This window comes from Amycolatopsis sp. NPDC006131 (assembly GCF_040614175.1).
Classification (GTDB): domain Bacteria; phylum Actinomycetota; class Actinomycetes; order Mycobacteriales; family Pseudonocardiaceae; genus Amycolatopsis_E; species Amycolatopsis_E tucumanensis.
This window is the reverse complement of record NZ_JBEXTX010000020.1, coordinates 1-86041: the sequence shown is the minus strand read 5'-3', so window position 1 is coordinate 86041 and position 86041 is coordinate 1. Positions and strand designations below refer to the sequence as shown.

The following is an 86041-nucleotide window of genomic DNA, read 5'->3' as shown; positions in this document are numbered from 1 at the left end:
GTCCTTCCGTGCGGGCTTGGGTTGGGCGGCCTGGCCGAGGGGCCGGTCCGCCCCCCGCCGCTCGCCCTCGGCCGGTCCGTCTGCCTCCCGGCCAGCCTGTCCTCTGCCCCTCGACCACCACGTCGGTTGCCTCCGCCCGCCCCAGCCAGCCCGCCGGGCGGCCGCTGCCCAGCGCGCCCGCCCGGCGGCCGCTGACCCGGCCGGCTGCCGTGGGTCAGGCGCCGAGAGCCGGGTCCGTCCGGCTCAGCCGCCCGGTCTCCACGTGCCCGGCCAGCTGGCTGGTCAGGCCGGGGGCGCTCACGGTCACGTCGTACCACCCGTCGGTCGTCCGGACCAGGTGGGTGACCGCCGCGCCGGGGCGGAGGCGGTAATCCACCCGCCGGTGGCCGTAGCCGCTCGTCACCGTCACTCCCAGCGTCGTGCGGCCCGGGTTCGTCAGCACCAGCTGCAGGTCCCCGCCGACCGGCCGCGCGGTCACCTCGGCCCCGCTGCCGGCGAACCGCCGGTAGAAGCCGTTCGGGCCGTGCACGACGACCTCCGACGACGCCGGCCACTCGTCGCTCAGCCGCTGCCCGGCGCCGACCGTGTAGCCGCGCGGGCCCGCCGCCGACGTCACGTGGAAGTGCGCGCCCACCGGGCCGCGGCTGGCGAACGTCAGCCGCAGCACGCCGTCGCGCACCTGGCCGTCCACCGTCAGGTCGTAGGGCAGCGGCAGGGCCGGGCGCTGACCGCGTTCCTGCCGCGGCAGCGCCGGATCGGCCGGGGGAGCGGGCACGTAGTCCGGGTGCCGCTCGCGGTCGGGCGGGTAGTAGCCGTCCGTTCCGGGCAGGCCCGGCACCGCGGCGTCCGTTCGGGAGAAGTCGAACGCCGTGGTCAGGTCACCGCAGATCGCCCGGCGCCACGGCGAGATGTTCGGCTCGTGCACCCCGAACCGCCGCTCCAGGAACCGCACGATCGAGGTGTGGTCGAACACCTGCGAGCACACCCGGCCGCCCTTGCTCCACGGCGACACCACCAGCATCGGCACCCGCTGGCCCAGCCCGTACGGCTGACCGTCCAGCAGTTCGCCGGAAACGTCCACAGTGGACCGGTCCGGGTACGGCGGCACCACGTGGTCGAAGAACCCGTCGTTCTCGTCGTAGGTGATGAACAGCGCCGTCCGGCTCCACACCTCCGGGTTGGTGGTGAGCGCGTCGAGGACCCGCGCGATGTACCAGGCGCCGTAGTTCGCCGGCCAGTTCGGGTGTTCGGTGAACGCCTCCGGGGCGACGATCCAGGACACCGCGGGCAGCCGGCCCGCCTTCACGTCGGCGGTGAGGATGTCGAAGAACCCCTCGCCCTTCGCGGCGTTCGTGCCGGTGCGCGCCTTCTCGTGCAACGGGTCGCCCGGCTTGGCGTTGCGGTAGTTGTCGAAGTACAGCAACGAGTTGTCGCCGTAGTTGCCGCGGTAGGCGTCGCTGATCCAGCCCCAGCTGTGCTCGGCGTCGAGGCCGTCGCCGACGTCCTGGTAGATCTTCCACGACACGCCGGCCGCTTCGAGCCGTTCCGGGTAGGTCGTCCAGCTGTAGCCGAGTTCGTCGTTGTCGATGACCGGGCCGCCGCCGGTGCCGTCGTTGCCGGTGTAGCCGCTCCACATGTAGTACCGGTTCGGGTCGGTGGGCCCGATCAGCGAGCAGTGATAGGCGTCGCAGATCGTGAACGCGTCGGCGAGGGCGTAGTGGAACGGGATGTCCTCGCGCGTCAGGTAAGCCATCGTGGTCGCGGTCTTCGCCGGGATCCAGCGGTCGTAGCGGCCCTGGTTCCACGCGGCGTGGCCGCCTTCCCAGCTGTGGTCGAGGTCCTCCAGGAACTGCAGCCCGAGGTCGCGCGCCTCCGGCCGGAACGGGAGCACCTCGCGCGTGCCGTCGGACTGGTGCCACACGGACTTGCCGCTGGGCAGCGTCACCGGGCGTGGGTCGCCGAAGCCGCGCACCCCGCGCAGAGAGCCGAAGTAGTGGTCGAACGAACGGTTCTCCTGCATCAGGACGACGACGTGCTCGATGTCGCGCAGGGTGCCGGTGCGGTGTCCGGCCGGGATGGCGGCGGCGCGGGCGATGCTCGGGGCGAGCGCGGACAGGGCGGCGGAACCGCCCGCCAGCTGCAGGAACCCGCGACGGTTCAGGGCTGTCATGGCGGTCAGCCTGATCCCGCCGCGGGTACGGGAGGCGTCGCGGCGGCGACCGGACGGCGAACACTTGACTGCCCGAGCGTGAGAAGGTAAGCCTACCCTTACTAATGGGAGGTGGGCTTTGAGCCGGTTCGAGAAGATCGTCCTGAAAACGCTGCGGGCGCCGACGTATCCGCTCCGGGTGTGCGCGGTCGAGGACGTCGCTGACCACTACCGACGGATCCGGTTCGCGGGGCCCGAACTGCTTGCCGCGGAGGAAACGCCGCCCGCGTTCTGGATCCGGCTGTGGATCCCCGCGGACGGCGAGGAGTACCAGCGGGCGTACACGGTGACCGACGTCCGCCGCGACGACGGCACCTTCGCGTGTGAGTTCGCGCTGCACGAGGGCGAGGGAGTGGCGTCGGAATGGGCGCGGCGCGCGGAACCGGGCCAGACCCTGCGCGCCACGGTGTACGGCAGCAAGCGCTTCGCGGTGCCCGCGCCCGCCCCGGAGGGGTACCTGCTGGTGGGCGACCCGTGCTCGCTCCCGGCGATCAACGACATCCTGCGCGCGCTGCCGGAACCGGTGCCCGCGAAGGTGTTCCTGCTCGAGGACCACGACCGGCTGCCGGTGGCGGGCGGGGACGTCCGGTGGTGCGGATCGCCGGAAGAGGTGCTGGCCGCCGTGCGGGACCTCGGTCCGCTGCCGGGCTGGCACGCCTGGGTGGCGACGGAAAGCGCGTTGACGCGCCAGGTGCGCGGTCTGGCGCAGGACGCCCTCGGGGTGCGCAAGCAGGACGTCACGTCGCAGGGCTACTGGACGCGGGGCCGGGCGATGGGCCGCGCCCGGCGCTGAGCCGGCGCGCGGCGGCGACCAGTTCGCGCACCGCCGGGGCGATCTCGGTCGCGAAGAGCTGCAGCGGGCCCGGGGAGCCGGCAGGCAGCAGGAACCCGCTCACCCCGTGGGTGAGGGCCAGCTCGGCGAGCCGCTCGGGCCAGCCGCGCGGTGAGCCGAGCGCGGGCGGGGACAGGTTGTAGAGACGGCGGATCGCGGCCGGGTCGCGTCCCGCGTCCGCCGCGGCCGCGTCGACGGCGGCGTTGGCGGCGGGGAGATCGGCGGGCGGGATGCGGGTCATGCTCGGCAGCCAGCCGTCGGCGAGGGCGCCGGTCAGGCGCAGCATCCGCGGCCCGAGCGCGCCGACCCAGATCCCCGGGCGGCCCGGCGGGGGAGCGGGTTCGGCGCCGTCCAGGCCGTAGTGCTTGCCCGGCAGGTGGACCGGGCTGCCGGGTGTCCACAGTGCACGGACCACCGCGATCGCCTCGCCGAGCGCGGCGACCGCTTCCGCGGGCGCGCGCCACGGCCCGCCCTCGGCCGCGATCGCGTCCCAGTACGCCCCGGCGCCCAGCGCCAGGTCGACCCGGCCGCCGCTGAGCGCGCCCAGGCTCGCTACGGTGCGAGCCAGCATCGCGGGCGGGCGCAGCGGTAGGTTGGCGACGTTGGGGAACACGCGCACCCGCTCGGTCCGCGCGGCGATCACCGACAGCGTCGTCAACGCCTCGGTGAACTCCGGACGGTACGGGTGGTCCGGCACGCTCACCAGGTCCAGCCCCGCGCGGTCGGCGACCCGCGCGAGGTCCAGCGCCAGTTCCGGCCGCCCGGTGGCCGGGGTGAGGACCGCGCCGAAGAGCAGGTCGTGCCCGTAGTCGGTCATCGAGCCGCCACCGGGCGCGGCGCGGGCGCGGGCACGAGCCGCCCCGGGCCGGCGAGCGCGACCAGCGCCGCCACCCCCATCGCGATCGCGGACAGCGCGAACGCCGTGGTGTAGCCGGATTCCACCGGGAACCGGGTGCCCGCGACGACCTCGGCGGTGACGATGGTCGACGCGATCTGCGCGCCGAAGGTGCCGCCGATGGTCCGCATGATCGTGTTGATGCCGGTCGCCTCCCCGGTCTGCCGCGGGTCGACCGCGCCGACGACGAGGTTGGCCAGCGAGGCGAAGGCGAACCCGACGCCGATGCCGAGGATTCCGTTGCCGAGGTAGATCGGCCACGGCTCGCCGTGCGCGACGGCGAACAGCACGAACCCGGCCGCGCCGATCACGCACGCCAGCACCAGCGGGAGCTTGAAGCCGGCCTTCGCGCCGATGCGCCCGGCGAGCGGGCTGGCGAACAGCATGGTCACGGCCATCGGGATGATGAACAGCCCGGCCTCGGTGACCGACGCGCCGAAGCCGTACCCGGCCTGCGGCGGCGTCTCGACGAGCAGCGGCACCAGCGTGAACGCGCCGTACATGCCGAAGCCGATGATCAGTGCGGTGATGTTGGACGTCAGCACCGCGGGGCGGCCGAGCAGCCCGATGTCGATCAGCGGCTGGGTCAGGCGTTTTTCCACCAGCGCGAACACGACCAGCAGGACCACGGCGGCCGCGAACAGCCCGATGATCGCCGCGGAGCCCCAGCCCCACACCCGGCCCTCGCTGATCGCCAGCAGCAGCGCGACCAGTCCGCCGGTGAGCAGCAGCGCGCCCGCCCAGTCGACGCGGCCCGGCGAGCGCACCGGCGACTCGCGCACGAACGCGGCGACGGCGGCGATGCCGGCGACGATCACCGCGAACATCAGCCAGAAGATCCACTCCCAGCTCAGCGCGTCCACGATCGGGCCGGGAATCACGAGCCCGACGCCGAACCCGATGCCGAAGGTCGAGCTGATCCAGCCGATGGCGACCGGCACCCGTTCGCGGGGGAACTCGTCGCGCACGATGCCGAAGGCCAGCGGGAAGGTCGCGGCGCCGACGCCCTGGATCGCGCGGGCCGCGATCAGCACGCCGATCGACGGGGCGAGCGCGGCGAGCAGCGTGCCCACGGCGGACACCGCGAGGCAGGCGAGCAGCACGCGGCGCTTGCCGAACATGTCGCCGAGGCGGCCCAGCAGCCCGGTGGCGACCGACGCGGTGAGCAGGAAGGCGCTGAGCACCCAGGAGACGGTGGTGGTGGAGGTGCCGAACTCGGCCTGCAGCGTCGGCAGGGCGGGCACCGGCATGGTCTGCAGCAACGAGAACGACAGCACCGCGATCAGCAGCGCGGCGAAGGGTGCGGAAGTTCGTGTCATGACGTAATGATTACATGACGACATGATTACGTCCAGAAGGTAGGATCGGCGCATGGACGACCGCGAGACGCGCCCGCCGACCCTGCTCGCCCTGCCCTCGTACCTGGCGGGCCACGTCGCGCGGATCGGGCACCGCGGGCTGGTCGCGGCACTGGCCGAGCACGACCTGCGGTTGCCGCACTTCGCGGTGCTGACGGGTTTGTCGGACTTCGGGCCGCTGGCCCAGCACGAGCTCGCCGACCGGCTCGGGCTCAACCGCAGCCACCTCGTCGGGTACCTGGACCTGCTGGAACAACGCGGCTTCGTCCGCCGCGAACGCGATCCCGCCGACCGGCGCCGCCAGCGAGCCGCCCTGACCGAGCCCGGCTCGGAGCTGGTGCGCCACCTGCAGGAGGTGGCGCACCGCTCACAGGAGGAGTCGCTGGGCGTGCTGTCCACAGAGGAGCGCCGGACGCTGGTGGAGCTGATGCGACGGGTCGTCGTGGCCGACGATGCCGCGTCGAAGGAAGTGACCGCCTAGCGGCGGGACGGCCGGCCGAAGTTGTCCGCTGTGGGCTTGGGGGGTCCCTCGCGCGGACCGGCAAGGCAGTCCTCAGTGCCGGGACGACCAGTCGAAACTACTCACGTTGGACCCGGTGGCAGGTATTCCAGCTCCACCCAGCCGTCGTACCCGGTGACGGCAGGCGATCCAGTCACGCGGTCAGCCCTGGGCCGGTGGCTGCCACGCACGCCCCAGGTGGGCGGTCCTGCGGGCAGTGTTCAGCAGCGTGTTAGCCCAGCCGAAGCCGTCCACAGTGGACCCGCTCGGCACGTATCTCAGGCTCGCCCAGCCGTCGTGTCCGGTGGCGGTCCGGTGCTCCCGCCTCCCGGTCACCCCGAGCCGGCGGCCGTGCGCACCACCCTGGCCGCCCGTCCGACAGGCAGCGCTCAGTGCCGGGACAACCAGCCGAAACTGTCCACAGTAGACCCGCTCGGGACGTACTCCAACCCCACCCAGCCGTCGTACCCCGTCGCGGCCAGGCGGTCCAGCCACGCGGTCACCCCGAGCCTCCCGGTGCCCGGCTCGTGCCGTCCCGGCGCGTCGGCCACCTGCACGTGCCCGGTCCGCGCCAGCAGCGGCGGCGTGAGCAGCGCGTCCAGGTCGTCGCCGTTGTTGCCCAGGTGGTAGACGTCCGTCAGCAGCGCGATGTTGCCCGCCCCGACCTCGTCCGCGAGCGCCAGCGCGTCGGCGGCGCGCAGCAGCGGGTAGTCCGGCGCGCCGCTGAGCGGTTCCAGCAGCACCGTGCCCGGCAGCCGGTCGGCGGCGAAGGCGAGGTTGTCCAGCAGCACGTCCCGCGAAGCGCCGGTCCGGTTGCCGGGCAGCACGTTGAACCGCGAGCACCCCAGCCGCTCCGCGATGCCGGCCGCGACGTCCACCCCGTCGCGGAACTCGGCCGTCCGCGCGGCGAACCCGGCCAAACCCCGCTCGCCCGCGGCGAGGTCGCCGTGCGGCACGTTCAGCGACACCAGCTCCACCCCGGCGTCGGCGATCGACGCGACGAACCGCTCGACCTCGCTGTCCCCGGGCACGCCGTCGAACGGCCACCACGACTCCACCCCCGCGAACCCGGCCTCCGCCGCCGCGGCCGGGCGGCGCTCCGGCGCCAGCTCGGTGAACAGGATCGAGGTGTTGACGTCGTACCGCATGACGTCATCCTCGCAGACGCGCCCGCAACTCCAGCTTCGCGATCTTGCCGGTCGCGCCCTTCGGCAGCTCGTCCACGATCCGCACCCGCCGCGGGTACTTGTAGGCGGCGATGCGCTCCTTGGCCCACGCCACGATCTCGTCCGGTTCGGCGCTCGCGCCCGGCTTGAGCGAGACCACCGCGACGACCTCCTCGCCGAGCCGCTCGTCCGGCTCGCCGATCACCGCCGCCTCGCCGACCGCCGGGTGCCGGTACAGCAGCTCCTCCACCTCGCGTGGGTAGACGTTGAACCCGCCGCGGATGATCAGGTCCTTCTTGCGGTCCACGATGAACACGAACCCGTCGGAGTCGACGTAGCCGAGGTCGCCGGTGTGGAACCAGCCGCCGCGGAACGCCTCCGCGGTCTCCTGTGGCCGCTTGTAGTAGCCCTTCGTGATGTTGTGCCCGCGCAGCACGATCTCGCCCACCTGCCCGGACGGCAGCGGGTGGTCCTGGTCGTCGACGATCCGCAGTTCCACACCCCAGATCGGCTTGCCGATCGAGAGGATCTTGCGGTTGTCCGCGCCCGGGTTGACCGTCGTGGTCGACGCCGACTCGGACAGCCCGTAGCCCTCCAGCACCGGGATGCCGTACTTCTCCTCGAAGCGGCGCAGCACCTCCTCCGGGATCGCCGCCCCGCCGGAGCTGCCGATCCGCAGGCTGCTGGTGTCGTAGCCGGTGGTGTCGGCGTAGGCCAGCGCGTGGTACATCGTGGGGACCCCGGCCATGATCGTGACCCGGTCCCGCTGGATCGCCTCCAGCACCGCGGGCACTTCGAAGCGCGGCACCACCGAGATCGTGCGCCCGTGGCGGGCCGAGGCGTTGAGGATGCTCGACAGGCCGTAGACGTGGAAGAACGGCAGCACGGCCAGCGCGACGTCCTCGGGTTCCGCGCCGAAGCGCTCGCTGCCCAGCGTGCACGTCATGTAGAGCTGGAAGTGGGACAGCTCGGCGCCCTTGGGGCGGCCGGTGGTGCCGCTGGTGTAGAGCAGCACGGCCGTGTCGTCCGCCGCGCCGGGGAAGATGTCGCCGTCGTCGGCGGGCTCCAGCAGCACCCGGAAGGACAGCGTCCCCTCCGGCCAGGCGCCGGCATCGAGGTCGCCGACGACCACCGCGCGGACGTCCGGGACCTCCTTGAGCGCCGTGGTGACCTCGGGCGCGCCCGCGGCGTGGGCGATGATCATGCGCGCGTCGGAGTCGTCCAGGTGGTAGGCGATCTCGGCGGACTTGAGCAGCGGGTTCAGCGGGACCATCGTCAGGCCCGCCTTGAGGATGCCGAAGTAGGCGATCACGAACTCGGGCACGTTGGCGAGCTGCACCGCGACCTTGTCCCCGGGGCGCAGGCCCGCCTCGCGCAGGGCGACGGCGACCCGGCCGGAGCGCTCGTCGACCTCGGCGTAGGTCATCGCGCCTGACGGGAAGCGCAGGAAGTCCTTGCCCGGCGTGGCCGTCGCGGACTCCCGCAGCATGATCGCCAGGTTGAAGCTCATCGGCTGCCCACCTTCCGAACGTCGTTCTGTCCGGCGTGCCCGGATTTCCCCCAGGTGTGCCGGATGGCCTGCGGGTCGGCTGTCAGACCCGGCAGAATCCCGTTCGGTTTTGCGGCGACGTCGACCCGTCAGCCAGTGAACCGCGCGGCCGGTGCGGTGGTCAAGCCCCCGGCGCGTCGTCGAGGTCGCCGGGGCGGATGCGGTAGACCTGCAGGCGCAGGTCGTAGTACTTCGTGGTCTCGCCGACCCACTGCATGCCGAGCCGCTTGGCCGTCGCGATCGCCCGAACGTTGTTCGGTCGTGCGACGGCGAACAGCTCGTCGGTGTCCTGGGTGAAGGCCCACCGGATCAGGGCCTGGCTGCCCTCGGTGGCGTAGCCCTGCCCCCACGCGTCGGGGTGCAGCTGCCAGCTGAGTTCGAGGTCCTCCTCGTAGGGCGGCAGCAGGCGGATGGCCAGACCGCCGATGACCTGGCCGTCCTCGCGTCGTTCCATGGCCCAGCGGCCGCGCGGCGGCGGCAGGTTCGGCTGGGCCTCGTGCCAGGCGTGCAGCACCGCACGCATCGCGGCGACATCTCCGACCCGGTCCATCACCGGGGTCAGCCAGTGCGTGACCTCTTCCGAGCCGTAGATCGCGAAGGCGGCGTCGGCGTCGTCGGCCGTCCAGTCACGGATGACCAGCCGGTCGGTGATCAGGGGCGACTCCATGTGTAAACGCTACGTGAAGTGCGGCCGGTACGGCAGCCGCGAGCGGCAGATGCGCCCAGAGGGCGGTACGGTCCCCGTCGCCGCTGCGGCCCCACATGGCCGCGCAGGTGGTCAGGACATGCAGGCCGGTGCCGAAGCCGCTGTCCGCGGAGGGCAGCTCGATGCCGGGCGCGGACAGCGAGATCCGCAGCCAGCCGGACTCGGTGCCCTCGCGCACGAGCCGGATCGTGGCGGGCAGGCAGCTCTGCTCGTAGGCAGCGCTGGCCAGCGCGTCGATGACGAGCAGCGCGTCGGTGACCGTCTCCACCGTGCAGCCGTCGAGGAAGGTCGCGGCCGACTCCCGCAGGGTCCGGATGTCCGTGGGGTGGTTCAGCACCCGTTGCAGGGCGTTGTCGATCCAGAAGTCGGTCACGCGGGCTCCCTCCGCTGTCTGCTCAACGGTCGAGTGAGGCTACCCGGGCGAGCGTTGCTGAAACCGCGCATGTTGTGACCGCGGTCTCAGTTCGTCAGCCAGGTTACGCGTCCTGGGTGTGGTGGCGCAGCAGCCGGGACAGCAGGCCGGTCAGCTGCTCCCGTTCCGGGCCGCTCAGCGGGGCGAGCAGGTCGTCCTGGATGCGCGCGATCTGTTTGTCGAGGCGTTTGAGCTGCCTGCGGCCGGCCGGGGTGATCGTGATGACGTTGCGCCTGCGGTCGGCCGGGTCCGGTTCGCGGCTGACCAGGTCGCGGTCGGCCAGTTCGTTGATGGTCGCCACCAGGTCGGAAAGGTGGATCGCGCTGCGGCGGCCGAGCGTGGCCTGGCTCGACGGCCCGGACTCCTCGAGCGCGGCCAGCAGGCGGTAGTGGTAGCCGCGGGCGCCGGCCTCGGACATGCCCTCGGTGACGAGCCGGTGCGCGTGGTGCGCGGTCTGGGTGAGCAGCCAGCTGGGCAGGTTCCGCAGGCGTTCGGGGGCGGTGGTGTCCATGATCGGAGTGTAACCGAAACGTTCGCCCGGCAAATCATTTGACGAACTAACGTTTGTCGGTCTAACGTTTCCGGCATGACTGAGAAGCCCTTCCGCATCGACATCCCGCAGTCCGCTCTCGACGACCTCGCCGCCCGCCTGGAGCGCGTCCGCTGGCCCGACGAGCTGCCCGGCGCGGGCTGGGACTACGGCATCCCGCTCGCCCGTGTCCGCGAGCTGGCCGATCACTGGCGCGACGGCTACGACTGGCGCGCCCAGGAGGCCCTGTTGAATTCGTTCCCGCAGTTCACCGACGAGATCGACGGGCAGACCGTGCACTACCTGCACGTGCGGTCACCGCGGGCGGACGCTCTGCCGCTGGTCGTGACGCACGGCTGGCCCGGTTCGGTCGTCGAGTTCCTGGACGTGATCGGGCCCCTGTCGCGCGACTTCCACCTGGTGATCCCGTCGATCCCGGGTTTCGGCTTCTCCGGGCCGACGGCCGAGCGGGGCTGGGACGTGGCCCGGGTGGCGCGGGCATGGGCCGAGCTGATGCGCCGGCTGGGGTACGAGCGGTACGGCGCGCAAGGCGGCGACTTCGGCTCGGGGATCTCGCAGCAGCTCGCCGCCGTCGCGCCGGACCAGGTGGTGGGTGTGCACCTGAACTACCTGCCGACGCTGCCGCCGCCCGGTGGGATCGCCGGATTGTCCGAAGAGGATCAGCGGAGGCTCGACCACACGAAGGCGTACGCCGCGAACCGGCCCGGCTACCAGATCCTGCACATGACCACGCCGCAGACGATCGCCTACGCCCTGACCGATTCGCCGGTCGGGCAGCTGGCGTGGATAGCCGAGCGGTTCGCGAAGTGGACCGACCCGGAGTCGCGCATTCCGGACGACCGGCTGCTGACGGACGTGATGCTGTACTGGCTGACCGGGACCGCGGGATCGGCCGCGCGCCTGGCGAAGGAGAGCACGTACGCCGCACAGGCGGGCCGCCCGTGCCCGGCGCCGGTCGGGGTGGCGGTCTTCGCGCACGACATCACCCTGTCGGTGCGCGCGGTCGCCGAACAGCGCCTCGACATCCGCCACTGGAGCGAGTTCGAAAGAGGCGGCCACTTCGCGGCGATGGAGGTGCCTGATCTGTTCGTCGAGGATGTGCGCAAGTTCTTCAGCACGCTGACCTGAGGCGCGGGAGCGCCGCCACCCTGCGGCGGCGCCGCCCACCAAAACCACCGGCGCCGTCGCCGGGTCCGAGCCGCCGCGGTTGGCGAAGCCTGCGCCGCCAAGGCGACGAGGCAGACGGGTGTCGCCGGGGGAGGGTTTTTCTGGGCTTTGCCTGTCCCGGGTGCTTCTGCCATGTTGCACCCAGGAGCGGAGAGGGGGCCCGATGCCGGAAGCCGAGATCCTGTCGCCGGGGGAGTTGCGCGCACTCGGGGCGTGGATGGACCGCCAGGGGCTGCCCGGCGGGCCTGTCGAGGACCTCGCGCCGATCGCCGGTGGTACTCAGAACCTGATGGTGTCGTTCCGCCGTGGCGGCCGGGCGTATGTGTTGCGCAGCGGGCCCCGGCACCGGCGGGCGCGCAGCAATGACGTGCTGCGCCGGGAGATGCGGGTGCTCGCCGCGCTGTCGGGTACGGCGGTGCCGCACCCGGAGCTGATCGCGGCCTGCCCGGAGGAGACCGTCCTGCCTGGCGCGGTCTTCTACCTCATGGAGCCGGTGGACGGGTTCAACGCGACCGTCGAGCTGCCCGAACCACACGCCACCCGTCCCGACCTGCGGCACGAGATGGGCCTGGCGATGGCCGACGCGCTGGCGGCGCTCGGCGCGGTCGACCACGAGCGGGCCGGCCTGGCGGATTTCGGTCGCCCACACGGGTTTCTCGAACGTCAGGTGCCGCGATGGCTCGCGGAGCTCGATTCCTACGCGGGCCACGACGGTTACCCCGGGCCGGACCTGCCGGGCGTGGAGGGTGTCGCCGACTGGCTCGCGCAGCACGTGCCCCAGCGGTGGTCACCAGGCATCCTCCACGGCGACTACCACCTGGCGAACGTCCTGTTCGACCGCCGTGGCGCCACGGTCGCGGCGATCGTGGACTGGGAGATGAGCACGATCGGCGACCCGCTCCTCGACCTTGGCTGGCTGCTGGCCACGTGGCCCGGCACTCGCCCGATGCTCGGATGGACCGGCCTCGCCATGGCCGGCGACCTCGCCACCGAGGAGGAGATCGTGGCCCGCTACGCCGCTCGCTCGGGACGGGACACCTCCGGAATCGCCTGGTACGCGGTGCTGGCGTGCTTCAAGCTGGGCATCGTGCTGGAAGGCACGCACGCGCGTGCCTGCGCGGGCAAAGCGCCACGCGCCATCGGAGACCGCCTGCACGCCGCGGCGGTCGGGTTGTTCGAGCAGGCGCTGGACCGGATCGCGTGTTCGTGAATGACTGAGGTGCCCGGCGCGGCTGCGGTGGTGAGTGCAGCGCCGAGACGGCCTTCACCCGGCGGTTGCGGATCGTGGTGAGCATGCGCGCCGGGAGGGCTTGCGCGGTGGGATGTGCTTGCGGGCCGGAGATGTGCTTGCGGCCCGGCGCTGGGCTTGCGCGGCGGGTGGGCTCGCGGGGCGGGGATGGGTTCGCGCGACGGATGGGCCTGCGGGGGCGATGGGCTTGCGGGGCGGCGCTGGGCCGCCGGGGCGGGAGGGGCTCGCGCCGCCGGGATGTGTGTGCCTCCGCGGCCGACGGTCGGCTGGGCTGCGCGGTGACCGGTGGGCTGGGCTGCGCGGTGGCCGGTGGCCGGTGGCCGGTGGGCTGCGCGGTGGTCGGTGGTCGGTGGGCGGGCCGCGGTGGGCGGCTGCTCGCTCCGGAGGGCTGCTCGCGCGGGATGGCGAGGGATTCGGCGGGCGGCTCGCCGTGATCGGGTGGGGGGATTGCACGCGAGGATCTCGCACCGGGATGGCCTTGACCAGGTGCTGGTGGTGGGCGTCGCCGATTCCGGTCGGGAGGTGGTCGGTGGCGGCGCATCGGGTGTCAGGGGCGGTGGTCAGGGCACCACGGTCACCGGCCAGAGACCGGACCGCACGAGGCGGTTCGCCACCGAGCCGACGATCCGGTGGCCCCGGCTCTCCGACGCGCCCACCACGACGAGGTCGGCGTGCAGCTCCACCGCCGCGCGGCGGAGTTCCGTGAAGGCGTCGCCGCGGCGGACGATGAACGTGATGGGCAGGCCGGCTTCGTCGGCGAGGTTGCGGATCGGTCCGCGCATCTCGTCGATCGTCGCTTCGTAGGCCTGCTCCTGGGCCGCCGCGAGGTAGCCGCTCGCCATGCCAGTCCACGCCGTCGGCGCCAGCACGTACACCAGCACCAGCCGCGACCGCTGCCGTCGCGCCAGCCCGGCCGCGTAGGCGCCCGCCCGGGACGCGGTGGGAGAGCCGTCGACGCCGGCGAGGACGACGTGCGGCCCGTCGGTGCCCCGCTCGAACGGGCCCGGCGACCACGCCGGGCCGTACTCCTCCACCAGTTGTCCCCGCTCCGCACCCACGGCACGCATTATCTGGCACCGCCGCTCCGGGTGCGGGCGCCCGCCACGGCTTTGGTACGAATGACGTCTACGCCGACAGGAGGAACCAAGTCGTGGGTAACGGGCCCGACCCCGTGCGGGCGGCCGACGTGGCGATGGCGGCCGCCCGGTTCGCCGGGGTCATCCAGCCGACGCCACTGCACCGCAACGAACGGCTTTCGCTGCAGCACGGCGTGGACGTCTGGCTCAAGCGCGAGGACCTGTCCGCCGTCCGCTCCTACAAGGGCCGGGGCGCCTACAACCTGGTGAGCCAGCTCTCACCGGAGGAGCGCGCCCGCGGCGTGGTGTGCGCGAGCGCGGGCAACCACGGCCAGGGTGTGGCGTTCGCCTCAGCCGCCCTCGGTGTCCTCGCCCGCGTCTACCTGCCGCGCACCACGCCCCGCCAGAAGCGGGACCGCGTCGCCCGGCTCGGCGGCGAGCACGTCCAGATCGTGGTGCACGGCGACACCTACGACGACGCGGCCGCCGCCGCGCAGGCGTACGCGGCGAGCACGGGCACGACGATGATCCCCGCGTTCGACGACCCGCGCACGATCGCCGGGCAGGGCACCGTCGTCAAGGAGGCCATCGAGCAGCTGGGCCGCGCGCCCGACGTCGTGATCGTGCCGGTCGGTGGCGGCGGCCTGCTCGCCGGGACCCTCGCCTGGCTTCGCGAGACCCACCCCGAGGTGCGGGTGATCGGCGCTGAGCCGCAGGGCGCGGCCAGCATGGCTCTCGCGCTCGAACACGGCGCCCCCATCGCGATGGAGACCATCGACCCGTTCGTCGACGGCGCCGCTGTCCGCCTCGTCGGGCAGCACACCTACGCCCTCGCCGCCGAACGCCGGCCCGCCATGATCGCCGTGCCCGAGGGCAAGATCTGCGTCGAGATGCTCGACCTCTACCAGTCCGACGGCATCATCGCCGAGCCCGCCGGCGCGTTGTCACCGGCCGCGCTCGGGCTCGACCTCGACCTGGAACCGGGCTCGACCGTGCTGTGCATCGTGTCCGGGGGCAACAACGACGTCAGCCGGTACGCCGAGATCGTCGAGCGAGCCCTGATCTTCGAGGGGCGCAAGCACTACTTCCTCGTCGAGTTCCCACAGGAGCCCGGCGCGCTCCGCCGGTTCCTCGACGACGTGCTCGGCCCGGACGACGACATCACGCTCTTCGAGTACGTCAAGCGCAACAACCGCGAGACCGGCCCGGCTCTGGTCGGGATCGAACTGGGCTCGCCGGACAACCTCGAACCGATGATGAAGCGGATGGCGGCGGGTCCGCACCGCATCGAGCGCGTCCCGCCGGACAGCCCCCTGTTCACGTTCCTGGTGTGACAAACGTAGCCTGACCTGCGGTTTTACTCTGATTGACTCTATGATCTTCGGTGGCACTTTTTGAACTGTCTTGCCTGCTCGGCAGGCCTTTTCACGCCCCGCCTGTCGCAGTTCGTGCGGAGTCGGTTTCACCCGGCTCTGCCCCAGGTTCTGCCCCATCTGCCCCACCGACCAGCTCCAGTGTCGGCTTCTCGCCCAGCGCCGCCATCAGCTTCGCTCGGGTGGCCGTCGACTGCTGTACGTATTCCCTGGTCTGATTGATGTCGGCGTGGCCCATCAGTTCGGCGAGGGTAAAGACGTCGATGCCGCCGTCCGCTGCGCTGGTAGCGAAGCCGCGGCGTCCCGCATACAGCCCGCCTGGTGGTTCCTTGCCAGCTTGGTTGTATGCCCGCCACAGCGCCTCCTGAACGTTCATAGGAGTGGCTATGTTGCCCCGCGGCGTCAGGAACACCAGGGAACTGCGGCAGCGTGATCCGTCTGAATGGGGGATGCCGCAGCCGCCCGTCAGGTCGCGGCCGTTGAGCCTGCGGTCGAGGATCTCGAGAGCCTTCTTCGTGAGCGGCACCTTGCGAGCATCACCGTCTTTGGGATACGGCCGGATCACCTTCCGCTTCGAGACGTAGACCATGGAGACATCAACCCAGCCTCGCTTCCGATCCACATGATCAGCGTGAAGGCCGGCGATCTCCCCGGGGCGGAGGCCGGTTTGCTTGGTGAATTCGACGATGTCGGCGAACTCCTCCGACAGCTTCAGGCCATCGAAGCTTTCGTCCGTATAGAACTTTTTGTCTTTTCGCAGGACTTTCGGGAGGCTGACGCCGACGCACGGTGACGCCGTGAGCACTCCCTCCTTGACCGCAAGGTTGATCGCAACTCGGAAGATGGCGTAGATCCGGCGGGCATAGGCGGGCGACATGCCGGGACGCACCTTCAGCCCGCTGCGCGAGTCGACCCACCTCTGGATATCGCGGTTCTTGATCTGGTTGAGTGGGACGTCGCCCCACCGCGGAATGATGTGCTTTTCGGCCGCAAACCGTTCTTTCGCTGCGGTATCCGTCTCGGGATTGTCACGCTCCTCCTGCAGGCTTTCCCACCACTCACCCCATGTGACCTTCGCGTTCTCCGGAACTTCCGAGGGAGCGGCCCGTCGCCGAGCCGCCACCTCGAGTTCCTGAGCTGCCAGCTTCGCGTCCGTCTTGCGGTCGTAGTGCACGACCTTGCCGTGCAGATCCCGGACGAACTGTTTCTTCCCATCGCTGTCCCGATAGCAGCCGCGGTAGGTCTTGCCGTTGGGGAGGCGTTCACCCCATGCCATGGGGACACCTCCACGCTGGAATCAGCCCAGCAGACAGGCGGACAGCAATGGTCGCGCGTCGAGGTCGACTACGCAGGGGGCGTCGTCCTCGCGCGGCTCGTCGTCCTCGGGTGGCAGATCCGTCGACGGGGCCGGAGCTGCTGTCCCCGTGTCCGAAGGGGCGGCCGAGGGCATGTGTCCCACACGGGTCGGAGTTCCGCCGGTGCTCGCAGCTTCGGGTGTGGTCGGCTCGACCTCGACGCCCGCGGGGGCGACAGGCACGATCGGTACCGCTGCGGTCGGACCTCGGCGGGCCGGTTCGGTCGTGGACGGCGTCGTCGGGGAGGCCGGGGAGATCGCTGCTGGTGGTTGAGTGGTGGGCATGGTGAGCGGGGGGAGTCGGGGCGAGCCTTCTGGCCAGACCAGTGCGAGAAAGCCGCCGACGCCGGCGAGCGCTAGGACCGCGGCCGCTCGTGCCGGATGCTCCTTGGTGCTCCTGCGCGCGAAGCTCAGCACCGTTGCACCAGTTGCGGCGACGCCCGTCAGTCGGCGGCCGCCGCCGTTGTCGTCTGGACCCACCGGTGCGCTGGTTAGCACGTCCAGTGCTCGCATGTGGGCGAGCATCTTGCGCTCGACGCGTCGGGCTCTTCGGGTTGCTCGAATGGCCAGGAAGATCGCGACCACGTTGGTCACGCTCAGTAGGCCCCAAAAGACGTAATGCACTCGACCGAGAGTTGTAACAATGATCAACGAGGCAAAGTTCAGTTACGTCACCGTTACGCATTTTAACCCTTTCGGCGGCGCTCTGAATGCGCTGCGTGTCTCGCGCGGTGCAGCTGGATGTAGGTAAGCCTGTCCTCTTCGGACAATTCACTGATCGCCCATAGCTTCCGTTCGACCTCGTCTTGGAGGTCCGGCTCGTCCGAGGCGGCTGTCGGCGCGCTTGCTGCTCTGTTGTACTCGGGCGGTGTGCCGCCGGCGAGGATCCGGTCGATCATGCCGGGGTCCCACCCGAAGAAGGTCTCGACCTTGAGCAGTGTTGTCCGGCCGACTCTGGTGCCGTTCTCAAGGCGCGTCAGGGTGCGGTCGCTGATATCGCCGAGCCGCTCGCTGATCGCTTCCGCGAAGGCGATGGGGGTCTCGTATCCCATCTCGAAGCGCTTCCGGGCGACGAAGCTGCCCAGTCGTTTCCAGTCCTGTCCGGCCATGCGGCAACTTTGTCGTCCTGGGCCCGTACTGTCCAAGCGTGTCTGAGGCCGTGACCTGGACTTTCTGTCCATAACTGTCAGTCTCCGTCGCACTCAGTCGAACTATGTGGCCATAGCGTAGCACTCTGTCGGCTTCTGACGTGCACCGTTACCGATCTGTGTCCGGTGCTGTCTTCGGTTTGTTTGACTTCTGTCGATTCTGTCATATTCTGTCGTCATGCCCGACAACAACGGCGGCAACGCCGGGACGCACCCGACGGGCGGAGCAGGCACATCGCCGAAACGGAGCACATCCACCAATGACGACTGAGTCCCCGAAGGCGGCAGCGGCGGGCGCTGCTGTTTCTCCCTGGCTGACCGTCCAGGAAGCGGCCGAGTACGCGAGGGCGAAGCCCTCGACCGTCCGGCGAGCTTGCGTCGAGTTCCAGCGCAGCAACGGCAAGCGCGGACTCCGCAGTTACCAGCGCACCACCCGCGGCGCGCACCTCGTGCACCGCGACGACCTGGACACCTGGATCCGCGGCGAGTCGCCCGGAAAGCGGCGCCGCGTCCCCGCCGTCGCCTGACCTCGCCCCGATTTCACCGCGCATGAGAGGGCCCGCCTCCGCGCTGCTACCGCGGAAGACGGGCCGAGACCACCGGAACCCCACAGGAAGGAGCACCCGGTGACCAGCACGATCGTACCCGGCAAGCACGACCCCGACGGAGCGGCCGCTGATGGCTACGCCACCGTCCCGTTCATCGAGGTGTGGCGCAGCGTCCGCGGCGACCAGCCCGTCCAGGCCGACACCAAGCACCGCCAGCACGCGCCCGAGGAAACCACCGTCGTCGACCTGCTGCCGATTTCCGCCGCGCTGGCCAACGACCTGCCGCTGCCGGGCCCGCGGTTCGGCGCCTGGGCATGGCTCGAGCAGATCATCGAGCGCGTCCGAAGCTGGTTCACTCGCGGCGGAGACGACGAGACGCCCACGACGATCCTGGCGCCCGTCGACGACACCGCGCAGACCATGCCGCTCCCGCGGCACGGCGACATCGTCGCCCTCATCGAGGCCGCCGGTGCGCGCGGTCTGCTGTGGGAGGTCGACCCGCAGTTCGTGTGCTGGCCGTGCTCGTGGTGCGCGATGGAGGACGGCGTCGCGTGCATGCGGATCAGCGCCAAGGACCGCGACTGGGACGTCGAGGTGTGCCGCGACTGCGCGCCGCACGCCGTCCGCCGCGTCCCTGGCGACGCGGACATCCAGATCGAAGTTCCGGAGCACGCCGCACACGTCACGGAGGACGCGCGATGACCACCGTCGAAGCCACGAAGACCAGTGACGAGCTGCTCGCCGCGTTCGACCGGATCGTCGAGGAGGGCAAGCGGCTCCCGCTCGACGAGCTGAAGAAGCGCTACAAGGCGTCTGACCACTTCCAGTACCGGGATCACCTGATCTTCAAGGACGTGATCGAGCTGCCGGTCACGGTCGCGATGGTCACCGGCGAGACGTCCGGTGCGGTGAACAAGATCCTGGGCGGGCTGCGCGAGCTGTACGGCGAGGACCTGGACTACAAGTTCGAGGGCCGTCACGACGAGGTTCGGCTGACCGTCCGGCGCTGGCGCGAGGAGAAGGACCTGCGCGAGCAGTGGAAGGACTTCGCCGAGGCCGAGTACAAGACCGAGATGTACGGCGGTGAGCGATGACCCTCGTCGCTTGGCACCCGCAGAGCACGCTGTTCCGCGTCCTCGCCGACCACCTCGGCCTCTTCCCGAACCTGCCGCGGGTGATCGTCCTCCAGGGCGGCAGCCTCGGCATCGAGGCTGAGGCGGTCCTGCAGATCGGCACCTCCCGGTCCCGCGGCGAGACCAACGGTGCGCCCGCCGTGCTGATGTGGGCGAAGACGCTGGCCGAGCCGAAGGTCCATATCCGCGAGCACGCCGGGTCCGGCCGCCTCACCAACGTCTGGGTCACGGGCGGCATCGACGACCTGAGCGTCGCCGTGTGGGACGTCGACGAGGGCGAGCTGTACCGCCTCCTCGACCCCGCCCGGCGGGACACCGAGATCACTCTTGACCAGCTCGCGCAGTACGTCGCGACCGGCGTGCTGGAGGCGTTGTGAGTGCCGACATCGCGTCCTTGATGCCGCTGCCCGCGCTGGCCTTCGGCGTGCTCGTGCTCCTGGCCCTGCTGGGCGTCGTGGTGGGAGGTGGTCGGCGATGACCGCCACCCTGGAGCGTCCGCAGCTCACCGAGCCGGGCATGTATGGCGGGGTGCCCGAGGAGGTCTACCACGGGCTTCCTGGACTGTCCTCGACGGGCGTGAAGCGGATGCTGCACGCGCCCGCGGTGTACCGGTGGCATGCCGACCATCCCGCGCCGCCCGCGAAGTCGACGTTCGACCTCGGGCACGCGGTGCACGCCAAGGTGCTCGGCGTCGGCCTCGCGGTCGCGGTGATCCCCGACGAGCTGCTCGCCGCGAACGGAGCCGTGTCCACCAAGGCGGCCAAGGCCTTCGTGGCCGAAGCGCGCGCGGCCGGCAAGACCGTGCTCAAGTCGGACGAGTACGCCGAGGTCGCGGCGATGGCCGAGGCGGTGCTCGGGCACCCCGACGCCGGGCCGCTGCTGACCGGCGCTGAGCCGGAGGTGTCGATCCTGTGGGACGACCCGGCCACCGGTGTCCGTTGTCGTGGGCGCCTGGACTACTGGCACGAGCGGGCGAACGTCGTCGTCGACCTGAAGTCGGCGCGCAGTGCGGACCCGCGCCGGTTCGCTCGGCACGCCGTCGACTTCGGCTACCCCGAACAGGGCGCCCACTACCGGACCGGCACCACGATCGTCACCGGCCGCGACACGGCGCCGCGCTTCATCCACGTCCTCGTGGAAAAGGAACCGCCGCACCTGGTGTCCGTGGTCGAGCTCGAACCGGCCTTCCTGGCCGTGGCCGCCGACCGCGTCCGCTACGCGATCGACCTGTACGCCGACTGCCTGGAGACCGGCCGCTGGCCCGGCTACGGCGACGGCATCCACCCCATCCAGCCGCCGGCTTGGTACCGCGCTGACACCCTCGACGAACTGGAGTTCTGATCCCCATGACCGACCTCGCCCACTACACCGGCGGCCCGAACGTTCCGGCGCTCGACAACGATGGCAGCGCGCTCATCATGCGGACCGTCCAGCAGATGCAGGGCGCGCACCAGCTCGCGAAAGCGTTGGCGAACACCGCGTTCGTGCCGTACCAGTGGCGTGGCAAGCCCGACGACGTGGCCGCCGCGATCCTCTACGGCGCCGCGATCGGCCTCGACCCCATGAGCGCGCTGCGCGGCCTGTACGTGGTCAACGGCAACCCCGGCATGTACGCGCGGCAGATGGCGGCGCTGGTCATGTCCAAGGGACACACCCTGCGCACCGTCGAGGTCACCGACACCTCCGCCACCGTGTCCGGGCAGCGCCGCGGCTCCGACCACGTCGAGACCGTCACCTGGACCATCGAGCGCGCGAAGCAGGCCGGGTACGTCCCGACGATCGACCCGAAGACCGGCAAGTACCGCACCAACGACAAGACCGGCAAGGTCATCGGGAACGAGAAGTACCTCACCGACCCGCAGTCGATGCTCTACGCCCGCGCGCTGGGCGACGTGTGCCGCCGAATCGCCCCGGACGCCCTGGCCGGCCTGGACTACACGGTCGAGGAACTCCAGGTCATTAGCGCCGAAGCCGAGATCGTGCGCGACCGGCCCAAGCGCGAGTCGGCCGCATCACTGCTGGCAGGTTCGGCGCCAGAGGACACCACCAGCAGCAGCGAGGCTGCCAACGAGCCGGCCGCGGTTGAACCGGCGCCGGACTCCGAGTCGGCCACTGAGGGCGCGGCGCCGTCCCCGCCGATCACGCAGGCGCAGCAGAAGAAGATGGGCGCCCTGATGCGCCAGGCGGGCATCACCGAGCGGTCCGCCGCTCTGGCCTACGTCCGCGACATCATCGGCCACGCCGTCAACTCCCGCGCCGAGCTGACCAAGCAGGAGGCGGGGGCCGTGATCGACGCGCTGGAGGCCGCCGCCGGGCAGCAGGCCGGCAAGGCCGACCCGCCGGGCGTCGTCGCGGGCGAGGTCGTCGACAACGACGCCTACGAGGAATGGGCCCGCGAGCAGGAAGCCGCTGGCGACAACCAGCTGCTCCCGGACGACCCGGACCTGCAGGCGGGTGCGTGATGACCGGACCTGAGCACTACCGGGAGGCCGAAGAAGCTGTCCGTTGCGCTCAACGCGCGGGCGCTGACCGTCCCGAGGAGGAACGGATTCATCTGGCCTACGCACAGGTGCACGCCACCCTTGCGCTGGCCGCCGCAGCCGCCATGCCGTCCGTGCTCGACGAGTCCAACGAGGACATCGACGGGGTCGCGGACTGGGCGCGTGCGATCACGCCGGAAGGGCGTGAACCGTGAGTGGCGAGCTGGTCGGCCCGGTGCCGACGATCTACTTCCACGGCGGCCCCGGCGGCGCCCGGACCGTGCACCGGCAGGCCTACGAGGTCCCGCGCAACACGCTGGACCCCCGGTTCGCGGCCTGCACCGAGCACCACCCCGCGTGCGACTGCCGCGAGGCCGTGCTCGCCGAGGAACAGGGCGAGCTGCGCGCTGAACTGACGATGCTCTACCGCGCGGTCCGGACCGTGCTGGCCGGCCACCGGACGTGGGACTGGGACGACGACAGGGCGAACCGTCCCGGCCTCTGGCTGGGCGACGGGCCCAACGCCTGTCAGTGCTCCGGCTGCAAGCTCGTGCGCACCGCCCGCGTCCCGGTGTCCTCGGTGGACGGCGACTACCACACCGGCCGCATCCCCGGCGGTGCTCGGTGAAGGCGCACGTGAAGTCCACCGCGCTCGTGTCCGCGCGGGCCTGCATGTGGACCGTCATCACGCTGATCGCCGCGGTCGTGCTGATCGTCGGCGCGGGCGTCCTCGTCCTCGGTGGCATCGATGCGGCCGGGAGGTACTGACCATGCCCGACCTCAACCCCGGCCAGCGTGTCCGCATCGGCGTCACCTACGGCACCGTCATCCCGCGCCACGACACCGTGCGCGTCCGGCTCGACACCGGCCACGAGGCCGACTTCGCCACCCGCGTCGTCGTGCCCGTCGACAACCGGGAGCCCGGCAAGGAGTGGGCCGTCCAGCACCCGGACTACACCCTCGTGCCGCAGAGCGAGAACGCCGCCCGCTTCACCCAGGCCCAGATCCCGGGCTCCGTGCTCGTCCACTGGGACGGCGAGCAGTGGCAGGTGGTGACCCCGTGAACCACGCGCTCGCGACCGCGGCCTACAACACCGCCTTCGCCCTGCTCCTCCTCGACAGCCTCGTCCCCTGCCCGCCCTTGCGCCACGCCGCCGACAAGGTCGCAAACGTCGGGCACAAGCTCGCTGCCGCGCAGGCCCGGGCGGACCGAACCAGGGCGTTGCCATGACCTCGACGAAACCCGATGTGTACGCGGTGCTGAAGCGCACCGACGAGCGGATCGCCCGCCAGCGCGGCTACGACCCGCTCGGCGACGACACGATCAAGCCGTTCGCCGACGCCGTCCGGCCGCTGATCGAGACCAGCGCGCCGGCTCGGCCTGACCCGACGGCGGCCGCCGAGCTGCAGCACAAGGACGACGTGATCGCCGAGCTGCGCCGCACGGTCGACGGGCATGCCCGCTCGTGCGACCGGCTCAAGACCGACAAGCAGCGCCTGGCCGAGGAACTCGAGCAGGCGCGCGCCGAACTCGCCGCCGCCAGAGCGGAAGCGAACGAGGCGAAAGCCCAGTTCCGCGGCGCCAGCGGCGAGGTGAACCGCCTGACGAGCGAACTGCGCGCGGGCCGACAGCAGCTGGCCCGCGCCATGGCGGTCGCCGACGAGGAAGCCGCGAAGTTCAAGGCGCGCATCGCGGAGCTGGAACAGGCCGTCGACCGGCCATCCGCGGAGGGCGCAGGCCATCGGCACCTCTACCTGGCGGCGGAGCCGGGCCAGCCCATCGGGCCGTGCACGGATCCGGCGTGCGGCAAGCCGTACCCGCGCAACCAGATCGCCGACCTGTCTGGCGAGGTCGCACCGACACCGCCGGAGCCGTGGGCACCGCTGTTCCAGCGGATCCGCGGCGAGCTGGCCGACTGGGGGAGAGGGCGCTGATGAACGAGACCCAGCAGCACGCGCTGCCCCTGTGGTCCGGCGGCGAAGTCAGCGCCTACCGGCCGATGTTCGCCGTCGACGAGCGCGTCGGGTACCGCGGTGACGCGACGTGGCGGGGCCGCGTGGTGCAGGTCGCGTTCGACAAGGTCAGCAACCGCAACCACTTCTGGGTCATCTGGACCATCGGGCAGCCCGGCGGCCCGCACGTCTACACGGCCGGGTCCCTCTGCCGTGCACCCGAGATGACCGCGGCCGAGCGGCGCCGCGAGCGGCAGGGCGAGTGCCTCACCAGCGGGTTGCACCCGCTCACCGCCGCCCTGGGCTGGCCGCTGCGCCTGCACCCCGACGCCCCGCCCCCTGCGGACCGCAACGCCCCTGGCCCGCGCTGCGGCAGCTGCCTCTTCCGCGAGCTGCTCAAGCACCACGACAACACCTATGCAAAGTGCGCCGCCGGGAACGGCGCGCGCCGCACCCACGGCCCCGGCACGGACATCCGCGCCTGGTGGCCCGCGTGCATCGACCACCAGGAGTGGAACCCATGAACGATCTCGCCACACCCGCCCTGGACAAGCCGACGCTGCTGCTGTTCACCGCGTGGGCCAAGGCCAACCACATCAACCTCACACCACGGCCCGCGACCGCAACCCGCCCCAGCCAGATCACCGCCGAGCAGATCTACACCGACGAGCGCCACGTGCCCGACGGGCAGCTGCTCACGCTGCGCGAGTACCAGGTGCTCGCCGGCATGGCGCTCGGCATGACGAACGAGGAGATCGGCGCCGACCTCTACCTCTCGGTCGACACCGTGAAGACCCATGCGCGTCGCCTGTTCCGCAAGCTCGACGTGAAGAACCGCACCCAGGCCGCGATGGCGGCCCCGGCCGCGCTGCGGCACCTCGTGGGAGGTGCCGCGTGACCGCCGCCCGCCAGCTCCTCGAGCGCCGCTACGTCGAGATGGACGAGGACGTGTTCTTCACGTTCTGCGCCTGGGCTGAGCGAGCCGGGTTCCACATCGTCGAGCACCCGAAGGTCGCCGGCCAGCTGGTGGTCAAGGACCTCCCGCGCGGCCACATCGTCGCCGTGCCGCAGCTGAGCTACACCCAGTTCCAGGCGTTGTTCGCGATCGCCAAGGGCATGTCCAACCCGGACATCGCCCGCAAGCTCGGCGTGCGCCTGGAAACCGTCAGGGAGCGGATCACCGCGCTGTTCCGCAACCTCGAGGTGAACGACCGTGCCGCCGCCGTCGACACCGCCTGGCGCCTCGGGATCCTGGGGTACGAGCGGTGAAGCGCAGCGCCGCGGTGATCACCGGCGACAACGCCGAGATCTTGTGCGCCACCAGCCCGGACGCGCACCGCACGCACGAGAAGGACCGGGTGTGCGGTGGCGGCATCGACCAGCCCGCGTGGCCGGCGTGCCGCGAGCGCGGCACCTGGCTCATCCGCCGCTACCAGCACGCCTACTGCTCCGACCACGCGGCGATCCGCCTGCACACCTGGCACCTCTGGGGAGGTCTCCCGTGAACAAGCACGCCCTCGCGCGCGCCGTCCTCGACGAGTGGCGACGCGAGATCGACAGCACGCCGATCCCCGTCCTCGTCGACACCGACACCGCCGTCGCGGTCGTGCTCGAAGCGGCCGCCGCGCCGCAACGACGCTGAGCCGCTGCTCAGCACGAAAGACGTCCAGCCCCAACCATCGAAAGGAAATCCGTTGGCTGACGATTCGTCCACTCCGGACCCGAACGCGCCGGACTTCGCCGTGTTCATAACCCAGGCCGGCAAGGGCAAGACCCACCGCGAGCTCACCGCAGCGCTGCAGGAGGTCACAAAGTCCGTCCTGCAGACCCTCAAGCCCGGAAAGATCACGCTCACCCTCACCTTCAAGCCCCAGAAGGGCGTCGAGGGCGCGCTGCTCATCACGGACCAGGTCACCACGTCCATCCCCCGCTTCGACCGGCCGGCGTCGATCTTCTACGCCGACGACACCGGCGGCCTGCACCGCAACGACCCCCGCCAGCCCTCCCTTTACGACGAGGTCACCCAGGAGGCCCGCCGATGACCGAGCCACAGGAACTCGACGCCGAGGTGATCGCCGACCTCGCCCGCCGCGCCGAAACCGCGAAGACCGTCAAGGCCTACGAGATCGACGGCGACGCCGAATCCGTGGTCGTGCGGGTCGTGCGCAACGACGAGCGCGTAGAGGTGCTCGACCTCGAGCGGAAGCTCGACACGCCCCGGCGCCCCCGCGGGACCGCCAACCTGTACGACCCGGGCGACTTCGTCGCCTACGTGAAGCGCCTGCGCAGCGAGAGCACGACGGTGTGGGGCGACGAGGACAAGTCGCGCTTCACCGCGGTGTTCAACGACCATCTCGACCAGCTGGAGCCCGGGTGGCGAGACCACACCGCGGTTCTGCAACTCCAGGACGACCCGGAGTGGACGACGTGGGTCAAGGCCAGCGGCACCTGGTTCGGCCAGGGAGCATTCGCCGAGTTCCTCGAGGACCACGCCGCCGCCGTCGTGACCCCCGACGGAGCGACGATGCTGGAGATCGCCACCGAGTTCAAGGCCCACAAGAAGGCCGAATTCCAGTCGAAGGTGGACCTCACCACTAGCGACATCCAGCTCACCTACAACGAGGAGACCACCGCCAAGACGACCCGGGCCGGTCAGCTGGAGATCCCGCGCGAGTTCGTGGTGTCGCTGGCACCGTTCCTCGGCGTCACGCCGCGGAACCTCGTCGCCCGCCTGAAATGGAACGTGCAGGAGGGACAGCTCTCCATCGGCTACCGCCTGCACCGGCCGGACCTGGTCAAGCGCGACGCGTTCGCCGACATCCGCGCAGCCCTCGTCGAAGGCCTCGGATCGAGGGACGAGGGCGGCGTGCCGGTCCTCCTCGGCGCCAGCCCAGCAGCACTGAACCAGCAGTAGCACCGGTGACCGGCGTCAACGTCACTCGCCCGCGCTTGGGTGCCGCGGCGGGAATCGAAAGCGGGCTCACGACCCCCACTCCCCCCGGGGACCAGGCCGTCAAGCTGCGCCGGACCACCACCTCACGAGCCGCCGGGCCGCCCGCTGTGTCCCGATCACCGCGGGCGCCCCGGCATCCACCACACGAACGAAGGGGGCGAGCGTGGATCTCCAGCATCTCACCGCGCACCAGCCAGCCGAAGCCGTCCACGACGGCCAGAAGACCGTCATCTGCCCGACCTGCCGCACGCCGTTCCCGTGCGAGGTCAACACGAGCACGACCCGGGCGATGATCCGGCCACTGCCCGAGCTGACCCCCACCGAAAGCTCGACCCTCCACGTGCTCGCCGGCTACATCGCGGCCGCCGGCCGCCCGCCGCTGCTGCGCGAGCTGGCCGCCGCCCTGAACACGCCCCGCGGCACCGTGCGCGGCCGAATCGACCGGCTCGTCACGAAGGGCTACATCACCCGCGAGCCGCGCATCGGCCGCGGCCTGCGCATCGTGAGCGGGGTCATCTGATGGCACGCGAGCACGCGCGGGTCTTCACCCGCATCTGGTCCGATCTGGACTGGCGCAAGCTGCCGCCGCTCGAGCAGCGCCTGTACTTCCTCCTGCTGTCCCAGGGCAACGTCACGCAGGCCGGTGTGATGCCGCTGCAGGTCCGCAAGTGGGCCAAGGGATCCGATTACACCACCGAGGAAGAGATCGCGGCGACGCTCGCCTCCTTGGCCGAGCACCGATTCGTGGTGGTCGACGAGGACACCGAGGAGGTGCTGATCCGCTCGTTCATCCGCAATGACGGCGTGCTGAAGATCCCGAACGTGTTCAAGGCCGCGCTGAAAGCCGCCCTCGCCGTGGAATCGCCGAAGCTGCGGAAGGCACTCGCGGCCGAGCTCCGGCGGCTGCGTCGCAAGGACGCGAACACTGTTGCTGACGAACTGTTCCCGATTGAATCGGTAACCCCTCCCGAACCTATCCCGAACAGTTCGCGAATCAATCCCGAACCCGTAAAGGATCGCGACGAGTTCCCGGAACCCCGCGGGGAAGGGGTAGGGGTAGGGGAAGGGGAACCTCTTGCAGGTGGTTCAGTTGGGGGGTCGCGCACGCCCGCGAGCACGTACCCGCGCGAGGCGCCCCCCACCGAGCAACGCCCACCTGCCCGGTGCCGCAAGCACCTCGACCACGCCGACCCTCCGCCCTGCCGCGGCTGCGCCACCGCCCGCGAAGCCGCCGAAGCCTGGGACGCCCAGCAGCGCCACGCCCACCACGACGCCCGCTCCGCCGAAGCCCGCCAACGCGCCGCCGACCGAGCCGCAGCCATCGCCAACTGCGCCCTGTGCGACCCCGCCGGCTACATCGGCACCCAGCTCTGCGACCACGACCCCGACGCCACCGCCCGCGCCGCCCGCGGCCGCGCACTCGTCGAGGCCGAACTCGCCGCACGCCGCACCACCGCCACCCAGGAGACCACGTGACCCTCCCCGGCTACCTCGAAGCCATCTCCGCCGACTGGGAGACCTACTCGCCCATGCCCCGCACCGCCGTCGTCCGGCTCCTCGAGCTCATGTGCGAACTCGCCGGCAACCGTGCCCTCGCCACCGCCGGACCCGCCATCGTCGACGCCTGGGGCATCCAAGCCGCCATCGGCAACTGGGACACCCAGACCGCCATGCAGGCCGTCCGCGACTTCCACGCCCGCCGCCCGCGTCCGGTCTGGCCCAACGGACCCGACGCAGGCCAACCCCGTCACATCCTGCCCAGCGACATCACCGACTTCATCCAGCGCGCCCGGAAGGAGGCCTCGTGACCAACCCGGACCTGCCCTGCCCGCACGAGCGCTTCGAAGCCACCGTCGTCGTCCACCGCCTCACCGCCACCGACGGCAACCAGGTCGACGGCTTCACCACCGACATCCGCATCCACTGCGCCGACTGCTCCGAGCCCTTCCGCTGGATCGGGCCACCCGCCGGCGTCTTCCCCGACCGCCCCGGCGTCAGCGTCGACGAAACCGAACTGCGCGCACCCATCCGCCCCGCATCCTCCGACCCAGACTTCGGCCTCGGATTACCCGGATTTGCCATCCAGGCAGTTCTGCGGGAGGAGCCGTGACCGTGCACGAGCGCGACTGCGCGCCCTGCGACGCCGCCGTGAAGATCACCGACGAACTCGCCGCGCTCTGGGATCCGAACGACAACTGGACCGAACACCCCGCGATCGCGTCCCCCGGCATGAGCCTGTGGGAGGAAGTCGCGAACCTCGCCGCCGAGATCCTGCACCGCTACCCGCTCGGCGGCGCCCCGCGACGGGTTGACCCAAGACGCCTTGACCAGCGAGGCCCGGCATGACCCGCCGCAAGCCCCGAGGACGAGACGGGCGCTTCGGCCTCTTCGACAACCAGCCTGGCGCGAACGACGCCCCGGCCGAGATCCAGGACAACCCGCTCCTCAGCCCGTGCAGCCACTGCAACGCCACCGTCCGCCAGCCCTGCACCCGCCCCGGACCCCGCGGCACACGCATCCCGTTCAAGGGCTTCCACGACGCCCGCAAGCAGTCCGCGCCCGCCTGACCCATCGACCCGCCCCACCCAGGAACAACCAGACGAGGAGACGACCACCGATGCCTGAAACCGAGCGCTTCCACCTCGGACACCTGCTGTCGATCACCACCGGAGTCATGCTCAGCCCGGACGGAGTGGGCGGCATCTACCGGATCATCGACCACATCACGGGCCAGCCGCACATGACGCACCAGCTGCCGCGGGCCGCCGAGGAGATCGCGCCCTACCTCACCGAGCAGCACCCGTGGCTCGCCGACATCACGTGCGGCGGGTTCGACAGCGAGCCGGCCTACCACGCCTGGATGGATGAGCAGGTCGCCCGGTACGGCGAGTGGCACGTGGTGACGCCGATGCCGCCCGGCCAGTACATGGGCCGGGACCCGTTGGAGGAGCTCCGCGAGATGGCGCCCGGCGTGCCGATCATCGCCGTCGAGGTCCCCGAGGGGACGGGTGACGCTCGATGACCACCCACAACGACCACCGCGACCAGCTCGCTCGCGAAGGTGCGGAGATGCAGGAGGGAGTAACCCTGCTGGCCGATGCGCTCCTCGGCGAGGTCGACCTCTACCAGAACCGCGACGAGGACGACGCGCTCCACGCGGTCGGTGTGGCAAACCGGCTCTTCGCCGCGCTCGCTCGGGCGGGCTGGCGGATGCAGGGGGCCGCCGAGGGGCTCGATGCCGAGGCGCGCGCGGACGGCTCCCATGACCTCGCCCTCGAAGCCCGCCGCGAGGACGCCTGGAACGCCTACCGCGAGGCGTACCTCGAATTCCAGCGTGAGGTGCCGCAGTGGCGGGCGTTCTTCACCCTCCACCACCAGCACGCTCTGGGCGCTGCGCTCAAGGCATACGACCCGCACGAGCGGTTCGCCGACGAGACCCCGGCCAGGCAGGGGGCCGCAGACGACGACACCACCCGCCTCCGCGCCGAGGTCGAGCGGCTAAACCGGCAGATCTCGACGATCAAAGCCCACTACCAGCGTCGCTGTGACAACCTCACCCGAGCCCGCGACGAGCGCCAGGCCCGCATCGACAAGGCCGTCGAAGCGTGGCACGACGCCTCGGTGCCAATGGGTGCCCGTCTGGTGCGCATCCTCGGCGCTCTCACCCAGGTGTCCCAGCCACAGCCCACCGAGGACTCCTGCCGCGCCTACGAGGTCGACGGCGAACCGGTGCGCGTGCACGGCGGCGCGCCGATGAGCGCAGCGGGGCAGGAAGCCCTGGCCGAGGTCGTGCGCGCCGCGAAACGCCGCCTCGAAGCCGACAGCTCGAAGCCGCAACCGGGCCCGTGCGGCAGCCCCGACGCTGCGTGCGGTGCGCGCGGCGGGTCGGCGCGCTGCGGCGTCTGCACAGACCTCGACCAGGCCGAGGTGTCACAGGAAGGCCCCCAGCAGTGACCCGAGCCACCGCGCACCGCGCTCGCAAGGAACGCCGCTGCTCCGACTGTCGCCGCACCATCAAGCCCGGCGAGGTCTACGTCCGCCACGTCGCGAGCCCCAACGACCCGGATGTGGGCAACGAGGGCTGGTGGCGGCTCAGCGAGTGCGCCGACTGCGCCCGCCGCTGCGGACGCGGCGAGCTGATCGAAACGAGGGCCGCCGCATGACCGACCCAACCCCCACCCCCGCCCGCGAGTGGGCCTACCGCTACGTCGACAACCCGCCCGGCAGTTACAGCGGCCCCGTCAGCGAGCAGTTCGCCCGCAACCGCGCCGCCAACGACCTGTCCGTGATCGTCCTGTACCGCGATAGCCCGGACGGCGCCTGGATCGAAGTGGACCAGGACGCTCGGCTCCGCGCCGAGAACGAGCTGCTGCGCTGGCTCCACGCCGAAGCGTGCTGGCACCGCGAGGAGATGGCGCGCGCCACCGCGCTCCTCCTCGTCGCCCAGCGTGACGGCCTCGCCGAGGTGCTGGGCCTGTCGGCCAGGCTGCCGATGGACGCGTTGCTCCGTCAGGTGCGGATGCTGCGCAAGGCCGCCGCCGCCACCCGGCACCACCAGCAGCAGCACGCTGAAGCCGTTCGCGAGCTGGAGCGCGTTCGTGCCGACCGGGACGCTCTGCTGAACGACCGGGCGAGGATACGGGACCTGTGGGAGCACGGCCAGCTGCACGACGCCATCGCGGCGATGGGCTTCAACCCCGACGAGCTCCGTGATCCCCGGCCGGCCGGAACCGGACCGTGCCCCACCTGCCGCCGCTACCCGAACGGCACACGGTGGGAGCCACAGCCGGGCGAGCTCGTCACCGGCAACGCACGGCACCCCTACGACCCGGACCCCGTCGGCAAGTACATCGAGACCCGCGCGGGCACCGCGATCATCGACACGGTCGAGCAGCAGCGCAAGATCCACGGCTTATCCGTCCTCGGCGCCATGTCCTACGTCGACGCCCACACCCTGCGCCCCGTCGCTGAACGCGACCCCATGATGGGCGCCGAGGTGGCGCCGCACGACCCCGAGATGCACGCCACGGAGATCGGGCGCATCAACTGCGACACCTGCAACCCGCCGCTCCCGCCCGCGCAGCCCGCAGGCCAGCCGCGGTGACCGGCCGGCGTATGGGCCGCGGCCCGGCCCTGGGCTACGTCTCCGCGGTCGCCGCCCTCTTCCTCGCCGGATGCGACGGCGCCACCCCGCCCGACGCCCAGTACGGCGCCGTCTGCGTCGACCAGGCCACCGGGACCCGGCTCGACGACGACGCCTGCGGCGACTGGGACGACACCGGCAACGCCAGCACGCCGGGCATGTTCTTCCTGTGGGTGCCGATGTCCAACGGCGCCACCGTGATCCCGCCCGTCGGGTCCCGCGTCCCCGCGAACGTCGGCATCCGCAACGTGCCCTCCGGCGCGCCGGTCGCGAAGGGCATGCCGAAGACCGGGGGATCGGTCTCGTCCATCCAGCGCGGCGGGTTCGGCGTCAAGGCCGGCACCACCGGCGGCACCGGCGCGAAAGCCGGCGGGAGCGCCGGATCATGAACCCGGCATCGGCGGATCACGCGCAACCGGCCCGGATCGCGGGCCGGTTGCGCCGTGGAGCAACGCAAGAGGGGCCCGGCGACACTCCGGCCGCCAGGCCCCTCCTCGACCCCGCTCAGGCGCTCTCAGCCCTTCGCGGGCTCCGGACGCGCGGCAGCCTCCACAAGGGACCGCGGGAACGCCCACGACTTGCCGATCCGGAACGCGCCATACCGGCCCTTCTCGGCGGCCTGACGGACCGCCTGCTCGGACACCCGAAGCAACTCGGCCGCCTCTGCCACGGACGCCAGCGGCGGGATCGTTGGCTGCTCCTGCCGGTCCTGGAACTCGGCGTCCGTCATCGCCTCGACGTAGACCGGCGTGTGCCAGCCAAGGCCGGCGCGCTTGATCAAATCCGGGACGACGAGGAACGCGAGATCCGTCGCCTGCCGCAGCACCTCGGCCTGCAGCGTCAGCTGCACGCTGAGCCAGCCGGCGCTCGACGGCGACCGCGCCCAAGCGGCGTGGTAACCTGCGCCCACTTCGGTGAGCGCGTCGAGCTGCTCCTCGGTCAAAGTGTCGATCTGCAGGTCGACTGCGACGTTCACGGCGAATTCCGCCATGGCTTCTGGCTCCTTCTGTGGGCGATACTGGGGTCGGCCCCGGCCAGCCACTCTCTGGCCGGGGCCCTCACGTCACCTCGGGGGCGGCCAGATGAAGCCCGCCCGCCGCAGCGCCGCGATGAAGTTGCGGATCGCCCGCCGGTCACCCGGCGTCCCCGAGTACGTGGCGATGAACTCGCCGTCTCGGTAGACAGCTGGGTGGCCTCGCTTCGTGGTCCGAACGTCGAACCCTTGCTGCTTGGCCTCCCGGAGGACCTTCCGCGCGTCCTTGTCCATCTTCCCTCACCTCCTTTCGTTTACGCAAGAAGGATAGCACAGGAGCTTGCGGTTGCGCAAGCGGCGAGGCGCGCTGATATGTCTACTACCTGCGTATACTACATCGTACGACGAGATGATCTTGGCGAATTTAATTGCGTAAACGAAAGCAGTGGCGCTATGGTGGACACACCCCACCCACCAACCACCCAGGAGGTCCAGATGGCCACCACCACCGACCAGGCCGGCGCCCGCGTCGAGGAAGGCGACTTCGTTCGCTACCACGGCAGCAAGGCCGCCCGGTGCCCGGTGACGCTGCTCAAGGTCACCTTCGTCGGGCGTGACGGCCGCATGAACCTCGCCGACGAGGGGGCCTTCCCCGTTCGTCTCACGGGTGTCCGACCGGCGAGCGTCACCCGCGACTGCTGATCACCCGTCGCCGCCCGGCGGTCCGGGCGGCGACCCTCCAGAAAGGACACCGAAGTGACCGAACTTGCTACCGAAAATGCCGGCGAATATGCCAGCTCCCTGGCGAGCGGCCACAGCCCGGAGGACGTGGTCGCCACCGTGCTCGGCCTCGTGCACGACGCCCTCTGCCACCGCTGCGGTGACACCGGCACCGGTTTCGACATCCGCAGTGCCGACCTCGACAAGGTTCGCACCGCGCTGCGCCAGACCTACCCGCACGGCCTCGTGCCCGCCGGCCCGCGCGTGCTCCCGGCGACCCGCGAAGACCTGGCCGAGTTTTTCGGCGACATTCGTCTGCCGAACGGGGCAGGCGCGACGGGGATCTTCGTCGAGCACGCCCTCCGCGTGCACGCCGAGTATTCGCAGCGCCGGCCCGTGCTGCTCGTGATCGACGCGGACTGCCCGAACTGCGGCTGGGGCGAGCGCACTTTCGATCCCGAACGGCAGCTCTTCGGCTGCTCGAAGTGCACCTACACCTCGACGGAGCGCAACGCATGACCGCGACCGACCCGGACCGGGACCTGGAGGTCGCGCTCTACTCTGCGCGGATCGCCCGCGTCCTGCCGAACGGCGCGGCCGAGACCGCACGCGCGATCGGTTGGGAACCGCGGCGCGCCTTCGTGCAGCACCTGGTGTCCGGAGCGATCGGCGTCGTCCTCGTCCAGCACTCCGCCACCGAGTGGACCGCGGACTTCGGCGCCGGTCCCAGCCGGTGCGCCGCGCCCGACTGTGAACCCTGGGAGCCGGCCGAGGTGTCAGCGGCATGACGACGCTCCCGCACCACGAGGCAGGGGACTGGCCCGACGTCGGCAACGACGAAGTCCCGTGCTGCATGGGCTCCGCGCAGCACGGCGCCCGCGGCTGCACCTGCTGGCAGCCCGTCTACGACCTCGCCCAGATGCCGCCCCGCGCCGAGCTGGAGCCCGACACGCGGGCCAGCATGTGCGACGGCTGCGCATACCGGCCACGCTCGCCCGAGCGCACCGGCGACCCGGACGCCGCGGCCGACCTCGACGACCTGCAACGGCTCGCCGCCACTGGCCGGCCGTTCTGGTGCCACGAAGGCATGCGGCGCCCGATCGAGTGGCGGCACCCGTCCGGCGCGACCGTGCCCGGCTCGCCGCTGGACTACCAGCCTCTGTTCGTCGAGGGGGTGCCGTACCGGGCCGACGGCAGCCCGGCCGCACGGTGTGGCGGGTGGGCCGCGTTCCGGCGCAAGCACGAGCAGCGGGCGGGGGAGCGGTGACCGCGCAGCTGGTGTTCGAGGTCGACGTGCCGCTCGTCGTCCAGCCCACCCGCGCGCGGTCCCGGAAGCGGCCGGTGACGAAGCTGCCCGCCGGCAAGCCGCTCACCCTCAACCAGAACCACAACCGGTTCGCCCGCGCGAAGCTCGTCGAGCAGATCCGCGAAGGCACCGGCTGGGCCGCGCTCGCCGCGATGCGCCGCCACCGCGTCGGCCGCCAGGACCACATCACGGTGCAGCTGCACTACCGGCCCGGCGACGGACGCCGCCGCGACACCGACAACCTCATCGCCTCCCAGAAGCCGGCCGTCGACGGGCTCGTCGACGCTGGCCTCATTCCCGACGACAACCGCCGCCACCTCACGTGGTTCGAACCCGAGATCCACACCGACCGCGGTCCCCGCCGACTGTGGCTCGAAATCCGGCTCGACCAGCCCCCGGCTTGAAACACTGACCGAAGGAGGTTGACATGCCCACCAACAGCGACAACCGGTCCGCTGACGAACAGATCGCCTCGGAAGAGGTCCGCACTGCCGTCGTCGACCTCAAGCGCCAAGGCAAGACGTTCCAGCAGATCGGTGACGAACTCGGCTTCACCAAGCAGCGCGCTCACCAGCTGTACTGGGAGGCTATCCGCGAGACCAAGTTCGAGGCCGTCGCCACCTACCGGGCCGCCGAGCTGCACAAGCTCGACGCGATGGAACGCGCCGTACAGGGCGTCCTCGACCGCGAGCACGTCGTGGTGTCCCACGGCCGCGTGGTGTGGGCACAGGACCTCGTGCTCGACGAGAGCGGGCACCCGAAGCGGGACGACAAGGGCGAGCTCGTGATCCGCTACGGGGCGCCGCTGGTCGACGACGGCCCGCTCCTCGAAGCCGTCGACCGGCTCCTGAAGATCCAGGCCGCCAGGCGCGCGATCCTCGGCCTCGACACGCCCGTGAAGCAGCAGATCACGACTGACCAGACCGTGAAGTACATCGTTGAGGGCGTCGACACGGAGGCGATGAGGTGACCACGGCGGCCGCGGGTTGCCGCTCGTCGACGGGAACGACATCAGCAGCTGGGACGATGATCCCGATCAAGACCAGGGCCCACCAGGAGCGATAGTGCCGAACCTCGATGTGATCCTGACCGGCAGCTTCACCCTCGCTGCCGGCCTTGGCGGGGTCTGGCTGACCCAGCGCCACACCGCAGCCGAAGCACGCCGAACACGCGCAGAGAGCCGGCGCGCCGAGCAACGCGAGCTCATCAGCGAGGTTCTCACCGTCGGCAGGGCCAAGCTCGACGCCGCGTTGCTGCTCCTTCCCGCCATCGGGTCCTTCACAGAGAAGGACCACCGTGAGTTCATGGATACCGACAGCGGGAAGGGGATGCGCGAGGCGAACGAGCGGTTCATCCGCGCGCTCGTCACCGCGAACTTGCAGGTTGGGGACGCGGGGTTGCTGAACGCCATCGCGAAGGTCAAGGCGCTCAACGACGACTTCGCCAGCAAGGTCATGGGGCCGGCGCTGTGGAAGGACGGCCCCGGATGGCAGGAGGGCATGCCGCATGCCCTTGCGTTGGGCGCCGCGCTCGATGACCTGGAATTCGAGGCTGCCGCCCTGATGCGCGTCCCGGTGGCGCTTCCCGACCCTGCGCTGGTGCGCGCCTGGCGCTGGCTCGGGGAGCCCGGCCGGCTCGGGCGGGCAGTCAGATGGCCGGGGCACCAGCTGAACCGGCTCTACCGCTGGTGGTTCGCGATGGACCCCAGACCGAGACGATGACATCTGCTGCCGCGACCTCGATGGAAAGGCTGATGTTGGCTCATGACCGATTCGTTTGACAGTGCGACCGCGCGAGGAACCTTGCGAGTCCTCCAACTGGCGCACGACCGCTGGCAGGACGTGTGCGCGAGGCTTCATGGACTGAAGTTCGAGGACCTCGACGGACGAGAAGAGGTCGCACATGTCGTGCGTGGCCCTGCCGTTGAGACTCTGATGTGGGCTCGTGGTCTTGACGATTTCTGCCGCGGCATGCCCAAGAACGGCCGCGCGACACAGGCCGTGCTCGATGGCTACGAAGCTGGTCGCGAGCATTTGTCCGGCCTCGTCGACGGTGCTCGCTATGCGACCAACCGCTCGGTGCACCAGTTGCTCGCGCTGATGCGACCGCTCGGGGCATTCGTGCTGCCGATGAAGTTCCCCTTCGGGTTCGACCACTTCGGGGGCGTGAAATGGCTGCACGAGCAGCACTTACCTCCCGCGGACCAAGAGCAGCCCGGCCAGGGGCGGCTCCGCGTCGCCTATGTCAACCATCTGGCCAGTCGTGATGTCGGGCCGACCCTGGATGCGCTGCGCGCCTGGTTCGAGCAGCAGCTGGCGTAGGAAGGCGGTTACCGAGTGGACATCCCAGCGCTGATCGCGTTCCTCCGCGCCCGCCTTGCCGCGCTGGAAGCTCGTGCGGAGCACCTCCACGACGGGGAAGGCTGCTCAGCGCATTCCGAGTTCTCCTGGGGCTACGAGTACGACCCGCAGGACTGCGACTGCGGCGAACCCGACCGGGCACGGGCCCACGTGGAAGCGACGCGGCGGAGAATCGACTGGTGCGCCGAGGTCCTCGGTCGGCGCGACCTGTCCAATTACGGCCAGTTCGGCGCGCTCAAGGACGACCCCGACGCGCTCGCCGTCACCCTGGCGGTCGAGATCCTTCGCCTCGAAGCCCTGCCCTACGCCAGCCACTACGACTACCGCGAGGAGTGGCGCCCATGACCGACGAGTCCAAAGGCAGCGTCGTCACCGAACACGCGATCATGATGTCCGGCGGCGGGATGCACGTCCGCAACCCCGGACCTGACACCGAGCGCATCTACCCGCTCAAGACGTGGATCGAGCACCAGCAGCGCGACGGCGGCAAGGTGTACCGGCGGCGCGTGATCGTGATCGAGGACTGGACAGAGGTGTCTCATGGATGACCTGATCGCGTTCTTCCAGGCCCGGCTCGACGACGAGCAGCGACTGGCGGAAGCCGTGTCGCGCGAGACGACCGAGCCGAACTGGTCTGCGGGAGACCTCAACCTGAGCGACTACGTCACCACGGCGGAACATGGCAACCCTGTCGTGGTCGGGCCGTACAGCGGCTTCATGAGCTGGGAGATGCGCCAGTACATCGCCCTCCATGATCCGGCGCGCGCGCTGGAGGATGTGGCGGCCAAGCGGCGCGTCATCGAGGCCTACGAGAAGGTGGTCTTCGAACAGAAGGTGCGCGCCAATCACCCTGGCGAAGACCTCGCGAGCATGCAACAAGCCCTTCGGCACGCGATCAAGATCCTGGCCCTGCCGCACGCGGCGCACCCGGACTACTGCGAGGTGTGGCGGCCGTGACCGCCGAAGTGGTTGAGCTGTTCGGCGGCCCGAATGACGGCGCCGTGAGCATCGCCCCGCCCGGCGGCGACGGGCTTCCGGTGTCCGACCTCGTCGTGCCGCTCGACGGCGGCCGGCTGGAGTTCTACATCCGCACCACCCGCTCCGCCACCACCCGCCGGTGGCGCTACCAGTTCGTAGGAGCCGCATGATGACGCAGCCCGAGCCGTTCGACGAGAAGCGGTACGAAGCGCTGATGACCCAGCAGCCAATCCGCTTGGCTCCCGACGTCACGCCCCCGGCCGTCCACAAGGCCGAGGGCGCGGCCGTGCGGTGCGCGACCCGGGACGCGGTGCTCGTGGCCGACGACTGGCGCCTGGTCAACTGCGCCAACTGCCGCGCTTCGGCGCCGCCTGCGGGGAGCCGCTGATGCTCGGCCGCCTCCGTGACCAACTGCGGCAGCTCGTGCTCCGGCACACCCGCGTGTTCGTCTTCGTGCCCTTCGACGCGACGAACGAGGATTGCCGCGCGCTCCGGGCCGACTACGAGGCCAGGTTCCCTGGCGCACGCGTCCAACTGATCGATGACATTGACAGGAGGTTCCAACCGTGAAGGTGAAGCCCGGCACCGCCCGCCGCCTGGGGCTCCGACAGCCGGCGCCGCGTCCCGTCGGCGTCCTGGAGCTGCAGCACGAACTGACCCCGGCCGAGATGGCCGAGTTCGCCCGCCAGTTTGCCGACGCCATCGGGACGGGGCAGCCCCGCGTGGTGATCTTCGGATGACGCGCCTCCTGAGATGATCAGGGCCTGGGAGACGAGGGAGACCGAATGCAGCTGAGTGCCGGATGGATCCCCTGGGGCATGGACGCCGACACCTTCGGCGCCTGGGGGCAATGGGCAGGCGCGATCGCCAGCGCCGCCGCCGTCATCGTCGCGCTCGCGATCGCAATCCGCGACGCCCGTGCGCGAACGAGCGAGCGAGCCGATCGAGAGCGGGCGCAAGCGCGGACGGTTACCGTCGACGTCCGGAAGCTCAATCGGGCCGGGTCCTCTCACCCGGCACTGCCTTTTCATGTCGGGTGGACGGCGTTGATCGTCGAAAACCACGGCACCCTGCCAGTCACCGAGATCACGCTGACGCGCCTCGTCGCGACCGTGGAGGGCAAGCAGACGGAGTGGGACCTTCGCTTCGACAATGCGGGCATCTCTTCATCCGCTCTGCCGTACCGGTTGGGCAGAGTGCTTGGGCCAGGCGAGATGGGCGACTACGGATCCCTCGTTGAGCCCCTTGACGACGAGACCTCGAGAAGTGTTGATCCTGGAGAGGTCTTCGCCGAGGTGACGTTCGTCGATGCGGAGGGGTTGCGGTGGTCGCGGACCACCGAGAACCGTGAGCCGCAGAGGATCATCGAGAAGTGACCGCGGCCGCTGTCGTCGAGCACCGCTACCGGCCGCGCGGGGCGGCGAAGCGGCTCCTCGCCTGCCGCGACTCGGAGGTGCTGCTCTCGGGCCCGGCAGGCACCGGCAAGTCCCGCGCGTGCCTGGAGAAGCTGCACCTGATGTGCCTGCTCAACCCGGGCATGCGCGGTCTGATCGTCCGCAAGACCCAGGTGTCGATGACCAACACCGCCCTGGTCACCTTCCGCGAGCACGTCGCCGCCGAGTCCATTGCAGCCGGCCACGTCCGCTGGTTCGGAGGCTCCCAGCAGGAGGCCGCCTGCTACCGGTACACCAACGGCAGCGTGATCAACGTCGGCGGGATGGACAAGCCGACCAAGATCATGTCCTCGGAATACGACATCGTCTACGTCCAGGAAGCGATCGAGCTCACCGAGACCGACTGGGAAGCCATCACCACCCGCCTCCGCAACGGCAAGGTGTCCTTCCAGCAGATCATCGCCGACACCAACCCCGACACCGCCACCCACTGGCTCAAGAAGCGGTGCGACAAGGGCGTCACCACCATGATCGAGTCCCGGCACGAGGACAACCCCGTGCTGGTCCGGGAGGATGGCACCCGCACCGAGGTCGGCGAGGCCTACATCTCCAAGCTCGACGCACTTACCGGCGTCCGGCGACTCCGCCTGCGCGACGGGCTGTGGGTCGCCGCCGAGGGCCAGATCTACGAGGACTGGACCCCGGCGATCCACCACATCGATCGGTTCGACATCCCCGACGACTGGACCCGCTGGTGGAGTGTGGACTTCGGGTTTACCAACCCGTTCGTTCTGCAGTGCTGGGCCGAGGACCACGACGGCCGCCTCTACCTCTACCGGGAGATCTACCGCACCCGCCGCCTGGTCGAGGACCACGCCAAGGACATCCTGCGCATCGTCGCGCCCGAGGGGGAGTGGCGGGAGCCCCGGCCGCGCGCGGTGATCTGCGACCATGACGCCGAGGACCGCGCCACACTGGAGCGCCACCTCGGGCTCGGGACGGTGGCAGCGAAGAAGACCGTCTCGGATGGGATCCAAGCCGTGCAGGCCCGGTGGCGCCTGGCCGGCGACGGTAAGCCCCGCCTGTTCCTGCTGCGCGACTCGCTCGTCGAGCGGGACCCCGAGCTGGAGGCCGCGGCGAAGCCGCTGTCCACAGTGGATGAGGTCCCGGGGTACGTGTGGGACGTGTCCGAGGGGAAGCCGCCGAAAGAGACCCCGGTCAAGGAGAACGACCACGGCGTCGACGCGCTGCGGTACATGGTCGCCGAGCGGGACCTCGGCGGCCGGCCCCGCGTGCGGTTCCTCGGCGGGTAGCTGGGGCCTACCGCTTCGCGAGCCACCGCCTGATGGTCATTCGGTCAACGCCGGCCGTGTCTGCAAGGTCGACTTCGGACCAGCCGGCCTCGGACGCCGCAATCACTGCGGCGCGCAGCGCGTCCGTGTGCCGCTCGACGTCGCGAAGTGCCTGCCTCCGTTGTGCGCCAAGGCTCTGCACGGTGCTGCTGAAAGCCGCGTTCACGTCGACGAACGGCGCGCTCTCTCCTGCGGCTGCGGCGAGCTTCTTGAGGAGCTCATCGCTGAGCGTGTCGAAGCCTCGCACCTTGTGCGACATGCCCGCGAGGAGAGTCTGAATCGCCTTTGAAGTGGGGGAGTTCTTGGCGATGGCCTCGAGTTGAGTGGATAGGGACTGCATTGCGGGAACCTCGTGGCGAGCCGCCATGTCGCGCATGCGGGCCGCGAGTTCGGCCTGTGCCTTGGTGGGAGGCAAGCTCGGAATGTTGATCTTCGGAACGGTCTGCTCGGCGAGTTTCCTGAGGGCCTTGAGAGTGGGCTCCGAGAGCCCTTCGAAATCCGTCATGTAGATGATGCTACAGCAAATGTAGCGCGGTCTACAACGGGCCAGCCTGGACCGTCGGCAGGTCGCATGTACACCTATTCATCTGTTTAGGTGAATAGATATTCAGTTATCCTGCTGACGTGATCGCTCGGCTCATCGCCCTCCTGCAACCTCTGGTGAGCCGTGCTGCGCCCGCGGTCCTGTCGCTGGTGGCGCTGGTCTGCCTCGTGCTCGCTGCCTTCTGGCAGTTCGGCGGGCCAGCAGGTCTCGTGGCAGTTGCCGCGGCGTGTTTCCTCGCTGAGTGGCGCATGGTCGAGCCGAAGCCTGCTCGTCTGGACAGCCGCCGGTGAGGGGCTTGCTCGCGCCCCGGCCGCGTAACGACAGCCCTGTCCCGCTCGCCCCCCGCCGCGCGATGGGCTTCGGCTCGATGTTCGGGTCCCGCGCCGACGTCATCGGGCAGCTCGACACGATGGCGACCAACGGCACCGTGTTCGGCATCGTCGATCGCATCGCCCAGGCCGTCGCGGGCACGGAGTGGAAGCTCTACCGCAAGGCCGCCTCGGGCAACGAGGAAGACCGCGTCCAGGTCACCCGGCACGCCGCGCTCGACATCGTGACGAAGCCGAACCCCTTCTACTCCCGCGCCACCTTCTTCGAAGCCTCGTCGCAGCACGCCGACCTCACCGGCGAAACCTGGTGGGTCGTCGGCCGCAGCCCCCGCCTGCGCAACCTGCCCCTCGAACTGTGGCCCGTGCGCCCCGACCGCATGACCCCGGTCCCGCACCCCAGCAAGTTCCTGGCCGGGTACATCTACACCTCGCCGGACGGCGAGAAGGTGCCGCTCGAGCTGGACGAGGTGATCTTCACCCGTCGGCCGAACCCGTCCGACCCCTACCGCGGGCTCGGGCCGGTGCAGGCCATCCTCACCGACGTCCACTCCGCCCGGTATGCGGCCGAGTGGAACAAGAACTTCTTCCTGAACTCGGCCGAGCCGGGCGGGATCATCGAGGTCGAGAAGCACCTGTCGGACGCCGAGTTCGACGAGCTGACGAAGCGGTGGAACGAGCAGCACCGCGGCGTCGCCCGCGCCCACCGCGTCGCCGTGCTGGAGCAGGGCAAGTGGATCGACCGCAAGTACACCCAGCGGGACATGGAGTTCACCGCCCTGCGCGGCGTCACCCGCGACGCGCTGATGGAGGCGTTCGGGTTCCCGAAGGCCATGCTCGGCATCACCCAGGACGTCAACCGGGCCAACGCCGAAGCCGGCGAGGTGATGTTCGCCCGCTGGCTGATCAAGCCGCGGCTGGAGCGGTGGCGCGACGCGCTGAACAGCATGTTGCTGCCGCTGTTCGGCGACACCGCGCGCGACCTCGAGTTCGACTTCGACAACCCCGTGCCCGACGACGAGGCCGCCGAGAACGCGGCGATGACCGCGAAGGCCACTGCGGCGAAGACGTACATCGACGCCGGGTTCGACGGCGAGTCGGTGAAGGAGGCGCTCGAGCTGCCGGACGCGCTGGTGTGGGAGAAGCCGGAGCAGCCGGGCGAGGTCGGGCAGCCGGCCGAGCCGGTCAGCACACTGGCCCAGGACCGGCAGGATGATCTGGACTGGGGCCTGTTCGGCGGCAGCGATGACGAGCCGGAACCCGGGGATGGCGAGCCGGCGGGTGGTGTGCAGCCGTGACCACCACGCTCGCCGCCCTGCGCTCCTGGGAGGACCTCGACTGGGGGCAGCTCCTCAACTGGGACCCCGCCAAGCACCCGCGCGACCGGCGCGGCCGCTTCACCAAGTCCCGCACCCAGCCGATCACCGAAGCCGAACGCGCCCTCGTGAACAACACCCTCGCGAACTTCAAGCCGAAGAGGTTCGACTCGGACCAAGCCGCGCAGGACTACCTCAACAGCCAGCCCAAGCTGACGAAGGCGCAGGCCGACGCGGTCGACCGCTACACCGGCGACGCGTTCCTCGACATCAACCGCGCGCTGCGGTCCGGCAGCAAGGACGGCGGGGGCGAGCAGACCACCATCGACAACCTCCGGGCGGCGATGCGCCCGACCAAGGACGACCTGATCCTCACCCGCACCGTCGGCATGGAGGCCTTCGGCAGCGTGCCGCTGGAAGACCTCGTCGGGAAGAAGGTCACCGACGCCGGGTTCTCTTCGACCGCACTTGGCCTCGCCTACGGCGGCGGGCTGGGCAGCGTAACGATGAAGATCGCGGTGCCCAAGGGAACACCGGCGGTCTTCGCGGCGCCGTACTCCCGCAACCCGGCGGAGCGGGAGATCGTGCTGCCCGACGGCCTGCAGATGGTCGTCGCCCAAGTCAAGAAGAACGACAAGTTCGGCTACGACATGACCCTGGTCGTACTGCCGAAACAGTCGGAGCCCGAGCCGGAGCCCCCGGCCGCGTCCGCACGCCACAGGCACGTGATCCAGAGCCAGGACTTCCCGACTCCGCCCGAGGACTGGCCTGAGCGCGACGAGGACGCCGTCGACGCCGTCGACCTCGGCCCGGTCCAGGCCGCGTGGGAAACCGCGCTGGCCGCGCTGCTGGAGCTGTGGAGGGGCAGCGTCGTCGCCGCCTGGATCGACCAGCTCCTCGAGCAGATCCGCGCCGTGCTGCGCGGCGAGGGCGCCTTCACCAGCCTCACCGTCGAAACCGACACCGCGGCCAGCCACCTGGCCGACGCGATGCGCGAGCTCGCCGAAACCGCCGCCGGACACGCCGTCGACGAGGCCGCCGAACACGACGTCACCCTCACCGCCGCGTGGCCCACCGAGTCCGAGCTGCAGGACGCGGCCCAGACCATCGCCACCTTCGAGGGGCAGCGCTACGCCCAGTCAGCCGGCCGGGAAGCCGCCCGCATCGCCTGGCCCGACGCCGACCCCGACGAGATCACCGACCACGTCCGGGCCCACCTCGAAGGCCTCTCCGACTCGACGTCGGCGCAGGCCTTGGGCGGGGCGCTCACCCACGCCCAGAACCAGGCCCGGCAGACCACCTTCAAGTCCGGACCGGTCGGCGCGCTCTACGCCTCCGAGCAGATGGACAAGAACACCTGCGACCCGTGCCGCGAGATCCACGGCCGCTGGGTCGCCAACACCGACAACCTCGCGCCGCTGCTCAAGCTCTACCCCTTCGGCGGCTACATCGACTGCAAGGGCACCTGGCGCTGCCGCGGCACCGTCGTCGGCGTGTGGCGGCCCAAGACCACGGAAGGCGGGAGCTGATGGACATCGACCCGCGGCTGATCGGCCGCGTGCAGGACGTGATCAAGGCCCGCGAACAGCGCCGCCCTCGCAACGCCGCCGCTCAGCAGCGAGGGATCCGGCTCCTCACACCGCAGGACAGCACGCCCGAGCTGTGGATCTACGACGAGATCTCCTGGTGGGGCGTGTGCGCCGCCGACGTCGCGGCGCAGCTCAACGGACACCGCGGCGACCTGCACGTCCGGATCAACAGCCCCGGCGGCGACGTGTTCGAGGGCTTCGCGATCTACAACATGCTCGCCCAGCTCGACGGCACCGTCACCGTCACTGTCGAAGGCCTCGCCGCGTCGGCCGCCAGCTTCATCGCGATGGCCGGCGACGAGATCCGCATGTGCCTGGCGAGCCAGATGATGATCCACGACCCGTGGGGTGTGTGCGTCGGCGCCGCGGACGACATGCGCGGCATGGCCGGCGTGCTCGACTCGCTGGCCGAGACCCTTGCCGCGATCTACGCCGAGCGCGCTGGCGGGGACGTCGCCACGTGGCGCGAAACGATGCGCGGCGAGCAGTGGTACAACCCGCAGGAAGCAGTCGACGCAGGCCTCGCCGACGAGATCGTGACCCCGAAGCGCGGCGGCGACAACGAGCCCGACGAGGGCCAGCTGGCCGCGTCCCGCTGGGACCCTTCGCTGTTCCAGTTCCGCTACGCAGGCCGCCCGGAAGCGCAACAGGGCGAGGCACCGACACCCGTCGACCCTGGCGAAGCCAACCCTGCCGACCAGCCCAGCACGGCCGCGGACGCTGGCGGCGAGCCCTCCGAGGGCGCGGACCAGCCCGCCAGCACTGACCGCGAACCCGCCGCCGCCTCGGCCGCCGCCGCCTCGGCCGCCGGCGAACAGCCCGAGACCGCCCCGACGTCCGCCGTCGAGCCGGAACCAGCACCACCGAACCCGTGGGCCGACGCCGTCGCCGCCCTCCTCGAACCGGAGCCGTCCACAACGGACGAGCTGCTGATGTCCCTCCAAGAGAAAGGCCTGGCATGACGACCCAGCTCGTTCCGCCGAAGAACGTCCCGATCCCGAAGAACGCCGCCGAGCTCGCCGAAATGATCGGCGACCCCGGCAAGCTCAAGCCGATCATCGAGAACAAGGAGGCGTTCGCCGGGTTCATCCAGGCCTACGCCGACCAGCAGCAGGCCCCCGGCACCGACCTGCACGAGGCGATCAAGGCCGAGACGCAGAAGCAGCTGGCCGACTACCTCCGCGAGAAGGACCTCGACGGCGACAACGTCGAGCGGATCAACCGGCTCAACCTCGACCCGCAGGCCGCCACCCGCAACCGCAAGGGCGGCATGCTCACCTCCTACGGGCAGGGCGCCAACCACAACCCGAACGCACCGGGCGTGGTCCTGGACGACAAGTTCAACAACGCCGTCGACTACCTCGAGGCGATCTGGCACCTCAACGAGTCCCCAGAGGCGTCCGCGCGGCGCACGGAGATCCGCAACGCCGCCTCGTCGGTGTCGCCGGCGGACGGTGGCTTCTTGGTGCCGGAGACGCTGCGCAGCCAGCTGCTGCAGGTGTCGCTGGAGACCGCGACGGTGCGGCCGCGGGCAACGGTGGTGCCGATGGACTCGGCGCGGGTGCCGTTCCCCACGATCGACGTCTCCAGCAACCAGAGCAGCGTGTTCGGCGGCATGATCGCCTACTGGGGTGAGGAGTCGGCCGCGCTGGTCGACGCGAACCCGAAGTTCGGACGCGTCGTCCTGGACGCGAAGAAGCTGACCGGCCTGTCGGTGGTGCCGAACGAGCTGCTGCAGGACTCGATCATCTCGTTCTCGGCGCTGATCGAGCGGCTCTGGCCGATGACGCTGTCGTTCGAGGAGGACGCCGCCTTCTCCAAGGGCAACGGCGTCGGCCAGCCCCTGGGCTACCTCGGCAACCCCGCCACGGTCGCCGTCGGCGCCGAATCCGGGCAGGCCGCGGACACGATCGTCTACGAGAACATCGTCAAGATGTACGCCCGGATGCTGCCGTCGTCGCTGCAGCGCGCGGCGTGGGTGGTCACCCCGGACGCCCTTCCCGAGCTGCTGACGATGAGCCTGTCGGTCGGCACCGGCGGCAACTCGGTGTTCGTCGCGAACGCCGCTGGCGCCGCCCCGATGACGATCTTCGGGCGCCCGATCATCGTCACCGAGCAGGCCAGCGTGCTCGGCGACCAGGGCGACATCGCGTTCGTCGACCTCACCTACTACCTCGTCGGTGACCGGCAGACCATGACCGCCTCCTCGTCGACCGACTGGAAGTTCGGCAACGACCAGACCGCCTACCGCATCATCCAGCGCGTCGACGGCCGCCCGTGGATCCAGTCGGCCATCACCCCGAAGAACGGCGGCCCCGCGCTGTCCCCGTTCGTCGAGCTGGCCGCCCGCGCCTGATCGTTGCCGGGGCCGGGCGGCATTAACACCCCGCCCGGCCCTCGCTCCGAAGTGGCAATCAACCCCCACCAGGAAGGCACAAACCCATGGCACAGAAGGCTCTCGGCCGGCTGTTCAACACGGCACCGGCCGCCGACGGCAAGTGGATCAACCTCAAGGCAGCGGGCGGTGTGGCGTTCCTGTGCTACCTCGCCGGCGCCGTGGGCGACACCTACACGCTGCAGGAGGCAAGGGACGCGGCGGGCACCGGCGCGCAGAACCTGCCGGTGCTCACCGAGTACCACACCGCCACCGGCGACGGGTCCGACGCGTGGACGCGCCGTACACAGGCGGCGGGCGCCACCGTCGTCACCGCAGCGGCGGCGACCCAGAACGCGATGGTGTGCGAGGTCGAAGCCACGTCCCTGTCGGACGGCTACCGGTTCGTCCGGCTCAGCTCGACCGGCGCGGGCACCGTGAACGCGGTGACCCGGGACCTGGCGGCCCAGCGCACCCCGGCGAACCTGCCGGCGATGGGCGTCTGAGCGCGACGGCCGGACCAATGCTGTGGATCTGCCAGGAGTGCACCACCGCCTACGCGGTGGGCCTCCTGGCCTGCCCGCACTGCGCAAGCACCAACTACCTGGAAGAAGGCCAGGACATGCCCAAGATCACCGTCCACGGTGGAGCGTCCAACGCGAACACCGAGACCACGGTCGAAATCCACGGCGAGGTCATCGACGGGCGGCACGGCGAGCGTGAGCCGCTGCCCGAGTTCGATGCCACCACCGAGCGCGTCACCGAGCCCGTCGAGCAGGAGGCGACGGGCGACGAGGCCGCCGAGCAGGAGGCGACGGGCGACGAGGCCGCCGGGGCCGAGCCGTTCGACCCCGGCGACCACACCGTGACCGAGGTGATGGCGTACCTCGACGACGCCGACGACGTCGAGCGCGCCCGCGTCCTCGACGCGGAGAAGGCCGGCAAGAACCGCCGCGGAATCGTCGGCGAGCAGGCATGACCGAGGCAGGCGGCTGGTACGGGCTTCTCGCGATCGCGCAGGAAGCTGCGGCCGAGCGCGCGGCGGAGAAGGCCCAGCCGCCTGTCGCCTGCCCGAATGACGGTGAACCGCTCCAGACCGGGCCCGACGGCCGCCTGCACTGCCCGTTCGACGGCTGGCGGCCCAACGCCTGACCGCCGGACCGGACAACTGAATACCGACTCGAACCCAGCACTCCACGGGGTGCTCGGCCAAGAAAGCAAGGGCACAGGAACGAGGTGAGCACCAGCATGACCGAACCGTGGTACGCCACGAGGGAGGACGTGAAGTCCGCCCTGGACAGCAAGGAGACCGCGCGGAACAACGCGCAGGTCGACCGCGCCGTCGCATCGGCGTCCCGCGGCATCGATGCACTGTGCCACCGCCGGTTCTACCCCTGGACCGGCACCCGCTCGTTCCCGTGGCCCGACCCGCAGATGGGCACCGCGTACCGGCTGTGGCTCGACGACAACGACCTCATCTCCGTCACCGCGCTGCACAGCGGGGGAGCGGCGATCGGTGCGGACCAGTACTTCCTGGAGCCGGCGAACTACGGGCCCCCCTTCACCCACCTCGAGCTCGACCTCGGCGGGGCCGCGTCGTTCGGCGGGGGACCGACCGCCCAGCGGGACATCGAGATCACCGGCGTGTTCGGGTACCGGGCCGACGAGAGCCCGGCTGGGGCGCTCGCGGACGCATTGGACCCCACCGCGACCACGGTCACCATCACCGACTCGGCCGCCGTCGGTGTCGGCTCACTGCTGCGCATTGACTCCGAACGGCTGATCGTCGCCGCGAAGACCATGACCGACACCGGCCAGACCCTCCAGGCCGACGTCGACGCCCGCGCCTCGACAGCCGCAATCCCGGTCGCCAACGGCGCTGGGTTCGCCGAGGGGGAGACGGTCCTCGTCGACGCCGAGCGGATGCGGATCCTCGACGTCGCCGGTAACACGCTGATCGTGAAGCGCGCCTGGGACGGCTCGGCCCTGGCCGCGCACACCACCGACGCCGTGATCTACGCGCCGCGCACCCTGACCCTGGAGCGCGCCGCCGTGGGCACGACCGCGGCCAGCCACGCCAGCGGGGCCGCGGTGTTCCGGCACGACCCGCCCGCGCTGGTGCGGGAGCTGTGCATCGCCGAGGCGCTCGTCGCCGTGCTGCGGGAGGGCGCCGGGTACGCCACCCGCACCGGCTCCGGCGACAACGCCCGCGAGTCCTACGGCGGCGGTCTGCCGGAGCTGCGCGAGCAGGTGTACACGGCGCACGGTCGCAAGGTCCGGAAGCGGGTGATCTGACATGGCGGAGGTGCGCGTGTCAGGGCCCCTGTTCGATGGCCGCGCGGACCTGGCGGTGCGGGACTACCTCGACGCTGTCGAGGAGCGCGTCGCCGGCCAGGCGTCGGCCGAGGTGCACACCAACCTCAACGCGTCGATCCGGAACCCCACGCCGTACTACGAGACCCAGGTGCAGGTCGTGGCAGAGGGCGACGCGCACGTGGTCAACGACCGCGGCGTGATCTACGGGCCCTGGCTGGAGGGCGTCGGCTCCCGGAACAAGACCACCCGGTTCAAGGGCTACTTCTCGTTCCGCCGCGCGGCGCACGCCACCCGGCAGAAGGCGCCGCAGCTCGCCCGTGAGGTGCTCGCCCGGTTCGTGGGGAGGATGAACTGATGCCGGCGCTCGTCGAGTCGGATTTCGTCGCGCTGATCGAGGCGCTGGCAGACCATGCCTTGCGGACCGGGTGGTTCGACCGGGTCAACAAGCACGAGCCGAAGAACGCGCCTGGGCACGGGCTGACCTCGGCGATCTGGGTGGACCGGATCGAGCCCATCCGCGGCGGCTCTGGGCTCAACTCGACGTCGGCCCGGTTCGTGGTGAACGTGCGAATCTACCAGAACGCGCTGTCGGACCCGCCAGACGCGATCGACCCGCACCTGACCGCCGCGGTGAACGAGCTCATGCTCGCCTACTCCGGCGACTTCACTCTCGACGGGCTCGTGCGCGACGTGGACCTGCTCGGCGCGCATGGAATCCCGCTGTCCGCCGTGGCGGGCTACCTCACCCAGGACAAGACGATCTACCGAGTCATGACGATCACGGTCCCGCTGATCGTCAACGACGTTTGGGAGCAGAACGCATGACCGAGAACCCCTGGGCCCCCCGCCACCCGAGCGTGGCGCACTTCCAGCCCCTCTTCGACCACGGGCACCTCCCGGCTCACCTGCAGGCCATCTCCGGCCCGTGCGCACAGCTGGCCGAGACCATGCTCGCGCAGTTGCCCGACGGGCCCGAGCTGGCGGCCGGGCTCCGCAAACTGCTGGAAGCGAAGGACTGCTTCGTCCGGCAGCTCGTCATCGCTCCGAAGGAGGCGTGACGTGGGCAAGCAGTCCGGGCTGGGGGACAACCTGTACGTCTCCGGCTACGACATCTCCGGCGACGTCGGGCAGGTCGGCAACATCGCCGGCCCCCTCGCCACGCTGCCCGTGACCGGGATCGACAAGCTCGCGAACGAGCGCATCGGCGGGCTGCGCGACGGGGCGATCGAGTTCACCGCGTTCTGGAACCCGGAGCGCGCCACCGACAACCCCGGCGTCACCCGGGACCGCGCGCACGCCGTGCTCTCCACGCTGCCGACCGCGGACCGGCACGTCATGTACTGCCGCGGCACCCAGCTCGCCAGCCAAGCCGCCTGCCTGGTGTCGAAGCAGATCAACTACGACGGCAGCCGGGGCGACGACGGCTCGTTCACCCTCGCCGTCTCCGCGCAGGCCAACGGGTTCGGCCTGGAGTGGTGCACCCAGCTCACCCCCGGCAAACGCACCGACACCGCGGCCACGAACGGCCCGGCCGTCGACCTCGTCGCGCCGACCGCCTTCGGGCTGCAGGCCTACCTGCAAGTGTTCGCGTTCACCGGCACCACCGCCACGATCAAGCTGCAGGAGTCCAGCGACAACGGCGCGGCCGACGCCTGGGCCGACGTCGTGGACGGCTCCTTCGCCGCCGTCGCCGGGATCACCGAGCAGCGCATCCAGACCGCCCGCGACCAGACCGTCGAGCGGTACCTGCGGGTCGTCACCGAGGGGACCTTCACCCAGCTCGTGTTCGCCGTGGCGGTCGCGAAGAACGAAGTGGAAGTGAGCTTCTGATGATCAACCGGATCCAGCCGGTCGGCACCGTGCGGGACTACCAGACCTACGCCATCGCCTCACCCCGCGACACGCAGGTCAAGGCGGCGTGCGAGGAGGTCGGGTGCGCGAACTTTCGGCACGGCTGGCGAACCATCGTCGACGAGGCCACCGACCTCGGAAAGCGGCAGGCCGACTACATCCGCAACCAGTCGCGCCGCACGTTTCGCGAGGAGCGCAACGCCGCCGGGCTGACCGTGTTCACGTTCGAGTCCGGGCAGCGCTGTTTCGCCGACCACCGCACGCGCCCGGAGGTCTACCTCGTGCGCGACGGCGACTGGCGAGGCAACCCCACCGGCCATGTCCGGCGCCACACCCGGCCGGCCGACTGGGTCGAGGACTTCGGCGAGCACCAGCAGCGCGTCGTCGAGCTGATCAACAAGGGATAGGAGAGCCGCCATGGCGAAGGAATCGGGTCTCGGCTGGAGCACCCTCAGCGTGGACGACGCCGCCGGCACGCCGCGCGACATCCGCAACGACATCACCAACCTGGAGTTCGCGACCCCGCGCGCGACCCAGGACGTCACGGGCATCGACAAGTCCGCGAACGAGCGGCTGCTGCTGCTCGCCGACTTCTCGGCGACGCTGAACGGGGTGTTCAACGACGCCGCGAACGCCTCGCACTCGGTGTTCAAGACGATCCCGTCGACCAGCGTGCCGCGCACGATGTCCATCGGCGTGTCCGGGCAAACCCTCGTGAACGAGGTGCTGCTCACCGACTACCCGCTCACCCGCTCCGACTCCGGCGAGCTGACCTGGGCAGTGCCTGCGGCTCTGGCCGACGGCACGGTCCCGGTCTGGAGCTGACGGATGGGATTCGAACCACCGCAGACCGTCCTCGTCCTCAACTTCGACGAGGACACCGGCATGGACGGCCTCGTGGTCAAGGCCCGGTGGGGCTCGGTCGCCGAGATTCTCCACTTCGAGCACGAGTGGCCGGACATCTTCCGCGCGCTCAAGGACGGCGAGATCACCATGCTCGAAGCCGAGAAGCGCATGGCTGCGGTGTTCGACTGGTTCGTCGACCTGATCGTCGAGTGGAACATCGGCCCTGACGACGCGCCGCTCCCGATCACGCGGGAGACCATGCGGAGTTTCGAGCCGGCGTTCTGCACAAAGCTCGTCCGCGGCTGGCACTCCGGGCACTACAAGGTCGACGCCCCTTTAGCGAAGCCCTCCAGCGATGGCGATCCGTCCCTGGAGGCGTCGATTCCGATGGAGAGCCTGTCCGAAAGCCTCGCGAGCTGATCTACGCCGAGCAGGTGCTGGGGCTGTGCGAGCGGTTCAAGTGCCTGCCGCACGAGCTGCTCGCCGCCCCAGCCGACCCGCTGTGGCACCTGCTCGCCGTCGAGCGCCTGGGAATGAGGGAGGAGGTGGCCTGAGGTGGCCAACGAGGTCGAGATCCGCGTTACCGCGAAGGACGTCGGCGCGGCCAAGACCTTCGAGAAGGTCCGGCGTGACGCACGCACGGCGGGCACCCGCGCGGGCGACGAGTTCGCGGGCTCGTTCTCAGGCACCCTCGACCAGGGCACCGCGAAGGTCGGGCAGCGGCTCGGCAAGAAGATCGCCGACGACACCGCGAAGGCCGCCCGCTCGCAGAAGCCGATCGAGCTGCCGGCCACCGCGGACAACCCGATCGACGCGGCGTGGCGGGCGAAGGTCGAGGCGTCGCTCAAGGCCACGGCGAAGCAGGCGCTGGAAATCCCGGTGTCTCCCGAGAACGAGACCTTCCGGCGCGAGCTGGGCCGGCTGATGGAGCAGGCGACGCGGTCGGCGAGGGCCGAGATCCCCGTCGATGTGGCGGAGGCTGCCGAGTTCAAGCGGCAGGTCGAGGCCCTCGCCGCGATCCTCTCGGACGAGGTCACGGTCCGGGTGCCGGTCGAGGTCGACAAGCAGACGCTGACGAAGGCCGCAGCGGACGTCGAGAAGGCCACGGAGCAGGTCGCCAAACGTGCAAACGCGCAGTTCAAGGCGCTGCAGTTCGGGCTGATGTTCGCCGGCCTGCCTGTCGCCGCAGCGGGCGCGGCAGGGCTCGCGGTCGGCGCGCTGGCCGCCGTCCCGCTGGCCTTCACGCAGATTGCCATCGCCGGCCAGCAGTCCAACCGTGAGGTGACGCAGGCCTGGAGTAAGACCGGGGACCAGCTGGAGGAGCAGCTGAGGGGCTGGTCCGAGCCGTTCGCCGACGACTTCGTCAAGTCCGCGGAGATGGTGCGAGGCCGTGCCGCGCAGCTGTCCCCGCAGATCGGGCAGATCTTCGCGAACTCCGACGACTACCTCCTGCCTTTCACCAATTCCCTGCTGAACGCCACCCAGAACGCCATCCCTGGGTTCGTGGTTGCGAGCCAGCGCGCCGGTGAGCCGATGGCGGCGCTCGGCTACCTCGCGGAGCAGTCCGGTTCGGGGCTCACCGACTTCTTCGTCAACGCCTCCGAGGGCGCCGACGGGGCCGCCGCGGACCTCCGTGTGCTCGGCGACATCGGCCGCGACGCCCTCGGGTTCCTGGGCACGGTGGCTGCGAACCTCGCCGACAACGGCACCCCCGCCCTGTACCAGTTCAGCGACGCTCTCCGGCTGGCTGAGGAGATGATGGTCACCGCGACCGCGGCCGGGTCGCCGCTGTACAGCGTGACCAGCGGGTTCATCAGCGCGGTCAACGGCGGCCTGGGAATTCTCCAGGGCTTCGTCAGCCTGTTGGGCATGCTGCCCGCGCCGGTCGGCGAGGCGGCCGGACAGCTGCTCGCCGCCTCGAAGATGGCGAACCTGTTCGGCATCAACATCAAGGACGCCTGGAAGGGCGCCGAGGGCGGTGCGGGCCGGTTCCAGACCATCGCGGGCCGGACCGTGCTGGTGCTCGGGCTGATCGGCGCTGCCGCCCAGGTGATGGCGTCCAATGTGGAGCGCGGCCAGACCACCGTGGAGGGGCTGTCCGACTCCCTCGACGACTGGATCGCCAAGGGCAAGGCGTCCGGCGACCTCGCGAAGCTGTTCGGCTCGAACCTCAGAGACCTCTCCGACGCCTTCACCATCCTGAAGAACGACCAGGACGGATGGGTCGAGGGCTTCACCGACTTCACCGGCAATCTGATCGGCGTCGACTCCCGCCTCGACGACGCGAAGAACCGCGTCCAGCAGCTCGACGCCGCGCTGGCGAGCATGGTGCAGAACGGGCAGGCCGAGCAGGCAGGGGCCGCGCTGCAGGCCGCGAGCGAGCAGACCGGCCGCTCGATCGAGGAGCTGACCGGGTTCCTGCCCCAGTACAAGGCCGCCCTCGATGCGGGTGCCGCCGCCGCGACCAACGCCGGCACCGCGGCGGGCCAGCTGTCCTACTCGCAGAAGCTCGCCCGGCAGGCCACTGCGGACCTGTCCACGGCGTTCCAGGGGCTCGGTGACGCGACCGCGGACGTCACCACGAAGGGCAAGCTGCTGCAGCAGGTGCTCGACACGCTCACCGGCCGGACGCCCTCCTTCGAGGAGGCCACGCAGTCCATCAACGACTCGCTGCGCAGCCTCGGGGACAACTTCAAGACCACCGAGGACCGGGCGAACGGGTTCGGCTCGGCTCTGCTCAACGCCGACGGCACGGTCAACACCACCACCCGCAACGGCTCCGCGCTCCAGGACACCCTGGAGAGCCTGCAGACCGGGTTCGCCAACGCCAGCGTCGCCATTGATGACCTCGTCAAGGGCGGCATGAGCTACGACGCCGCGGCGAAACAGGTGAACGACACGCTCGCCGTCCAGCGGCAGCGGTTCATCGACCAGCACGCCGTCATGGGCCTCACCCGGCAGCAGGCCGAGGCGCTCGCGAACCAGTACGGCCTGTTCCCCACGAACGTCGCCACGATGTTCACCCAGCCCGGCATGCCCGGCGCCCAGCAGGCCGCCGACCTCCTGCGCGGCAAGGTGCTCGCCGTCCCGAACCAGTGGACCACCATCACCACGGCGCTCACCGCGGACGCCGTCGCCAAGCTGGAGGCGCTCGGCTTCCAGGTCCGGAACCTGCCCAACGGCGACGTCGAGGTCATCGCGCTCACCGCCTCGGCGGAGGCCAAGATCGGGCAGCTCGTCAAGACCCGCAGCATGAACATCGAGGTCAACTACGTCACCGGGTACGCCGGCACCTCGACCGGCATGAAGTACGGACCGCGGGCGGCGGGCGGGATCGACGTGCCCGGCCCAGTCGGGATGGCCGAGGGCGGCGTGGTCAAGGACATCCCGCACCTCGCGACCGTGGTGCCCCCAGACACCCCGCGCCTGATCGGCGACAACATGCGCGTCCCAGAGGCGTTCATCCCGCTCGACCCCAGCTCGCAGCGCTCCCAGTCGATCCTCGCGTACGCGAACCAGGCCATGGGCAACCCGACCGGGGATGCCCGCGGCATGGCCGACGGCGGCCTGATCGCCGCCGCGCAGGAGGTCTACAACCACTGGCGCAACGGCGGCCAGGTCTTCGAGGACTTCAGCTTCTACGGCAACAGCGCGAACGTCCGCGCCTACAACGACGAGCTGGCCGCGATGTACCACGGCGGCGACCTCGACAAGTTCTTCGCCGGCGTGATCGGCGCCGGTGCCCGCACGGGCGGCGGGGTGACCCCGGTCCGGCGGGCGTCTCCGGGGAACCGGCCCGCGCGCACCAGCTCGACCGGCCCCACGATCGTCACCTTCGACACCAGCGGCGCACCCCCGCTCATCCAGGCGCTCATCGCGGAGCTGCAGAAGTACGTCCGGGTCAACGGCGGCGACCTGCAGACCGCGATCATGGGGGCCCGCTGATGGCCGGGCTCATCGACAAGCGCGTCGAGCTGTACCTCGGCGACTGGATCGACGTCACCAGAGACGTCCGCGGGGACGCCGGGATCGAGATCGTGCGCGGCCGGCAGAACGAGACGACCAAGCAGACCACCGCGTCGCAGTGCCGGTTCCGGCTCAAGAACGGTGAGGAATGTTCGATCGGCCCGCGCGGCTACGAGCCGCGCTACGCGGCCAGCCCATACTTCGGCAAGCTCGGCCGCGCCACCCCGGTCCGGGTCGGGGTCCGCACCGCCTACGACACCTTCACCCGCGCTGTCTCCGGCGGATGGGGCACCGCGGACCGCGGCGGCGGCTGGACGTTCGGCGGGATCGGCTGGGTCGCCTCCGACTTCAGCGTCGCGTCCGGAGTCGGCCGGCACTCCGTGTCCGCCGCGACGGGCTACCGCGTCACCTACCTGACCACGTTCAAGCAGCGCGATGCGGACGTGAAGGTCAGCTTCACGATGCCCATCGGCGCGCCCACTGGCGGCGCGGTCGAGCCCGCGAACCTGGTCCTCCGGCTCGTGGACATCTCGAACTACTACACCGTCCGCGTGTCGGTCGCGCCCACCACCGGCGCCATCACCCTCGACATCTTCAAGGTCGTCGCGAACACCTACACCAGCCTCGTCGGCGCCACTCCGACAGGCCTGTTCTACGACACCGCCGGCACCACCTTCACCGTCCGGGCGATCGCCGAGGGCCAGGAGATCCGGGCCAAGATCTGGCGGGTCGGCCAGCCCGAGCCGCACGGCTGGGGCGTCCAGGTCCACGACACCACGTTCCCGGCGGCGGGAAGCGTCGGCGTCCGGTCCGGTATCGCGGCTGGCAACACCAACACGCCGCTGGTGTTCAGCTACGACAACTTCGAGGTCATGCACCCGCGGTTCGCCGGCGAGATCGCCGACATCGTCCCGAACCGCGACACCACCGGGAAAGCCCGCTGGGTGGACGTCGAGGCCGCGGGCATCCTCCGCCGCCTCCAGGCGGGCGACACGCCGCTGCAGTCCCCGCTCCGCCGCGCGTACATGACCACCACCACCAACCCGCCGGTTGCCTACTGGCCCCTGGAGGACGGGCGCAACACCGACCAGTTCGCCTCGCCCCTGCGGGGCGTCGCGCCGATGACCATCACCCAGGGCACGGTGAACGCGGCCTCCTACTCTGGGTTCGCCGGCTCGGCCGCGATCGCGCAACTCGCCGACGGCACGCTGTGGGGCCAGGTGCCCAACCACGCGGACGGCTACGGCCAGGTCCGGATGCTGATCCACCTCCCGGACAACGGGCTCACCGACCTCGAAGCGATCGCCACTGTGCACACCACCGGCAGCATCTACCGGTGGCGCATCGTCTACCGCACAGGCGGCAGCGGCGGTCTGCAGATGACCGCGTTCGACCGCACCGTGACCCTCGTCCACACCGGAGTGGCCACGGACCTGTTCCTCAACGGCAAGAACAGCTTGCTCTCGATCGAGCTGCGGCAGAACGGCCCGAACATCGACTACGGCGTCTGGGGGGTCGAGGCTGGCGCAGAGTCCGGGACCGGGGTGACGGGCACCGTCAGCGGCCAAACCCTCGGCCACGTCTCCGACGTGTTCATCGGCCCCGACAAGGACGTCAGCGGCATGGCCGTCGGCCACGTCGCCGTCCAGCCTGTCGAAGACAGCGTCTTCACCTTCGGCCCGATGATCGACGGCATGCGCGGCGAGTACGCGCCCGACCGGATCAGCCGCCTCGGCACTGAGAACGGGTTCAACGTCGCCGTCCAGCGCGGCACCGAAGCCACCGAACCGTGGACCCGGCTCGGCCCACAGCCCATCGCGAGCCTCACCGACGTCCTCGACGAGTCCGCTCGGGCGGACCTCGGGCTCCTCTTCGACAACCGCGCCACCACCGACCTCACATACCGCACCTACCCGTCGCTCCTGTCGCAAGACCCGGTGCTCGTGCTCGACGCCAGCAACGGCGAGCTGGCGCAACCACCGCAGCCCGTCGACGACGACCAGAACCTCACCAACGACGTCACCGCACAGCGGAACAACGGCGGCTTCTACCGCGCCACGGAGACCGAAGGGCGTCTCGGCAACACCCCGCCCGAGGACGGCGGCGTCGGGATCTACTCCTCGTCGAGCAGCTACAACGTCCGCTACGACAGCTACCTCCCCGACCTGGCAGGGTGGGCGCTGCACCTGGGCACGGTCGACGCCGCACGATACCCGCGGATCCCAATCGCCCTGCACAACGAGCGCGTCAACGGCAGCAAACCGGACTTGCGCCGCCAGGCGCTCGATCTGCAGATCGGCGACCTCATCGCCATCGACCACCTGGACCCCGATCGCGTGCTGCTCATGACGCTCGGCTCCACGGAGCTGATCGGGAACATGACCCACGACCTGCTCTTCACCTGCCAACCCGGCGAGCCCTGGAACGTCGGCATCGCGGACGACGCGGACAGCCGCGCCGACTCCGACGCGTCCGAGCTGGTGTCCGACCTCACCGCGACCGCGACCGCGTTCTTCGTCTCGACCGCACCCGGCAGCCCGCGGTGGATCGACTCCGCGGCCTACGGCTCCGAATTCCCGTTCGACATCCGAGTCGGCGGCGAGGTCATGCGCGTCACCGCCATCACCGGCACCAGCTCGCCCCAGACCTTCACCGTCCAGCGCTCGATCAACGGTGTCGTCAAGGCACACACCGCACTCACGCCCGTCACGCTCGCCAACCCGGTCTACGCGGCCGCCGGAACCCAAGCATAGGAGGGGGACATCGTGATTCTCGCGGGCATGAAGACGACCGCGCAGCGGCTCAACGAGGCCCTGGATATCCCGGCCTGCACCGTGGTCATGACCGGCACGCAGGCGATCACGACGAGTATCGACACGGACGTCTCCTGGTCGGGCGTGGACGGGATCAACTGGACAGACGCCAACGGCAACCCGATGTGGTCCGCGGTCAACCCGACCCGCATCACCATCCGCAAGGACGGGATCTACCGGATCGGGTTCGAGCTGCACTACGCCGTGACCGACGTCGACGGGAAGCGAGTCGCCTCGCTCACCCGGAACAACACCGGCGTGCCGACCAACACCGCGACCAAGGCGTTCGACAGTTCGCGCTTCAACACGCTGAACGACCCCTCGCCGCTGGGCAGCCACCGCGAAACACCCCTGAACGTCGGGGACATCCTGCGGCTCTCGACCTGGCAGAACTCCGGGTCCACCCAGAACGTCATCGGCAACACCATCGAGGGCATGAGCTTCATGTACGCCGTCTGGGACCGCCCCCTCATCTCCTGACACACCGAAAGGGACAGACCGTGCCAACCATCAAAATCACCGACGCGCCGCCCGTCACCGAAGTCCGGCAGTGGGCAGGCGACGTCGCCGAGATCGAGGAGTTCGTCGGCGCCCCGGTCCGGCTCAACGACGACGGCAGCATCACCGTCCGGCCCGAGCAGACCGGGTACATGACCGTCGCCGCAGGCGACTGGATCAGCCGCGACGGCTACTCGGTGTTCTCCGACACCCGCATCACCGCCGGCCGCTACCAGATCGTCGAGGGCGACGGGCCGTACACCTACGCCATCAGCAGCACGACGCCAACACCGAGCTGAGCCAGGGAAATTCGCACGTCATGTCCGGAATGGATGGAGGTGGCCTTGAGTGACTTCGCGTCGTTGCTCACCAGCATCGCGGCGGTCATCTCCGCGGTCAGCGGTCTCGTCATCGGAGTCCTCGCCCTCACGCGGGGGTCGGCCAAGGAGCGCGAGCAAGCAGCGCAGTACGCCATCGACAGGGTCCTCGGGAACGACGACGAGGACGAAGACGACGAGCGCCGCGAGGCGATCGACCAGCTCCTCGAGGAGCTGCGGAAGCGGGGTGACGAGTCGTGACACCTGACCGCGTAAAGGACACGATCGTCGTCCCGGCTGCATCTCGGGCACGGGACAGCCGGATGCACCGGTCGCTCTGGCTCGCGTTCGCGTTGCTCGCCGCGGCCGCGATCGGGATGTTCGTGCGTAGCGAGTTCCTCCGCAGCGAGGTCGACGACCTGGCGGCGCGGTCGGACCAGAACTCGGCTGTCGCGCAGCAGCTCGCCGACCAAGTCCGTGCGCTCGGCGCCGTGCCAGTGGCCCAGCCCGCCAGCGGCCCAGCAGGGGCAACCGGCGCTCGCGGTCCGGCCGGGCCTGCAGGACCCCCCGGGCAGAAGGGCGATAAGGGCGACGCGGGATCCGCAGGGGCGCAAGGGGCCGCTGGCGCGGACGGCAAGGACGGGGCCGACGGAACGGACGGCAAGGACGGGGCTGACGGCGAGGACGGCGTCGAGGGGCCTGCTGGGCCCGCCGGGCCGCAGGGACCCGCTGGCCCGCCAGGCGCACAGGGGCCGCCCGGTCCGACCTGCCCGGAGGGCTACACCGCCCAGTCGCGCGAGCAGGGCGACGAGACCTGGTGGGTGTGCGTCGCTGACGACGCCGAGCCGCCAACGGAAGAACCGTAGGGAAAGGAGCGGGCGATGCCCGAGCAGCAGGAGGAGCCCACGGCCGTGACCGCGGGCGAGGAGAACCACGAGGACCCCTGGGCCCTGGCCGGCGCCGACGCCGACGCGCCCGCCGACACCGGCCGCCCGGCCGACGAGCCCGAGGGGAGTGACGCCTGATGGTGGCCTGGCGCAACGCCTACGCCCTGGTCGACCTCCGCGACGAGGTCAACATCAAGTGGCCGAACCGGGACCGCACCAGCGACGGCACGATCGGCGACGCCGCCCACGCCAGCCGATCGTCCGACCACAACCCGTGGGTCATCGACCCCGAGGACAAGATCGGCGTCGTGCGGGCGATCGACATCGACGTCGACGGCATCGACGCCGGGTGGCTGGCCGAGTATCTGCGGCAGCGCGGCCTCACCGGCCACGACGGCCGCACCGGCGACCACCGGCTGATCGGCGGCGGCTACATCATCTACAACCGCCGCATCACGAAGCCCGACTTCTCCGGATGGAGCGTCTACACCGGGTCGAACCCACACACCTCGCACATCCACGTCAGCTTCACCCGCACCGGCGCCTACGACGACCGCGCCCCCTGGGGCATCGCGGGCGGCGGCCCGGCCGCTCCGGCGCCGCCGCCGTCGATGGGCGGGAGCTCGAGCAAGCCGACGATCCGGCGCGGCTCGACCGGTGCCGCGGTGACCCAGCTGCAGCAGACGCTCAACCGCGGCTACCCGGCCTACTCGAAGCTGACCGTCGACGGGGTGTTCGGCGCCAAGACCGAGGCGGTCGTCAAGGAGTTCCAGCGGCGATCCGGCCTGATCGTCGACGGGATCGTCGGGCCCAGGACCTGGGCCCGGCTCGGATACTGAGAGGACTTCTCATGAGCGACAAGCTCACTTCCATCGTCCGGACCATCGTGCCGGGCGCCTGGGCCACGCTGGTGGCGTGGCTGGTCGGGCTCGGGCTGCCGGACGTCGTGACGGGCTGGCTGTCCGGGCTCGGCGGGCGGGTGACCGAGCTGGTCGCCCTGGTGGTCGTGTACGTGTTCGTCCGCTGGGTCGAACCGCGGGTACCGAGCTGGCTGGCCGCGTTGCTGCTCGGCTCATCGAAGGCGCCGACGTACAACCAGCTGACCGTGAGCGCGGCCGACGTGGCGTCGGTGCTGGACACCCTCGCGGCGTACGGCAAGAGCGCCGAGCAGCAAGCTGCGCTCCTCCGCCGCGGCACCTGACGGGTCGAGTGCACGTGAGGCCCCGCGCCGCATCTGTACGGCGCGGGGCCTTCTACGTGCCTTGGTACTTCGGGCGCTTCCGGACGGGCCGGGGAAGACCGGCCGCCTGCCACATCGCGTCCTCGTCGCGGGCCACACGCCATGAGGACTGGGGCGCGCGAGCGCGGTAGCACGCCCAGCACGTGTACTCCACCATGCCGCCGTCGTCCGGGCTCCATCCCTCACGGAACGAGCCCGGCGCGCTGAGGTCGTGGTCGGCGAACGGGCAACGCTCGGGCGGCACCCGGCCGACCGACGGCCGCTTCTCGCCCGGCTCCCACCGCTCGACGCCGATGACCGGCGAGGACACGAACTCGCTCATGTGTTCGATTCTCGTTCGGGACCTGCGTCCCGACCAGACCCAAGCGGGCGATAGTCCAGCACGTATCCGTGCCACGTCATGTGTGCGGCCACGCCGGCGACGCGGTTCACGACGTGGGCCGGGATGTTCGGCACCTCCGGTCGCCACCGGAAGTCGCAGTTCCGGCACCTCGCCCGCCAGTCGTAGCGGCACCGGCCGACGAAGGTGACGTGCAGAGCCTCGACAGGGTGCTCGCACGGCACCTTCAGCGGCGGCTCCTCGGGCTCGTTCAATCGGAACTCCTAGTAGATCTTCTGGCCGCAGCCACCGCAGCAGATCACGCGGAAGATGAAGCCCTCGTGCCAGAACGGCTGGGCCTTCTTGCAGCTGCGCTCGTGCTTCGCAACGAGCCGCTCGACGGAGCCGCGGATCGTCCAGCCCTTCGAGGGGCCGGGCTGGTACCCGTGCCGACATTTCACCGGGCGCCCCTACAGCTTGATCCCGCGCCGTCGCGCGACTCGCGCGCACTTCGTGCAGTAGCCCCAGAAGAACAGCGGGGGCCGCCGCCACTGCCCGGGACGCCCCCGCGCGCCGCACAGCGCGACGACACCGCCGTCCTTCCGGTACTGATCGATCACATGCGCTGGCATCGGCCCTCAGCCCCGCTGCCCGCGGTTCTGCTCGAGCCACTCCTCGGAGCGCTCCTCCCAGCCCGCAGCCTCCATCTCGGCCGCCTCCGCATCGGTCTCCGCGACCACCACGCAATCCCCGCCGACGATCTCGTACCGCGCCATGCCTCTTCGCTCCTTTCGCTACGTTCTGTATTTGCGTTGTGGGTGGATCACCGGGTGACCGCCAGGGTGATCACGGTGAGGTGAGGTGGATCCTCACCAGCCCGATCACCTGGACTGGCCACCCAACATGAACAGCGGAAACGCGAGAATGGTGATCGAGGTGAGCCGGGTGAAAGCCCCCGTCGGGTACCTGATCACGCCGCCCGTTTCCGTCATTGCAGGTCGTCTTCCTGGCCGCGCCCGGCGATCGCCTGGCGGACACGCTCCGTGCGCACCATCGGGTAGCCGCCCTGGCTGCCGCGCTTCACGCCGAGCTGCTCGAGCTGCTCGACGAGCGCCTCCCCGGTCAGCTCCTCGTACGCCGGGTAGCCGGGCGCCAGCTCGCGCAGCCGACGCGGCACGTCCGCCGCCCGCACCGCGGACTCGGTGCCGAGCACGGCGAGCACGTCGTCGAGCAGGTCCCGCGCGGCCGGCCGAGCCGCCGCTGCCGCGCGGAAGGCCTTCGCGCGGTCGGCGATGTCGTAGGCCTGCTCGGTCGAGATGTAGTGGGTCCGGACCGTGGTGTGTGTCGCGCCGTTCGGCAGGTCCATCGACTCGCCGGGCGCGAGGACGACGGTGCCGCGGTCGAGCCCGGCGCGCAGGGCGTGCGGCGCGGCGCCGGTGTCGACGGCGGCTTCGCCGAGGGCCATCTTGGCGATGGACTCGGTGCCGACGTACAGGCTGGCGCGGATCATCGCGCCCTCGCGCACGAGGACGGGCAGGTTGCGGTTCGTCGGGTTCTGCGCGAACTCGAGGAAGTGGATGTTGACCGCGCGGGCCTGGTCGTGCAGGGCCTGCGCGGCGCGCGCGGCGCGAGACTTCTTCCCGTCGCCGCCGATCTCCCCGCCGTCGGGGTGGACGGTGGCGCAGGTGAACAGCTTCTGGATCTCGTCGACGATGATGAACAGCGGCTCGAACCCGGAGCCGGGCAGTGACGAGGCGCGGTCGATGTCGCCCTTGCGGCCCATCGCGCGCCACCGGTCGTAGCGGCGCTGCATCTCCGCGACCGCCCATTCGAGCATGTCGCAGGTCGCGATGAAGTTCTCGTCGCCCGCGCCCTCGATCAGCTCCTCGGCGAGCCCCTCGAACATCGACCAGTCGCCGAAGCCCTTGAGGTCGGCGATCCGGATCCTGGTGCTCGGGTCCAGGCCGAGCCACAGCACCAGCGCGCGGGCCGCGGCGGTCTTGCCCTGCTTCGACAGGCCGGCGAGCAGGAAGTGCTGCTGCAGCAGGTTCAGCTCGACCGGGTCGCCCTTGAGACCGACGCCCCAGGGCATGCGGTCGCGGTAGATGTCGACGGGCCCGAAGTCCGGATCGAGTAGCGGGGACGGTGGCACGTTCTGGTCGAGGGCACCGCTGTCAGCGACCCACAGCGTGAACACGCGCTCGGAGTCCGGGCTGCCCTCGATGTGGACCTCGTGCGCCTTGCGGTCCAGGTTCCCGGCCAGGGTCTCGCGCACCGCGAGGATCTTCTGGGTGGTCATCTGCGGCGGCAGGGTGATCTCGACCTGAGCGCCGGGCCCGCGCCGGTGGATCATCCCGATCATCCGAGCCCCGTGGTCGGGGTCGGCCTCGATCGCCTTCCGCAGGGGCGTGATCCCGAGGTCTCGCAGCGCGGCGGCCACGATGGTCGGGGTGATGTTGACGACCTCGCCGCGCGGCTCGGCCGGGTCCGCCCAGGCCGGCAGGTTCCAGGTCGAGTGCATCCGACCCTGGTTCCACAGGTACAGCAGGCCACCGGCGGTGACGAGGCCGGCGATGAGTCCGAAGTAGGCGACGACCAGCCAGTACGTCCACGTGATCGCGTCGACCACGCGCCCGAGCGGCGCGACGATCAGCCCGGCGTCGCCGGCGTGCACCGCGAGGACGACCCCGAGCACAAGCAGCAGCCCCGCCACGGTGCCGAACGCGATCGCGGCGGACTTCGCCAGCTCCTTCGGCGCGCCGAGGAGGTCCATGCGCCGGTCGTGGCGGCGCTGCTTCGCCTGCTCAGCCTTCGCCTCCCACAGATCAAGCCGGTCGAGGTCCCCGGCCGCCTCCAGCCGGGCGAGGATCCGCTCGTAGCGGCTGTTGCTGCGGGCCTCCCACGCGCGCTTCGCCACCACCGAGGCGCCGGCCACGACGAAGGTGCCGTGCCGGAGGAGGACGCGTCCGGCCGCTCTGGTGCGTTCGTGGGTGGCGACCGTGCGCGCGACGCGGGCCACGGTGACGACGTCCCGCCGGTAGCCGTGCAACCGCTCGACCGCCTTGGCGCGCTGGATCCTGGCGTACTCCTCCGCAGTCAGGAGTTCGCCCTCCAGCACGCTGGTGTCCGTTGGCTCCAGCTCGTCTCCAGCGCGCCGCAGCGGCAGGTGCCGGACCTCCGCGAGCGGCGCCTCGCCGGGCTCCTCGCGGTCGCGCGTCATGCCGAGCCGACCTCGCTGGAGCCAGGGCTGGACCCTGCTGGTGTGCGCCTGGTGTCGGCTGGAGCCAGCATGGCGAAGCCGCACACCACCATGAGCCCGTCGACCCCGAGCGGGCCCACGAGCGCGCCGAGGGGGGCGTAGTTCCAGGACAGCAGGACGTCGTGGATGTGGCCGTAGGAGATGACCGCGCCGACGAGGGCGACCGTCCCGACACCGCCGTATCGCGCGACCAGCCACGAGCGGCCCGCCGGCCAGCGGGTGCGGGACAGCACCTCGACCGCGATGATCAGCAGGACCGGCCACACCGCGGCGCCGAGCTGGGTGTCCAGGCGAGGGGTCCAGTCCGGGCCGGCGTCTTCGGGCGGGATCCGGGCCGCCAAGACGTTCGCGGCGATCGACACCACCGAGCCGACGATGAACCCGCACCACGCGACCGCCTTGCCACCCCGCGGCCGGGTGCTGCTGGAGTCCGGACGGGTGCTGGAGTTCGGCTGGCGCGCTGGTTCTCCGGCTGGATCCAGCTCGCCAGCGAGCTCGGCTCCCCGCTCCGAGCTGGCCTCGGCGACCGGTGCGGCAGCTGGCCGATCCGCCGTGTCTTCGTCGGCGGCCGGCCACCCTTGCGCCTCGTCCGGAGTGACTGGCGGCTCGCTGGATCCAGCCGGACTGCCGTCTCCAGCTCGCCGCGCCAGCTCCTCCAGGGCGCGCCGGACCCAGTACTCGTTCAGCCCGGTCCGTTCGATCAGCGTCGGCCGCCCGGGCGCCTTCTTGCCCTCCTTGGTGGCCTGCTGGATCTCCTCCTGGACCAGCTGGACGGCGTCCTCCAGCTCCATCACGGGGGCGCTCACCGCGCATCACCACCGGTCGGGCGCAGTTCATGCACGGCCCACAGCACGGCCGCGAGCGCGGCGGCCAAGGCGAACCACGGCGACACGAACACGGCCAGCGCCGTCGGCACGGCCACGCCGCTCAGCTCGAGCAGGTGGTAGCCGACCCACGCCACCGCCCTCGTCGTGCGGGTGGGGCCGGGCGCCGCCGCGGGGCGGGTGACGAGCTGCCCGCGTGGCTGCAGGACGGCATCGGGCGAGTTCGGGGTCGGGACGGGGTCAGGCGTAGACATTGCAGGATTCCTTGGCGGGTGCGGTCGGATCGGCGAAGAACTGGTTCACCGGCTTCACAGGCACGGTGGTGGCGAGCCGGGCGACTGAGCGGTCCACCCGCCGCGCCGCGAACTCGATGACGCGCGCGACGACCACGAACGGGAGCCGCAGCAGGTGCAGCAACAGGAACAGGTTGAGCGCCGCGACGACCTTGATCAGCGCCCAGGTGCCCTTCGTCTGGAGCACGTCGAACAGAGACATCGCGACCTCCTCGTCAGGTGCTGGCCACCGCTTCGCGCCGATCACTTCGGCCGGTACTTGTCGGATGCGGGGCAGGACGGGTTCTGGCAGCTACCGGCGGAGATCGGCTGCTTGCAGCTCACGCAGGGCATTCGTGCCTCCTGGGTTTCGGTGGGGGCGGGGCCCGGCCGGCGCGTGGGGTGGTTCCTTGGGGAGGCGCGCCGGCCGGGGGCTTGGGAGGCCCGCGCTCAACCCCAATGGGGGCGGTGGGGGAGCGCGGGCCGGTCACCGACGCGGCAACGCCGGGACCTGGTCGGTGAGGTACCCGTCGAGGACGGGTGCGTCGATCTGGTCGGCACGGGCGCGGAGGGCTGCGGCGAGCTGGTCGTTCGCGGTCGCAACGGCGCGCAGCATCTCGGGGCCGGGGACCGCTTCGAAGCTGCCGACCTGGCCGTAGACGCTGACCAGGGTGGCGAGCCTTTTCCCGAGAGCGTGCATGGCGTGCACCAGCTCCTCGTCGGTGGGTTCGTGGCTCACGAGCCCGCTCCCTTCTCCACGTAGACGACGATGCGTGCGCAGCACGGACACCACGGGCCGCTGTTGTAGGCGTTGGCGACCTGCTCGCGCAGGTGTTTCTCCGGGTTCGGCTTGTTCAGCTCGCACACCGGCGAGACGAAGGTCAGCCGCGGGTCGCCGAGCTCGCGGGCGAGGTAGCGGTGACGGTGCCCGTCGGTGTACTCGCGGGCCAGCAGCTCATTCCGGTCGTTCATCGCTCGGCTCCCTGGTGAGCGGCTTCGCAGCCCTGACAGACGCTGATCGGGGACTTGCGCCGCTCGCGGGCGACGACGTAGCTGGCGCCGCACAGCAGCTGCACGACCGTTCCCGCCCGGGGCTTGCGGTGCAGGCGGGTGCGGTGCTTGTAGCCGCCGACGACCGGCCGGTACGACGGCAGCAGGAACCACAGGCGCGCGCTCATGGCCGCTTCCGATCGAGGGCGTACTTCACGGCCATCGCCTCACGCACGTTGTCGATGTGCTCATCGGCGCTCTGCAGACCGGGGAGGAACACGCGAGCTCCGCCGCCGACCTGGAAGAACACCCGGACGTCGACGACACCAGCAACGACGCGGGTCGTTGCGCCGGCCTTGGTCCGCGCCGCGGTCGGGAACGGAAGCTCGCCGCGTGTGGTGTTCGTGCCGCGCTGGCGGCGCATGGCTTCGATCGCCGCCTCGCGCACGTTGTTGATGTGCTCGCCACCCGATTCGAGCCCGGGCAGGATCACCTCGTCGGCGCCGTCGATCTGAAACGCGAGCTGCGCGCCGCCTTGCGTGTCGATGACCCCGGCGGCGACCTGAGTGGCGTCCCCTGACTCCGTCACGGCTGCGGTGAGGAGTTTCGTGACCCATCCTTGGCCGCTCACCGGTCACCTCCAGTAGTAAAGTGCTGGCCGGAGCGGATGTTTCCAACCGTCTCCGTTGTTACCGGTTCAATGGAAACACGCGGAAACAGATCACGCAACTGCGGCCTCAGGGGTCGTGCCTTCAGCCGTTGACGTGCCATATGCTGTTCGCCGTGGCTGGAAACAAGACGGCGAAGCGGCACGCGCTCGGAACCGCGCTCACGAACCTGCGCACCGAGAACGGCCTGACGCTGCGCGCCCTCGCCGAGAAGGCCGGCTACGAACATGCCGGCACGCTCAGCCGCTGGGAGAAGGGCGAGCGGACCCCGCACGTCGACGACGTGAAGCGTCTCCTTGACGCCCTGGGCGTGCAGGGCGAGCGCCGTGAGGAGGTCATCGCTCTCGCCGACGGGACCGACGAGCCGCGATGGCTCGCGATCACGCTCCCCGAGCAGCGCGCGATGCTGTCGGCCCTGATCGACTTTCAGGACGCGGCCAAGCACATCGTCGCCGTCTCGCCCCTGCTCATCCCCGGACTCCTGCAGAGCAGCGACTACATCCGCGCGTTGATGATCGAGGGCGGCGTCCCAGCCGACGAACTCGGAACCCGAGTCGCGGTGCGCGTGGGTCGCCGCGACGTCATCACTCGCCGCAATCCCGCGAACCTGACCGCGATCATCGGCGAAGCCGCGCTGCGCCAGGTCATCGGAAGCCGCCAGATCATGGCCGGTCAGCTGCGCTACCTCAACGAGCTCGGCGCGCTGCCGAACGTCGAAATCCGCGTGCTGCCATTCGACAGCGGCTGGCACCCGGCCCTTGAAGGTCCGTTCACGCTGATCGAGGGCGAGCAGCCCGTCGTGAACCTGGAGAACCGCCGGTCGGGCCTGTTCCTGCACGAAGAGGCCGACCTTGAGCTGTACCGGGACGCCGTGCGCTTCATGCTCGGCGGCGAGAGCGAGCGCAAGCGCGGCGAGCCGGGACAGGGGAGGAAGGTGGCGATGAGCCCGGCCGCATCCGCCGAGCTCATCGCCGAAATCGCCAACGAGATGGAGACGACGGCATGAGCATAGAGCAGACCCACGACATCCCCGAGGGATTCCGAAAGTCCAGTTTCAGCACCAACAACGACAACTGCGTGTACGTGCGTGACCTGCCCGGGGGCGGCCGGGTGGTCCTGGACAGCAAGACCGGCGTGACTCAGGCCTACACCAAGGGCGAATGGGACGCGTTCATCGCGGGAGTGAAGGCCGGCGAGTTCGACTGAACCCGCGCCACGAGGAGGCCCCGGCGTCGCAGTAGGACGCCGGGGCCTTCTGTCGCTCGATGCTGGTGGCCGCGCCTAGGATCTCCGCTCGCGCAGTACGGCCTTCACGACGAGCCAAGCCACGCCGACGGCGAGACCGATCCACAGCACCGTGTTGTTGGTGTGCGTCGGGCTGTGCGGGTCGGCCTGCGTGGTCTGGATGACCACCGAGAAGACCCCAACCGCGATGAGCACGAGCGCCGCGTACCCGAGCACCCGCGTGTACCTGTTCGATATCCCCGGCTTGTTCGCCATTACCGGAACCCGTCCCTTCCTGATCAGCTCAGGTGTCGTGTGCGACGGCCCTGACGTTTCCCGCTGTCGCGTGCTGTGGTCGAACCGTTACAGCCGGGTTGAGCCGCGGGAAGAGTGACGGTGTCGCCGTCACGACGACCGCCACGGCGACGTCGAGTGCCGCGTAGACGACCGCACGAAGTCTGCACATGACTGCTCGACCGGCGGGTTCAGGCGGGGCGTCGCTCATCGCGGCTCGCATTCGACGACCGTGGTCCGCTGGTGGCCGGGGATCTCGCAGCGCGGGGCGGCCGGCTCCGGACCGAGCGCGGACAGGGCGGTGATCAGGATGACGGCGGCGATCGCGGCGGCCGCGGCGAGAGCGCGTCTCATCGGCAGTCCCCGACGCAGCGGACGATGACCGATCCGTCGTGCCCGTGGTCGCTCGGCGCGAGAGGAGCGTCGAACGCGTGGCCGCCGGACGTGACCTGGAGTGCGACGGCTGTCACGGCCGCCACGATCGGAACGAGAACCAGTAGGGCCAAGATCCGCCTGGGCGTGAACGTTGGCTGTAGGTGGTCTGCCATGTCTGCCCCATCTCTGCCCCACATTCGGGGGCAGTCGGGCAGGTCAATGGCTACTTGTCTGGGACCTTCCTGGTGTGACCGGCATCGGGATCGCCTTCTCGGCCGCGCGGCTCACCTCCTCCCAGGCAGCCCAGCCGTCCAGGCGCTGCCGCGTGAGGTCCTGCGCCAGGTCGTAGACCATGCTGCCGAGCAGCAGGCGCAGCGGCGGATCCTCGCTGTCCACGAGTTTCAGCAGCGCCTCGGCGGCCAGCGCCGGATCGCTGTCGACCGATCCCTCGGACCACTGCCGCTCCAGTTCCTGCCGCAGCGGTGCGTACTCGTCGACCGGCGACGCCATCGCGGGTGCGGTGTAGAGGTCGGTCCAGTAGCCGCCGGGCTGCACGATGCTGACCTTGACGCCGAACGTGGCCGCCTCCCGCGCCAGCGCTTCGCTCATGCCCTCCAGGGCGAACTTGCTCGCGCTGTAGAGACCGGTCATCGGGAACCCGCCCAGCGCGGCGATGCTCGAAATCTGCAGGATGCGGCCGGACTGCCGGCGCCGCATCACCGGTAGCACGGCCTGGCTCACCCAGAGCGCGCCGAAGAAGTTCGTCTCCAGTGCGGCTCTGGCCTGGTCCTCGGTGAACTCCTCGACCATGCCCATGGTCAGCGTGCCCGCGTTGTTGACCACGACATCGAGCTGGCCGAAGTGGTCGATGGCCTGCTCGACGGCCCGGAACACGTCATCGCGCCGGGTGACGTCGAGCTGGATGGGCAGCAGCCGGTCGGTCGCCTCGGCGGTGATGGTGCGGGAGGCCGCGACCACCCGGTCACCGCGATCGAGGGCGGCTTCGGTGAAGGCGCGACCGAGGCCGCGGCTCGCACCGGTGATGAACCAGACGCGGGAAGGGGAGGTGGTGGTCATCTGGGGCTCCTTTCGTTGTGAGACGAACCGTAGCGTCTCGGTTTCCGAGCTGTCAAGACGGACCGTCTCGTCTTGAGTTGTGGTAGTCTCGGAACGTGCCAGATGCGAGTCGTCGCAACGAGAGCTCGCGGCAGGCGATCCTGGCTGCCGCGTTCGAATTGGTGGGTGAAGTCGGGTACGCGAAGCTGAGCATCGAAGGGATCGCCGCGCGGGCGGGCGTCGGGAAGCAGACGATCTACCGCTGGTGGCCCTCGAAGGGGGCGGTGCTGCTGGACGCGTTCCTGATGCTGTCCGAAGGGGACGGTAGCGGGCTGCCGGACACCGGCGACCTGGAGGCGGACCTGAAGACGGTGCTGCGCGCGACGGTCCAGGAGCTGACCGACGAGCGCTTCGACCTCACGATGCGCGCGCTCAGCTCGGAGATCATGCACGATCCGGAGCTGGCGCGGATGTACTCGGAGCGGCTCGACGAGCCGGTGCGGGAGCTGAAGAAGGAACGGCTGCGCAAGGCGGTGGAAGCCGGGCAGCTGTCCGATGTGGACCTGGACGTGGCGGTGGACGTGATCTGGGGGCCGGTGACGGTGCGCTGGATGCAGCGCGGGCCGCTCACGGTGGAGTTCGCGGACCAGGTGGTGGAGACGGCGTTGTCCGGGTTGCGCCCCTGACCTGACGCGGTTGCGGGGAAGGGGTTTGCGGGGAACGCCGTGCGGTGGTGGCGGTCGCTTTGAGGGGTGCGAGGTCGTATCTGGTGGTGGAGACGGCGTTGTCTGGGTTGGCCCTGACGCGACGGGGGTGCGGGGCGGGGAACGCCTTGCGGTGGTGGTGGTCGCTTTGAGGGGTGCCAGGTCGGATTGGGTAGTGGAGATAGCGTTGTCCGGGTTGCGGCCCTGACGCGACGGGGGGTGCTGGGGAAGGGGTTGCGCGGTCGTGGTCGCTCTGAGGGGTGGGCGCGAGGAGGATCGGCGGTGGGTATCGCAGGGTGGGGGCGCGGAGGCGTGACACTGACGCGATGGGCCCTTTCGGAGGGGCTGCCGCAGCGGTGCGTCATGCCCGCCTTGCTGAAGGGTGGATTTGCGTGAGGTGTCGCAGACGCGCGAGCCGGCTGGGGGTGACGCGTCGAGGTCCGTTCGCGGGCTCCGGAGAGCCCGCGAACGGGAACGCCTCAGTTCTTCGCCGCTACGGCTTGTTCGAAGAAGTCCGCCAGTTGCCGCCCGTAGGACTCCAGGTCCAGGGCCGGGTTTTCGGTGTAGGCCTGGATCGCGCCGTCGATGCTCTGCGCGATCGTGCGGGCCGCGACCTCCGGTGAGAACTCACCGAAGGCGCCTTCCCGCTGCCCCTGGGACAGCAGCCGCTCGATGCGGCCCGTCCGGAAACCGCTCAGCAGCGGGCCCGCCACCGGCCAGCCGTCCGGGTCGTCCGCGTTCGCGGCCACCTCGCGCAGCACCCGGACGCACTCGGGGTGGTCGCGGACGAACGTGACCTCCGTTTCGATCAGCGCGCGCAGCATCGCGGCCCGGTCGGTCGTGTCGCCGGCCCGCTCCTCCAGGTACCGGTCCCGGATGCTCAGCGCCGTCGTCACCACCGCCTGCATCAGCCCCGCCTTCGTGCCGAAGTGGTAGCCGATCAACCGCGTGCTGCTCAGGCCCGCGCGCTCCTTGATGCGTGCGAACGACGTCCGGCGGTACCCCAGTTCCGAGATCGTCGCCAGGGTCGCCGCGATGATCTGCGAACGGCGCGCCTCCTCGGCCGGGCTCAGGCCCAGGTCCGGCTGCACCTCATTGATTACCTGCATGAGTAAAAAGTTACTCGCCCGAGTAACAAGGCGCAACCGGATTACTTGAGCAGCGTGTCGACCAGCTCGGTCGTCCAGCTGGGATCCGCGGGCTGACCTGCGAAGATCGCCCGGTAGTACAGCGGCCCGAGCAGGACGTCCGCGGCGTGCGCGGTCTCCGGCGCGGTCCCGCCACGGGAACGTTCGCGATCGAGGATCGCCGTGAGCTGAGCGTGCCGGTCCGCGGTGCACGCGCAGCCGCCGTCCGGGCCGGAACCGATCGCGGCCCGCATGATCGCCAGCACGTCCGGGTCGGCCAGGTCGGTCGCCACGTCGGACGCCCACCGCCGCAGGTCCTCGCGCAGCGAACCGGTGTCCGGCACGACGATGTCGCCACTGAACCGGCTGCTCGCCACGTCCGCCATCAACTCCGCGACCGACCCCCACCGCCGGTACAGGGTGGTCGGGTGAACGCCCGCGCGCGTCGCGATCAACGGCAGCGTCAGCGCCTCCGCGGGGTGCTCGGCCAGGAACTCCACGACGGCGCGGTGCACGGCGGCGCGCACCCGCGCGGACCGGCCGCCGGGACGGGTTGTGCTGGTGGTGACGGACATGGAGAAATTATCGCATCGATCGTTGCGTTTGCGCTATGGTCGTCCTAACGCATCGATCTTTGCTTTTCCGAGGAGTGCTGATGTCGAGTTCCCCCGCCGTCGCCGTCGCGGTCCGTCCGAGAGCCCGGTTGCCGCACCCGATGGCGTTCACGGCGGTCGCGGTGATCTTCGTGCTGTTCATGGCCGCCTCCAGCGTCCCGTCCCCGCTCTACGTCGTCTACCAGCAGGAATGGGGCTTCTCGTCGATGACGCTCACCGTGGTCTTCGCGGTGTACGTCCTGGGGTTGATCGCGTCGCTGCTGGTCGTCGGCGCACTGTCGGACCACGTCGGGCGGCGGCCGGTGCTGGCCGCGGCGATCGTCGGGGAAGCCGTCTCGCTCGTGTTGTTCCTGGTCGCCGGGGACGTCTCCGCGCTGTTCGCGGCGCGCGTCGTGCAGGGCGTCGCCACCGGTGCGGCCATGTCCGTGCTCGGCGCGACGCTGGTCGACCTGAACCCGCCGCACGCGCCCGGTCGCGCCGGCGTGATCAGCAGCGTCGCCCCGACGAGCGGGCTCGCCCTCGGCGCTCTGGGTTGCGGCGCGCTCGTCCAGTTCGCGCCCGCCCCGACGCACCTCGTCTACGCGCTCCTGCTCGCCGGCATGGTCGTCGCGCTGTTGCTGACCGCCGGCCTGCCCGAGACCTCCGCCCGTCGCCCCGGCGCGCTGGCCTCGCTCACCCCGCGGCTCGGTGTCCCGGCGCGGCTGCGGCCGGACCTGTTCGCGCTGGTGCCGATTCTGATCTCCAGCTGGGCGCTCGGCGGCCTGTACCTGTCGCTCGGGCCGTCGGTGGCGGCCGGGCTGTTCGGGCTGTCCAACCACCTCGTCGGCGGGCTCGTCGTGACCCTGCTGTGCGGGACGGGCGCGCTGACCTCGCTGGTGCTGCGCACGGCCCCGGTCGGCGTGGTGCTGCAGGCCGGCGCCGCGTTGCTGGCGACCGGCATGGGCATCACCCTGGCGGGTGTGCTGGCGGACTTGGTCGTGCTCGCCGTCGCCGGGACCGTCGTGTCCGGGATCGGGTTCGGGGCCTCGGCGCTGGCCAGTTTCGGCACGCTCGCGCGCCTGGCCGCGCCCGCCGAACGGGGCGAGCTGTTCGCGGTGGTCTACGTCGTGTCCTACCTCGCGTTCAGCATCCCGGCGGTGATCGCGGGCTTCGCGGCGACTTCGGCCGGGTTGCGGCCGACCGCGATCGTCTACGGGTTCGCCGTGGGCGGGCTGGCCGTGCTCGCGGTGATCGCCCAGTCGGTGCGCGCCGCGCGGAGGTGATCGCGTGGTCAGGGGTCGACCAGCTCGAACTCCAGCCTCTGCGGCGCGTTGTGTTCACGGTCTTCCCGTGCGGCGCTCTCGAAGATCTCGACGATTTTGGCGAAGTTCGCTTCGCCGAGCGCGGCGCGACTCGTGGACGCGTGTAGCCAGCGGACCCGCACGGGTCGCTCGACGTCCCGGCTGAGGCGGTCCCAGGTTCCACCCGCCCAGTGTTGCGCAATCCGGACAAGAGGGTTATGTTCACTCCGGTGATACCCCCTAGGGGTATTGAACGGAGGAAACGAGATGGACCACTCGACGCACCAGCACGCGGGGCACGCGGAACACGCCGCGCACCGGCCGCCCGCCACCTGGGCCGCCGCGGCGCAGGCCACCCTGCACTGCCTCACCGGCTGCGCCATCGGCGAGGTGCTCGGCATGGTCATCGGCACCGCGCTCGGGCTGCACGGCGTCGCCACCGTGGCCCTCGCCGTCGCGCTCGCGTTCGTCTTCGGGTACGCGCTCACCATGCGCGGGGTGCTGAAGACGGGCGTGCCCTTCCGGGCCGCGCTGAAGGTCGCGCTGGCCGCCGACACGATCTCGATCACCGTGATGGAGATCGTGGACAACCTCATCATGGTCAGCGTGCCGGGCGCGATGGACGCGGGCGCGGGCAGCTGGCTGTTCTGGGGCGCGCTGGCGTTCTCGCTGGCCGTGGCGTTCGTGCTGACCTGGCCGGTGAACAAGTGGATGATCGGGCGCGGCAAGGGGCACGCGGTCGTCCACCAGTACCACCACTGACTGCGCCGGGCGGCCCTGTCGGCCGCCCGGCCGGTCGTGTTGTCTTGATCCCGTGGGCGGGCGGAAGATCGACCGCGGCCCGGCCGGGGACGGCTGCCCGGTGCGGCGCGGCCCGGACGGGACCTGGCGGGTGACGGGCTACGAGCAGGCCCGCGCGGTGCTGCGCAGCGGCGGCACCGTGCAGGCCGGCCTCGGCATCGAGACGGTCGACAGACTGCCGGCGCGGTTCCGCCGCCCCGTGCTCTACCGCGACGGCCCGGAACACCGCGAACACCGCCGCCAAACGGCCCGCTTCTTCACGCCCCGCCGCGTCAGCGAGCACTACCGCGACCTGATGGCCCGCATCGCCGACGAGCAACTGGCGCGGCTGACCCGCACCGGGCACGCCGAACTGCCCGACCTGGCCTTCGGCCTCGCGATCGGCGTCGCGTCCGAGGTCGTCGGCCTCACCGAGAGCAGGCCGGGCATCCAGCGCCGGCTGGACCGGTTCTTCCCCGAGGAGTTCGGGCGGCCCGGCTTCACCAGCCTGACCGGGATCCGCTGGTTCTTCCGCCAGATGCGCAACTGGCTCGCCATCTACGTCGCCGACGTCCGCCCGGCCGTGCGCGCCCGGCGCCACCACCGCCGCGACGACCTCATCTCGCACCTGCTCGACGAGGGCTGCTCGGCGGGCGAAATCCTCGGCGAGTGCCTCACCTTCGCCGCCGCGGGCATGGTCACCACCCGCGAGTTCGTGTCCGTCGCGGCCTGGCACCTGTTCACCGACGACGCCCTGCGCGCCCGCTACCGCGAAGCGGACGAGGACGAGCGGATCGCCCTCCTGCACGAGATCCTGCGCACCGAACCTGTCATTGGCGGGCTCAAACGGCGCACCACCGCGCCGCTCCGGCTCGACGAGGACACGATCCCGGCCGGTGAGCTCGTCGAGGTGCGGATCGACGCGGCCAACCTCGAGCCGTGCGAGGCGCCGGGCCTGTCCTTCGGCGACGGCGCGCACAAGTGCCCCGGCGCGCACGTCGCGATCCTGGAGACCGACGTCTTCCTCAGCCGCCTGTTCGCCCTGCCCGGCCTGCGCATGGTGAGCCCGCCGCGGGTCACCATCAAAGCCGAGATCGACAGCTACGAATTGCGGAATCTGGTCGTGGCGGTCGCCACACCGGACTAGCATCCGCGCTCGTGGCGGACACCGACATCTCCTTCCGAGCCGACCGGATCGACCCGGCCGTGGTCGCGCGGCAGGCCGAGATCCTCGACCTGCAGGCCGCGACGCCGGGCGTGCGGCGGTTGCGTGCGTGGGCGCACGATGCCCTGGCCGTCCGGCCGGGCGAGCGCGCGCTGGAAATCGGCTGCGGCACCGGCTCCGAGGTGCAGGTGCTCGCGGCCGCGGCGGGGCCGGAGGGCGAGGCCGTCGGGCTCGATCCCAACGAAGCCATGCTCGCGCTCGCCAGGGAACGGGCCGCCGGATCGGCCGCGCGGTTCGTGCCCGGCGACGTCTCCGCCTTGCCCTTCGCCGACGCGACCTTCGACGCCGTGCTGTGCGAGCGCGTCTTCCAGCACCTGACCGACCCGGCCGGCGCGGTCGCCGAGATCGTGCGGGTCCTGCGTCCCGGTGGACGCGTCGCGCTGATCGACACCGACTGGGCCACCGGCATCATCCACCCCGGCGACCCGGACACCGTCCGGGCCGTGCTGGCCGGGATGCTCACGCAGACCGCCGAACCCGCCGCAGGCCGCAAGCTCGCGGGCTGGCTCAGCGCGGCCGGGCTGACGATCGCCGACCGCGGCTCACAGGCCCTGATCTCCGACCACGAATCGGTCCGCGACACGCTGCTGCCGATGATGGTCCAGCACGCCGTGGGCAACGGCGTGGTCACCCGCGAGCAGGGCGACCGGCTGCTCGCCGAGCTCGCCGACGGCGCCGCGCGCGGGGACTTCCACCTGTCCGTGACGATGTTCGGCGTGCTCGCTCAGCGTCCCTGAACCTCCCGCCAGGCGGCGAGGATCGCGGCCACGCTGCGGTCGACGTCGGCCTCCGTGGTGCGCCAGTTCGACACCGAGACGCGCATCAGCCGCCTGCCCTGCCAGACCGTGCCGCCCATCCAGCACTCGCCGGACCGCTGCACCGCCTCCAGCACCTGCGGCGTGTCGTCGCCGAAGCCGACGAGGACCTGGTTGAGGACGACGTCGTTGACCACCTCGGCCCCGCCCTCGGACAGCCGCGCGGCGAACCGGCGCGCGAGGGCGCAGGACCGCTCGACGAGTTCCGCGACGCCCGCGCGGCCCAGCTGCCGCAGCGCCGCCCACGTGGTGAAGCCGCGGGCGCGGCGTGAGGAGTCGGGCACGAAGTCGCCGGGGGAGCGCAGCGCCTCCGGCCGGTCGCCGACGAGGTAGGCGGCGGTGTAGGAGGTCGCGGCCGCGTGCGCGGCGGGGTGCGCGCAGAACGCGTAGCCGCTGTCGTAGGGCACGTTGAGCCACTTGTGGCCGTCGGTCGCCCAGGAATCGGCCTCCGCCACGCCTTCGGTGAGGTGCCGCAACCGCGGGCTCGCCGCCGCCCACAACCCGAACGCTCCGTCGACGTGCACCCACGCCCCGCGCGCGTGGGCGGCCGCGATCGCGGTGCGGAAGTCGTCGAACGCGCCGGTGTTGACCTCGCCTGCCTGCAGGCACACGATCGTCGGCGCATCCGATGTGGACAGTGCGCCGGCCAGCGCGGCGACGTCGATCGAGCCGGACGGGGCGGTCGGCACCTCGGCGAGCGCGTCGGTGCCGAAGCCGAGCAGGCGCAGGGCCCGGTCGATCGTCGCGTGCCGTCCGCTGCCCGCGACGATCCGCACCCGCGGCGCGCCGTGCAGGCCCTGCCGCTCGACGTCCCAGCCGTGGCGTTCCAGCACGGCGTGCCGCGCGGCGGCCAGGCCCACCGTGTTGCCGCCCTGCGCACCCGTCACGAACCCGAACGACGCCGTGGGCGGCAGGCCGAGCAGGTCCTTCAGCCACCCGCCCGCGACCTCCTCGACCAGCGCGGCGGCGGGTGAGGTGAGCGCGTTGAAGCCGTTCTGGTCCCACGCCGTGGTCAGCACGTCGGCCGCCGCCGCGGCCTCCAGCGAACCACCGGTGACGAAGCCGAAGTACCGCGGACCGGCGCTCGCGACCAGCGCGGGCTCGACGGCCTCACGCAGCTGGTCGAGCACGGCCGCGGGGTCGGTGGGCCCGTCCGGCAGCTCGCCGAGCGCGGCGCGGACCGCGTCCGGGTCCAGGTCGCGGGGGAACACCGGGCGCTCGTCCAGCCCGGCGCGGAAGTCCCGGCCCAGCGCCGCGGCGCGGGGGAGTAGGTCGTCGGCCACGCGACGATCGTAGTTTCACCCAGCGGCGGCGCGGTGCAGGCTGAGGACGCCGTCGCGGGGACCGGTCGCCGTCCACGCGCCCGAGTCCGCCGTCCAGGCCACGCCGTCGAACGTGACGCCGTCCAGGCCGAAGCGGGTGGCGTTGGCGACCAGCCAGGTCGCGAACGCCCAGCCCTCGGCTGCCGGGTGCGGCCCGCTCAGCACCGCGGTGCCCAGCTCGGCCCTGGCGACCGCCACGATGTCCGCTTCGGGCGCGCCCGGGGAGAGGTTCGCGCAGGTCAGCGCGCCCGGCTTGGCCCCGGTCAGCGCTCCCGCCGTCGCCGCCGCCTCGGTCTCCCACTGCGCGTAGGCCTCCGGGAACGCCGACCGCTGCACCAGCTGCGCCGCCTGCGTCACCGTCAGGTCCGCCCAGCCGGGCTGCTCCCGCAGCCGCTCGTAGAACGCCGTCGCCGCGTACACCGGGTCGGTGACCTCTTCGTAGGCGCCCCACCCCTGGCTGGGGCGCTGCTGGAACAGGCCGGCCGAATCCCGGTCGCCGCCGGGCAGGTTCCGCAGCCGCGACTCCTGGATCGCGGTGGCCAGCGCGACCGTGACCGCGTGGTCCGGCATGCCGAGGCGATCGCCGACGGCGGCGATCGTAGCCGCGTTGCGGGCCTGTTCGACCGTCAGGTCGAAGGACGAGCCGTCGGCGGCGGTCACCGTGCACCCCGGCTTGGGCGCCGGCCGCCCGGTGAGCGCGATCCACGCGACGACCCCGCCTACCACGACCACGGCGAGGACGAGGGCCAGCAGCGCCCCGCGACTGCTCCGCATGCTCCCCTCCTCCCCGGACCTCCCGCCAGTTCAGACGCACGAGGCCGCCGCTGGTTCGTCGTACCCGCTCGCGACCCCGGAAAACGGCGTCCGCGTTACCCGGAAGAGGTGCGAAATCGGGTGCGATACCGTTCGGTGCCGAACCTCCACCCGCGCACGAAGGATTTGATCATGGGAGAGAGCTCCCCGAAGGTCACGGTCGTCGTCCCGACCTACAACGAGCGGGACAACCTGCCCAAGCTCGTCGGCCAGCTGACCGGCCTCGGGCTGCCCGGCCTGCACGTGCTCGTGGTGGACGACAACTCGCCGGACGGCACCGGCGACGTGGCCGACAAGCTGGCGACCGAGCACCCGGACCACATCGGCGTGCTGCACCGGACCGAAAAGGACGGTCTCGGCCGCGCCTACGTCGCCGGCATCAGCCGGGCGCTCGACGAGGGCGCGGACATCGTGATCCAGATGGACGCCGACCTGTCCCACCCGGTCGAGGCCGTGCCGCGCATGATCGACAAGCTCGCCACCTCGGACGCCGCCGTGGTGCTCGGATCCCGTTACGTGGCAGGCGGTTCGCTCGCGGGCGAGTGGGGGTGGCACCGCAAGGCGCTGTCGGCGTGGGCGAACTTCTACGTCAACGCCATCCTGCGGCTGCACGTCAAGGACGCGACCGCCGGGTTCAAGGCGTGGCGCGCGGAGACGTTGCGGCGCATCGACATCGCCACGATCCGCAGCAACGGCTACGCGTTCCAGGTCGAGATGAACTACCGCACCGTGAAGCAGGGGATGCGGATCGCCGAGATCCCGATCCGGTTCGAGGAGCGCGCCGACGGCGTGTCGAAGATGAGCCTCGCGGTGCAGCTGGAGTCGGCGCTGATGCCGTGGAAGCTGCTGTTCGGCCGTAAGCTGAGCTAAACGAACCTTCACAATCTTTCACTTGTTCTGACGTGTCCGCGGTCGCACGCTGGTGGTGTGATCAAGACGTGGGTGCGGATGGGCGTGCTCGCCCTGCTGTGGGGGTCGGCGTTCCTGTGGATCAAGCTCGCGCTGCGCGGGTTCACGCCGATCGAGATCGCGGTGTTGCGGAGCGTGCTCGGCGCCGCCGTGCTGTTCGTCCTGGCCCGGATCGCGGGGCAGCGGATGCCGCGCGGGCGGGCGATGTGGGGGCGGCTGGTCATTGCCGCGTTCTTCTGCAACGCGGTGCCGTTCGCGTTGTTCAGCATCGGTGAGCAGACCGTCGACTCCGGCATCGCCGGGGTGCTCAACGCGACCACTCCACTGTGGTCACTGCTCATCGGGCTGGTGCTGGGCGCCGAACGCGGGATCCACCCGGCGCGGCTCGGCGGGCTGCTGCTCGGCTTCGCCGGGGTGTTGCTGATCTTCGCGCCGTGGCAGCGGGCCGGGCTGTTCGGGTGGGGAGCGCTGGCGCTGGTGGGCGCGGCGGCGAGTTACGCGATCGCGTTCGCTTACATGGCACGGAAACTGGCCGGGACGGGCGGCCCCGTCGCGATCTCGGCCGCGCAACTGGCCGTCGCGTCCGGCCTGGCCTCGCTCGCGCTGCCCCTGGAGGGCGCCCGGCCGGGGTTCGACGGCCTGGCGGTGCTCGCGGTCGTCCTGCTCGGCGTGTTCGGCACCGGGATCACCTTCTACCTCAACTACCGGCTCATCGAGGACGAGGGCCCTACCGGCGCGGCCGTCGTCGGGTACCTGCTGCCGGTCGTGTCGGTCGCGCTCGGGGCCGTCGTCCTCGGCGAGCCGGTGACGCCGCGGGTCGTGGCCGGGATGCTGGTGGTGCTGGCCGGGGTCGGCCTGACGCGCACGAAGCCGCGGCGCGTACGCGTGGCGGCGTAGGCGCAGGTCGCGCTCTGCGCCGGATGCCCCGGGACGTCCGTTTTCGCGACAGTCGAGGGCATGAGACTCAAAGCTGGAGGACGGAAGGCGTGGCTCGCGACGCACATCATCTCGGCCGGCGCGTGGATCGGGATCGACGTGGTGCTGGCGGTGCTGGTGTTCACCGCGATGCTGACGGACGATCCGGCGCTCGCCGCGGTGTGCTACCAGGCGCTGCGGCTGTTCGCGGTGTGGCCGCTGCTGGTGGCCGGACTGGTGTGCCTTGGCAGCGGCGTGATGCTGGGGCTGGGCAGCCGGTACGGGCTGGTGCGGTACTGGTGGGTGGCGATCAAGCTGGTGCTCAACCTCGCCATGGTGACGCTGGCGGTGGTGTCGCTGCGCCCGGGCGTCGGCGAAGCCGCGGCCTACGGTGAGTCGCTGCTGGCCGGCCTGCCCGGGACGGCGCCGGACCTGGTGTTCCCGCCGATCGTGTCACCGGCGTGCCTGCTGGCGGCGGTGCTGTTGTCGATCTACAAGCCAGGTGGGCGCATCCGGCGGACCGGTTCCAGGATCAGCGTGCGCGGCACGCCGTCCAACGCCGGCGCGTTCTCCCGCGACGACCAGACCTCCCGCTCCAGGAAGGCGAGGAACGCCTCCGCGTCGGGCACCGAGCCGAACTCCAGGTCGACCACCACGTAGTGGGGATCGCCGACGGGGCGGGACACGTGGTGACCGCGCACGCCGGCCCGGCTGCGCGCCTCGGCGAACCGGTCGAACGCCGCCTGCCACAGCGGGAAATCCACAATCGAGTGTTCGATGTGCAAGATGGCCATGATTCCTCCTCGCCACGCTTGCGACGGTAGGAATTCCGCGTCGTGGCGCACATCCCAGCTTCCTGGGGTCTTAGACTCGACCACGTGGACGCGAGAGCGGTGCGGCTGCGCGTGCTCGGCGAGATCCGGCGCAGGGTCGGCTTCGACGCCTACGCCTGGCCGCTGACCGACCCGGAGACCGCGGTCGGCACCGCCCCGCTCGCCGACGTCCCATGCCTGCCGGAGCTGCCCCGCCTGATCCGGCTCAAGTACCTCACCCCGGTCAACCGCTGGACGGCCCTGCGCCCCGGCGCCGTCGCGACCCTGCACACCGCGACCGGCGGCAACCCCGCCCGCAGCCTGCTCTGGCGCGAGATGCTCAACCGGCACGGCGTCGCCGACGTCGCGTCGGTGGTGTTCGCCGACCGGTTCGGAGTCTGGGCGTTCCTCGACCTGTGGCGGTCCCGGCCCTTCACCGACGCCGAGACCCGGACGCTGACCCGGATCCTCGAGCCGGTCACCGCCGAGCTGCGCCGGGCGCAGGCGGAGACCTTCGTCGCGCGCGATGGCCTCCCCGCCCGGTCCGGGCCGGTCGTGCTGCTGCTGTCGCCGGACCTCGACGTCCTCGGCCACACCCCGGACACCGCCGAGTACCTGCGCGTCCTCGTCCCGCCCGGCGACGGGCAGGCGCCGGTCCCGGCCGGCGCCTACAACGTCGCCGCCCAGCTCCTCGCGAACGAGGCCGGCGTCGACGGCCACCGCCCGGCGGCCCGGGTGCACCTCGCCGACGGGCGGTGGGTCACGCTGCGCGCCGCGCGGATCGTCCGCGACATCGCCGTCACGATCGAGGAGTCCGCGCCCGCCGAGCGGGTCGGCCTGTTCGGCCGGGCGTTCGGGCTCAGCACCCGCGAGCGGGAACTGCTCGAACACCTCGCCCACGGCAGCGACACGCGGGACCTCGCCCGCCGGATGTTCCTGTCCGAGCACACCGTCCAGGACCACCTGAAGTCGATCTTCGGCAAGACCTCGGTGCGCAACCGGCGGACCCTGCTGGCGCGGGCACTGGGCGGCTGATCGAAAAGCCGCGAAACCGTCGGTCATCGGTGGTATGAAGGCGAAGTGACCGACGATGCCTTCGCCGACCTCGACGCCTACGTCCGCCTCCCGCGGCTGTCGGGGCTGGTGCTCTCCCCGGACGGCCGCCGACTCGTCGTCGGCGTGGCGACGCCCGACCTGAAGAAGAACCGCTACACCACGGCGCTGTGGGAAGTGGACCCCGACGGCGAGCGCCCGGCGCGGCGGCTGACCCGCAGCGCCGAAGGCGAGTCCGGCGCCGCCTTCACCCCGTCCGGCGACCTGCTGTTCGTCTCGGCCCGGCCCGACTCCGAGGCCGAAGGCGAGGACGGCCCCAAGAGCGCGCTGTGGCTGCAGCCCGCGTCCGGCGGGGACGCCCGCGTGATCGCGGCGCCGGCCGGCGGTGTGCGCGGGGTCGCGGTGGCCGCGGAGGCCGGCACGGTGCTGGCCGGGGCGCCGATGATGCCCTCGGCCACGAGCGCCGACCACGACGCCGAGATCCGCAAGGCCCGCAAGGACGCCGGGGTGTCGGCGATCCTGCACGAGGAGTACCCCATCCGCTTCTGGGACCACGACCTCGGCCCCGACCGCACCCGGCTGGTCGTCGCCGACGGGGTGCCTGCGGGGGAGGAGCGGCTGGAGCTGCGTGACCTCACCGGGCACGCGGGGCGTGCGCTGACCGACGAGGCAGCGTGGGACGTCTCGCCGGACGGGCGCACCGTCGTCACCACCTGGACGGTTCCCGAAGCGGGCGGCTCGCAGCGGCCCACCGTCGTCGCCATCGACGTCGCCACCGGTGAGCGCCGCGTGCTGGCCGACGACGTGGACCACGAGTACGAATCGCCGCGGATCTCGCCGGACGGCACGCAGGTCGCGGTCGCCGTCTACCGGCGCTCGACCCCGCACGAGCCGGGCGACTACTGGCTCGCGCTCGTCCCGCTCGCCGGCGGCGAACTCCGGCCGCTGACCCAGAGCTGGGACCGCTGGCCGCACTCGCCGCGGTGGCTGCCGGACGGTTCGGCGCTCGTCGTCGGCGCCGACGACCAGGGCCGGGCGCCGCTGTGGAAGGTCGACGCCGCAACCGGCGATGTCACCCGGCTGACCGCCGATGACGGCGCCTACAGCGAGCCGCGGATCTCCCCGGACGGGCAGTGGGTGTACGCGCTGCGTTCGGCCGTCGACCACCCGCCCGCCCCGGTGCGGATCGCCCTCGACGGCGGCGCCATCGAGCCGCTGCCCGGGCCCGCCGAGGCGCTCGGCCTCGACGCCGAGATCCCCGGACGGCTCGACGAGGTCACCGCCACCGCCGAGGACGGCACGCCGCTGCGGGCGTGGCTCGCGCTCCCGCGGGACGCCGGCCCCGGCTCGCCGGCGCCGCTGCTGCTGTGGATCCACGGCGGGCCGCTCGGCTCGTGGAACGCCTGGCAGTGGCGGTGGAACCCGTGGCTCGCCGTGGCGCAGGGCTACGCCGTCCTGCTGCCCGACCCGGCGATCTCCACGGGGTACGGGTACGACTTCATCAAGCGCGGCTGGGGCGCGTGGGGCGCGGCGCCGTTCACCGACCTGATGGCGCTCACCGACGCCGCGGAGCAGCACGCGGCGGTCGACGAGACCCGCACGGCGGCGATGGGCGGGTCGTTCGGCGGCTACATGGCCAACTGGGTCGCCGGGCACACCGACCGGTTCCAGGCGATCGTCACGCACGCCTCGCTGTGGGCGCTGGACCAGTTCGGGCCGACGACCGACGCGACCTACTACTGGCAGCGCGAGCTCACCCCGGAGATGGCGGAGGCGAACTCGCCGCACCGCTTCGCCGACGAGATCACCACGCCGATGCTCGTCATCCACGGCGACAAGGACTACCGCGTCCCGATCGGCGAGGGGCTGCGGCTGTGGTGGGACCTGGTGTCCCGCTCGGCCGCCGAGGACGGCTCGACACCGCACAAGTTCCTCTACTTCCCGGACGAGAACCACTGGATCCTGACCCCGCACCACGCGAAGCTCTGGTACGGCACGGTGTTCGCGTTCCTCGCGCAGCACGTGCTGGGCAAGGACTGGGAACGGCCGGACCTGCTGGGCTGACGGTTAGACGCCGCCGGAGCGGGAAAGTCCTCCCTCGTCATCGTCACCGGCGAGGGAGGACCCGTGTTCCGACACACCAAGTTCCTGCAGTTCGAGGCGAAGCCGGAGCGTCCGGACCCGTATTTCGCGCGCAAGCTGCAGGAGCTGATCGGCGGGGCCTACGGCGAGATGACGGTGACGATGCAGTACCTGTTCCAGGGCTGGAACTGCCGCGTCGAGGGCAAGTACAAAGACCTGATCATGGACACGGCGACCGAGGAGATCGGTCACGTGGAGATGCTGGCCACGATGGTCGCCCGCCTGCTGGAGGGCGCGCCGGCGACGGCGACGGCGGAGGCGGCCAAGGACCCGGTGATGGCGGCGGTGCTGGGCGGGATGGATCCGCAGCAGGCGATTGTGTCGGGTGGCGGGGCGGTTCCCGCGGATGCGAATGGCACCCCGTGGGACGGCAAGTACATCGTGGCTTCGGGGAACCTGCTGGCGGATTTCCGGGCCAACGCGGCGGCCGAGGCTCAGGGCCGGCTGCAGACCGCCCGGTTGTACAACATGACCGACGACCCGGGCGTGAAGGAGATGCTGAAGTTCAACCTGGCCCGGGACACCGTGCA

General features: G+C 70.8%; 123 protein-coding genes and 1 pseudogene. 90 read left to right on the top strand and 34 right to left on the bottom strand.

Features of this window, described 5'->3' with window-relative positions:
- Positions 1–214: 214 nt before the first annotated feature.
- On the bottom strand, positions 215–2170 hold the full coding sequence (locus ABZ215_RS13915) for a phosphocholine-specific phospholipase C (protein ID WP_354949765.1): 1956 nt from the start codon (positions 2168–2170) through the stop codon (positions 215–217).
- A 118-nt stretch (positions 2171–2288) separates the two neighbouring features.
- Between ABZ215_RS13915 and ABZ215_RS13910 the strand changes: the two genes are divergently transcribed.
- Positions 2289–3002: a siderophore-interacting protein gene (locus ABZ215_RS13910; protein WP_354949764.1), complete on the top strand. Its 714-nt coding sequence runs from the start codon at positions 2289–2291 to the stop codon at positions 3000–3002.
- Here ABZ215_RS13910 and ABZ215_RS13905 read toward each other — a convergent pair.
- Entirely contained in the window at positions 2947–3858 is a 912-nt protein-coding gene (locus ABZ215_RS13905) for an LLM class flavin-dependent oxidoreductase (protein WP_354949763.1), read from the bottom strand. The genes ABZ215_RS13910 and ABZ215_RS13905 overlap by 56 nt on opposite strands.
- The gene (locus ABZ215_RS13900; RefSeq protein ID WP_354949762.1) at positions 3855–5255 is read right to left on the bottom strand and encodes an MFS transporter; all 1401 of its coding nucleotides are present in this window, start codon (positions 5253–5255) and stop codon (positions 3855–3857) included. The genes ABZ215_RS13905 and ABZ215_RS13900 overlap by 4 nt, the downstream gene beginning before the upstream one ends.
- Before the next feature lie 52 nt (positions 5256–5307).
- Between ABZ215_RS13900 and ABZ215_RS13895 the strand changes: the two genes are divergently transcribed.
- Complete coding sequence (locus ABZ215_RS13895) at positions 5308–5775, top strand: MarR family transcriptional regulator (protein ID WP_354949761.1); 468 nt, start codon at positions 5308–5310, stop codon at positions 5773–5775.
- A 407-nt stretch (positions 5776–6182) separates the two neighbouring features.
- On the opposite strand, the gene ABZ215_RS13890 is transcribed toward ABZ215_RS13895, so the two are convergent.
- The 5 genes from ABZ215_RS13890 to ABZ215_RS13870 all read right to left on the bottom strand — a co-directional run bounded on the left by ABZ215_RS13890 (position 6183) and on the right by ABZ215_RS13870 (position 10137).
- On the bottom strand, positions 6183–6941 hold the full coding sequence (locus ABZ215_RS13890; RefSeq protein ID WP_354949760.1) for a TIM barrel protein: 759 nt from the start codon (positions 6939–6941) through the stop codon (positions 6183–6185).
- Between the two features lie 4 nt (positions 6942–6945).
- Positions 6946–8469, bottom strand: coding sequence for a long-chain fatty acid--CoA ligase (locus ABZ215_RS13885; RefSeq protein ID WP_020422952.1), 1524 nt, complete (start codon positions 8467–8469; stop codon positions 6946–6948).
- Between the two features lie 160 nt (positions 8470–8629).
- Positions 8630–9175: a GNAT family N-acetyltransferase gene (locus tag ABZ215_RS13880; protein WP_237339746.1), complete on the bottom strand. Its 546-nt coding sequence runs from the start codon at positions 9173–9175 to the stop codon at positions 8630–8632.
- Positions 9135–9587 (bottom strand): hypothetical protein, encoded by a 453-nt coding sequence (locus tag ABZ215_RS13875; RefSeq protein ID WP_157358836.1) that lies wholly within the window; start codon positions 9585–9587, stop codon positions 9135–9137. Before ABZ215_RS13875 ends, ABZ215_RS13880 begins: the two co-directional genes overlap by 41 nt.
- Before the next feature lie 103 nt (positions 9588–9690).
- The gene (locus tag ABZ215_RS13870; RefSeq protein WP_020422948.1) at positions 9691–10137 is read right to left on the bottom strand and encodes a MarR family transcriptional regulator; all 447 of its coding nucleotides are present in this window, start codon (positions 10135–10137) and stop codon (positions 9691–9693) included.
- 75 nt (positions 10138–10212) lie between these two features.
- Here ABZ215_RS13870 and ABZ215_RS13865 point away from each other — a divergent pair, with 75 nt between their 5' ends.
- Positions 10213–11304 (top strand): epoxide hydrolase family protein, encoded by a 1092-nt coding sequence (locus ABZ215_RS13865; RefSeq protein WP_354949759.1) that lies wholly within the window; start codon positions 10213–10215, stop codon positions 11302–11304.
- Between the two features lie 202 nt (positions 11305–11506).
- Complete coding sequence (locus ABZ215_RS13860) at positions 11507–12553, top strand: phosphotransferase family protein (RefSeq protein WP_354949758.1); 1047 nt, start codon at positions 11507–11509, stop codon at positions 12551–12553.
- Between the two features lie 599 nt (positions 12554–13152).
- Here the strand turns inward: ABZ215_RS13860 and ABZ215_RS13855 are convergent.
- Positions 13153–13650 carry a universal stress protein gene (locus ABZ215_RS13855; protein WP_235716311.1) on the bottom strand — a complete coding sequence of 166 codons (498 nt, stop codon included), beginning with the start codon at positions 13648–13650 and terminating at the stop codon, positions 13153–13155.
- 113 nt (positions 13651–13763) lie between these two features.
- Here ABZ215_RS13855 and ilvA point away from each other — a divergent pair, with 113 nt between their 5' ends.
- Entirely contained in the window at positions 13764–15002 is a 1239-nt protein-coding gene (gene ilvA / locus ABZ215_RS13850; protein WP_020422944.1) for a threonine ammonia-lyase IlvA, read from the top strand.
- A 91-nt stretch (positions 15003–15093) separates the two neighbouring features.
- Here ilvA and ABZ215_RS13845 read toward each other — a convergent pair whose 3' ends face one another.
- A complete protein-coding gene (locus tag ABZ215_RS13845) occupies positions 15094–16317 on the bottom strand; it encodes a tyrosine-type recombinase/integrase (RefSeq protein ID WP_354949757.1) in 1224 nt (407 codons plus the stop codon).
- 764 nt (positions 16318–17081) lie between these two features.
- Positions 17082–17504 carry a hypothetical protein gene (locus tag ABZ215_RS13840; RefSeq protein ID WP_354949756.1) on the bottom strand — a complete coding sequence of 141 codons (423 nt, stop codon included), beginning with the start codon at positions 17502–17504 and terminating at the stop codon, positions 17082–17084.
- Between the two features lie 299 nt (positions 17505–17803).
- Between ABZ215_RS13840 and ABZ215_RS13835 the strand changes: the two genes are divergently transcribed.
- The 30 genes and pseudogenes from ABZ215_RS13835 (at position 17804) to ABZ215_RS13690 (ending at position 32142) form a co-directional block, all read left to right on the top strand.
- Entirely contained in the window at positions 17804–18070 is a 267-nt protein-coding gene (locus tag ABZ215_RS13835; protein ID WP_354949755.1) for a helix-turn-helix domain-containing protein, read from the top strand.
- A gap of 99 nt (positions 18071–18169) precedes the next feature.
- Entirely contained in the window at positions 18170–18793 is a 624-nt protein-coding gene (locus ABZ215_RS13830; protein WP_354949754.1) for a hypothetical protein, read from the top strand.
- The gene (locus ABZ215_RS13825) at positions 18790–19185 is read left to right on the top strand and encodes a hypothetical protein (RefSeq protein ID WP_354949753.1); all 396 of its coding nucleotides are present in this window, start codon (positions 18790–18792) and stop codon (positions 19183–19185) included. The genes ABZ215_RS13830 and ABZ215_RS13825 overlap by 4 nt, the downstream gene beginning before the upstream one ends.
- Positions 19182–19601, top strand: coding sequence for a hypothetical protein (locus ABZ215_RS13820; protein ID WP_354949752.1), 420 nt, complete (start codon positions 19182–19184; stop codon positions 19599–19601). The genes ABZ215_RS13825 and ABZ215_RS13820 overlap by 4 nt, the downstream gene beginning before the upstream one ends.
- A gap of 97 nt (positions 19602–19698) precedes the next feature.
- A complete protein-coding gene (locus ABZ215_RS13815) occupies positions 19699–20565 on the top strand; it encodes a PD-(D/E)XK nuclease-like domain-containing protein (protein ID WP_354949751.1) in 867 nt (288 codons plus the stop codon).
- 5 nt (positions 20566–20570) lie between these two features.
- On the top strand, positions 20571–21686 hold the full coding sequence (locus tag ABZ215_RS13810) for a hypothetical protein (protein ID WP_354949750.1): 1116 nt from the start codon (positions 20571–20573) through the stop codon (positions 21684–21686).
- Positions 21686–21919 (top strand): hypothetical protein, encoded by a 234-nt coding sequence (locus ABZ215_RS13805; RefSeq protein ID WP_354949749.1) that lies wholly within the window; start codon positions 21686–21688, stop codon positions 21917–21919. The genes ABZ215_RS13810 and ABZ215_RS13805 overlap by 1 nt, the downstream gene beginning before the upstream one ends.
- Positions 21916–22332: a hypothetical protein gene (locus tag ABZ215_RS13800; RefSeq protein WP_354949748.1), complete on the top strand. Its 417-nt coding sequence runs from the start codon at positions 21916–21918 to the stop codon at positions 22330–22332. The genes ABZ215_RS13805 and ABZ215_RS13800 overlap by 4 nt, the downstream gene beginning before the upstream one ends.
- The gene (locus ABZ215_RS13795) at positions 22329–22472 is read left to right on the top strand and encodes a hypothetical protein (protein WP_354949747.1); all 144 of its coding nucleotides are present in this window, start codon (positions 22329–22331) and stop codon (positions 22470–22472) included. Before ABZ215_RS13800 ends, ABZ215_RS13795 begins: the two co-directional genes overlap by 4 nt.
- A 2-nt stretch (positions 22473–22474) precedes the next feature.
- Positions 22475–22768, top strand: coding sequence for a hypothetical protein (locus ABZ215_RS13790; RefSeq protein ID WP_354949746.1), 294 nt, complete (start codon positions 22475–22477; stop codon positions 22766–22768).
- Positions 22765–22935: a hypothetical protein gene (locus ABZ215_RS13785; protein WP_157360684.1), complete on the top strand. Its 171-nt coding sequence runs from the start codon at positions 22765–22767 to the stop codon at positions 22933–22935. Before ABZ215_RS13790 ends, ABZ215_RS13785 begins: the two co-directional genes overlap by 4 nt.
- Positions 22932–23639 carry a hypothetical protein gene (locus ABZ215_RS13780; protein WP_354949745.1) on the top strand — a complete coding sequence of 236 codons (708 nt, stop codon included), beginning with the start codon at positions 22932–22934 and terminating at the stop codon, positions 23637–23639. Before ABZ215_RS13785 ends, ABZ215_RS13780 begins: the two co-directional genes overlap by 4 nt.
- On the top strand, positions 23639–24181 hold the full coding sequence (locus ABZ215_RS13775) for a hypothetical protein (protein ID WP_027933707.1): 543 nt from the start codon (positions 23639–23641) through the stop codon (positions 24179–24181). Before ABZ215_RS13780 ends, ABZ215_RS13775 begins: the two co-directional genes overlap by 1 nt.
- A 170-nt stretch (positions 24182–24351) precedes the next feature.
- Positions 24352–24555, top strand: a pseudogene (locus tag ABZ215_RS13770) (helix-turn-helix transcriptional regulator); the annotation flags it as partial.
- Positions 24552–24926, top strand: a complete 375-nt coding sequence (locus ABZ215_RS13765) for a LuxR C-terminal-related transcriptional regulator (RefSeq protein WP_354949744.1) — start codon at positions 24552–24554, stop codon at positions 24924–24926. The pseudogene ABZ215_RS13770 and the gene ABZ215_RS13765, both read left to right, overlap by 4 nt.
- A complete protein-coding gene (locus tag ABZ215_RS13760; protein ID WP_354949743.1) occupies positions 24923–25162 on the top strand; it encodes a hypothetical protein in 240 nt (79 codons plus the stop codon). The genes ABZ215_RS13765 and ABZ215_RS13760 overlap by 4 nt, the downstream gene beginning before the upstream one ends.
- Positions 25159–25299, top strand: coding sequence for a hypothetical protein (locus ABZ215_RS13755; protein ID WP_354949742.1), 141 nt, complete (start codon positions 25159–25161; stop codon positions 25297–25299). Before ABZ215_RS13760 ends, ABZ215_RS13755 begins: the two co-directional genes overlap by 4 nt.
- A gap of 52 nt (positions 25300–25351) precedes the next feature.
- Positions 25352–25699, top strand: a complete 348-nt coding sequence (locus ABZ215_RS13750) for a hypothetical protein (RefSeq protein ID WP_354949741.1) — start codon at positions 25352–25354, stop codon at positions 25697–25699.
- Positions 25696–26571, top strand: coding sequence for a DUF2303 family protein (locus ABZ215_RS13745; protein ID WP_354949740.1), 876 nt, complete (start codon positions 25696–25698; stop codon positions 26569–26571). Before ABZ215_RS13750 ends, ABZ215_RS13745 begins: the two co-directional genes overlap by 4 nt.
- A 202-nt stretch (positions 26572–26773) precedes the next feature.
- On the top strand, positions 26774–27130 hold the full coding sequence (locus ABZ215_RS13740; RefSeq protein ID WP_354949739.1) for a MarR family transcriptional regulator: 357 nt from the start codon (positions 26774–26776) through the stop codon (positions 27128–27130).
- On the top strand, positions 27130–28086 hold the full coding sequence (locus tag ABZ215_RS13735; protein ID WP_354949738.1) for a hypothetical protein: 957 nt from the start codon (positions 27130–27132) through the stop codon (positions 28084–28086). Before ABZ215_RS13740 ends, ABZ215_RS13735 begins: the two co-directional genes overlap by 1 nt.
- Positions 28083–28418, top strand: a complete 336-nt coding sequence (locus tag ABZ215_RS13730) for a hypothetical protein (protein WP_354949737.1) — start codon at positions 28083–28085, stop codon at positions 28416–28418. The genes ABZ215_RS13735 and ABZ215_RS13730 overlap by 4 nt, the downstream gene beginning before the upstream one ends.
- Positions 28415–28720, top strand: coding sequence for a hypothetical protein (locus ABZ215_RS13725; RefSeq protein ID WP_354949736.1), 306 nt, complete (start codon positions 28415–28417; stop codon positions 28718–28720). Before ABZ215_RS13730 ends, ABZ215_RS13725 begins: the two co-directional genes overlap by 4 nt.
- Positions 28717–28956: a hypothetical protein gene (locus tag ABZ215_RS13720; RefSeq protein ID WP_354949735.1), complete on the top strand. Its 240-nt coding sequence runs from the start codon at positions 28717–28719 to the stop codon at positions 28954–28956. The genes ABZ215_RS13725 and ABZ215_RS13720 overlap by 4 nt, the downstream gene beginning before the upstream one ends.
- Positions 28953–29177: a hypothetical protein gene (locus ABZ215_RS13715; RefSeq protein WP_354949734.1), complete on the top strand. Its 225-nt coding sequence runs from the start codon at positions 28953–28955 to the stop codon at positions 29175–29177. The genes ABZ215_RS13720 and ABZ215_RS13715 overlap by 4 nt, the downstream gene beginning before the upstream one ends.
- Before the next feature lie 50 nt (positions 29178–29227).
- Positions 29228–29632, top strand: coding sequence for a hypothetical protein (locus ABZ215_RS13710; protein ID WP_354949733.1), 405 nt, complete (start codon positions 29228–29230; stop codon positions 29630–29632).
- Positions 29629–30564: a hypothetical protein gene (locus tag ABZ215_RS13705; RefSeq protein WP_354949732.1), complete on the top strand. Its 936-nt coding sequence runs from the start codon at positions 29629–29631 to the stop codon at positions 30562–30564. Before ABZ215_RS13710 ends, ABZ215_RS13705 begins: the two co-directional genes overlap by 4 nt.
- Positions 30561–30773, top strand: coding sequence for a hypothetical protein (locus ABZ215_RS13700; protein ID WP_354949731.1), 213 nt, complete (start codon positions 30561–30563; stop codon positions 30771–30773). The genes ABZ215_RS13705 and ABZ215_RS13700 overlap by 4 nt, the downstream gene beginning before the upstream one ends.
- The gene (locus ABZ215_RS13695; protein ID WP_354949730.1) at positions 30770–31714 is read left to right on the top strand and encodes a hypothetical protein; all 945 of its coding nucleotides are present in this window, start codon (positions 30770–30772) and stop codon (positions 31712–31714) included. Before ABZ215_RS13700 ends, ABZ215_RS13695 begins: the two co-directional genes overlap by 4 nt.
- Positions 31711–32142, top strand: coding sequence for a hypothetical protein (locus tag ABZ215_RS13690; RefSeq protein ID WP_354949729.1), 432 nt, complete (start codon positions 31711–31713; stop codon positions 32140–32142). Before ABZ215_RS13695 ends, ABZ215_RS13690 begins: the two co-directional genes overlap by 4 nt.
- 125 nt (positions 32143–32267) lie before the next feature.
- Here the strand turns inward: ABZ215_RS13690 and ABZ215_RS13685 are convergent, their stop codons facing one another.
- Positions 32268–32744 carry a helix-turn-helix domain-containing protein gene (locus ABZ215_RS13685; RefSeq protein ID WP_354949728.1) on the bottom strand — a complete coding sequence of 159 codons (477 nt, stop codon included), beginning with the start codon at positions 32742–32744 and terminating at the stop codon, positions 32268–32270.
- Positions 32745–32816: 72 nt separating this feature from the next.
- Complete coding sequence (locus ABZ215_RS13680) at positions 32817–33020, bottom strand: hypothetical protein (protein WP_354949727.1); 204 nt, start codon at positions 33018–33020, stop codon at positions 32817–32819.
- 201 nt (positions 33021–33221) lie between these two features.
- Here ABZ215_RS13680 and ABZ215_RS13675 point away from each other — a divergent pair, with 201 nt between their 5' ends.
- The 17 genes from ABZ215_RS13675 to ABZ215_RS13595 all read left to right on the top strand — a co-directional run bounded on the left by ABZ215_RS13675 (position 33222) and on the right by ABZ215_RS13595 (position 40797).
- Entirely contained in the window at positions 33222–33428 is a 207-nt protein-coding gene (locus ABZ215_RS13675) for a hypothetical protein (RefSeq protein WP_354949726.1), read from the top strand.
- Between the two features lie 54 nt (positions 33429–33482).
- A complete protein-coding gene (locus ABZ215_RS13670) occupies positions 33483–33965 on the top strand; it encodes a hypothetical protein (RefSeq protein ID WP_354949725.1) in 483 nt (160 codons plus the stop codon).
- Entirely contained in the window at positions 33962–34234 is a 273-nt protein-coding gene (locus ABZ215_RS13665; RefSeq protein ID WP_354949724.1) for a hypothetical protein, read from the top strand. The genes ABZ215_RS13670 and ABZ215_RS13665 overlap by 4 nt, the downstream gene beginning before the upstream one ends.
- Positions 34231–34713, top strand: coding sequence for a hypothetical protein (locus ABZ215_RS13660; RefSeq protein WP_354949723.1), 483 nt, complete (start codon positions 34231–34233; stop codon positions 34711–34713). The genes ABZ215_RS13665 and ABZ215_RS13660 overlap by 4 nt, the downstream gene beginning before the upstream one ends.
- The gene (locus tag ABZ215_RS13655) at positions 34710–35156 is read left to right on the top strand and encodes a hypothetical protein (protein WP_354949722.1); all 447 of its coding nucleotides are present in this window, start codon (positions 34710–34712) and stop codon (positions 35154–35156) included. The genes ABZ215_RS13660 and ABZ215_RS13655 overlap by 4 nt, the downstream gene beginning before the upstream one ends.
- 23 nt (positions 35157–35179) lie before the next feature.
- Positions 35180–35722 (top strand): hypothetical protein, encoded by a 543-nt coding sequence (locus tag ABZ215_RS13650; RefSeq protein WP_354949721.1) that lies wholly within the window; start codon positions 35180–35182, stop codon positions 35720–35722.
- A 94-nt stretch (positions 35723–35816) separates the two neighbouring features.
- A complete protein-coding gene (locus tag ABZ215_RS13645; RefSeq protein WP_354949720.1) occupies positions 35817–36473 on the top strand; it encodes a hypothetical protein in 657 nt (218 codons plus the stop codon).
- A gap of 42 nt (positions 36474–36515) precedes the next feature.
- Complete coding sequence (locus ABZ215_RS13640; RefSeq protein ID WP_354949719.1) at positions 36516–37073, top strand: hypothetical protein; 558 nt, start codon at positions 36516–36518, stop codon at positions 37071–37073.
- 15 nt (positions 37074–37088) lie between these two features.
- The gene (locus ABZ215_RS13635; protein ID WP_354949718.1) at positions 37089–37457 is read left to right on the top strand and encodes a DUF6221 family protein; all 369 of its coding nucleotides are present in this window, start codon (positions 37089–37091) and stop codon (positions 37455–37457) included.
- Positions 37454–37660 (top strand): hypothetical protein, encoded by a 207-nt coding sequence (locus tag ABZ215_RS13630; RefSeq protein ID WP_354949717.1) that lies wholly within the window; start codon positions 37454–37456, stop codon positions 37658–37660. The genes ABZ215_RS13635 and ABZ215_RS13630 overlap by 4 nt, the downstream gene beginning before the upstream one ends.
- Positions 37653–38069, top strand: a complete 417-nt coding sequence (locus ABZ215_RS13625; RefSeq protein ID WP_354949716.1) for a DUF6221 family protein — start codon at positions 37653–37655, stop codon at positions 38067–38069. Before ABZ215_RS13630 ends, ABZ215_RS13625 begins: the two co-directional genes overlap by 8 nt.
- Positions 38066–38260, top strand: coding sequence for a hypothetical protein (locus ABZ215_RS13620; protein ID WP_354949715.1), 195 nt, complete (start codon positions 38066–38068; stop codon positions 38258–38260). Before ABZ215_RS13625 ends, ABZ215_RS13620 begins: the two co-directional genes overlap by 4 nt.
- A complete protein-coding gene (locus tag ABZ215_RS13615; RefSeq protein WP_354949714.1) occupies positions 38257–38478 on the top strand; it encodes a hypothetical protein in 222 nt (73 codons plus the stop codon). The genes ABZ215_RS13620 and ABZ215_RS13615 overlap by 4 nt, the downstream gene beginning before the upstream one ends.
- Entirely contained in the window at positions 38478–38660 is a 183-nt protein-coding gene (locus tag ABZ215_RS13610) for a hypothetical protein (protein ID WP_354949713.1), read from the top strand. The genes ABZ215_RS13615 and ABZ215_RS13610 overlap by 1 nt, the downstream gene beginning before the upstream one ends.
- The gene (locus ABZ215_RS13605) at positions 38657–38830 is read left to right on the top strand and encodes a hypothetical protein (RefSeq protein ID WP_354949712.1); all 174 of its coding nucleotides are present in this window, start codon (positions 38657–38659) and stop codon (positions 38828–38830) included. The genes ABZ215_RS13610 and ABZ215_RS13605 overlap by 4 nt, the downstream gene beginning before the upstream one ends.
- Positions 38831–38875: 45 nt before the next feature.
- A complete protein-coding gene (locus ABZ215_RS13600; protein WP_354949711.1) occupies positions 38876–39466 on the top strand; it encodes a hypothetical protein in 591 nt (196 codons plus the stop codon).
- Positions 39463–40797 carry a phage terminase large subunit gene (locus ABZ215_RS13595; RefSeq protein WP_354949710.1) on the top strand — a complete coding sequence of 445 codons (1335 nt, stop codon included), beginning with the start codon at positions 39463–39465 and terminating at the stop codon, positions 40795–40797. The genes ABZ215_RS13600 and ABZ215_RS13595 overlap by 4 nt, the downstream gene beginning before the upstream one ends.
- Positions 40798–40804: 7 nt before the next feature.
- Here ABZ215_RS13595 and ABZ215_RS13590 read toward each other — a convergent pair whose 3' ends face one another.
- Positions 40805–41341, bottom strand: coding sequence for a hypothetical protein (locus tag ABZ215_RS13590; protein ID WP_354949709.1), 537 nt, complete (start codon positions 41339–41341; stop codon positions 40805–40807).
- A 119-nt stretch (positions 41342–41460) separates the two neighbouring features.
- Between ABZ215_RS13590 and ABZ215_RS13585 the strand changes: the two genes are divergently transcribed.
- The 25 genes from ABZ215_RS13585 (at position 41461) to ABZ215_RS13465 (ending at position 61680) form a co-directional block, all read left to right on the top strand.
- Entirely contained in the window at positions 41461–41670 is a 210-nt protein-coding gene (locus ABZ215_RS13585) for a hypothetical protein (protein WP_354949708.1), read from the top strand.
- 77 nt (positions 41671–41747) lie between these two features.
- On the top strand, positions 41748–43004 hold the full coding sequence (locus ABZ215_RS13580; RefSeq protein ID WP_354949707.1) for a phage portal protein: 1257 nt from the start codon (positions 41748–41750) through the stop codon (positions 43002–43004).
- Entirely contained in the window at positions 43001–44551 is a 1551-nt protein-coding gene (locus ABZ215_RS13575) for an ADP-ribosyltransferase (protein WP_354949706.1), read from the top strand. The genes ABZ215_RS13580 and ABZ215_RS13575 overlap by 4 nt, the downstream gene beginning before the upstream one ends.
- Positions 44551–45573, top strand: a complete 1023-nt coding sequence (locus ABZ215_RS13570) for a head maturation protease, ClpP-related (protein ID WP_354949705.1) — start codon at positions 44551–44553, stop codon at positions 45571–45573. The genes ABZ215_RS13575 and ABZ215_RS13570 overlap by 1 nt, the downstream gene beginning before the upstream one ends.
- The gene (locus tag ABZ215_RS13565; RefSeq protein WP_354949704.1) at positions 45570–46967 is read left to right on the top strand and encodes a phage major capsid protein; all 1398 of its coding nucleotides are present in this window, start codon (positions 45570–45572) and stop codon (positions 46965–46967) included. Before ABZ215_RS13570 ends, ABZ215_RS13565 begins: the two co-directional genes overlap by 4 nt.
- A gap of 86 nt (positions 46968–47053) precedes the next feature.
- Complete coding sequence (locus ABZ215_RS13560; protein ID WP_354949703.1) at positions 47054–47491, top strand: hypothetical protein; 438 nt, start codon at positions 47054–47056, stop codon at positions 47489–47491.
- Positions 47492–47508: 17 nt separating this feature from the next.
- Complete coding sequence (locus tag ABZ215_RS13555; protein WP_354949702.1) at positions 47509–47964, top strand: hypothetical protein; 456 nt, start codon at positions 47509–47511, stop codon at positions 47962–47964.
- On the top strand, positions 47961–48137 hold the full coding sequence (locus ABZ215_RS13550) for a hypothetical protein (RefSeq protein WP_354949701.1): 177 nt from the start codon (positions 47961–47963) through the stop codon (positions 48135–48137). Before ABZ215_RS13555 ends, ABZ215_RS13550 begins: the two co-directional genes overlap by 4 nt.
- Before the next feature lie 96 nt (positions 48138–48233).
- A complete protein-coding gene (locus ABZ215_RS13545; protein ID WP_354949700.1) occupies positions 48234–49280 on the top strand; it encodes a hypothetical protein in 1047 nt (348 codons plus the stop codon).
- A 16-nt stretch (positions 49281–49296) separates the two neighbouring features.
- Positions 49297–49656: a hypothetical protein gene (locus ABZ215_RS13540; RefSeq protein ID WP_354949699.1), complete on the top strand. Its 360-nt coding sequence runs from the start codon at positions 49297–49299 to the stop codon at positions 49654–49656.
- Positions 49656–50126, top strand: coding sequence for a hypothetical protein (locus ABZ215_RS13535; protein ID WP_354949698.1), 471 nt, complete (start codon positions 49656–49658; stop codon positions 50124–50126). The genes ABZ215_RS13540 and ABZ215_RS13535 overlap by 1 nt, the downstream gene beginning before the upstream one ends.
- Positions 50123–50359, top strand: coding sequence for a hypothetical protein (locus ABZ215_RS13530; RefSeq protein ID WP_354949697.1), 237 nt, complete (start codon positions 50123–50125; stop codon positions 50357–50359). Before ABZ215_RS13535 ends, ABZ215_RS13530 begins: the two co-directional genes overlap by 4 nt.
- A 1-nt stretch (position 50360) precedes the next feature.
- Entirely contained in the window at positions 50361–51131 is a 771-nt protein-coding gene (locus ABZ215_RS13525; RefSeq protein WP_354949696.1) for a hypothetical protein, read from the top strand.
- Complete coding sequence (locus tag ABZ215_RS13520; RefSeq protein ID WP_354949695.1) at positions 51131–51559, top strand: hypothetical protein; 429 nt, start codon at positions 51131–51133, stop codon at positions 51557–51559. The genes ABZ215_RS13525 and ABZ215_RS13520 overlap by 1 nt, the downstream gene beginning before the upstream one ends.
- A gap of 10 nt (positions 51560–51569) precedes the next feature.
- Entirely contained in the window at positions 51570–51977 is a 408-nt protein-coding gene (locus ABZ215_RS13515; RefSeq protein WP_354949694.1) for a hypothetical protein, read from the top strand.
- Between the two features lie 3 nt (positions 51978–51980).
- Positions 51981–52418: a hypothetical protein gene (locus ABZ215_RS13510; RefSeq protein ID WP_354949693.1), complete on the top strand. Its 438-nt coding sequence runs from the start codon at positions 51981–51983 to the stop codon at positions 52416–52418.
- A gap of 135 nt (positions 52419–52553) precedes the next feature.
- Positions 52554–55943 (top strand): hypothetical protein, encoded by a 3390-nt coding sequence (locus tag ABZ215_RS13505; RefSeq protein ID WP_354949692.1) that lies wholly within the window; start codon positions 52554–52556, stop codon positions 55941–55943.
- The gene (locus tag ABZ215_RS13500) at positions 55943–58717 is read left to right on the top strand and encodes a hypothetical protein (protein ID WP_354949691.1); all 2775 of its coding nucleotides are present in this window, start codon (positions 55943–55945) and stop codon (positions 58715–58717) included. The genes ABZ215_RS13505 and ABZ215_RS13500 overlap by 1 nt, the downstream gene beginning before the upstream one ends.
- A 27-nt stretch (positions 58718–58744) precedes the next feature.
- The gene (locus ABZ215_RS13495; protein WP_354949690.1) at positions 58745–59257 is read left to right on the top strand and encodes a hypothetical protein; all 513 of its coding nucleotides are present in this window, start codon (positions 58745–58747) and stop codon (positions 59255–59257) included.
- A 20-nt stretch (positions 59258–59277) separates the two neighbouring features.
- A complete protein-coding gene (locus ABZ215_RS13490) occupies positions 59278–59574 on the top strand; it encodes a hypothetical protein (protein WP_354949689.1) in 297 nt (98 codons plus the stop codon).
- 45 nt (positions 59575–59619) lie between these two features.
- A complete protein-coding gene (locus tag ABZ215_RS13485; protein ID WP_157360693.1) occupies positions 59620–59853 on the top strand; it encodes a hypothetical protein in 234 nt (77 codons plus the stop codon).
- Positions 59850–60458 carry a hypothetical protein gene (locus ABZ215_RS13480; RefSeq protein WP_354949688.1) on the top strand — a complete coding sequence of 203 codons (609 nt, stop codon included), beginning with the start codon at positions 59850–59852 and terminating at the stop codon, positions 60456–60458. The genes ABZ215_RS13485 and ABZ215_RS13480 overlap by 4 nt, the downstream gene beginning before the upstream one ends.
- Positions 60459–60473: 15 nt before the next feature.
- Positions 60474–60617, top strand: coding sequence for a hypothetical protein (locus ABZ215_RS13475; protein ID WP_354949687.1), 144 nt, complete (start codon positions 60474–60476; stop codon positions 60615–60617).
- Entirely contained in the window at positions 60617–61318 is a 702-nt protein-coding gene (locus ABZ215_RS13470; RefSeq protein WP_354949686.1) for a peptidoglycan-binding domain-containing protein, read from the top strand. Before ABZ215_RS13475 ends, ABZ215_RS13470 begins: the two co-directional genes overlap by 1 nt.
- Positions 61319–61329: 11 nt before the next feature.
- Positions 61330–61680 (top strand): hypothetical protein, encoded by a 351-nt coding sequence (locus ABZ215_RS13465; protein WP_354949685.1) that lies wholly within the window; start codon positions 61330–61332, stop codon positions 61678–61680.
- 52 nt (positions 61681–61732) lie between these two features.
- Here ABZ215_RS13465 and ABZ215_RS13460 read toward each other — a convergent pair whose 3' ends face one another.
- The 12 genes from ABZ215_RS13460 to ABZ215_RS13405 all read right to left on the bottom strand — a co-directional run bounded on the left by ABZ215_RS13460 (position 61733) and on the right by ABZ215_RS13405 (position 67972).
- Positions 61733–62041 carry a hypothetical protein gene (locus ABZ215_RS13460; RefSeq protein ID WP_354949684.1) on the bottom strand — a complete coding sequence of 103 codons (309 nt, stop codon included), beginning with the start codon at positions 62039–62041 and terminating at the stop codon, positions 61733–61735.
- A gap of 281 nt (positions 62042–62322) precedes the next feature.
- A complete protein-coding gene (locus tag ABZ215_RS13455; RefSeq protein ID WP_354949683.1) occupies positions 62323–62499 on the bottom strand; it encodes a hypothetical protein in 177 nt (58 codons plus the stop codon).
- Positions 62500–62508: 9 nt separating this feature from the next.
- Positions 62509–62670 carry a hypothetical protein gene (locus ABZ215_RS13450; RefSeq protein WP_354949682.1) on the bottom strand — a complete coding sequence of 54 codons (162 nt, stop codon included), beginning with the start codon at positions 62668–62670 and terminating at the stop codon, positions 62509–62511.
- Between the two features lie 6 nt (positions 62671–62676).
- Entirely contained in the window at positions 62677–62814 is a 138-nt protein-coding gene (locus tag ABZ215_RS13445; protein WP_354949681.1) for a hypothetical protein, read from the bottom strand.
- A gap of 212 nt (positions 62815–63026) precedes the next feature.
- Positions 63027–65258 carry an ATP-binding protein gene (locus ABZ215_RS13440; RefSeq protein ID WP_354949680.1) on the bottom strand — a complete coding sequence of 744 codons (2232 nt, stop codon included), beginning with the start codon at positions 65256–65258 and terminating at the stop codon, positions 63027–63029.
- Complete coding sequence (locus ABZ215_RS13435; RefSeq protein WP_354949679.1) at positions 65255–66103, bottom strand: DUF2637 domain-containing protein; 849 nt, start codon at positions 66101–66103, stop codon at positions 65255–65257. Before ABZ215_RS13435 ends, ABZ215_RS13440 begins: the two co-directional genes overlap by 4 nt.
- Positions 66100–66375: a hypothetical protein gene (locus ABZ215_RS13430; RefSeq protein WP_354949678.1), complete on the bottom strand. Its 276-nt coding sequence runs from the start codon at positions 66373–66375 to the stop codon at positions 66100–66102. The genes ABZ215_RS13435 and ABZ215_RS13430 overlap by 4 nt, the downstream gene beginning before the upstream one ends.
- Entirely contained in the window at positions 66362–66616 is a 255-nt protein-coding gene (locus ABZ215_RS13425) for a hypothetical protein (RefSeq protein WP_354949677.1), read from the bottom strand. The genes ABZ215_RS13430 and ABZ215_RS13425 overlap by 14 nt, the downstream gene beginning before the upstream one ends.
- Positions 66617–66880: 264 nt before the next feature.
- Entirely contained in the window at positions 66881–67132 is a 252-nt protein-coding gene (locus ABZ215_RS13420; RefSeq protein ID WP_354949676.1) for a hypothetical protein, read from the bottom strand.
- Positions 67129–67365 carry a hypothetical protein gene (locus ABZ215_RS13415; RefSeq protein WP_354949675.1) on the bottom strand — a complete coding sequence of 79 codons (237 nt, stop codon included), beginning with the start codon at positions 67363–67365 and terminating at the stop codon, positions 67129–67131. Before ABZ215_RS13415 ends, ABZ215_RS13420 begins: the two co-directional genes overlap by 4 nt.
- Positions 67362–67571: a DUF3039 domain-containing protein gene (locus tag ABZ215_RS13410; RefSeq protein WP_354949674.1), complete on the bottom strand. Its 210-nt coding sequence runs from the start codon at positions 67569–67571 to the stop codon at positions 67362–67364. Before ABZ215_RS13410 ends, ABZ215_RS13415 begins: the two co-directional genes overlap by 4 nt.
- Positions 67568–67972 carry a hypothetical protein gene (locus ABZ215_RS13405; RefSeq protein WP_354949673.1) on the bottom strand — a complete coding sequence of 135 codons (405 nt, stop codon included), beginning with the start codon at positions 67970–67972 and terminating at the stop codon, positions 67568–67570. Before ABZ215_RS13405 ends, ABZ215_RS13410 begins: the two co-directional genes overlap by 4 nt.
- Before the next feature lie 182 nt (positions 67973–68154).
- Here ABZ215_RS13405 and ABZ215_RS13400 point away from each other — a divergent pair, with 182 nt between their 5' ends.
- Together ABZ215_RS13400 and ABZ215_RS13395 are read left to right on the top strand one after the other, a co-directional pair.
- Positions 68155–69057 carry a helix-turn-helix transcriptional regulator gene (locus ABZ215_RS13400; protein ID WP_354949672.1) on the top strand — a complete coding sequence of 301 codons (903 nt, stop codon included), beginning with the start codon at positions 68155–68157 and terminating at the stop codon, positions 69055–69057.
- The gene (locus ABZ215_RS13395; protein WP_354949671.1) at positions 69054–69257 is read left to right on the top strand and encodes a DUF397 domain-containing protein; all 204 of its coding nucleotides are present in this window, start codon (positions 69054–69056) and stop codon (positions 69255–69257) included. Before ABZ215_RS13400 ends, ABZ215_RS13395 begins: the two co-directional genes overlap by 4 nt.
- A gap of 75 nt (positions 69258–69332) precedes the next feature.
- Here ABZ215_RS13395 and ABZ215_RS13390 read toward each other — a convergent pair whose 3' ends face one another.
- The 3 genes from ABZ215_RS13390 to ABZ215_RS13380 all read right to left on the bottom strand — a co-directional run bounded on the left by ABZ215_RS13390 (position 69333) and on the right by ABZ215_RS13380 (position 71021).
- Positions 69333–69551, bottom strand: a complete 219-nt coding sequence (locus ABZ215_RS13390; RefSeq protein ID WP_354949670.1) for a hypothetical protein — start codon at positions 69549–69551, stop codon at positions 69333–69335.
- A 225-nt stretch (positions 69552–69776) separates the two neighbouring features.
- Entirely contained in the window at positions 69777–69923 is a 147-nt protein-coding gene (locus ABZ215_RS13385; RefSeq protein WP_354949669.1) for a hypothetical protein, read from the bottom strand.
- 237 nt (positions 69924–70160) lie between these two features.
- Complete coding sequence (locus tag ABZ215_RS13380) at positions 70161–71021, bottom strand: SDR family NAD(P)-dependent oxidoreductase (RefSeq protein ID WP_354949668.1); 861 nt, start codon at positions 71019–71021, stop codon at positions 70161–70163.
- A gap of 140 nt (positions 71022–71161) precedes the next feature.
- On the opposite strand from ABZ215_RS13380, the gene ABZ215_RS13375 reads away from it, so the two are divergent.
- Complete coding sequence (locus tag ABZ215_RS13375; RefSeq protein ID WP_084506224.1) at positions 71162–71686, top strand: TetR/AcrR family transcriptional regulator; 525 nt, start codon at positions 71162–71164, stop codon at positions 71684–71686.
- A gap of 497 nt (positions 71687–72183) precedes the next feature.
- Here the strand turns inward: ABZ215_RS13375 and ABZ215_RS13370 are convergent, their stop codons facing one another.
- On the bottom strand, positions 72184–72813 hold the full coding sequence (locus tag ABZ215_RS13370; protein WP_027936608.1) for a TetR/AcrR family transcriptional regulator: 630 nt from the start codon (positions 72811–72813) through the stop codon (positions 72184–72186).
- Positions 72814–72854: 41 nt separating this feature from the next.
- On the bottom strand, positions 72855–73406 hold the full coding sequence (locus tag ABZ215_RS13365) for a TetR/AcrR family transcriptional regulator (protein ID WP_354949667.1): 552 nt from the start codon (positions 73404–73406) through the stop codon (positions 72855–72857).
- Positions 73407–73486: 80 nt separating this feature from the next.
- On the opposite strand from ABZ215_RS13365, the gene ABZ215_RS13360 reads away from it, so the two are divergent.
- Complete coding sequence (locus ABZ215_RS13360; protein WP_354949666.1) at positions 73487–74707, top strand: MFS transporter; 1221 nt, start codon at positions 73487–73489, stop codon at positions 74705–74707.
- An 8-nt stretch (positions 74708–74715) separates the two neighbouring features.
- Here the strand turns inward: ABZ215_RS13360 and ABZ215_RS13355 are convergent, their stop codons facing one another.
- A complete protein-coding gene (locus ABZ215_RS13355; RefSeq protein ID WP_354710687.1) occupies positions 74716–74868 on the bottom strand; it encodes a hypothetical protein in 153 nt (50 codons plus the stop codon).
- A 124-nt stretch (positions 74869–74992) separates the two neighbouring features.
- Between ABZ215_RS13355 and ABZ215_RS13350 the strand changes: the two genes are divergently transcribed.
- Genes ABZ215_RS13350 through ABZ215_RS13340 form a run of 3 tightly spaced genes read left to right on the top strand, consistent with a single transcriptional unit; the run spans position 74993 to position 77467 of the window.
- The gene (locus tag ABZ215_RS13350; protein ID WP_354949665.1) at positions 74993–75487 is read left to right on the top strand and encodes a DUF4396 domain-containing protein; all 495 of its coding nucleotides are present in this window, start codon (positions 74993–74995) and stop codon (positions 75485–75487) included.
- 52 nt (positions 75488–75539) lie between these two features.
- Positions 75540–76652, top strand: a complete 1113-nt coding sequence (locus ABZ215_RS13345; protein WP_354949664.1) for a cytochrome P450 — start codon at positions 75540–75542, stop codon at positions 76650–76652.
- A gap of 11 nt (positions 76653–76663) precedes the next feature.
- Positions 76664–77467 (top strand): methyltransferase domain-containing protein, encoded by an 804-nt coding sequence (locus tag ABZ215_RS13340; RefSeq protein ID WP_020422936.1) that lies wholly within the window; start codon positions 76664–76666, stop codon positions 77465–77467.
- Here the strand turns inward: ABZ215_RS13340 and ABZ215_RS13335 are convergent.
- Together ABZ215_RS13335 and ABZ215_RS13330 are read right to left on the bottom strand one after the other, a co-directional pair.
- Complete coding sequence (locus ABZ215_RS13335; protein WP_354949663.1) at positions 77455–78828, bottom strand: aminotransferase class V-fold PLP-dependent enzyme; 1374 nt, start codon at positions 78826–78828, stop codon at positions 77455–77457. The genes ABZ215_RS13340 and ABZ215_RS13335 overlap by 13 nt on opposite strands.
- Before the next feature lie 15 nt (positions 78829–78843).
- The gene (locus ABZ215_RS13330) at positions 78844–79641 is read right to left on the bottom strand and encodes a hypothetical protein (RefSeq protein WP_020422934.1); all 798 of its coding nucleotides are present in this window, start codon (positions 79639–79641) and stop codon (positions 78844–78846) included.
- Positions 79642–79812: 171 nt separating this feature from the next.
- Between ABZ215_RS13330 and ABZ215_RS13325 the strand changes: the two genes are divergently transcribed.
- The 6 genes from ABZ215_RS13325 to ABZ215_RS13300 form a co-directional block, all read left to right on the top strand.
- The gene (locus ABZ215_RS13325; RefSeq protein WP_020422933.1) at positions 79813–80550 is read left to right on the top strand and encodes a polyprenol monophosphomannose synthase; all 738 of its coding nucleotides are present in this window, start codon (positions 79813–79815) and stop codon (positions 80548–80550) included.
- A 78-nt stretch (positions 80551–80628) separates the two neighbouring features.
- Positions 80629–81486, top strand: coding sequence for a DMT family transporter (locus tag ABZ215_RS13320; protein ID WP_039792044.1), 858 nt, complete (start codon positions 80629–80631; stop codon positions 81484–81486).
- A 60-nt stretch (positions 81487–81546) separates the two neighbouring features.
- Entirely contained in the window at positions 81547–82164 is a 618-nt protein-coding gene (locus ABZ215_RS13315) for a hypothetical protein (protein WP_020422931.1), read from the top strand.
- Between the two features lie 218 nt (positions 82165–82382).
- Complete coding sequence (locus tag ABZ215_RS13310; RefSeq protein WP_202961491.1) at positions 82383–83351, top strand: helix-turn-helix transcriptional regulator; 969 nt, start codon at positions 82383–82385, stop codon at positions 83349–83351.
- 45 nt (positions 83352–83396) lie between these two features.
- The gene (locus tag ABZ215_RS13305) at positions 83397–85433 is read left to right on the top strand and encodes an alpha/beta fold hydrolase (RefSeq protein ID WP_354949662.1); all 2037 of its coding nucleotides are present in this window, start codon (positions 83397–83399) and stop codon (positions 85431–85433) included.
- 63 nt (positions 85434–85496) lie between these two features.
- On the top strand, positions 85497–86041 hold a 545-nt coding region (locus ABZ215_RS13300), incomplete at its 3' end, for a manganese catalase family protein (RefSeq protein ID WP_354949661.1).

Coding starts and splice junctions, on each gene's coding strand:
- ABZ215_RS13915 (WP_354949765.1), bottom strand. CDS start 2,170: ATGACAGCCCTGAACCGTCGCGGGTTCCTGCAGCTGGCGGGCGGTTCC.
- ABZ215_RS13905 (WP_354949763.1), bottom strand. CDS start 3,858: ATGACCGACTACGGGCACGACCTGCTCTTCGGCGCGGTCCTCACCCCG.
- ABZ215_RS13900 (WP_354949762.1), bottom strand. CDS start 5,255: ATGACACGAACTTCCGCACCCTTCGCCGCGCTGCTGATCGCGGTGCTG.
- ABZ215_RS13895 (WP_354949761.1), top strand. CDS start 5,308: ATGGACGACCGCGAGACGCGCCCGCCGACCCTGCTCGCCCTGCCCTCG.
- ABZ215_RS13890 (WP_354949760.1), bottom strand. CDS start 6,941: ATGCGGTACGACGTCAACACCTCGATCCTGTTCACCGAGCTGGCGCCG.
- ABZ215_RS13885 (WP_020422952.1), bottom strand. CDS start 8,469: ATGAGCTTCAACCTGGCGATCATGCTGCGGGAGTCCGCGACGGCCACG.
- ABZ215_RS13880 (WP_237339746.1), bottom strand. CDS start 9,175: ATGGAGTCGCCCCTGATCACCGACCGGCTGGTCATCCGTGACTGGACG.
- ABZ215_RS13870 (WP_020422948.1), bottom strand. CDS start 10,137: ATGGACACCACCGCCCCCGAACGCCTGCGGAACCTGCCCAGCTGGCTG.
- ABZ215_RS13865 (WP_354949759.1), top strand. CDS start 10,213: ATGACTGAGAAGCCCTTCCGCATCGACATCCCGCAGTCCGCTCTCGAC.
- ABZ215_RS13860 (WP_354949758.1), top strand. CDS start 11,507: ATGCCGGAAGCCGAGATCCTGTCGCCGGGGGAGTTGCGCGCACTCGGG.
- ABZ215_RS13845 (WP_354949757.1), bottom strand. CDS start 16,317: ATGGCATGGGGTGAACGCCTCCCCAACGGCAAGACCTACCGCGGCTGC.
- ABZ215_RS13840 (WP_354949756.1), bottom strand. CDS start 17,504: ATGGCCGGACAGGACTGGAAACGACTGGGCAGCTTCGTCGCCCGGAAG.
- ABZ215_RS13835 (WP_354949755.1), top strand. CDS start 17,804: ATGACGACTGAGTCCCCGAAGGCGGCAGCGGCGGGCGCTGCTGTTTCT.
- ABZ215_RS13825 (WP_354949753.1), top strand. CDS start 18,790: ATGACCACCGTCGAAGCCACGAAGACCAGTGACGAGCTGCTCGCCGCG.
- ABZ215_RS13820 (WP_354949752.1), top strand. CDS start 19,182: ATGACCCTCGTCGCTTGGCACCCGCAGAGCACGCTGTTCCGCGTCCTC.
- ABZ215_RS13815 (WP_354949751.1), top strand. CDS start 19,699: ATGACCGCCACCCTGGAGCGTCCGCAGCTCACCGAGCCGGGCATGTAT.
- ABZ215_RS13810 (WP_354949750.1), top strand. CDS start 20,571: ATGACCGACCTCGCCCACTACACCGGCGGCCCGAACGTTCCGGCGCTC.
- ABZ215_RS13805 (WP_354949749.1), top strand. CDS start 21,686: ATGACCGGACCTGAGCACTACCGGGAGGCCGAAGAAGCTGTCCGTTGC.
- ABZ215_RS13790 (WP_354949746.1), top strand. CDS start 22,475: ATGCCCGACCTCAACCCCGGCCAGCGTGTCCGCATCGGCGTCACCTAC.
- ABZ215_RS13780 (WP_354949745.1), top strand. CDS start 22,932: ATGACCTCGACGAAACCCGATGTGTACGCGGTGCTGAAGCGCACCGAC.
- ABZ215_RS13775 (WP_027933707.1), top strand. CDS start 23,639: ATGAACGAGACCCAGCAGCACGCGCTGCCCCTGTGGTCCGGCGGCGAA.
- ABZ215_RS13745 (WP_354949740.1), top strand. CDS start 25,696: ATGACCGAGCCACAGGAACTCGACGCCGAGGTGATCGCCGACCTCGCC.
- ABZ215_RS13735 (WP_354949738.1), top strand. CDS start 27,130: ATGGCACGCGAGCACGCGCGGGTCTTCACCCGCATCTGGTCCGATCTG.
- ABZ215_RS13715 (WP_354949734.1), top strand. CDS start 28,953: ATGACCCGCCGCAAGCCCCGAGGACGAGACGGGCGCTTCGGCCTCTTC.
- ABZ215_RS13710 (WP_354949733.1), top strand. CDS start 29,228: ATGCCTGAAACCGAGCGCTTCCACCTCGGACACCTGCTGTCGATCACC.
- ABZ215_RS13705 (WP_354949732.1), top strand. CDS start 29,629: ATGACCACCCACAACGACCACCGCGACCAGCTCGCTCGCGAAGGTGCG.
- ABZ215_RS13695 (WP_354949730.1), top strand. CDS start 30,770: ATGACCGACCCAACCCCCACCCCCGCCCGCGAGTGGGCCTACCGCTAC.
- ABZ215_RS13685 (WP_354949728.1), bottom strand. CDS start 32,744: ATGGCGGAATTCGCCGTGAACGTCGCAGTCGACCTGCAGATCGACACT.
- ABZ215_RS13680 (WP_354949727.1), bottom strand. CDS start 33,020: ATGGACAAGGACGCGCGGAAGGTCCTCCGGGAGGCCAAGCAGCAAGGG.
- ABZ215_RS13675 (WP_354949726.1), top strand. CDS start 33,222: ATGGCCACCACCACCGACCAGGCCGGCGCCCGCGTCGAGGAAGGCGAC.
- ABZ215_RS13665 (WP_354949724.1), top strand. CDS start 33,962: ATGACCGCGACCGACCCGGACCGGGACCTGGAGGTCGCGCTCTACTCT.
- ABZ215_RS13660 (WP_354949723.1), top strand. CDS start 34,231: ATGACGACGCTCCCGCACCACGAGGCAGGGGACTGGCCCGACGTCGGC.
- ABZ215_RS13650 (WP_354949721.1), top strand. CDS start 35,180: ATGCCCACCAACAGCGACAACCGGTCCGCTGACGAACAGATCGCCTCG.
- ABZ215_RS13640 (WP_354949719.1), top strand. CDS start 36,516: ATGACCGATTCGTTTGACAGTGCGACCGCGCGAGGAACCTTGCGAGTC.
- ABZ215_RS13630 (WP_354949717.1), top strand. CDS start 37,454: ATGACCGACGAGTCCAAAGGCAGCGTCGTCACCGAACACGCGATCATG.
- ABZ215_RS13625 (WP_354949716.1), top strand. CDS start 37,653: ATGGATGACCTGATCGCGTTCTTCCAGGCCCGGCTCGACGACGAGCAG.
- ABZ215_RS13615 (WP_354949714.1), top strand. CDS start 38,257: ATGATGACGCAGCCCGAGCCGTTCGACGAGAAGCGGTACGAAGCGCTG.
- ABZ215_RS13610 (WP_354949713.1), top strand. CDS start 38,478: ATGCTCGGCCGCCTCCGTGACCAACTGCGGCAGCTCGTGCTCCGGCAC.
- ABZ215_RS13600 (WP_354949711.1), top strand. CDS start 38,876: ATGCAGCTGAGTGCCGGATGGATCCCCTGGGGCATGGACGCCGACACC.
- ABZ215_RS13590 (WP_354949709.1), bottom strand. CDS start 41,341: ATGACGGATTTCGAAGGGCTCTCGGAGCCCACTCTCAAGGCCCTCAGG.
- ABZ215_RS13580 (WP_354949707.1), top strand. CDS start 41,748: ATGTTCGGGTCCCGCGCCGACGTCATCGGGCAGCTCGACACGATGGCG.
- ABZ215_RS13570 (WP_354949705.1), top strand. CDS start 44,551: ATGGACATCGACCCGCGGCTGATCGGCCGCGTGCAGGACGTGATCAAG.
- ABZ215_RS13565 (WP_354949704.1), top strand. CDS start 45,570: ATGACGACCCAGCTCGTTCCGCCGAAGAACGTCCCGATCCCGAAGAAC.
- ABZ215_RS13560 (WP_354949703.1), top strand. CDS start 47,054: ATGGCACAGAAGGCTCTCGGCCGGCTGTTCAACACGGCACCGGCCGCC.
- ABZ215_RS13555 (WP_354949702.1), top strand. CDS start 47,509: ATGCTGTGGATCTGCCAGGAGTGCACCACCGCCTACGCGGTGGGCCTC.
- ABZ215_RS13550 (WP_354949701.1), top strand. CDS start 47,961: ATGACCGAGGCAGGCGGCTGGTACGGGCTTCTCGCGATCGCGCAGGAA.
- ABZ215_RS13545 (WP_354949700.1), top strand. CDS start 48,234: ATGACCGAACCGTGGTACGCCACGAGGGAGGACGTGAAGTCCGCCCTG.
- ABZ215_RS13535 (WP_354949698.1), top strand. CDS start 49,656: ATGCCGGCGCTCGTCGAGTCGGATTTCGTCGCGCTGATCGAGGCGCTG.
- ABZ215_RS13530 (WP_354949697.1), top strand. CDS start 50,123: ATGACCGAGAACCCCTGGGCCCCCCGCCACCCGAGCGTGGCGCACTTC.
- ABZ215_RS13520 (WP_354949695.1), top strand. CDS start 51,131: ATGATCAACCGGATCCAGCCGGTCGGCACCGTGCGGGACTACCAGACC.
- ABZ215_RS13515 (WP_354949694.1), top strand. CDS start 51,570: ATGGCGAAGGAATCGGGTCTCGGCTGGAGCACCCTCAGCGTGGACGAC.
- ABZ215_RS13510 (WP_354949693.1), top strand. CDS start 51,981: ATGGGATTCGAACCACCGCAGACCGTCCTCGTCCTCAACTTCGACGAG.
- ABZ215_RS13500 (WP_354949691.1), top strand. CDS start 55,943: ATGGCCGGGCTCATCGACAAGCGCGTCGAGCTGTACCTCGGCGACTGG.
- ABZ215_RS13495 (WP_354949690.1), top strand. CDS start 58,745: ATGAAGACGACCGCGCAGCGGCTCAACGAGGCCCTGGATATCCCGGCC.
- ABZ215_RS13475 (WP_354949687.1), top strand. CDS start 60,474: ATGCCCGAGCAGCAGGAGGAGCCCACGGCCGTGACCGCGGGCGAGGAG.
- ABZ215_RS13470 (WP_354949686.1), top strand. CDS start 60,617: ATGGTGGCCTGGCGCAACGCCTACGCCCTGGTCGACCTCCGCGACGAG.
- ABZ215_RS13465 (WP_354949685.1), top strand. CDS start 61,330: ATGAGCGACAAGCTCACTTCCATCGTCCGGACCATCGTGCCGGGCGCC.
- ABZ215_RS13460 (WP_354949684.1), bottom strand. CDS start 62,041: ATGAGCGAGTTCGTGTCCTCGCCGGTCATCGGCGTCGAGCGGTGGGAG.
- ABZ215_RS13450 (WP_354949682.1), bottom strand. CDS start 62,670: ATGCCAGCGCATGTGATCGATCAGTACCGGAAGGACGGCGGTGTCGTC.
- ABZ215_RS13445 (WP_354949681.1), bottom strand. CDS start 62,814: ATGGCGCGGTACGAGATCGTCGGCGGGGATTGCGTGGTGGTCGCGGAG.
- ABZ215_RS13440 (WP_354949680.1), bottom strand. CDS start 65,258: ATGACGCGCGACCGCGAGGAGCCCGGCGAGGCGCCGCTCGCGGAGGTC.
- ABZ215_RS13430 (WP_354949678.1), bottom strand. CDS start 66,375: ATGTCTACGCCTGACCCCGTCCCGACCCCGAACTCGCCCGATGCCGTC.
- ABZ215_RS13425 (WP_354949677.1), bottom strand. CDS start 66,616: ATGTCTCTGTTCGACGTGCTCCAGACGAAGGGCACCTGGGCGCTGATC.
- ABZ215_RS13415 (WP_354949675.1), bottom strand. CDS start 67,365: ATGAACGACCGGAATGAGCTGCTGGCCCGCGAGTACACCGACGGGCAC.
- ABZ215_RS13410 (WP_354949674.1), bottom strand. CDS start 67,571: ATGAGCGCGCGCCTGTGGTTCCTGCTGCCGTCGTACCGGCCGGTCGTC.
- ABZ215_RS13400 (WP_354949672.1), top strand. CDS start 68,155: ATGCTGTTCGCCGTGGCTGGAAACAAGACGGCGAAGCGGCACGCGCTC.
- ABZ215_RS13395 (WP_354949671.1), top strand. CDS start 69,054: ATGAGCATAGAGCAGACCCACGACATCCCCGAGGGATTCCGAAAGTCC.
- ABZ215_RS13390 (WP_354949670.1), bottom strand. CDS start 69,551: ATGGCGAACAAGCCGGGGATATCGAACAGGTACACGCGGGTGCTCGGG.
- ABZ215_RS13385 (WP_354949669.1), bottom strand. CDS start 69,923: ATGAGACGCGCTCTCGCCGCGGCCGCCGCGATCGCCGCCGTCATCCTG.
- ABZ215_RS13380 (WP_354949668.1), bottom strand. CDS start 71,021: ATGACCACCACCTCCCCTTCCCGCGTCTGGTTCATCACCGGTGCGAGC.
- ABZ215_RS13370 (WP_027936608.1), bottom strand. CDS start 72,813: ATGCAGGTAATCAATGAGGTGCAGCCGGACCTGGGCCTGAGCCCGGCC.
- ABZ215_RS13365 (WP_354949667.1), bottom strand. CDS start 73,406: ATGTCCGTCACCACCAGCACAACCCGTCCCGGCGGCCGGTCCGCGCGG.
- ABZ215_RS13360 (WP_354949666.1), top strand. CDS start 73,487: ATGTCGAGTTCCCCCGCCGTCGCCGTCGCGGTCCGTCCGAGAGCCCGG.
- ABZ215_RS13350 (WP_354949665.1), top strand. CDS start 74,993: ATGGACCACTCGACGCACCAGCACGCGGGGCACGCGGAACACGCCGCG.
- ABZ215_RS13330 (WP_020422934.1), bottom strand. CDS start 79,641: ATGCGGAGCAGTCGCGGGGCGCTGCTGGCCCTCGTCCTCGCCGTGGTC.
- ABZ215_RS13325 (WP_020422933.1), top strand. CDS start 79,813: ATGGGAGAGAGCTCCCCGAAGGTCACGGTCGTCGTCCCGACCTACAAC.
- ABZ215_RS13320 (WP_039792044.1), top strand. CDS start 80,629: ATGGGCGTGCTCGCCCTGCTGTGGGGGTCGGCGTTCCTGTGGATCAAG.
- ABZ215_RS13315 (WP_020422931.1), top strand. CDS start 81,547: ATGAGACTCAAAGCTGGAGGACGGAAGGCGTGGCTCGCGACGCACATC.